Raw genomic sequence first — 112,507 nt, forward strand, 5'->3', positions numbered from 1 at the left:
TCCATCGCTCTAACCGACTGAGCTAAAGCGCCGAGCCGCAAATTATAGCGAGACTCCGGTGGGGGATTTGAGGGGGATCCTCGAATTTTGATTTATATTATTTCGCAACCTATCCATGACCCACATAGGAGCGAGCAATGACTTTATTCGATAAGTGTGCTGTCATTGCATTAGAACCTTGAAAATCACAATACCGATTGAAGTCCAGAATTGAGGTAATCATGTTGAAAAAATTTCTCACCATCTTTTGCTTGCTGATCTCATGCAATTTTTCGCATGCACATCCTCAAGATGGCATGTCGCCAGAACAACTAATGTTTCACTACGTGAAGATGTTCAATGAAGAAAACTTGCCGGCACTGCAAGACATCTTCCATTCCCCACACGTTCGTTTGATCAGTGGCAAGCTGGTCAAGTTTGAAGACAAATCAATACCAGTTGTGGATTTTGAAAGTCTGAAAAAGACAGGTTGGAAGCATTCCAAGATCAACTCAGTCAATGTATTGGCAGAAAGTGCAAATTCAGCCATGGTTGAATTGGATTTTTCACGCTTTGACAAAGATGACAAAGAGTTCTACCGTTCAACTGGTTTTTACGTACTTACAAAAAATGTGGGCTACTGGCAAATTTTGAGTCTCAATAGCATCGGTAATGTTGCAGGCATGAACAAGTAAATCAAAAAGCCATTGAATTGAACTGATTTGTTTGATTGCAGTGTCGTTTCTCACGACACTTCAGCGTCCAGTAACGGCTCGGTTGATAGGTGTCGAACATTTTCGACTGCAGTTTTTTTCAACTACTGATGCTGGCCCGGAGCATGAATTTGAAATACAAGTACTCATGCAAAACTTAAATTCCTCTCCTGCGCTATCTGTAGGCTGCGCAGTAACTGGGTATTGCAAACCCAAGGTCAAACAAACAGCAAGTACACGGCATGAGTTAGTTATCGTTCGCATAACAAAGCTTTTCTAAATGACTCTAATTAGGGTCGTTATAGATTGGCTATGCAAGGTTGCGTTGGACAGATCGTTTAGATCAAAACTTTCGGGCTTGGAACGGCTGCTCGGGCGTTTTCGTCTTCTTCGATAAAGATTTCGTTAGACACTTGTTGTCTGCTGACATACAAATTGATGGCGCAAACCACAATCATGATGATCAGTCCACCAAATTCTCTGGTGTTTTCGATCCAAGGTGTACTGGCCATCATGGATTGGGTCAATGAGTCGAAGTTGTGTTCTGTGGCCCAAGATAAAACGCCGTCTTCCACCACAAAGTTATAAAGAGCATATGGAGAATACACAGCGATGTTGAACATATTCAAGCGCTTGGCGCTGATACCTTTGAAAGCGTAGACGCAAGATAACACCGACAGAAGATAAAGTGGCATCCATAAATAAGGGTCTGGGTCATTCCACTGCAAACCAGCGCAGATTAGGAAAAGAACAGCAAATACAACATTGAAGATTTTGAACATTGGATTTCTTAATAGGTTTGAGTTTAGGAAAAATTCCTCTTAATATTAGCATACGTATTTAGGAAAAAGGTCTTGAGTGGGGGGGGTTGAGGCGAGCTTTACGGGTGTTTTGCCAAAGATTAGTGTCGTGAGAAGCGACACTTGCTCAGCGTCCAGCAACGGGACGGTTGATAGATGTCGGATCAACCCGACACTACCGCCACCAACCATTTCCACTATGCCTGTCGTGAGCACGCTTCAGGTTTTGCTGCCGCAGCAGTATTTGGGGCAAATACCCCGCTTTTCGGCGCGATAGACGCATTTGACGCAGTGGCGTTTGTCACAGGCTTTTGGGGCGCGAGTGCTTGCTGACGCTGGGCTAGGCTCTGAGCCTGTGGGTTGGCAGCTGGGGGTTGACTGGTTTTGGCGCTGAGGTTAGCTGGGGGTGGCTTCAATTGGCATTAATCGACGTATATTACTTTATTCGATCATTTTGAAAGTTCAAATGACTACCAAGTTATCGCCCATAAATAGTCCATCTATTTCACCAGAGGACTCTCGGCAACTTGAACTGCTCCGTGAGCGCCGCCGCAGACATCGCCAAATGGAAAAGGATAAAACAAGAAAATTGGCTTCCCTTGAAAATATCGAGGTTCCTACACTCACTACAGGTCAAAGAATTGCTGATCGAGTGGCATCAACCATAGGATCTTGGCGATTTATTATTTTTCAAAGCACAGGAATTTTTTTGTGGATTATTGGAAATGTTTTAAGTGGCGCTAACGCTTGGGATCCGTATCCATTTATCTTACTGAATTTGCTTCTTTCATTTCAGGCTGCATATACAGCGCCCGCCATCATGATGAGCCAAAATAGGCAATCAGAACTGGATAGGCGACATGCACAAAATGACTATGAAATCAATGTCAAAGCTGAACTTGAAATAGAGTTGCTTCATGAAAAAATAGATATTTTAAAAGAACAAGAGCTACTGAGACTTACAGATTCTGTTCGAGATTTATCGTCTCAACTGGAAAAAATCTCAATTAAATTAGTTAATAAACAAGGACTTGCTTAATTCTTGAAGAAGCTCAATACCCTTGATTCTTGGAACTTTTGAACCGAGTTTGGGGTCTAGAAGGATGTCCTTTAAAAGGATGTCATGCCGAAAAATTTGAAGGATAGAAATGAAAATCCGAATGGCAAACGAAGCCGACTTCTCGCAGTGGCTATTGCTGTGGAAGGGCTATCAGGTTTTTACAAAGCAGATATCGCTGATAGCGCTACAGAAACCACCTGGTCTCGGTTTCACGACGCTGCCGAACCCATGCACTGTGCAGTAGCAGAAGTTGATGGACGTCTAATTGGCATGGTGCATTACATTCAGCATCGCAGTTGCTGGGCTAGGGGTGATTACCTGTTTTTGCAAGACTTGTTTGTTGATCCAGACATTCGAGGCAAGGGCGTTGGCAGGGCGCTGATTCAGCATGTCTATGCAGCAGCTGCAGAACTTGGTGCTTCTCGCGTACATTGGCTCACACATGAGTCCAATTCTGATGCAATGCTGTTGTATGACCGAATTGCAGATAAAAGTGGATTTATTCAATATCGCAAGCTGATGTGAAACCCAGTTTCCGACGCCGTAAGTGCAGGGTGGTTCACGGTTAAAGGGGTGGTAGGATTTTTCGTGAGAAACGACACTTGCACAGCGACCAGAAACGGGAAGATTGTTTGAAGTTAGGTCAGCCCACACAAAAGAACCAGTTTCAAGGCGGATAATTTCCGTTATTCAAGTGTCGAAGTCGAATGATTTCTTAAGCTGGTTCACTGACCAATATTTACGTCGTCTGCTAGGATGAACTTTTAATGCGCAAGACATTTATAGCCAATGATTGACACTCAATATTGCCAGTTAATGGCGGAATACAACGTATGGATGAACTCAAAGCTATACCTTGCCTGTGCATCGCTGCCAGAGACCGTATTGCACGAGGACAAGGGGGCATTTTTCAAATCCATTTACCTGACCCTGAACCACATCACCTATTCCGACTTGGCTTTTTTATCTCGCTTTACTGGTGAACCGGAACAGGTACCCCCATTGGGTCAAGATTTGTTCGGCGGTTTTCACCAGTTAACCCAAGAGCGTAAATTAATCGATACTAGGCTATCCAAATGGGCAATAGGTTTAACTCCACAGTGGTTGGAACAAACTCTCACTTATGTCAGCAAAGTTGATGGAAGTAAAAGAACTGCTGCTAACTGGGTACTGGTTACGCATTTGTTCAACCATCAAATCCACCACCGTGGACAGTTGACTACTTTGCTCACACAGTTAGGCTTAGATCTGGGGTCTACTGACTTACCCTTCATGCCGCAGTTCGCTTTCCACGCCGAGTGAGCAGGGTTGAGACCGTGGATGGGGTGGTAGGAGGTGTCGTGAGAAACGACACTATTGGAGCAGGGCTCAAGTTGTCCTTTGAAATGACAACCTGTTGACCGTCCAGTAACGGGATGGTTGGCTTACAGTCTCTATTCATTACCAGTGCACACTAACTTAACTTCAATCTAGCCACTTGAGCATTTCATTTTGACAAACATAAGATAGGCAAACACCTACAAGATAGCTTGCAATCGCTATATCAATTTTCATGTTCGCGCTGTAGAGCAAGTTTGGTATTTCATTTTGAAATATCAACAACTTGGAGTTATCAAATGAAAAAAATTATCTTGACTGCTTTTGTCGCTTGCACTGTGGGTCTTGCTTTTGCCGAATCAGGAACATATGAATCTATAGCTGGTGGAATAACTTCAGTTACTACAAATGATTTCGGAAATAATAAATATTCAATTAGCAATACAAGTTATACAGGAAGAATAGTTAAATCAACTGTATCTTATTATAAAGTCGGTTCGATTAATGTTACGCAGTGTCTTGGTATAGCGACTGTAGAAAATTCAAAAAGTGCGAGCAATGGTACTTGTTTGAGTACTGACTCAGATGGGGATAAATCTCGTCTTAATTTCGTTCGGGGTGAAAGTACACCACAAGGATTCATTGGCACGGTCGAAATTGTTGGCTTAACTGGCAAGTTTGAAAACGTAAAGGGTACATGTACGTTTGATGTAGTTAGGCATGTCCTAAACAGCACGATTCATCTTTCAAATCACGTTAAGTGTTCAGTATCAAAGTGATGCATTGATGGTGTTGAGCCAGTGAAGATGAAATCAAACACTGGCTCAACAACTGCTAACAGCACTGTTGAAATATCAATAACTTGGAGTTATCAAATGAAAAAAATTATTGTGATCTCTGCTGCTTTGTTTTTTGCATTAACAGCGTTAAATCCACTTACAGCTTGGAGCCAAACTGACACCAAGCAAAGCATGAATACCATTTATGAAAAGAGAATTTATGCAATCAAGGTAGGTGAAATGGGCGAAGTTAAACGTCTATTTACAACCCTTGGTTGGCCAGCCTATGTGGAAGGCAAGTTCGACAGAAATGTTGTTGGTTTTTTTATTAGCGATACAGGGGATTTACATCAATTGATCTTCATTTTGCGGTTTGATAGTGATCAAGACAGGCGTGATTTATGGAAAAGACTTTATGCGGATGAAAAAATCATGGTGTTTATAAAACAAATACGCCCCTTCATTCTTTCTCAAAATATTCAGTTGATGGTTCCAGCCCCTTGGGGACCTCAGCCTTAATTTGTTTTGTCGCAAAAGAATGTCGGTTGAACCGACACCGCAGCATCACCATAAAAGAACGACTAGGGTCAGCCACAGTCACCTTGCCGCGCCGTTGTGGGCAGGGTAGTCACAGTTGATGGGTTGGGGATGTCTTTTAAAACAATGCTACATAAGCGTCTATTTACGCGACGCTCAGGATATTGAATTCTGATCAATTTAATTGGTATATTTAATTAGCTAGTAATTTGGTTGTGTGAATTAAATATTCAAGCTAGATCACAGAACTTCACCAAGATGAATCCAAAAGGAAATTGATTATGAAATTAAACCAAATCATTGCTTTGTGTATTTCTTTATCAGCCCTAGCAGCACATTCGCAGGACACTGTTACCTACGAGCCTTTTAAACTTGTAGTAGGTGCTCAAAGAGGTTCCGATATATTTCCATGTACTGACTATGCTTTTCAGCCATACAAAATGTTCCAGCCTGAATACAAGGAATATGGCGCTCCGGCAAGATGGATCTTGCGACATGAAGGAATGGATTTTTGCGGCAAAGCCGGCGCTGATGTGATTGCTCCAGTTAATGGACAAGTCATTGGTATTCAAAGAGAGGATAGTAACCAAGGTGGATTCTTGCTTATAAAAACCAACATCAAATACAGCCATCCAACTTGGACTGAAGAAACCAGCACTTTATATGTGTTCATGACTCACCTCACACCCAAATCAAATCTCCAAGTCGGGCAAAAAGTCACGGCAGGTGATGTGATTGCTGTATTGGAACCACCCGGTAAACCCGGTATTCCAATGCCACATGTTCACATTCAGGCAACGCCCACACCGAAAGTCTGGGTAGCTCAAACTGACCCCAATCAATTCTGGCAGAAGGGTGCAGGTAAGGTCACCTGTTTTGATGCAAAAAATCCCCCAACTGATCAACAGTTGGTTGCACCTTTGAAATGCAATTGATGTAACTTGCGTCTTTCAAAACCATGTATGGTTAGGGAATTGGGGAAATACCAAGCATTTAAAAAAAAACCACCATAAAGGTGGTTTTTGTTGGGAGCTATTAAAAGTTATAACGAAACCCAATTCCTATTAGTGACGCTTCGATATCCCCTTTGTTGCTGAGTTTGGTGTAGTCCAAAGTAGCGTTAAAGCTATTATTGATTTTGTATGCAGTGCCAATGGAGTAAAGGTTGTGATAGTAATTATCTGAACTGTTGTATGTTGAGTAAGTTATTTTATAGTTATTAACGTATTTACCAACTCATCCAAAAACCTCAAAGTCCTCATTAATTTTATAAAAAAGGTCGTAAAGCAAAACCGTAAGAAGATTCTATAGCTAATTCAAAATTAATATTTTTATAAATCGCAGAACCTTTATCCAAGCCCTCTACCAGGAATCCTTCAACAACATATTTTCAGCAATAACTTTACCAAGTGTTAAACGTACTCCTGAAGGTTTAAAAGTACCAACGTTATTTGAGGAGGTATCTTTCGCTGTCAATACGGCGTAAGCCACTTCGCCATACAAGCCATTGCTCTGTGCAAAAGCTGAAGTACAAATTAAAGTAAAAGATACTAGAGTTAAAAAGTTTTTCATCAAGGTTCCCTAAAAATTCTTATTGTATTACTAATAATCTAACTCAGATCAAAGTCTGAGTTAGCCCCCTGATACTCAGTCCCATCGGTATTTCCAGAGGTCACCAAGTACTGAGCCCTTGAGGGCTTGAACCATACTGCGTGTATCTTTGACGCTTTGCAGTCTGGTTCGAAAAAACTGTATGACTCTGCGAGGTAAAGATCTTACAGATCAGCCAAATGCTCAAGAATTGCCTCACGGGCGTAAAAACTCTTGGTGCGCCCAGTTGCCTTGGCTAACTTGTCAAGACGGGACTCGATGTCTTCGGGAAGTCTGAGGGCTAACATGTTCGTCTCCTAGATTGCTTTACAACTCTATATTTTGAGTACAAGGGCATTGCAAATGAGTTTTAACAGCTATGAACTTGTAACAATTCAAAGCATCATTAGAGATTATTGTTTCGCGGGTTCAGTCACATTGAACTTGCGGCACCGTGTGGGGAGGGCAAATCGTAATTAAAAATCCAGCTGCCAATGACAAGACAAAGGTAACTTCATAGCAGCCAACCACTCAGGCAAGTAAGTAGCCTTGAAACCAGAACAAACTAGGGCGGTGTCCATTAGAATGTTTCATGCGTATGTGGTGCTTGACATTGTGTTTGAGTTTGATCAGTGGTTTATTCCACGCATCTGCCATGTCATTGGAAACCTTGTCAACATCACCAGCTGTGTCTATCACCGATGAAAGCCACACGGCATGTCACGAAGCGCAAGACACCAGCCACCCAAAATCATGTCATATCACTGGTCATTTGTGTTGCCTAGGCTTCACCACATTAGCAAGCCACACGCCGCAAGCTGCTTTGCGTTTGAATCACATGTGGAATCCTGTTTTTCAAACATTGCTTCTTCAAGAACATCCATACAAGCAATTCAAACCTCCCAAGCGTCATATCCAAATCTAAAAAACACTTTGCCCCTTTGAGGGCTGTTAACTTTGATTGGAGTTTTGATGAACATGACGCACTACATGGAGTTGTTGGCCACAAACCAACCCTGGAACTTATTGATATTCATGGCCATACCAATTGTTTTGGCGGAAACGCTGGCCATATCCGAGCTGTATCTGCTTTCCACACGCAACTACACCGGTTGGGTCAATGGCTTGAATCGAATGGCAGGTATCACGGTGGGTTTGTATTTCATCGGGGTTATTATTTTCCTGCTGAAAACCGCTGTGTTGCCCATCACCCAAGCGGGTGAGTGGCGAACCATCATTGATGTGTTGGCGGTGGGCAGTTACCTGATTGGTGGTCTGCCACTCATCTACATCGCTTTTCAGGAATTGGGCTGGATCAATGCACAAGCGACAGATGAGTCCAAGCGTCAGACACATGCCATTTGTGTGGCATTGTTTTTGGTGTTCGGACATATCGCAATGATTGCTGGCATGTTGGATCCCGCGCTACTTGGCTATGTGCCTGAAGGCATGTCAGAGGTTCACAACCATTGACAGTGTGAAGTCTGGAAATGGTGTTCTTAACTGAACACTATTTCTGGTAGGGTAGATAACCACTAGGGGTCAAGCTCAGTTTGTTTGTCATGAAGTGTTTTTTCTATTCCGCATAATGTTTATGTTTTTTCATTCCCCAATATTTAGTATTTGATAATCCTTAGTCAAAATTGTAATTAAATTGTACTGCCCTCAGCCTAGCTTGACAGCATAAAGTATGTAAACTCTGTCTCCTTGGAAAATGACGGATATAAAGAAGAGTAGATTGACTAAAGCGTACATGACTTTTTACGGCGAGATTTTTCTGCTGTGATTCAGCAGGTGCCGCTACAAATGGCAAATAAATGTTATGCTAAAAAATTATCCGATACGAAAAAAATTGAACAAAGCTTTTTTCAAATTCATCGCTGCATTTACTTTCGCCGCTTCAACTTCTTTGGGTTTATGCGAGGACTTGAGTTCATGCACTTTGAAAAAAACCTCAGATGAGCAGAACTTCTGTAAAGCCTCTTTTGCGGGTAGCGGAACTTTTTGTGACATGATAAAAAATGGTGAGAAAAAAAGAGAATGTCACTTTATGGTTATCAAGCTTCAAAGAAGCAATGCCTATCAGATAAAGAAATATGAAGCCCCTAAGCCTGAGTAAGATTAGTTGCCACTGTTGACAGAGTGAGAAGTCATTGTTTCTGCAAACCTCAATAGGCAATATGCAATATGATCCGAGACATCCAATCAATTTGAATTTAACTCTATGTCTAATCTTTCAAGCCACAACAATGATTTGTCTATCCCTGATGGCGTAACTTTCGTTGGATCCATCAATGTTCCAGGAGTGGCACATATCAATGGAGACATTATTGGCGAAATTACTTGCAAAGAACTTGAGGTTGGGCCTCAAGGCAACATCAAGGGAAAAATTCAAGCACAAGGAATTCAAGTGCATGGCCAATTGGAAAATGATATCAATTGCAAGGGATTGATGAAGATTTTCAAGACTGGAAAAGTTTCAGGCAAGCTCAGCTACTCAGAGATTGATATAGAGCGTGGTGGCCAATTTATTGGCGATATGAGCAGCACCAAAACTTGATAGCCTGCGCTTTACAGCGCTGCGCTATTTCAGTATTTTTCAGGCACCATCATCTGCTCCGGAACTGGGTTACGAATGTAATCTGGGTTTCGTACTCTTGCAGGTAAAGCAATTTCAGCATGCTCAATCTCATGGTATTTAAACTGAGATAGCAAATGGTCAATACAGTTGAGTCGTGCACGTTTTTTATCGACGGCCTGAACAACCCACCATGGCGCTTCAGCAATATGAGTACGCTCAATCATGGTTTCTTTTGCGCGTGTGTAGTCTTCCCAGCGGCGTCGACTCTCCAAGTCCATTGGGCTTAGTTTCCATTGCTTTAAAGGATCATGAATACGACCTAGAAATCGGGCATGTTGCTCATCATCGGTTATGGAAAACCAATATTTCAACAAGATGATTCCGCTTCGCACCAGCATTTTTTCAAATTCAGGCACAGTTCTGAAAAACTCTTCGTATTCATCTTCAGTACAAAAATCCATGACCCGTTCAACCCCTGCGCGGTTGTACCAACTTCTGTCAAACAGCACTATTTCGCCAGCCGCAGGAAGATGCGTGACGTATCGTTGAAAGTACCATTGTGTGCGTTCTCTGTCATTAGGTGCCGGAAGTGCTGCTACCCTGCATACACGGGGGTTAAGTCTTTGGGTAATACGCTTGATCACGCCCCCTTTACCTGCAGCATCACGACCTTCAAAAAGAATAACAACTTTTTGCTTGGTTGCTACCACCCAGTCTTGGAGTTTGACAAGTTCGCCTTGCAATCGTAAAAGTTCACGAAAATAAATGGCCCGGTGTTTCCTCTCTTCTTCAGTAGCAAAGGGATCGTTCTCGTTCTCACCATCTTCAATGGTCATCTCTAATTCTTCGTCGATGGAATCCAAGATGTCTTCTCTGATTTTTCTTAATTGATCTGCATCCAGTTGGGATTTACTGTCCATACTGTTCACCTTTAATTGACATATCTAGGTTGTATTGCTTGTTCATGTAACGTTCATGACGCTAAAGACAAAATAGCCAAAGATCTCAATTCGAGCGCAGGTGAATAATTCGTAGAGACTTATTTTTGTCATAACTTTGAAATAAAAAAATGCTAGCAAATGACTAGAATTCAGGTCTTTCCTTCCACCTCATCCTTAAAATGCGTGCTGTCAAAAAAGTCAAAAAATATATCGAACATTCTCCAGAGTCGATGACTGGATTAGTTTATGCAAGACTCATACTTTCATTAGAGGCAGGTGAAGATTTTCCTATCAAAGAGCTTTATAAACTAAACGCCCATGATTTTGAATTGGTGTTAGAGCTCATGAAGGATTGGCGCATTGATCGGTTTTACATCGGTAAAGCCAAAGCCTTTGACACAGCCACCCACGCCTCAGATTTAGCCAGAAGCTAACGCCTGCTTATTTTGATACCTCTAAAAGAAGGATCTGTAGGTACTGGAAAATTTTGGTGTTCGATGTAAGAACTGGCTAAATCGCCTAAGTACTGGCTGCCTATATCGTGGGAGCCGGTCTGACTTGGAACGTAAAGTCTTTCGGATACCTGTTGAAAGAATTTCTGTAAAGATAAATGGCAGTGCTCCCAAATGGTTTTCATAAAATCCCCTTAGAGATTTGGTATCGATTTGCCAACTCTATGCTTATTTGAAACAATTGCAATCAGTGTATTCATCTATCAGCTATTTAGGCTTTCTTGCCACCAAACCGAACCAAACGAGGCATATCCACCCTCCAGTAATTTAATCAGCATATTAAATAATATTTTTAAAATTAGTATTTTATGAATCAAAATTAAAAATTTCGAAATATTTTGTTATCATAACTCACTCAAACACATGAATTCAGTTATGAAGCTACTACAAATTCTTTTAGTCTTGGGTGTTGCTGAAATTCATGCGCAAAATATTGGAGATGTCTTTGGGGGCATCTCTTACATACAAACCTCCATCAAAGACGAATCCTCAACAAACCTAGGTACCTTCAAGCCCACCGTGGTTGGCTTAGGGCTGGCTTATGTGGTTATGGACAACATAGCACTTGAAGCAAATGCATTCAATGGAGACAAGGATTCATCGAATTCACCAAAAGCAAATTACACCTACACGGTCAAAATAAAAAATGGATACAGCTTAGGTGTACGGCCATTCATGGCATTTAATGAAACATGGGGGGGCTACGCGAAATTAGGCAGGCAGTATGGAGAACAAACAACGGTAGTTAAATACGGAGCAAAGACATTAAGTGACAAATCGTCTACGTATGCAAACACATTTTATGGTCTAGGTATTTCATACAACATCAATCCCAAGTGGGGAATTTCTTCAGAATACATGTGGTCCAAAAAAGGAAATTCCGAAACGAGCAACACCACTGTTGGAGTTGGACTCAGGTACAAATTTTAAATTCTCGCCAAAACACAAGGCGGTCAAAAAAATCCCAGCCTAGGTACAAACTCATTAGATTAGACCTACGGAATATACTTCGAAGATTCAGCAACTTTGTCAAGAATCAGCAATGAGTCGTAAGCTAGTCCGAAGTGGAGTGCCGCACGCGGTCACCTTTAGTGCCGTGACACGCAATGCTGTGAGTCCTAAATATGAACTAAAAGAAGGCGAGAACATAGCGCTTGAACCTAGCGATGGTTCTGACTTAACCACAAAAACCATTATTGAAAATACAAATTTTTCTGAGGGAAAAACGCATATTCAAAGCAATATGCAACATATCGATGCAGACACTCTTCTTAATGACAATATATTCCGTGAGTCAGCAGAAAAAATCTTAAACAATCAACAAAGTAAGAGTGCAAGTTTTCATTACAAAGACAATATACAGAGCCTAGGCTCGAGCAAGCACTACAAAGATAATTTTCAAAAATTCAACGACACGAACCCTATTATCGATAACCGACAAAAAATTACAGACGATGCCCAGTTAAGCACCCATCATTTCATTGGTTCCAAGGAAGTGATTCAAAATCTCAAAATTGACCGAAAACCTCGTAAACCTGTAACAAAAGTTGCCAGACCAGTCAGAGCAGATTTACTTAACCAAGAATCCAGCACAGTCAATGAAGATGAGCTTCAAGCCAAAATACGGCATATAAAAAAGAAGCTTCAAAATGCAAATCAAAAACTCAAAAACATACAAGAGCGTAATCAATAGTTTGTGAATTAATTCAATCCCTCATCTCATTGCGTATCACTTCAACAACATCACAAGAAGCTATTGAATTTTTTTGATTCTTAAGACTGATGGCCACATAAGGTTCTTCTGGATAGCTTGTAGCCAAAATGAAATGCCCATCGGTGTAATCGCTCCAATGACCACCATCCATAGTTACCCAAGCGCGGTTAAAGGGCAATGTGTATGTTTCATTTTTGAATGACACCATAACGGTATCTCCCTTGAAATGAACCTCAAAAGGAAAACCAAGGTAGTGCTTGCCACAGGTGAGAGGCTTTGAGGCAATTTGTGCAGAAGCCAAAAAACAATGCAATGAGACAGCAAAAAAAAGAACATATTTCATAGGGCGTATTATGTAGCGCTTCAAGTCAGACACGTTGAAAGAAAATCATGAGCAGGCAAATATTTCCAGAGCACACAATCCATCCTGACGTTCAAGCAACGGTCGCGGCATTTAACCAAGATATCGTTAAAGAAGTTCAACATGCATTGGCTCAAAACCGTGTCGTGGTTGTTGGTATGACGCAAAACCCTATTGTCAAAAATGTTCGCACTTTGCTTTCGGACGCTGGCATTTCATATCACTATTTAGAGTATGGAAGTTACTTCAGTCAATGGAAACGTCGCTTGGCTTTGAAAATGTGGACAGGTTGGCCCACGTTTCCCATGGTGTTTAGCGATGGCATCCTTTTGGGCGGATGCAAAGAAGTCAAAGTATTGCTCGCATCTGGTTTTTTCAAATAAAACTGCTACTGGGTTTGTTCTAAGCCAGTTGTTGCAAGCCAGTTAACAATGCTGCTCACCATGGGTTGCACTGACTGTGGGTCGCGTATATCACCAGCCAAAACATGCTGACCTTCACTTCGACTGTAAGAAACCAACTCCAGTTTTTTATTGGGTGAACCAATACGTTCAAAGACTTTTTGAGTTTCTAAGGGGTCAACGGTTTGGTCGTCTGCGCTATAGAGCACCAGCAAGGGTGTCATAAATTGCCGAGCGTCGCTTTCTCGCACTTTCTTCACCAATGCCATCATGGGAAATAAAGCGCTTGTGGGATAACTTTTTGTCCATGCAGATGATTCCTGCACGCTGACTTCAGGGAATTTCAATTCGGTACCTGTGATGGCCATGGCAATTTGTTTTCCCCAGTGACCATTCAGCAGCTCTGAGCGTTTGTCTTTAAGGCCAAAATTGGGTGAGATAAATACGTGCGCTTGAACAGAATTGGCATAGGGTGAAGTCTCAAGCCATGTGGAGAGCGTTGACCCTGTAGAGCAACTGATGACCAAAATTTTCTCGCCTAAATTTTGCCCTATGCGAACAGCCTCTACAGTGTCGGCCAACCAATCTTGAACAGAAACTTGACCCAGGGCAGTGCCTGGCAAGCCATGGCCGCTAAGGCGTGTATAAAAAAGATTGGCACCTAATTCTTTGGCGACCAAGTCTGCAACTGGTGCCGTTTCCATGCGACTGGCAGAAAATCCGTGTATATAGACCACAGCCCAAGGTGTCTTTTGATGGCTTGGGTTTGCCCACACAATCCCCTTGGCTGTGCCTGGTTTGATATCGCTGAACTTAGCCTCGCTCTGGGCGATCCAATCATCGAGTGCTGCCAAATTTTGAGTGGGCGCGATTCTGCTGGTAGGGGTGTCGCTGCCAAATTCGTTGGTCGGCCCTGCAAAAAATGCAATCACAGCAAGCAGCACAACTCCCAAAAGAGATTTAATGGCCAATATCCCCCAGCTTTTAAATACGGATTGCGTTTGGGTTTCTACAGTCATAACATTCCCCAAGGGATTATTGGTTTTTGAAAACAGCTTTACGTTTATTGACAAAGGCATCCATGCCTTCTTTTTGGTCTTCGGTCGCAAAAAGCGCATGGAACATACGTCGCTCAAACATGACCCCATCTGACAAACTGCTTTCAAATGCGCGGTTGATAGATTCTTTAGCAGACATCACAGCGATTTGCGAATAATCGCAAATGCTCAGTGCTGCGCTTAAAGCCTCCTCCATTAATTTATCCAGTGGCACGACGCGACTGACCAGCCCTGCACGCTCGGCTTCTTGCGCATCCATCATGCGGCCAGTTAAAGCCAAATCCATGGCCTTGGCTTTGCCAATGGCGCGGGGTAAACGTTGTGTGCCACCTGCACCAGGAATGATACCGAGTTTGATTTCCGGCTGACCAAACCGAGCGTTATCGGCTGCGATGATGATGTCGCACATCATGGCCACTTCGCATCCGCCGCCCAGTGCAAAACCTGAAACGGCGGCGATGATGGGCTTGCGAACACTGCGTAGCGTTTCCCAATCGCGAGTGATGTAGTCGCTTTTATAAACGTCGGCATAGCTGTAAGTGGCCATGGCACCAATATCAGCACCTGCCGCAAAAGCTTTTTCATTACCTGTCAAGATGATGCAACCTATATTCGGATCTGCATCAAATATCTTCAGTGCGGTGCCCATCTCAATCATGAGCTCGCTGTTAAGCGCGTTCAATTGCTTGGGGCGGTTAAGGGTGATGACTCCCACCTTCTCGGCTTCGGTGCGAACTTGAATCAACTCGTAGCTCATGCATCTCTCCAAATCGTGGCTGCCTTGTTCAACTTAGCCCCAATGCGAATAAATTGGGGATGGTGATAAATTATCCCCTAAGGAGACCGACATGCATGACAAGACCGTAAGCTATGAAGAGCGGGGCCCAGTAGCTTGGCTCACACTCAACCGTCCGCAAGCTTTAAACAGCTTTACACGCGAAATGCACCGTCATTTATGGGAAGCTTTTGACCAGGCAGAAGCCAATCCTATTATTCGTGCCATGGTTATCACGGGTGCAGGTCGGGGTTTTTGCGCTGGGGCCGATTTATCTGAATTCGATTTCGCCGATGGACCGAATTTGATTGCGCGAGCCGACCCAGGCCCAGTGATTGACCAAGCTTTCAATCCAACAACAAGGCGTCTACAGCAACTGCGTATGCCCACTGTGGCGGCAGTCAATGGTGTGGCTGCAGGCGCTGGCGCTTCTTTTGTGATGGCTTGCGATATTGCCATTGCGGCACCTTCTGCATCATTCATCCAAGCCTTTAGCAAAATTGGCTTGATTCCAGACGCAGGTAGCAGTTGGTTTTTGGTAGAGCGCCTAGGCTTGGCTCGGGCTATGGCATTGGCCATGACTGGCGAAAAATTGATGGCGCCCCAAGCCAAGGAGTGGGGTTTAATTTGGGATGTGGCAGAGGACTGTTTGGAAGCCTCTTCTCAAATGGCGCAACGCTTGGCTGCTATGCCAACCCAAGCTTTGATTGCCACGCGGGCCCTATTGCGTGAAGCAGGAAATAGAAACTTAAACCAACAACTTGATGTTGAGCGCGATACGCAATCTAAACTTGGGCAGACACATGACTATATTGAAGGTGTTTCAGCCTTCTTGCAAAAACGTCCTCCTCAATTTACAGGGCACTGACCATGCCTCATTTCACATCAGAGAAAGACTTGGCGCATCAAGTCGGTGAGTCTATGTTTTCTGCCGATGTGGCTTCGCGCGAGACCATGGGCATGGAGTTGGTTTATTGCAAACCAGGTCTAGCGCGCATGCAAATGCGCGTCACACCTATGCATCTCAATGGACATCAAATTTGCCATGGCGGCTTCATTTTTACTTTGGCCGATTCCACTTTCGCGTTTGCTTGTAACAGCCATAACAAGGTTGCGGTTGCAGCAGCTGCATCGATAGAATTTTTAAAGCCTGCTCATTTAGATGATTTGTTGGTGTGCGATGGAGTAGAGCAGGTGCTCAGTGGTCGGCATGGTGTTTACGACATGATCGTACGCAATCAGAAAGAAGAAGTCGTGGCTCTTTTCAGAGGTAAAAGTGCACAAATTCAAGGAACAGTGGTGCCTGAATGAATCAAACCCATTTTCTACTTGACCCTATTGAAAAATCGAGTGTTGACGAACTTCGCAGTTTGCAGCTCAAACGCTTGAAAGCCACGTTGCATCATGCTTATGCCTATTCTCCGGTGTACCGTGCAAAATTTGATGCTGTTGGCATTCATCCGAATGACTGTAATAGCTTGGCCGATTTAGGCAAATTTCCTTTCACTGCAAAAGCTGATTTACGCGACAGTTATCCCTTTGGGATGTTTGCTGTTCCACAATCACAGGTGGTTCGGATTCATGCTTCTAGCGGTACAACAGGTAAACCGACGGTGGTGGGTTACACCGCCAACGATGTGGCCATGTGGACTGAGTGTGTTGCGCGTAGTATTCGCGCCGCAGGTGCTAGGCCTGCAGACAAAGTGCACATCAGCTATGGCTATGGTTTGTTCACAGGTGGTTTGGGTGCACATTACGGTGCAGAACGTTTAGGCTTAACGGTGATTCCATTTGGCGGCGGACAAACCGAAAGACAGGTTCAGCTTTTGCAAGATTTTGCACCTGACATCATCATGGTCACTCCCAGTTATATGTTGGCATTGGCTGATGAATTTGAGCGCCAAGGTTTCAACCCTATTGAAAGCAGTTTACGGATAGGAATTTTTGGCGCTGAGCCTTGGACCAACGATATGCGCTTGGCTATAGAAAAGCGCATGGGCATAGATGCGGTGGATATTTATGGCCTATCTGAGGTCATAGGGCCAGGCGTTGCGAGTGAGTGCGCAGAAACCAAGGATGGGCCTACCATTTGGGAGGATCATTTTTACCCAGAAATCATTGATCCCCAAACGGGAGAGGTGTTACCTGATGGTGAATTTGGCGAACTGGTGTTTACCAGTTTGACCAAAGAAGCATTGCCGATCATCAGGTATCGCACAAGAGACTTAACACGCCTTCTACCAGGAACTGCGCGAACCATGCGCAGAATGGAAAAAATCACGGGTCGCAGTGATGACATGATGATTGTCAGGGGAGTCAATGTTTTTCCTAGTCAAATTGAAGAACTCATTTTGAGGCAATCAGCCTTAAGTGCGCATTACCAGTGCACCTTGCAAAAAGATGGGCCATTAGATACTTTGACAGTCAAAGTAGAGACCCGCACTGGTTTGTCTTGTGATTCTTCCGAAGCTAAACAGGCCGCCATCAACCTAGAACACGATGCAAAAGCCTATATAGGCACCAGTTTGAAGGTTGAGTTGTGTCTTGAAGGTGGGGTTGAGCGAAGCATGGGAAAAGCCAAAAGAGTGATAGACAAGCGGTGATAAGAACTCAGTTTTACTGCGTGTCACTGAGCCAACTTCCCACTTTGACGGGGTCTTCGATGTGAAGTCGCCACAAGTTAAGTGGATTGGTGACAGAAAGGTCAAGATTCAATCTAAGCAGTTGCCAATCCCTGGCAACCAATGCCTTGCATTCTTTATTTTTTCCTAGCAATAGATTTAATTGATCTAGGCGCTGCAAGCGCCAAGACCGTAGGTTTTTGCCGCGGCCTATCTCTATGCCAAGCCACTCATCACCAGGGGAAAAACCAGCAAGCTCAGCAACACTGTCACGCAAGACGGTGTGGATATGCACGCTATGGTCTTCTTTGACACGTATGCCAATTTGTTGTGCTAACGGGAGCGCCTCATATTGAACACCAACACCTTGTTTATTTAAAACCTCAGCCAAGGGAAGTTCTTCAATCGTGTGAACCCATGAATGCAGGGTTTTGCGCCACGATTTACCGCTGATGGCTTGAAGTGCTTGAAGTAAATCGTTTTCTGAAATGGGGCCGCCTTGGCTTTGTAGCCAAAGCTCTCGCATTACTTCATCAAGGCTATGCCCCATTTGCCGCAATGAAAGGTCTAAACAAAGTGCGATGAGCGAGCCCTTGGTGTAGTAGCTAACGGTGATGTTGGGCGTATTGCTGTCAGGCCGGTAATATTTTGTCCAAGCTTCCATGCTTGCATCAGCGACTGATTGAGCTTGCCTGCCCGGTGTTTGCAAATATTGTTGGATAGATTTGGTGAGCAATTTCAGGTACAGAGCTGGCGAAATTAACTCTGCACGGCAGACCAACAAGTTATCGTAGTAATCAGTAAAGCCCTCAAAAAACCACAACATGTCGGTGTATTGCTCACTTTGATAGTTGTAGCTCAGGTAATTGGAAGGCCTAAGCCGTTTGACATTCCATGCATGAAAGTACTCGTGGCTGAAAAGACCAAGTAGTCCGATGTAATCATCGCTTCGATGCTTCTCGGAGTGCTTAGGTAAATCTGTTCGCCGACAAAGTAAAGCAGTGCTGTTTCTATGCTCTAGCCCACCATAGCCATCAGCGACTGCATTCAATAAAAAAACATACGAGGCAAATGGCGGTGAGCCTGATTTGTGCCAAAAGTGGACGATGGTTTGGCAAATACGCTCCACATCTTGGCGCAGACGTTGAGCGTCAAAAGAAGGGGCAGCACCCGTGACCACAATCTGGTGCTTTGTCTTTTGAACAGCAAAGTCAGTTCGAGAAAAATTAGAAAGCTCAAAAGGACTGTCTGCAAGTTCGTCATAGTTTTGGGCATGGTAAGTTCCAAAACCTGCGCCATTGACACGCACAGAGTCCAGAGAAGTGGCAACTTGCCATTCGCTGGTATGTTCAGGAGGAATTAACTCTAGGCTAATGGAGTCATGTGTTTGCCCCAGCACCTGAACAAACATACTGGTGCCATTGAAAAAACCTCTGTGTGCATCTAGCCAAGCAGTACGAACCGAATGATCATGGGCATGAACAAAGTACTGCAATTGCATTGGCTTATTATTTTTCGACTCACTTACCCATGTGCATTTGTCCAATTGTTTGACTGCAATGGGTTTCCCATCTTGGGTAGCCTCAAGCCCACTGAGTTGTTTGGAGAACTCTCTCACCAAGTAACTGCCCGGGATCCAAACGGGTAGTTGAAACTTTTGCTTTGAGCGAGGATGGTGAATAAATAAAACGATGCGCCAAAGATGTGCATGTGCATTCTCAATGGTTACTTGGTAATGAATGCCGCGTTGGAGAGCGCCTTTGAAGGACATAGGTTCAGTGTTTGTTAAGGCCTTGCAGGCGAAAGTAATTTTTCTATTTGAGCCATTTCTACAGCCCCTGAAATACGTGATCCATCGGGGAAGATGGTGGTTGGTGTGCCACTGATACGTTGCTTTTGGCCAAAATCAACATTACGCTTTAACGCTGTGGCGTCGCAACCAGTTGGTGTGGGCGCTTGGTCTCGAAGCATCAAATCTTGCCATGCCTTTACCTGGTCTTTGGCGCACCAAATGGCTTTGGATTTATCTACAGAATCTTTACCTAGGATAGGATATAAAAAAAGATAAACAGTGACGTTATCAATACTTTGCAGTTCTCTTTCGAATCGCTTGCAATAACCGCAATTAGGATCTTCAAACATCGCCATCTTGCGTTCTCCTTTGCCGCGAACCATGACGATAGCGTCTTTGAACGGTAAGGATTTGAAGTCCACCGCCATGATTTTTTGAATTCTCTCTTCAGTCAGGTCCCGCTGATTTTTGGTCTCAATCAGGTGTCCTTGTATTAAAAAATTGGCAGCAGAATCGGTGTAATAAATTTCTGTGCCGTCTACCCGTAACTCAAACAAGCCAGGCATGGGTGTACGTTTGATTTCATCTATGGGGTGAATATGCGGCATACGCTCTTTAAGTGTTTTGCGAATAAACGCTTCCTCACCCTGTGCAAATGCAGTTTGTAAAAAAAGACCAGTCAATGTCAAAACGAGCAACTTATAAATTTTGGGCATGGGATACTTTATTAAATGGTGGGATGCATGGCTTGTTGAACCGTCCATTGCTTCAAATGTGACAGTTGGTCAAATTGACTCATGCCCCAGTTTCGCAAGGATTGGGCAAGTGTGTGTGGGTGTGCAAACAAACGCTGTAAGCCATCACAGGCAACCCAAGTTGGCAACAAGCCTGCCTTGCGTTCTCGCTCGTAACGACGCAGTAAAAATTTGTCCCCCACACCACGCCAATACTCTTTGCCTTCACGAAGAGACAGCACCTTGGCGAGGGCAGCAGCATCCGCTAAACCTAGATTCAAACCCATGCCTGCCAGTGGATGCACGGTATGAGCAGCATCCCCAGCTAGCACCCAGCTGTTGTTACCGTTGTCAAAAGTGCCGCTCCACTGACTAGCATATGCCGCCTGCAAAGGCCAAATACCTTTAGCGCTAATGACCTTCAAATGACCTAATGCGTATTGACTGGCCTGAGTCAATGCCAGTGAAAGCTCTTCATCTGTTGCGGCATGAAGTAAGGTGGCACGTTCGCTAGGCAATGACCAAACTACCGCAGCCTCGTCGCTGCTTGCTCCCCCCAGCGGTAACAGGCCCAAAACGGACAGCTCAGCTTTTTCTTGGCTAAACCATTGCAATGCGCGTTGCTTGTGTGGCGAGGCACAACGTACTCGGGTCGCCAAAGCATGTTGGGGATAAGGCAAAGCTTGAAATTCAATGCCAAGTTGTTTGCGTGTCAAGCTGTTTTTGCCTTCACACACGATGGTCAGTGGTGCCGATACATTGTTTTCCAATCGCTCTATGCTGTGCTGAAACCCAACAGCTTCATTCAGCAAACCTTCAAGCGCTTGCACGTCCACGATATGGGTGAGGTATTGCCCAAAGGGCGCATCAAAACTTAGCTTGCCAGACTGATCGCCCCAAATTTCCATGCTGTTGACGGGAGTTGCGAATTCGGCATTTGGCCAGCACCTTAAATCTGTCAGCAAATCTTGTGAGCTTGAATTGAGTGCAAAAGCTCTCATGTCGACAGCCTGTGTAGGGGCTCCAACCAAAGCAATACGCAGACGTTGACGTGCCAATAACAGCGCCAAGGTGCTCCCCACAATACCATTGCCTCGGATGCATACATCGTAAGTTGTCGTCATGCTGTGCATTGTAGAAGTTGCCTGCACGTAGAATTTGGCTTTGTTGCGAAACCCTACCATTCGGTATAGATTGAAAGAACCCCATGAGTTTGAAATGCGGCATCGTTGGCCTGCCCAATGTCGGTAAATCCACCCTGTTCAATGCCCTAACCAAGGCCGGAATCGCGGCTGAAAACTACCCGTTTTGCACCATAGAGCCCAATGTCGGTGTGGTGGAAGTGCCCGATCTGCGATTGGCGCAACTGTCGACCATCGTCAAGCCCGAGCGTGTCGTGCCGGCCATCGTGGAGTTTGTCGACATCGCGGGCTTGGTGGCCGGTGCCAGCACCGGCGAAGGTTTGGGCAACCAGTTTTTGGCCCACATCCGAGAGACCGATGCGATTGTGAATGTGGTGCGTTGCTTTGAAGACGACAACCTGATTCACGTGGCGGGCAAGGTTGACCCGATTTCTGACATCGAAGTAATCCAAACCGAGCTGTGCTTGGCTGACTTGAACAGCGTTGAAAAAGCCTTGCACCGGGTTCAAAAAACCGCCCGCTCTGGCGACAAAGAGGCCGCCAAGTTGGTGGCCATTTTGGAGAAATGCCAACTCGCCTTGAACGACACCAAACCGGTGCGCACCATCGATTTCAGCAAGGAAGAAAAGCCGCTGCTCAAACAGTTTTTCCTGATCACCGCCAAGCCCGCCATGTTTGTGGCCAATGTGTCAGAGGACGGCTTTGAGAACAACCCTTTGCTCGACCGACTCACCGCCTACGCCCAGTCGCAAAACGCACCCGTGGTGGCGATTTGCGCCAAGCTCGAAGCCGAGATGAGCGAGATGAGCGACGAAGACCGCGATATGTTTTTGGCCGAACTGGGCCAAACCGAGCCCGGCTTGAACCGCTTGATCCGCTCGGCCTATACCTTGCTGGGCTTGCAAACTTACTTCACCGCCGGCGTGAAAGAGGTGCGGGCCTGGACCATCCATGTGGGCGACACCGGCCCACAAGCGGCAGGTGTGATACACACCGATTTCGAGAAGGGCTACATCCGCGCCCAAACCATTGCCTTTGACGACTTCATACAGTTCAAAGGCGAGCAAGGTGCGAAAGACGCCGGCAAGATGCGCGCCGAGGGCAAAGAGTACGTGGTCAAAGACGGCGATGTGATGAACTTTTTGTTCAGTTCTTGACCCTTCTTGAGTCCCTACGAATGAATTAATGGGGCTAGAAATTGCCATCCATAAACGAGTAACAAATAACGTAAACCCTTGCCAATTGCCATGTAGATCACGCAATGCCCAAATGGCAGTCGCAAATACCCCGCCACCACACACAGTGGGTCACCAATGATGGGCAACCAAGCGCCAAGGCAAGCCACAGGCCCAACGCGCTCTAGCCAACGCAAAGCACGCATATGCGTGGTCACATGGTCTTGGTGCAAATGCTTGGCCATCCATCGTTCAGCACCGTAGCCCATCCACCAGCCGATCGCGCCACCCAGGGTATTGCCCAAGGTGGCAACCAGCAGCGAGGGCCAAAGCAACTCGGGATAAAAAGCAAGCAATGCCAACAGCACTGGCTCAGAGCCCAATGGCAGCAAGGTAGCAGCCAAGATGGCGCAGACAAACAAAACACCCAATCCCGTTTCGGGTGTTGCTGCATTTGTCAATAGGGTTTGAAAAAAATATTCCATTATTTCTCAGTGTAAACGTGAGCTTCAATCTGAGAAGCGCCGCTAGAATCGTGCCTCGTTTTTAAGCACCCAGACTCACTACTCAAACTCATGCGTATCGGCCACTACGAATTACCCCACACTGTTTTTGCAGCCCCGATGGCTGGCGTGACAGACAGGCCTTACCGCAGTTTGGTCAAGCAACTTGGTGCTGCCTATGCAGTTTCAGAGATGGTCACGTCGCGATCGGACCTTCGCGACAGTTTAAAAACCTCGCGTAGGCTGGACCACACTGGTGAAAGTGGGCCCATCGCAGTCCAAATTGCTGGCACGGATGCTGACATGATGGCTGAGGCAGCAACTTACAACTTGCAACGAGGCGCTCAAATCATCGATATCAATATGGGTTGCCCTGCGAAAAAAGTTTGCCAGAAATGGGCGGGGTCGGCTTTGATGCAAGACGAACCCTTGGCCATGTCCATCATTGAAGCTGTCGTCAAAGCTGCTTTGCCATTTGGTGCGCCCGTCACTTTAAAAATGCGAACCGGTTGGCGCAGCAATCAACGTAATGCGGTTTCATTGGCTAAGCAAGCTGAATCAGCTGGCGTACAAATGATCACGGTCCACGGCCGTTCGCGAGACCAAGGCTACAAAGGTAACGCTGAGTACGACACCATTGCTCAAGTCAAAAGAGCAGTGTCTGTTCCCGTTGTCGCCAATGGGGATATTGATTCACCTCAAAAGGCCCAACAGGTTCTACAACTCACGGGTGCAGACGCTGTGATGATAGGCCGTGCCGCTCAAGGCCGCCCTTGGCTATTTCGAGAGATTCAGCATTACTTAGCCCATGGCACGCTCTTGGCCCCCCCGTTGGTGGCAGAAGTTAAACGTTTATTGATGCACCATTTAGAGGACCATTACAGTTTGTATGGAAGCTTCACGGGCGTACGTACGGCTCGAAAGCACATTGGCTGGTATGTTCACGGCTTGCCTGGTGCGACAGAATTTCGAAAATATTTAAACGCAATAGAGGACTGTCACAAACAGTCTTTGGCAGTTGCTGAATTTTTAGATGTAATAGGGCAACAGGCTGATCGCTTAACCTATGCCACATCTATGACTGAGACGGAGACTACAGAATGAGCAAGAAGCAAATAGAAGAAGCGGTTCGTCATAGCTTAGAGGTTTATTTCAAAGATTTGCGGGGCGAAGATCCAGATCAATTACATACTATGATGATTAACGTGATGGAAAAACCTTTGCTTGATGTCGTTATGAAGCATGCCGAGGGAAATCAATCGCGCGCGGCTGTGTGGCTAGGCCTAAATCGAAACACCTTGCGCAAGAAGCTTACTGAACACAAATTATTGTGAGCACTGTCTTGCACTAAAGCAGGTATTAAAGGATTGTTATGAAAGCCCTTATTTCCGTCTCTGACAAGACTGGAATTGTTGAGTTCGCCAAAGCTTTGCATCAGTTAGGTATTGAGTTAATTTCCACAGGTGGTACCGCTCAACTGCTGAGTGCACAAGGTTTGCCCGTTCAAGAAGTGGCGGAACTGACGGGTTTCCCCGAGATGCTTGACGGCCGAGTGAAAACCTTGCATCCTATGGTTCATGGAGGGTTGTTAGCCCGCCGGGATATGCCTTCACATATGCAAGCTTTGCAAGCACACGGCATTGAAGCCATTGATCTTTTGGTCATTAATCTCTATCCCTTTGAGGCAACAGTGGCCGCCGCAGACTGCTCGCTGGAAGAGGCCATTGAAAACATCGACATAGGCGGTCCTGCCATGGTCCGCAGCGCCGCTAAAAATTGGAAACATGTGGCGGTCATCACCGACGCAAGCCAATATGCAATTGTTCTCAATGAGTTACAGCAAAAAAATGCCTTGACTGAATTGACCCGTTTTCAATTAGCGGTGAGTGCCTTCAATCGAATCAGTCAATACGACGGTGCGATCAGCGACTACCTGTCGTCCTTAGATTTATCCACCGAGCAAAGAAGCATTTTTCCTGGCCAAGCCAACGGTCGGTTCATTAAGTTACAAGATTTGCGCTACGGGGAGAACCCCCATCAACTCGCAGCGTTCTACAGAGATACACACCCCGCACCTGGTTCTTTGGTGACTGCTTGTCAGTTGCAAGGCAAAGAGTTGTCTTATAACAATATTGCTGACGCAGATGCAGCATGGGAGTGCGTCAAGAGTTTCGATTCACCGGCCTGTGTCATCGTCAAGCATGCAAACCCCTGCGGTGTCGCCTTGGCAAGCGATGCATTGTCTGCGTACCGAAAAGCCTATCAAACTGACACCACTTCAGCATTTGGCGGCATCATTGCCTTTAACTGTCCTGTGGATATAGCAACGGCCGAGGCCTTGTCTCAACAGTTTGTTGAGGTGTTGATGGCGCCCTCATTCACAGGGGAGGCGCTGCAATTGCTGCAAACCAAGGCAAATGTTCGGGTATTGCAAATCGCACTCCCACCCGGGGGCAACGATGCTTGGTCTCAAGGCCTGAATGCAATCGATGTAAAGCGCATAGGCTCAGGATTGTTGATGCAAACTGCTGACAATCATTTGCTTCGATTAGAAGACATGCAAGTCGTGACTAAACTTCATCCCAGCCCAGTCCAAATGCAAGATTTGTTGTTTGCTTGGAAGGTGGCCAAGTTTGTCAAGAGTAACGCCATTGTTTTTGCTGGAAAAGGCATGACATTAGGCGTAGGTGCTGGGCAAATGAGTCGACTGGATTCCGCTCGTATGGCCGGTATTAAAGCAGGTCATGCCAAGTTGTCCCTGAAAGACTCGGTGGTGGCAAGCGATGCTTTTTTCCCTTTCAGAGATGGCTTGGATGTGGTGGTTGATGAGGGTGCTTCTTGCGTGATTCAACCAGGCGGTTCCATGCGGGATGCTGAAGTCATTGCTGCAGCTAATGAGCGAGGCGTATCCATGGTGTTTACGGGCGTGCGTCACTTCCGTCATTGATATAGATCAATTTGTAACACCACCACCTAAAAAAACGGCTAAGAACTGCTGTAGGATGATATTTCTTATTAGGGGAATTCCATGCGGGCCATCAAGCAAGCTAAAAAATTGATAGAACAAAATGCTAATTCTGCTGTTGGACTTACGTTTTCCAAGCTTATTCTTTCGCTTGAGTCCGATATTGAATTCTCAGTTAAATATCTTTATAGCTTAGATACTGCTGAATTTGATTTGGCGATTGAAGTCCTGAGAGATTGGCGTATTGATCGTTTCTATATTGGCAAGGCCAAGGCATTTGATACGGCCACCCATGCCCATATTCTTTCTGTCGAAAAATAAGCAGTTCTAGACCCTGCCCTATCAAGGGCATTTAAATTATCGATTTACAGCGCGGCAAACACCTCGGCTGCAGCTTGTACCGTGGCGGCGATGTCGTCTGCCGTGTGAGCGCTGCTGACAAAACCAGCTTCGTACAAAGCGGGCGCAATGTAGACGCCTTTGTCGAGCAAGCCATGAAACAAGGTGTTGAATCTGGGGCTGTCGCTGGTCATGACCTTGGCATAGTTTTGCGGCAACTCTGGCAGCAAAAAGAAACCAAACATGCCGCCTTGGCAATCGGCGCTGAAGGGCACACCGGCTTTGGCCGCTGCGCCTTTGAGGCCATCGACCAAGCTTTGGGTGCGGGCTGACAGCGCGTCAAAAAAGCCAGGCTTGGAAATTTCTTTCAAGGTGGCCAAGCCGCAAGCGGTGGCCACAGGGTTGCCGCTCAAGGTGCCCGCTTGGTACACCGGCCCCAAGGGGGCGAGTTGTTCCATCACCGCGCGTTTGCCACCAAAAGCGGCCAAGGGCATGCCCCCGCCAATCACCTTGCCCAGCACAGTGAGGTCGGGCTCAAAGCTGGGGATGGATTGCGCGTAAACACTTTGCGCACTGCCCAAGGCCACGCGGCAGCCGGTCATCACCTCGTCAAACACCAACAGTGCGCCGTGCTGGCTGCACAGCTCGCGGCAGCGCTGCATGAAGGGCACGCTGGCACGCACAAAGTTCATGTTGCCGGCGATGGGCTCGATCATCAAACACGCCAGTTCTTTGCCGTGCAGGGCAAAGGCTTCTTCGAGTTGGGGGATGTTGTTGAACTCGAGCACCAAGGTGTGTTGCACCACTTCGGGTGGCACACCAGCGCTGGTGGGGTTGCCAAAAGTGGCCAAGCCTGAACCGGCTTTCACCAGCAATGCGTCGGCGTGGCCGTGGTAGCAGCCTTCAAACTTGATGATCTTGCTGCGACCTGTGGCGCCACGGGCCAAACGCAAGGCGCTCATGCCAGCCTCGGTGCCGGAGCTGACTAAGCGCACCATTTCCATCGAGGGCATGAGTTTCAACAGCGCTTCGGCGAGTTCAATTTCACGCTCGGTGGGTGCGCCGTACGAGAAGCCCTCGAGCACGGCTTTTTGCACCGCTTCGACCACCGCAGGGTGACCATGGCCCAAAATCATCGGGCCCCAAGAGCCGATGTAGTCGATGTAAAGCTTGTCGTTGGCGTCCCAAAAATACGCGCCTTGGGCGCGTTTGACAAAACGCGGTGTGCCGCCCACCGCGCGAAAGGCCCGCACAGGTGAATTGACGCCGCCAGGAATGACAAGACGGGCGCGGTCGAAAAGGGTTTGGTTCAGATCGGTCATGGTCGTGAAGTTATAAAAAAATCAGTGTCGCGTTTGGTGGGCGGGCAAAGAGAAGTCGTCAGCGGTGGCAGCAGCATCGTCTTCATCTTCAAAACCGCTGCCCTCGTCTACGCTGTGCGCCCAAAACAATCTGTCAGCAACGGCGTGTCCCATGCCTGGGCGAAAACCAGCGTCCAAGCTGCCATCCAGATAACCAAGGGCTTCTGCAGCAGAAGCTTCCAAATCGTCTCCCATGGCCAGCAAGCCAGCCAAAGCTGCGCTCAAGGTGTCGCCGGCACCAGTGAAGACCGCGTCAAAGCGCTCAATGGTTTCGCTGACGATCACATTCAAGGGCGTTGCCAAAGCGTTTTCCGTATGTTGACCCCCGCTTTGGGGCATTCCCGTGACAAACGTATAAGGTACGCCTTTGTCAGCCGCAGCTTTGGCCAAATCTCTGGCGCTGGGACTGCGGTCACTCCCCCATTCCGGAAGCAGCCAACGCCATAAGGTGCTGTGATTGCCCACCAAAACCGTTGTTTGTGGCAACACCAATTCCATGAAAGCGTCTTGGTAGGCATCAATGGGTTCATCTTGCCACCAAGACAGGCTTGGCATATAGGCAACCACGGGCACATCAGCGTAGTCAGCACAAATTTCAGCTACCGTGGAAAGAATATCAGGAGAGCCACAAAAACCAATTTTGATCACTTGAACCGCAATATCTTCTAGTATGGTGCGTGCCTGCTCATCGACAGCCTCATCGTCCATCGCGACGTAATCAAAAACCTCGGCGGTATCTCGCACATAACTTCCCGTGGAGATCGCCAATACATGAGCGCCCACAGACGACATTGCCAAAATATCTGCGGTTAAACCGCCTGCGCCGCTGGGATCGTTGGCATTGAAACACAGCACGCAAGGGTGCGCCATTTCCTCAGATTGGCCTTCATCAGGCAGGGGGTTAGGAGTGTTCATGTGCCGTCTATAGAATCTGGTTCATTCTATGCCACGGCCCTAGCGGGTTTTACCTCATTAACCAGAAAGAAATGACTGTGAACAAGACTTGGATGTGCTTGATTTGTGGATGGATTTACGACGAAGCTGCTGGTGCGCCTGATGAAGGCATTGCCCCAGGAACCCCTTGGGAGCAAGTGCCCATGAATTGGACCTGTCCAGAGTGTGGTGCCCGCAAGGAAGATTTCGAAATGGTTCAAATCTAGGCAACTGGCTCTTTCAGTCTTTCGTGCTTTTTACTACGCTGTAGCGCATTAAGGTTTTCAAGCGAGCCTTGGCGTGGTCGACGATGGGAAATGGGTAAGTCTTACCCAGCAAGACGTTTGCCGCTTCCATGACCATGGGTTTTGCTAACCAAGGTGCGTGAATGGCGTCGTTGGGAAGCGCTGCAAGTTGAGGCAAATAGCGGCGAATAAATTTCCCCTGGGGATCAAATTTTTCGCTTTGACTGACAGGGTTGAAAATTCGAAAATAGGGTTGTGCATCGCAACCACTGGAGCTGGCCCATTGCCACCCCCCGTTATTGGCAGCCAAATCAAAATCGATCAAATGCTGTGCGAAATACTGCTCGCCCCAGCGCCAATCGATACCTAAATCTTTCACCAAGAAACTGGCCACCACCATGCGTAGGCGATTGTGCATATAGCCGGTTTGGTTGATTTGCGCCATGGCCGCATCCACCAATGGGTAGCCTGTTCTTCCTTCACACCATGCGGCAAACAATTGCTTGGCTTCCTTGCCTGCTTCCCAAACAATCGCGTCATAAGCAGGTTTAAATGATTGCTCTACAACCCGTGGGTGGTGGTGTAATATTTGGTGGTAAAAATCTCGCCAAATCAACTCGCCAAGCCATGTTTGAGCACCCGAGTCCCCCTTGATGGCCAGAGGGTAAGCCAGTCTGGCCAAGCGCCTAGCTGACACAGTGCCAAAACGTAAATGCACACTCAGGTAACTGGGCCCTTTCACGCTGGGGAAGTCCCGAGTTTGTTGATAGTGGCCGATACGCTTAACAAAATCTTTGAGTAAAAGCTGTGCACCGTTTGCCCCAGGTTGTATATGCAGTGCAGGTAAATCGACCGACTCAAATCCAATATCCTCTAGGCTTGGGATGGGACGGCACAATGCAGCAGGTAGGGGTGCGAGTTGACCGTTTGAAGGCTTGATTTGTTTTTCAGCTATATCGGCAACAGCGACTTTCTTGAGCCAATTGTTTTTATAAGGTGTGAAAACACCATAGGGCTGACCGTTTTGCGTCAAGATTTCACTTCGCTCAAAGATCACATGGTCTTTGAAGCTGACAAAGGCGACGCCATGGTTGGCAAGTAAACCTTTTGCCACCGAATCACGCTTTAATGCATAAGGCTCATCATCATGGTGGGTGAATACGGCTTGAACACCAAGTTCTTTGACCAGTTGCTGCAATAACGCTATCGGCTCACCATGGCGCACCAAAAGTCCAGCCTGCTGGTGGCCTGCAAGTGTGCGCAGTTGCTGGTCCATATCGAGCAAGCTTGCGTGGATAAATGCCACCCGTCGGTCCTGTCGTGGAAGGTTTTTAAGAATGGTGCTGTCAAAAATAAACACGCAAAAAACTTGTCTACTCCTAAGCAGGGCATGGTGCAGTGCTGTGTGATCATCCGTTCTTAAATCTCGTCTAAACCACACCAGAGAGCGGTCAAAAAAGTCCCCAGGACTAGGCTTCATATTCACCCTTTAAAATAGTGGAATGACCATAGATTCTGCGCCGATCAATCTTACGCATCATTTTTTGATCGCCATGCCTGGTTTGATGGACGAATCTTTCAATCGCAGCGTCGTTTACATGTGCGAGCACAGTGACCGAGGTGCTCTGGGTTTGATTATCAACAAACCCAGTACCTTGCGTATGCAAGACCTGTTCGAAAAGGTTGAGCTCAATTTGGGTCGAACTGATTTGATTGAAATTCCTGTCTTCCAAGGTGGACCTGTGCATACAGAACGCGGATTTGTTTTGCATGAACCCTTGTCAAACACCTTGACTGCTGCCCAGGCCAGTGAGGCCGCCTATGCCTCGACCTTGTCTATCCCAGGTGGTTTAGAGATGACCACTTCCAAGGATGTGCTCGAGGCCTTGTCTACCGGTGCTGGTCCCAAACGAGTGCTTATCACCCTTGGCTATTCGGCATGGGCGCAAGGACAGCTTGAGTCGGAACTGGGTGAGAACAGCTGGCTCACAGTGCAAGCGGATCCACAGGTGATTTTTGATACCCCCATCGATCAGCGTTATGACCGTGCATTGGCGCTTTTAGGGCTGCAAGCTTGGATGCTTTCCCCTCAGGCGGGTCACGCGTGAGTCTGGCGGTGTCTCAAACCGCTGCACCCGAGTTGCACTCTTTTTTAGCTTTTGATTTTGGACAACAACGTACCGGCGTTGCCTATGCGTCTCGCTTACTGGGTCAAGCCAAGCCGCAAGGCACGGTACATGGTGCGGGCCAAGCACGCTGGACGTCTGTCACCAAGCATATCGAAGAGTGGAAACCAGACGCCTTGGTTGTGGGTGTGCCTTTCCACCCTGATGGCACAGCGCACGAAAACACCCTGCTGGCGCAAAAATTTGCAAGGCAACTGCGTGGGCGTTACAAGCTACCAGTATTTGAGGTAGATGAGCGCTATTCAACCACCGAGGCACGTAGCCAAGGTGCGGTAGATGTGGATGCGGCTTCAGCCTGTGTCATTTTGAATCAATTTCTGCGAAGCCTGAACACATGAGTACTGAATATTCATCACTTGATGCACAAGCGCTATACCAGCAGTTGTTGACGAGCTTGCAATCAACGCTCGCCCCTGATGCACATTTGGTAGGTATCACCACTGGGGGTGCTTGGCTGGCTGAACGTTTGCAACGTGATTTGGCTCGACAAGTTCCCTTTGGCATCGTGTCTTCCTCTTTGCACAGAGATGACTTTTCTCAGCGTGGGATGGCAGAAAGCATTGCCACCAAATTGCCTTTTCAAGTAGAAGGCGCCATTGTTTGGTTGATTGACGATGTACTTTTCACAGGCCGTACCATACGCGCTGTGGTTAATGAGTTGTTTGACTATGGTCGCCCCAAATCGGTTCATCTGGCGGTGTTGGTGGATCGCTCAGGACGTGAGTTGCCCATTCAGGCTGATGTTGCAGTGACCCATGTCACTTTGCCTGCAGAGCAGACCTTGCGCTTGACACAAGACAGTCAGGGCAAATTTGCGTTTTCATTGGAAGGCTAGCCCATGCTGTACAAACGCAATCCACAGTTGAATAAAAACGGCGAACTCATTCACTTGTTATCCACCGAAGGTTTGTCACGTGAGACCCTCACTCATATTTTGGATACTGCCACGCAGTTTGTTTCGCTGAGCGACCGTGATGTCAAAAAAGTACCTCTTTTGAGAGGTAAGTCGGTCTTTAATCTTTTTTTTGAAAACAGCACCCGTACCCGCACCACGTTTGAAATTGCCGCCAAAAGACTCAGTGCGGATGTGTTTAATCTGGATATCGCCCGGTCTTCAGCCAGCAAGGGCGAGACCTTGCTCGACACCATTGCCAACTTGAGTGCGATGGCTGCTGATATTTTTGTGGTTCGCCACGGCGAGTCTGGTGCACCTTACCTGATTGCAGAGCATGTTGCCCCCCATGTACACGTTGTCAATGCGGGAGATGGTCGCCATGCACATCCCACACAAGGTTTGTTAGATGCCTACACCATTCGTCACTTTAAAAAGGACTTCTCTAACCTTCGTGTGGCGATAGTAGGGGATGTTTTGCATTCTCGCGTGGCGCGTTCAGATATTCATGCATTCACTACTTTAGGTTGTGCTGAGGTCCGCGTGGTGGGGCCACGCACATTGATACCTTCAGACCTCTCCCAACTTGGTGTCAAGGTTTTTTACAATCTTGAAGAAGGCATTCGTGATTGTGATGTGGTCATTGCCTTGCGTTTACAAAACGAACGCATGAGCGGTGCTTTGCTTCCCTCGAGTCAGGAATACTTCAAAAATTTTGGTTTGACAACCGCTAGGCTGCAAGCTGCTAAACCCGATGCCATCGTTATGCATCCAGGACCCATCAACCGAGGCGTTGAAATTGAATCTGCAGTAGTGGACGGCCCGCAAAGTGTGATTCTGAATCAGGTGACTTTTGGCATTGCTGTGCGTATGGCTGTCATGTCTATCGTTGCAGGGAATGATGCATGAAAATTTTGATTCAAAATGGTCATCTGATTAACCCTGCCAGTGGCTTTGACGCCAATGCAGATCTGGCTATCGCAGACGGCAAAGTGGTGTCCATAGGACCGGTCTCCAAAGATTTCCATCCAGATAAACGTATTGATGCAACCAACTGCTGGGTCATTCCAGGCTTGGTGGACGCCTGCGCTCGCCTTGGCGAACCGGGTCATGAACACGAAGGCATGCTCCAAAGCGAGTTAACTGCCGCGGTAGCCGGCGGTGTCACCAGCGTGGTGTGTTTGCCAGACACCCAGCCTGTGCTTGATGAGCCCGGCTTGGTGGAAATGCTGCAGTTTCGTGCCAAGCGACTGCATCTGGCCAATGTTTACCCACTAGGCGCATTGACCCGCGGTCTTGAAGGCGAGATTTTGACGCCCATGGTTGAATTGACCCAAGCTGGATGTGTGGGTTTTACGCAAGCTGAATATGCTATTTCCAATACCCAGAGCCTCCAACGTGCTATGCAATATGCCTCGACTTTTGGCTATGCTGTTTGGCTCAGAGCGCAAGACAGTTACTTAGGTAAAGGCATCGTCGCCAGCGGCCCATTGGCTACCCGCATGGGCTTGAGTGGTGTATCTGTGGCGGCCGAGACCATTGCGCTGCATACCTATATTGATCTCATGCGCTTGACAGGGGCCCGCGTTCATATCAGCAAACTCTCAAGCGCAGCAGGTGTCGATTTGGTTCGCTCTGCCAAGGCCGAAGGGCTGCCACTGTCTTGTGATGTCAGCATTCACAACCTGCACTTCACCGATGCGGATATTGGCTACTTTGATACGCGAGCTCGATTGACCCCGCCGCTGCGTCAACAACGCGACCGTGAAGCGCTGCAGAAGGGTTTAGCTGATGGCACCATCGATATCTTGGTTTCAGACCACACGCCTGTGGAAGGTGACGCTAAAGCTTTGCCTTTTGCGCAAGCTGAACCGGGTGCCACAGGCTTGGAGTTATTGCTCAGCGCCTGTTTGAAATGGGCGACACATTGTCAGGTAGACAAACTGCGTGCCTTGCAGGTGATTACCAGTACCCCTGCGGCGCTTTTAGGGCTGACTGATCGAGGTGTTTTGACCGTTGGAGCTCCCGCTGATGTGTGCGTGGTTAATCCACAAGCGAGTTGGCAAGTCCTACCTGAAAACCTTCGCAGCCAATGCAAGCACACGCCATTTGCTTTTGATCTCAGTGGCAGCGAAATGACGGCACAGGTTCTTGTCACCTTGGTAGATGGGCGGTTTGCCTACCAAGCCTCTGGCTTGCTTTAAAGCAAGCTGTCAGCCCAAATATTTTGGGCCCAGTTCCATGCGTAGGTGGCTTCCAACGTATTGGCTTCAGCGGAAACACCGCCTGAGCCAGGCACAGTTTTGTAGGTTTTTTCGTCCACATTGAACTGATGTACCGAAGCCACATGAACCACCATGTTGTCACTCACATAGCTGTAGCAGGTGTTGGTGAGGAAAGGCGCTGGGTTGATGTCAAGTCCACTGAGTTGCGCCACGATGGCAGCAGCAGCTACCTTGGCATGCGAGTTTGCCATGTGGCCTGATTTGGGCATCGCAGGAGCGGCCAGCATGGCGTCACCCAAGATATGGATGTCTTTGGCAACCGTCGATTCAAATGTCAAATAGTTCACACCGCACCAACGTTTGTTTGCAGTGGCTAAGCCATTTTGCACAGCAATACTGCCGGCACGCATATCGGGCAAGACGTTCAGTACCTCAGCACGAACCGCTTCTTGGACGTCAAACTTGATGAGACCCATGGATGCATCAACAGCGGTGACTTTGTGATTCGGTCTGAATTCGATGATGTCTTTGTAGTTTTCAGACCAGAATTTTTTGAACAAAGGTCCTTTGGAGGTGACATCTGGGTTGGCATCCAAGATAAGCACTTTGGATTTGGGCTTGGCTTGCTTGAAGTAATGTGCCACTTGGCTGGCACGTTCATAGGGACCAGGGGGGCAGCGGTAGGGCGCTTCAGGCACAGTCAAGGCATAGACGCCGCCATCGGGCATATCTTGCAATTGTTTACGCAAAGCAGTGGTTTCTGCACCTGCTTTCCAAGCTTGAAGAATTCGGCCACTGTCGTGTGCCGCTTTAAGACCTTCGATGGTGTCAAACATCATGTCTACGCCGGGTGACAAAACCAACTTGTCATATGACAGTGTGGGGCCATTCGCCAAGCTAATGGTTTTTTTATCTGTATCAATTTTGGTGACGTGGTCTTGCACCAGAGTTACACCATGTTTCTTCACCAAGTTGCTGTAAGGCGTGGTGACGTCACTCAACGTTTTGCTGCCACCAATCACCAAGTTGGACATGGGGCAAGACACAAAACTGGCATTGGGCTCAATCAGGGTGACAGGAATGTTGTAGCCCGACAGCATGCGAATGTATTTGGCGGCAGTCGCACCCCCATAACCTCCACCGATGACGATCACCCGTGCTTTGTTCGCTGTGTTTTGCGCAAACACCGAATGGCCCAAAAGTACAGGAGATGAACCTAATGCCAAGCCCAATTGAAGTAAATGTCTTCTTTGCATTCTGTGCTTTCAGCGAGGCAGGGCGGAAAAATAGTCAGCCATGCTGGCAATTTGCGCATCGCTAAAGCCTTTGCTGAGTTGATGCATGACAGTGGCTTTGCGAGAGCCGTCTTTGAAGGCCTGCATTTGCTGAACAAAGTAATCACGCGGAAGTCCTGCCAAAGGGGGAACTGCCGATTTGTCCACTGTACGGCCTTCGCTACCGTGGCAGTTGGCACACATGGCGGCGTTTGCTCGTTGGTGGAGTTTGTCAGATTCTTGGGCAGATGCAGTACAAGCCCATAAAGATAGAATTAACACAGGTAACAGAGGATAGAAAAAAACATTGAATTTGTGCATAGAGAACTTTCTCAAACAAGGAATTAATATAGCCTTTTTTTGGTTCGTACTCCATTGTGGATTTATGAGCTTGCGTTATTTGCATATTACAAAGTATGAAAAAACTTTTTCTCCTTAGCTTTGTTCTCTGGCAGTCGACGGCATGGTCAGCAGACTTGACGGTTTCAGCCGCCGCCAGTTTGACGCAGGCGTTTCAAGACATTGGCGCTCATTTTGAAAGCCAAAACTCGGGCACCAAAGTGAAATTGAACTTTGGCGCTTCGGGTGCCTTGATGCAGCAGATTGCCAATGGTGCGCCAGTGGACGTGTTTGCCAGCGCAGACACCGACACCATGGACAAAGCTGTTGCCAAAGGTGTGGTGGTAGTTGCTGACGTTAAAGTATTCACCACCAACAAATTGGTGTTGATCGTTCCCATCCAATCCAAAATAACTTTGCAACAACTGGCTGATTTGAAGAAGCCTGACATCAAACGCATTGCCATGGGAACACCGGCCAGTGTGCCTGCCGGTCACTATGCCCTAGGCAGTTTGGAAAAAGCAGGTATATGGAATGAAGTGAAAGACAAGGTCATCAACACCACCAATGTTCGTCAAGCCTTGGACTATGTATCGCGGGACGAAGTAGATACAGGTTTTGTGTATGCCAGTGATGCGCGGTTGATGCAAGACAAAGTTAAAGTGGCCATGCAAGTGACGACGGTCACGCCCATTCAATACCCCATTGCCCAGGTGGTGGGTAGCGCAAACAAGAATTTGTCTGTCAAGTTCATTCAATTTCTTCAATCTCCTTTGGCCCAGACAACACTTAGAAAATATGGTTTTGGTGAGTAAGGCCCAAAGCGACATAATCAAGCTTCATTTTTGACAAAGTTGACCCATGCATTTTCATCGCCGACACTTTTTACTCTCCAGTGCTTTTGCTGCTTGCAATGTGCCGGTCTTTGCCCAGTCTTCTGCTGATCAAAACAGGAAGGATTTTTCACCTGTTGCCGGTCAATGGCGAACTTTTGATGTCACAACCCGCGTCAATATTCTGAATAAAAACGGAGCTACCAAAGTGTGGCTGCCACTGCCGGGCTTGAATACGGCTTGGCAAAGAACCTTATCCAATTCCCATTCAAGCAATGGCAACACCCGTATTCATAAGGATGTGTTTGAAAGCACCTTGATGCTGTTTTCAGAGTTTGATGCCTCTGTCGACAAGCCCTTTGTGGAAATTACCAGCAGAGTGGCAACGCAAAACAGAAATTGGACGCAGGCCGAGCCCTTCAAAGCTGAGCACCCCAATACGCTCAAGCATTACACCCGCTCTACCCAACTCATTCCCACCGATGGCATTGTTCTCACCACCGCCAAGGAAATCACCCATTCTGCCAAGACCGATTTAGACAAAGTGCATTCCATTTACGACTGGGTAGTTCTTAATGCTTGGAGTGAACCCAAGGTCAAGGGCTGCGGCGAGGGTGATGTACAAACCATGTTGGAGACAGGCAATCTGGGCGGTAAATGCGCTGACATCAATGCCTTGTTTGTGGGCTTATGCCGTGCAGTTGGTGTTCCTGCGCGGGATGTCTATGGGATTCGTTTAGCCCCTTCGGCTTTTGGTTACAAAGAACTGTCTGGCAAGGCAGAAAAATTGCAATCAGCGCAACATTGCCGCGCTGAGGTGTATTTGAACGACAAGGGCTGGGTGGCCATGGATCCAGCCGATGTGGCCAAGGTCATGCGGCAAGAAACCCCCGATTGGTTGCGCAGTCCTGAACACCCTGTTGTAAATCCTGTGTACAAAGGACTGTTTGGTGGATGGGAAGGTAACTGGATGGGCTTCAATACCGCCCATGATGTATTGCTTCCGCAGTTCTCTCGCAAGCGAATTTCATTTTTAATGTATCCCGTTGCAGAAGATGAAGAAGGCCGTTTGGATTCGTATTCTCCTGACGACTTTCAGTACCGAATCATGTCGCAAGAGGCGAACCCGCTTGGCTGACACTTAATCGTCAGTGGTGATCTTTAGCTATGCCTTTGATTGGGAGATGAATAAAGAAGAATTCAAATGCAGTGAGGCTACTTTTGTAGAGTAATAAATATTCAAGAATTATTGCTATTGCCACCAGAACATCACGCTACAGAGAGCAAGCTTCAAAGAATTAAGAGGCCATAGGCCTTAATTTCGCTTGATTCGCAATCAAGGCTTCATTGACCAGTGGCATCAATTCTTTGAGCTCGCCATCTGCCAGTGCATCTAGCAAACTCGTCCGCATACGCGGTTCCCAAAATTTACGGATATGGTTGGCGATGCCGTCCAAAGCTTCTTGCCGATCAGGGTAAGCAGAGAAAAACTCACCAATTTGATTGGCCATGTGTACCAGGTTGTCTACGTTCATGCTGTGCTCATGCAGAAATGGGTTGCGAAGTGGTGAAGCGAGTGACGTGGCTATAAGCGGTAAAGGTTTGACCACGTACCAACCCTGCCAGCGCTAAGTTGTGTTGCTCTGCCAATTCGACGGCTAATCTGGTAGGGGCTGACACCGCTGTCAAAGCACCTGCGCCCGCCATCACGGTTTTTTGCACCATCTCGAAACTGGCGCGGCTGGTGATGCAGATAAAGCCTTGCTGCATATCCGTGGAGGCTTTGCTTAAGGCGCCAATCAACTTATCCAAAGCATTGTGTCTGCCAACGTCTTCGCGAAGCAGGGTAATTTCTCCCTGCGAATGAGACCAAGCTGCAGCATGGGTGGCACCTGTTTGCTGTTTCAAGGGTTGCAAGGCTCGCATATGGGCATGGGCACGGTGCATAGCGTCAATATCGATATGCACCTCGGGTGCTTGAGGTAAAGCTAATCTCACTTGATTGAGGCTGTCAGCGCCACACAGGCCACAACCTGTGCGTCCCGCCATGCTGCGTCTGCGTTCTTTGAGCCTCGCCTCGGTTTGCGCAGCAACGTCGAGTTGCAATTCAATGCCATTGGCTTGATGGATGACCTCTACACCATAAAGCTGTGAGGGATGGTCAATCAGTCCTTCTGTTAAGGAAAAACCCAATGCGAAATCTTCCAAATGCACCGGACTGGCCATCATCACAGCATGAGAGATGCCGTTGAACACCAGCGCCACAGGCACCTCTTCAGCCAAGGCTAAATGGTTGCTGTGGCTTTGGTTCATTTGCCCATGACCTCCAAGGCCTCGGTTTTGTGTTGCGCTTTGGCCAGCAAACCGAGTTGGTCTTTGTTAAAGCGCTGGTAGTTTTGTTGCCACTCGGAAGGTTGGCTGACCGCCACCACTTGCACCGCAGTCACTTTGTATTCGGGACAGTTAGTCGCCCAGTCGGAGGCGTCAGTGGTGATAACGTTGGCACCCGACTCGGGGAAGTGGAAGGTGGTGTAGACCACACCAGCTTGCATGCGCTCGCTGATCTCAGCACGCAGTACTGTGCGTCCTGCACGGCTTTCGATGCCCACCCAGTTGTCTTGGCGGATGCCACGTTCTTCGGCATCGTGGGGATGGATTTCCAAGCGGTCTTCGTTGTGCCATAGGTTGTTGTCGGTGCGGCGTGTTTGCGCCCCCACGTTGTACTGCGACAAAATTCGACCTGTGGTTAGCAAGAGCGGAAACTTGCGTGTGACCTTCTCTTGACTGGCCACGTACTGCGTGGGAAAGAACTTTCCCTTGCCACGCATAAAGCCTGTCGTATGCATGATGTCCATGCCTGCGTCTGGCGTGTCGGCATTGCAAGGCCATTGCAAGCTGGTGTGTTCGTCAATCTTGGCGTAACTGACACCCGCAAAGCTGGGCGTGAGTGCTGCAATTTCTTTCATCACTTCTTCGGGATGGCTGTAATGCATCTCGTAGCCCAAAGCCTTGGCAAGCTTGACGGTGACTTCCCAGTCCGCCAAACCTGCGAGAGGCGGCATGGCTTGGCGCACACGTGAGATGCGACGCTCGGCATTGGTGAAGGTGCCGTCTTTTTCCAAGAAGGAAGAACCGGGCAAAAACACATGGGCATATTTAGCCGTTTCATTCAGAAAGATGTCTTGCACCACGATGCATTCCATGGCTGACAGTGCTGCTGCCACGTGTTGCGTGTCGGGGTCGGATTGAACGATGTCCTCGCCTTGGCAATACAGACCCAAGAACGAGCCGTCCATGGCGGCGTCAAACATATTGGGAATACGCAGACCGGGTTCGGGGCTTAAGTGCACACCCCAAGCGCCTTCAAACAAGGTACGGGTGGTGGTGTCAGAGATGTGTCGGTAGCCAGGCAGTTCGTGCGGGAAGCTACCCATGTCACACGCACCTTGCACATTGTTTTGGCCACGCAAAGGGTTCACGCCAACGCCTTCACGACCCACCATGCCGCAGGCCATGGCCAAGTTGGCAATGCCTATCACCATGGTAGAGCCTTGAGAGTGTTCAGTAACGCCCAAGCCGTAATAGATGGCTGAATTGGGGCCAGCGGCATACATACGGGCCGCAGCACGAACCTCGGAAGCAGGAACGCCAGTCACCGATTCAAAGGCTTCAGGCGAATTTTCAGGTTTGACGACGAAGTCACACCATTCCTTGAAGCTCTTGTCGTCGCAGCGCAAGGCTACATAGTCATTTGCGACCAAGCCTTCGGTGACCACTACGTGCGCCAGTGAGTTAATAAGCGCCACATTGGTGCCAGGTTTCAAGGCCAAATGATGCTGTGCCTTCACATGGGGGCTGCTGACCAAATCGATTTTGCGTGGGTCAGCGACGATGAGTTTGGCGCCGCCGCGCAAGCGGCGCTTCATGCGTGAGGCAAACACGGGGTGGGCGTCAGAGGGGTTGGCACCAATGACCAGCATAACGTCCGTGTGTTCCACCGATTTGAAAGTTTGTGTACCTGCGGAGGTGCCAAAAGTTTGACCCAAGCCATAGCCTGTGGGTGAGTGACACACACGAGCGCAAGTGTCCACGTTGTTGGTGCCAAATGCGGCACGTACCAATTTTTGAACCAAATAGGTTTCTTCATTGGTGCAACGAGAAGAGGTGATGCCGCCTACAGAATCTTTGCCGTGTTTGGCTTGGATGCGCTTGAACTCTGAGGCTGCATGGTTGATGGCCTCGTCCCAAGTAACCTCTTGCCATGGGTCGGTGATCTTGGCGCGAATCATGGGTTGGGTGATGCGGTCTTGGTGGGTAGCGTAGCCCCAAGCAAAACGACCCTTTACACATGAATGGCCTTCGTTGGCTTTCCCATCTTTCCAAGGCACCATGCGAACCACGGTGTTGCCCTTCATCTCAGCTTTGAAGCCACAGCCCACGCCGCAATAAGCACAGGTGGTGATAAGGCTGTGCTCGGGTTGGCCGAGTTCGATGATGGATTTTTCTTGCAAGGTAGCCGTAGGGCAAGCTTCAACGCAAGCACCGCACGACACGCATTCGCTGTCCATGAAGGGCTGGTCTTGACCTGGGGACACGCGGCTCTCAAAACCTCGGCCTGAAATAGTGAGGGCGAAGGTGCCCTGGGTTTCTTCGCAAGCACGCACACATCGGTTGCACACAATGCATTTGCTGGCGTCGTAGGTGAAGTAGGGGTTGGATTCGTCTTTTTGGGCGTCGCAGTGGTGAGCGCCTGCGGCTTCGCCCACGCCGTAACGCACATTGCGTAAACCTGTGACACCCGCCATGTCTTGCAATTCGCAGTTGCCATTGGCGCTGCAGGTCAAACAATCCAATGGGTGGTCGGAAATGTACAACTCCATCACGCCTTTGCGCAGGTCTTGCAGCTTGGGGGTTTGGGTATGAACCACCATGCCGGCTTCGGCGGGTGTGGTGCAAGAAGCGGGAAAACCTTTGCGACCATCGATTTCCACCAAACACAAACGGCATGAACCAAACGGCTCCAAGCTGTCGGTGGCGCAGAGTTTGGGCACTTGAATGCCAGCTTGCACGGCTGCTCGCATGAGCGAAGTGCCTTTGGGCACGCTGACGTCATAGCCGTCAATGCTCAGTTGCACAGTTTCAGAAGAGGTACGGGCGGGTGTGCCGTGGTCGCGCTCTTGTTTGAGGTACATCAACATGGTGTTTCCTTAAAGCACTGGGGCTTCTTTGGTTTCCAAACCAAAGTCAGCGGGGTAATGGTTGAGGGCGGACAACACCGGATAAGGTGTCATGCCACCCATGGCGCACAAACTTCCGTGCAACATGGTGTTGCAAAGATCTCGCAGCAAATGCACTTGCTGTTCTTTGTTGCTGGCGCTGCCAATGCGGTCTATGGTTTCCACGCCGCGTGTAGAGCCAATGCGGCAAGGGGTGCATTTGCCGCAACTCTCAATGGCACAAAACTCCATGGCATAGCGGGCCAGCATGGCCATGTTGGCGCTGTCGTCATGCACCACAATGCCGCCGTGCCCCACCACCGCACCCATGGCGGCATAGGCTTCGTAGTCCAAAGGTACATCCCATTGCGATTCGGGAACATAAGCGCCCAAGGGGCCACCAACTTGCACCGCTTTAATGGGCCGACCGCTTCGGCTGCCGCCACCAAAGTCAAACAAGAGTTCACGCAAGTTCAAACCAAATGCACGTTCGACCAAACCGCCTTGCAAAATATTGCCAGCGATTTGAAAGGGCAGGGTGCCGGTGGAGCGGCCCATGCCAAAGTCTTTGTAATAGGCCGCACCTTTGGCTATGATGATGGGCACACTGGCCAAGGTAATGACGTTGTTGATGACCGTGGGTTGGCCAAACAAACCTTCAAGCGCTGGCAAAGGCGGCTTGGCACGGACCACGCCACGCTTGCCTTCAATGCTCTCGAGCATGGCGGTTTCTTCGCCACACACATAGGAGCCAGCAGCTTTGCGAACCTTCAAGACAAACGCTTGGCCGCTGCCCATGACGTTGGCACCTAAATAACCAGCGGACTCAGCCATGGCAATCGCGGTGTTCATGGTGGCAATAGCGTGAGGGTATTCAGAGCGGATGTAGATATAGCCTTGGGTCGCACCTACTGCCAAACCAGCGATGGCCATGCCTTCAATCAGCATGTAGGGGTCACCTTCCATGGTCATGCGGTCTGAGAAGGTGCCTGAGTCGCCTTCATCTGCGTTGCAGACCACGTACTTTTGTGCAGCTGTTGTGCCACGCACGGTACGCCACTTGATGCCAGCAGGAAAAGCAGCACCACCGCGACCACGCAAGCCGGAATCCAACAGCTCTTGCACCACCGCCGCGCCATCCATGGCCAGGGTATTCTTCAAACCCACCCAACCGCCGTGGGCGGCGTAGTCGTCCAGCGACAAAGGGCGGGTGATACCCATGCGAGCAAAGGTCAGTCGTTGTTGCTTGGCCAAATAAGGAATCGCATCAGTTAAACCCAAACCCAAAGCGTGCTTGCCGCCGCTTAAAAAATCAGCATCGAACAAAGAAGGCACATCTTCAAACGCTACAGGTCCATAGGCCATGCGACCTTGGGGTGTGACAACCTCAACCAAGGGTTCCAACCAAAACATGCCACGTGAACTGTTGCGCTGCACATCAATGGACAAACCTCGCGCTGCGGCCTCTTTATGAATAGCGTCAACAACCTCGTCGGCACCGGCAGCCAGCGCAGCCGAATCGCAGGGTACAAACACGGTGATGCTCATGCTGCAGCCTCCAAGGTTTGAACCAAGCAGGTCAGTTTGGCTTGACTGACACGGGCGTGCAACTTGTCGTTGATTTGGACCGCTGGAGAGGAGGCACACAGACCAAGGCAATACACTGGTTCGAGCGAGTACATGCCGTTGGCGCTGGTTTCATGGCCTTTGCAGCCCAGCAGTTTTTCTGCCAAGTCCCACAGCGCTTGACTGCCACAGGACTGGCATGCCTCGGCTCGGCAGACTTGGATAACGTGCTTGCCAGGGGCTGTGCTGCGAAAGTGGTGGTAGTAGGTGATGACGCCATGAACTTCTGCACGCGACAGGTTAAGCCCCTGTGCAATCGAAGGCACACTGCTGGCAGGAATAAACCCGAGCTTGTCCTGAATGTCGTGCAACAAGGGCAACAAGGACCCAGCTTCAGAGGCGTGTTGTTGCACCAGTTGGTCGATAAGGGCCTGCTCAGGCAAAACTTGGGTGGAGTTCATGGCTCAATCAGTTAAAAAATTTACCCACACTCAAAAGTGTGCGGTAGATGCCCCAGATCAGCGGAATGCCGACAGCAGTCCATGCCAAGGCTACCCAAAGGGAATTGGATTGGCTAGCACCACCAAGAGCCGTGCCCACCTCGGATGCACTGGCTTTTTCGTGAGCCAGTTTCTTTTCATGGGCCAGTTCTTCTGCGGTCATGAAGTGTTTGGCGTCTACGGGCTTGATCATCAGGTTGGCAATCAAGCCCACTACCAACATGCCCACCAAAATAAACATGGTTTGGTTGTAGACCTGCTCACGGGGGATGCCCAAGCCGAGTTGATAGTCACGCATGTAATTCACCACCACAGGGCCCAAAATACCCGCAGTGGCCCAAGCAGTCAGTAAACGACCGTGGATAGCGCCCACCATTTGGGTACCAAACAAATCTGCTAAGTAAGCAGGAACCGTGGCAAAACCGCCGCCATACATACTCAAGATGATGCAAAACGCCGCCACAAACAGCATCTTGTTGCCAGCCATGGCACTCGCTGGTACAGAGGCGTACAAAGCACCACCCAGCACAAAGAAAATGATGTAGGTCAGCTTGCGTCCCAGTTTGTCAGACAAACTCGCCCACACAAAACGCCCACCAATGTTGAACAAACTAAGTAAGGCCGTAAAGCCAGCGGCAATCCCTGCTATGGTGGTGAGTTGTGCTTTGTCAAGATCGATAAATTTGGCTTCTATACCCATCAAGGTGCCGCCAAAGACTTCTTGCAACATGGGGCTGGCCATGCCGATCACGCCAATACCGGCTGACACGTTCATGCACAACACCACCCACACCATCCAAAACTGGGGGATGCCCCAGACTTTGCTGACATGCACATGTCCTTGGGTGATCATGGCATTGGCTTGTTGCTGTACGGGAGGTGTCCAGCCAGCAGGTTTCCAACCAGTCGCGGGAATACGGTAACCCAGTGCGCCCGACATCATGAAAACAAAGTACACCAAGGCCATGACCACGAATGTCTGCCAGACACCGACTTCGAGGTCTGTGGCAAAAACTTTCATCAACTCAGCTGCTAAGGGCGAGCCGATCATGGCGCCACCACCAAAACCCATGATGGCCATGCCTGTGGCCATGCCGCGACGGTCGGGGAACCATTTGATCAAGGTGCTGACAGGAGAGATGTAACCCAAACCCAGGCCAATGCCACCAATAAAGCCAGAGCCCAGCAACATCATCCAAAACTGGTGGTAATAAACACCTGCTGCAGAAATGAGCATGCCGCCACACCAGCACAAGGCGCTGACCACCCCTGCTCTGCGCGGGCCCACACGCTCTAGCCAACCGCCCCATAAAGCGGCTGAGCTTCCGAGCAGCACAAAAAACAAGGTGTACATCCAACCAAGTGTGGAGACTTTCCAATCGCAGGTGGTGATGAAAAGTTCTTGGAAGAAGCCAATATCGGGGCCACATTTCATGGCTTCTTTGATGCCCAGCGCTTTAGACAAGGGCAGCCAAAACACCGAAAAGCCATAGGCCATACCAATGCACAAATGAATGGCCAAAGCAGCAGGTGGCACCAACCAGCGGTTAAAGCCTTCAGGTGCAACGATGCGTTCTTTGGACAAAAAATCGGGGGTGTCGTCTACTGTCGTCATGTTGTCTCCATTCTTGGAATAAGTTCTTCGCTAACCCCAAGACTTTACCTGAACATATGCTTTTGAAGCACATGAAAGTCTAGGGAAATCACAGCATTGCATCAATATGGCATTGAAGGTAAGGTAAGCTAGATTCATTCAACACAACTAATATGCTCTGAAGAGCCTATATTTACATGCATAAAGTCTCCATCAAACCTCAATGGACTATCAGCGACGCCAAGGGACAAAACTTGGCTCCAAGGTTGTTAGAACTGCTCTCTGAGGTCCAAGGGCACGGGAGCTTGTCTGGTTCATGCAAAAAAAACGGTGCCTCCTATCGCCATGCATGGAGCTTGATTCGCCAAGGCGAGGAGCAATTGGGCATGCCCTTGCTGAACATGGAGCGCGGCAAAGGCTCAACCTTGACCCCCTTGGCAGAAAAGCTGGTTTGGGCTGGGCACCGCATTTCAGCGCGTTTGACGCCCATGTTGGAGACGTTGGCCTCAGAACTTGAGGGCGAGATTGGGCGGGTACTCTCTGCGGGCAGTGATGCGCTTCGGGTTCATGCCAGCCATGGTTTTGCAGTGGAAAAGCTGATTCAAACCTTGGCCTTGTCGGGCACCCGTGTGGAGCGTAAGTATGTGGGCAGCATCGAAGCGGTAGCCTCTATGTATGAAGGGGCTTGTGAAATTGCAGGCTTTCACATTCCGCAAGGTGAATTTGAAGAAATTGCTTTTAAACACTATGCAAGATGGTTGGTTCCCAAAGAAAGCCGCATCATTCATGTGGCTACGCGCCGACAGGGGTTCATGGTGGCCAGCGGCAACCCCCACAAAATTTACGAGGCGCAAGACCTCACCCGCAAAGGCATTCGCTTTGTCAATCGCCAGCCCAGCAGTGGCACACGGTTTTTGTTGGAATGTTTTTTGAAAAAAGCGCACATAGACCCCACACAAATATCGGGTTACGAACAAGCTGAGTTCACCCATGCGGCGGTAGCAGCATTTGTGGCCAGTGGGATGGCCGATGTGGGCTTTGGCGTGGAAACCCCTGCTAGGCGCTTTAAGCTGGAGTTTTTGCCCTTAGCGACCGAGCGCTATTTTTTACTTTGCAACCAATCCGACTTAGAGCGGCCCCATTTGCAGGCAGTGCTCAAGGTGCTCAATAGCGATGAGTTTCAGTTTGCAGTCAACCAATTGCCTGGCTACACAGCGGCGCACTGCGGGCAGGTGTCCACCATCCATGACGCTTTTGCAGACTTGGCCCCTGCAAAAAAATTCTAAGCAAGCTTTGGCATATTTTTATAGTGATGAACTTTAACGTTCAGGGCTTTCGCGTTGCGTCTTTTTCCATCGCGTCTTGCATCAACTTCATGGGGTCGTCGGCGGGTGCTTCGGCCCCTTCAGTTGGTGCCGTATGCACGGCGGTGGCGTCAGCATCAGCCTGCGTGGCATTCATCATCTCGTTTTGTACCTGCTCCATGTTGAGCGTTTCTTCTTTGTCCAAACCGCTGGAGACGATGCCTGGGAAGGCGATGATGAGTCCCACCATGATGATTTGAATAACCACAAATGGCACAGCGCCCCAGTAGATTTGACCGGTGGTGACGGGCTCAATGGTTTTTTGCGTGGGCTTGTCAAAGTAAGCATTTAAGGGTGCAACGCTGCGTAAGTAAAACAGTGCAAAGCCAAAAGGCGGATGCATAAATGAGGTCTGCATGTTCACACCCAGCAGCACACCAAACCAAATCAAGTCGATGCCTAGCTTTTCAGCGACGGGGCCAAGCAAGGGCACCACAATGAAAGCCAACTCGAAAAAGTCGAGAAAGAAGGCCAGCACAAAGATCAAGATATTGACAACGATCAAGAAACCGAGTTGACCGCCAGGCAAATCGCCCAGCAGGTGTTCTACCCACTTGTGTCCGTCCACCCCTTGAAACACCAAGCTAAAACAGGTAGACCCGATCAAGATAAACACCACAAAGCTGGCCAGCTTGGTGGTAGAGGTCAAGGCCTGACGCAAGAGTGCCCAGCTGAGGCGGCCGCGAGAAACCGCCATGATGATGGCACCCAAAGCACCCATGGCGCCGCCTTCGGTAGGCGTGGCAATACCCAAAAAGATGGTGCCCAAGACTAAGAAGATCAACAACAAGGGAGGAATCAGCACAAAAGTGACGCGCTCAGCCATTCGCGATAGCAAACCCAAGCGAAGGTTTTTATTCAGCACTGCCAAGACAAAGGCCAGCAAAACACCTGCGCACAAGGACACCACGATGGTTTCATCGGTGGGCGGATTCACACCAGTAACGCCTTTGAAGTAAGAGACAACTGTGCCGTAGTTTTGCCCAAGGGTGATGGCGGATGTCGCGCTGACGATGGTGAGAAACAGCAAAGACAGCAAACCCGACTTGCCATTGTCTTCGCGTATGGTTCTGGCTTCCAAAGGAAGTGCTGGCACCCAAGTGGGTTTGAAAATAGCGATCAAAACGACATAGCCCACATACATGACAGTGAGCATGAAGCCAGGGATGAAAGCACCTTTGTACATTTCACCCACGCTGCGCCCCAATTGGTCGGCCAAGATGATGAGAACCAAAGAGGGGGGAATGATTTGCGCCAAGGTACCCGAGGCGGCAATCACGCCCGACGCCAATCTACGGTCATAGCCATAGCGCAGCATGATGGGCAGGGAAATAAGACCCATGGAAATCACCGAGGCAGCCACTACACCGGTGGTGGCTGCAAGCAAAGCGCCGACAAAAATCACGGCAAACGCCAAGCCGCCACGTATGGGGCCAAACAATTGCCCAATGGTGTCGAGCAAGTCTTCAGCCATGCCGCTGCGCTCAAGGATCAACCCCATCAAGGTGAAAAACGGAATGGCCAGCAAGGTGTCGTTTTGCATGATGCCAAAAATACGCAGTGGCAAAGCTTGTAGCAAGGCTTCTGGAAGAACGCCGAGTTCTACCCCGACAAAGCCAAAGAACAAACCACAAGCGCCCAAACTGAAAGCAACGGGAAAGCCCAGTAACAAGAAAAAAATCAGGCCCAAAAACATGATGGGCGCAAGGTTGTTGATGAAGAGTTCCATGGCGTTTCTCTTTGTCTCAGGCTTGTTGTTGGGCTTTGGCTTGAGCCAATTTGCGAATTTCCTCTGCCAAAAGCTCTTCAGCGCTTTTCGCGTCTTTTTTCAAGGTAGGGTCTTCAATCAGACCTTGTAAAAACGCAACTCGCTTGATGAGTTCTGACATGCCCTGCAACCAAAGCAGACCGAAACCCAAGGGCAGCATGGCGTACACCGGCCAGCGGATCAAACCGCCGGCATTGGAAGACATTTCATTGCTGATAAAGCCCTTCAAGAAGAAAGGAACGCCAAACCACAAAATGGCTGTGCACATGGGCAGCAGAAACACGACAAAACCAAAGATATCAATTTGAGTTTGGGTGCGTCTAGAAAAGCGTGAATAAATAACGTCAATCTTGACGTGCTCATTGTTGAGCAAGGTATAGGCAGCAGCGAGTAAAAAAGAGGCTGCGAAAAAATACCATTGAATTTCTAAAAACGCGTTGGAACTGGTGTTGAAGATTTTGCGCACCAAGGCATTGATGGCGCTGACCAGTGTCGCAATCAATATCAACCAAATAACGTATTTGCTTAACCAAGTGTTCAGACGGTCTACGCCGTTTGAAAAACCCATCAGTGCGCCCATGGCAGTCTCCCTCAAAACGAAGGGCGATTGTAGGTGCAAAGATTCAGTGCTTGGGACTCGTTCGTGACAGCTTGCGGTAAAGGGTGGCCCTGCTGATACCAAGGGCTTTGGCAGCCTGCGCCACATTGCCTCGGGACAAATCGATGGCTTTGCGAATCATGGCAGATTGCAATTGGTGCAAAGGGCCTGTGGCGCTGATGTGCGGGGCTTGCTGACAGTTTTGTTCCACAAAAGCCCGTGCTTGAAGATGCAGACCGCTCCATAAAGGCACATCCAAATAATGGTCTTTTGAGGCGGCATCAAACAACAGTGTCCACGGCAAGGCAAAGACATCGCTGGCATGCAAGGGTTTGCCAGGCTGAGGGTAGAGATTTAACATTTCACGTGCCAAGATATTGGCACCGAGTACCTCGCCTTCGCTGCTGAGCAAGACCAAGCCGTCGTTATCGGCGCCCATCAAACGCCCAGGCCAGTTCAAGCGCAACAACAAATCATGCTCATGTCGAAGCAACAAGGCATTGCCGATGGTGCGAGCCGACAGTGCGGCCAAGTGCATCAGTTCTGGACGCTCTGGGGTATTGATGCCGGTGAGGTCAAGCATACCGATACAGTCACCTTGTGGCCCCCAAATGGGTGCGCCAGCGCAACTGTAGACAGAGGTGTCTCGGAAAAAATGCTCGCCACGGTGCAGCCAAACGGGCCGCAGTTCAGTCAATGCCGCGCAAATGGCTGAAGTGCCAACCGACTCTTCAGACAAATCTACGCCGACACGCGCAATCGCATCCACCCTTTTGTCGTGGCGGTCAAAGCTGCCCCCTACATCCAAAACCACGCCTTTGGCGTCTGTCAACAGGGCAAAAAAAGAGGTGCCTGCAATAGCGCGGCACAAGCGCTCAATTTCGGGTTGCGCGGCTTGAACAAAATCACGTTGAAGTTCGAGCGTGCGTGTAATTTGTGAGGCAGAAACCGCATCAAAAGCAACGCTGTAGTCAGGGTGAAGACCATGATCGAGACAACGACGCCAACTGTGTGAAATCCACTCTGGCACCGAAGGACTTCCAATTTCGCCATTGAACATCACTGCAAGCCTTGCTTGCTCTAGCAATGCGAGTCTGTCAGGAGTGCTCACTTCAGTGTTCATGGTGTGTGAACTGTGTGGTATGCGGCTGACAGCGGGCTTACCGAGGCAGCAGCAAACCCACCGTCTTGATGCCCGCAAGCGTTAAGAGCAAAGAGCCAAGCAAGTGCAAACCTGCGGTCGTCAAAGCCAGCATAAAACGCGACTGCATCAACATGGCAACCACTTCAGCGCTGAAAGAGGAGAAAGTGGTGAGTGCACCCAAGAAACCGGTGATGAGCAACAGCCGCCACGCAGGGTCAAGTTCGGGCAAAGCCTGAAACACTGCAACGCACACGCCAATGAGGTAACCGCCAATCAAGTTAGCGTAAAGCGTCCCCCAAGGCAACGTGCCACCAACATTGAACAAAAGCCCAAGTTGCCAGCGAGCCAAAGCGCCAGCGCAGGCTCCAATACAAATAGCGATGACAGCACTCATAAGGTGTTTTATTGATACGAATCCAGCATTATCGATCTATGTTGGGCTGACAGAGGTTGATACAGGCAAAGCGTGGTTTAATTTTCCATATGCAATTTAATCAACATGATCAACGCTGGCAATTTTGGATTGACCGTGGCGGCACCTTCACTGACATCGTAGCGAGAGACCCTCTAGGGAAGTTGCACACCCACAAACTGCTGAGTCAAAACCCTCAGCTGTACTCTGATGCTGCGGTGCAAGGGATTCGAGAGTTACTGGGATTGAAGGTACAAGAAACCGTGCCTGCTGAGCGAATAGCTTGCGTACGCATGGGCACCACCGTGGCTACCAACGCCTTGCTCGAGCGCAAAGGTGAGCCCACGCTGTTGGTGACCACCCGAGGTTTTCGCGATGTGCTTCGCATTGCCTACCAAAATCGCCCTCGGTTGTTTGACAGACATATCGTCTTGCCCGAGATGCTTTACAGCGAAGTCGTTGAGGCTGATGAACGCATGGGAGCGCATGGTGAGGTAGTTCAGGTGCTGGATCAGGCCGCGTTACAGCTAGGCTTATCAGCCGCCTTTAATAAGGGTTTGCGTTCGGTTGCGATAGTGTTTTTACATGGCTACCGTTACAGCGAGCATGAACAACAAGCGGCCGCTCTAGCCAAGGCCGCTGGTTTTACCCAAATCAGTACCTCGCACCAAACCAGCCCGCTGATGAAGATGGTCAGTCGCGGTGACACCACCGTGGTCGATGCGTATTTGTCGCCCATATTGCGTCGCTATGTGGATCAGTTGGCGTTGCAATTACCTGGCGTGCCGTTGCTGTTCATGCAGTCTTCTGGTGGCTTGGTCGACGCCCAAGCGTTTCAAGGAAAAGACGCGATTTTGTCGGGGCCCGCTGGCGGCATCGTGGGCATGGCCAAAACCGCCGACATTGCCTTTGCCCATGGAGACGGTCTACAGGGTAAAGCACAAGTTATTGGCTTTGACATGGGTGGCACCTCCACCGATGTCAGCCATTACGCTGGAGAACTCGAGCGAGAGTTTGATACGCAGGTCGCAGGTGTGCGTTTAAGAGCTCCCATGTTGCATATCCACACGGTGGCTGCTGGTGGCGGATCGCTGTTGCAATTTGACGGATCACGTTTTCGGGTGGGGCCGCAAAGCGCGGGTGCAGACCCAGGGCCGGCTTGCTACCGGCGGGGTGGACCCTTGACGGTTACGGATGCTAATTTGCAGTTGGGTAAATTACAGCCTGCCTACTTTCCTGCGGTTTTTGGCCCTGAGGGCAATCAACCCTTGGATACGCAAGTGGTGGAACAAGGGTTTGCGCATCTAGCGCAGCTCTCGCATAAAACGCCAGAGGAAGTCGCAGAAGGTTTTGTGCATATCGCTGTTCAGCAAATGGCACATGCAGTGCAAAAAATTTCGGTGGCGCGTGGCTATGACGTCACTGGCTATACCTTGCAATGTTTTGGTGGTGCAGGGGGACAACACGCTTGCGCTGTGGCAGATGCACTGGGGATGTCGAAAATTTTGATTCACCCCATGGCTGGTGTGTTGTCTGCCTATGGCATGGGCTTAGCTTCGCAAAGCCTGATCAAAGAGCAAGCCATCGAGCAGATGTTGCAATTGTCCATTTGGCCTGACTTACAAACCACCTTGTTCAATTTGTCCACGCAAGCGCAAGCGGCATTGCGTTCACAAATCACAGGCGGCGGTGACTTGCAAACCCATGAGCGGGTGCATCTGCGCTATGCCGGCAGTGATTCGCCTTTGGTGGTTGCTATGGGTAGCGTGGTCGAGGTGAAGGCCGCGTTTGAGGCTGCGTATTTGCGCCGCTTTGCTTTTGTGATGCCAGATAAGGCCTTGGTGGTTGAGGCGGTGTCGGTGGAAGTGATACTGGCAGGCGAGCAAACGCCTGAAACTGTTCACACTCAGGCGCCTTTGCGAGATATGCAGCCTCACACGCATACGAAAATGTATTTGCAGGGCGCTTGGCAAGAAGCGGCCTTGATTCGCCGAGAAGACATGCAAGCCGGCGACAGCGTGGTTGGCCCGGCGGTGGTTGTCGAGCGACATGCCACCACAGTGATTGAACCCGGCTGGCAAGCCAAGTTGACGGCTCTTAACCACTTGGTATTGCAGCGCATCACTGCGCGCAAAGCATTACATGCCGCTGGCACGTCGGTGGATCCCATCCAATTAGAGGTCTTTAATAACTTGTTCATGAATATCGCAGAGCAAATGGGCTTGCAGTTGCAAAACACGGCGCATTCGGTGAATATCAAAGAGCGTCTTGATTTTTCATGTGCCATATTCAATCTACAAGGTGAGTTGATTGCCAATGCGCCGCACATGCCTGTTCATTTGGGCTCCATGGGAGAGAGCATCAAGACCGTGATTCGAGATAACGCAGGTTGTATGCAAGCCGGCGATGTGTATGTCTTGAACGACCCTTACCATGGTGGAACCCATTTGCCTGATGTGACCGTCATCACGCCGGTTTACTTGGGCGATGCGCTTGAGCCCAATTTTTATGTGGGTTCTCGCGGCCACCATGCAGACATTGGTGGTGTGTCTCCAGGCTCCATGCCACCGTTTTCCACCACCATCGACGAAGAGGGTGTGCAAATCCAAAATTTCAAACTGGTGGAAAAGGGCGTTCTGCATGAGGCGCAGATGTTGGCTTTGCTGCAAAGTGGAACTTACCCTAGCCGCAACCCTGCACAAAACATGGCGGACTTGAAAGCCCAAATTGCAGCGAATGAAAAAGGGGCGCAAGAGTTGCGCCGTATGGTGGCGCATTACGGATTGCCCACTGTGCAAGCCTATATGCAGCATGTGCAAGACAACGCAGAAGAATCTGTCAGACGGGCCATTACCCGTTTGGCAAAGCGTTTTGGGGACGTGACCCGCCACAGCTTTGACTTCCCCCTAGACAATGGCGCTTGCATTAAGGTCAGCGTGAGCATTGACGCCAAAACCCGCAGCGCTGTCGTTGACTTCACGGGTACTTCAGCGCAACAAAGCAATAATTTCAATGCCCCTCGTGCCGTGTGTATGGCAGCAGTGCTTTATGTATTTCGCACCTTGGTGGAAGACGATATCCCTTTGAATGCTGGATGTTTAAAACCTATCAAAGTCATCATCCCTGAGGGCTCCATGCTCAACCCCTTGCCACCTGCCTCGGTGGTGGCGGGTAATGTCGAGACCTCCACTTGCATTACCAATGCCTTGTATGGTGCTTTGGGTGTGATGGCGGGCAGCCAACCCACCATGAATAATTTCACATTTGGTAACGCCACTTACCAATACTACGAAACCATTTCAGGTGGAAGTGGCGCAGGCCCAGTGTTCAACAGCAGCGGTGAGGTGGTGGGTGGTTTCAAGGGAACCGATGTGGTGCAAACCCACATGACGAATTCTCGTTTGACAGATCCAGAAGTGTTGGAATTTCGCTTTCCTGTGCGTTTGCTGTCCTACAGTTTGCGGCAAGGTTCGGGGGGAAGGGGCAAGTACCAAGGCGGTGAAGGCGGTATTCGTCGAATTGAGTTTTTAGAGCCGATGACTGCAGGTATTTTGTCCAATGGTCGTATTTACCCTGCGTTTGGTTTGGCAGGTGGGCCGGCTGGTTTGCCTGGGGTGAATAGAGTCGTCAGGGCTAATGGTGAAGTGCTCATACTGGGGCATATCGACCAAGTACAAATGCAAGTGGGGGATGTGTTTGAAATCCATACCCCTGGGGGCGGCGCATACCTTGGCACTTGACGCTGATGTAAATGTATTGAAAGAACACTGGTACTCGGCCAGCGGTGCTTGCGTGCCCAAGCGTTTTGAAATGGTCAATGACAATTGCAGCGCCGATACCGCTTATCGCTTGGCTTGCGCAGGTACAGCCCTGTTTTGGCAAGGTGACTTTCAGCAAGCACGTCAATTGCTTCAAGCTTTGACGCGCCGCGTGAGCCGCTCACCCGATGGCAAAGCAGCTAGCCTTGGTATGCCTCAAGCCTTTCATGCTTACCGCATGGCGCAAGCGCAGCGTGCTCGTATTTTGTCTATGCTGGTGTTGCAAGTGGAGGGCGACTACCGTATTGCTTTGCGTCGCGCACCTGATGTAAGTGAGGCATTGCGCATTGCATGGGGCGAGGCGATTGGACAAGCTCGGGTGCTGTCGCTGAGAGAGTTGCTAGGTATTGTGAGCGCCTACGAGTGGCACCGCAAAGGCATCACTGTCAATACGTTGAGTGAGGAAGGGTTCGTCATTCATCCGCGGTATGGGGTATTTTCTCCCGTTCGAAGTGAGTACCTTGATCTGATTGCAAAGACACCTTTGCCTTCTACTGCACTGGCTTTTGATATAGGAACTGGTACAGGTGTGATTGCGGCCTTGTTGCTGATGCGCGGTGTCAAACACGTCATCGCCACGGACAACAGTGATATCGCACTAAGCTGTGCACAAGACAATTTGCAGCGCTTAGCCCTGTCTTCACGGGTGCAGTTCCAAATGACTGATGTGTTTCCCCAGGGAAAAGCGAATTTGATTGTGTGCAATCCGCCTTGGTTGCCAGGCAAAGCCACTTCTTTGCTGGAGCAAGCCATTTATGACCCTGACAGCCAGATGGTGCGAACTTTTTTAGCGGGCGTATCGGCGCATTTGGCTCCAGCCGGTGAAGCTTGGTTAGTCGTGTCAGACTTGGCTGAACATTTGCAGCTACGCTCTCGAGAGCAGTTGCTGCAATGGATAGAAGCAGGAGGCTTGCAAGTACTTGGACGAGAAGATATTCGACCACGTCACGCTAAAGTGCAAGACAGTGAGGACGCTTTGCATACGGCTCGAAAGCAAGAGGTGACGTCATTGTGGCGATTGGGTGCGCGGGCCGCATAATCTGATCATGCGAAAAAATTTCCCTCTGCACATAGATGGCCGTCACCCTGATCGGGTGCTTGATGCGGTGAAACACGATGTACGCAAATACCTCAAACGTGAGCGCAGGCGAGATTTACCTGAAGGAGTCGATTTTTGGGACTTTGACTGCAAGTGCGGATTACAAGCCGCCGATGCTGAAGTGGTTCATGTGGCTGCTTTGGTTGCGGCCATTGACGCACTGGCCAAAGCACAGGCGACGTCTATTTACATTGAAATTCTTGCTAAGCACGGCAAGCGTGCCCCCAAGCCAGACCTCATCCCTTTGGTGGCTGAGCATCTTCAAGACCATTTACCCGAATAGGTGCTGCCTATGAGTCACTTGTTGCAAGGTTTAAGAATTGTTGTCACCCAAGCACAAGATTTCATGGGCCCTGCTTTATGCCAAGTGCTTTCTTCCCATGGAGCGACTGTGTTGGCCGACAGCAGAGAACTGAACCACCTGCATGCTCCGCGAGAACTGGTGCAAAGCCATGGGCATATCGATGTCTTGGTCGCCAATTTGGCGATGACTGCGCCCTCGACCTTGGCTACAGAGGTGCAAGACGCTGAATGGTCGCAGGTGTTTGATGTGATGGTTCACCCATTGCCTAGGTTGTTACGCGAGGTGGTGCCGCAAATGAAGGCACGTGGGCGGGGAAAATTCTTGGTCATGGGCAGTGCCAGTGCATTACGCGGCATGAAGCGATCATCAAGTTACAGCGCGGCACGTGGTGCTCAACTGGCTTGGGTGCAAGCCGTGGGTGTGGAGTTGGCCGCTTTGAATATCCAAGTCAATGCGATTGCACAAAATTTTGTGGAAAACCCTACCTACTTTCCACCAGAGGTTCAGGCCAATCCCCGGTTTGTAGAACGACTTCAACGTGAAGTCCCTTTAGGGCGTTTGGTCAAAGCAGAAGAAGACGCAGAATTTGCTGCTTATCTTTGCTCAGACAAAGCGAATTGCTTTGTTGGACAGGTGTTTCCCGTTTGTGGTGGTTGGGTTCAGCGCTGAATCAATTTTCCAAATCCAACAAACTGTTCACCAAGGCCGTGTGAAAGCGCTGAGGGTTTTGCATTTGAGGCGCATGTCCTAAATCGGGGAAGAGAACCAATTTTGCACCTGGAATGGCCTTGGCTGTTCGTCTTGCCAACTCGGGGTACAAACCCATTTGTGCTTTGATCTCTGCGGATACCAAGTCCTTGCCTATGGCAGTATTGTCTTTTTCGCCCATCATCAGCAATGTAGGAACTTTCAGTAAGGGGAACTCGTAGACCACGGGTTGATTGAAGATCATGTCGTAGAGCAGGGCTGAATGCCAAGCCACTGTTTGTTTGTCTGGTCCACGAAACATACCCGCAATCATTTGCACCCAAGGTTCGTACTCAGGTTTCCATTCATTCACGTAATAGGTACTGCGCTCATAGTTGCGAATACGCTCATCGGTGACTTGAAGTTCACGCTGGTACCACTGGTCAATGGTGAGACTTGGCACGCCCATGGCCTTCCAGTCTTCTAGGCCAATAGGGTTGACCATGACCAGTTGTTTGACCGACTGTGGAAACATCAGCGCATATCGTGTAGCCAGCATGCCACCTGTGGAGTGACCGATCACAGTGGCTTGGGACATCCCCAACGAGTTCAACAACGCATGGGTGTTATGGGCCAGCTGTTGAAAGCTGTATTGGTAAGCCGCAGGCTTGCTGGATTTGCAAAACCCAATTTGGTCGGGGACGATCACGCGAAAACCATATTTCTGCAATACCTCGTAGGTCGATTTCCAAGTGGCTGCGCAAAAGTTTTTTCCATGCAACAAAACAGCCACATGGCCATTGGGTTTTTCTGGTTTGATGTCCAAATAAGCCATGTGCATATCAAGTTGCTGCGATTTGAACGCAAACAGTTGCACGGGGGATGGGTAGTCAAACCCTTCTAGCATTGCTCCATAACTTTGTTCTTGGGCTTGGGTGCAGCCGCACCAAGCAAGGGCAAGAACAGCAAGCCAAGGGCTAAGCCATTTCATGGTTGAGAGACCAGTTTGTAAACTTTTCCTGTGTTACCAAACGGGCCCATGCCTTCATGTGTCAAGACATAAATTTCACCGTTTCGGTCTTCAGCCAAGCTGATGATGCGGCTTTCAATTTGAGCAACTTTCTCCAAAGGCCATTGCTTGTCAACTTGCATTTGAGGCGCGGCGATAAAGAGTTGCCCCGATGCTTGTTTGAAAGAGGCGCTCCAATCGGCCACCACGAGTTTGCCTTGTAGCAAGGGAATGGCTGGTCCGCGATACATACGCACACCGGTCAACGCAGTTCCTACACCCTTGGTGTTGAGTGAGGAGTCAGGGTGGTTGACCTGCATATTGGGGTACTCGACCACAGGCATTTGCAAAGGCTCTCCGCCAGCGCCTTGACGGGCGCACTGTGCAGGGGGTTTGCGCGGTTGCAAGCGGTCTACGCAATGCGAGGCCTCCATCAAAGGCCAACCGAAATTGCCAGGGCGCTTGACGCGGTATGCAGCTTCCCAAAGGGTTTCAGCAATGGCGGTCACATACAAGTCGCCACTGCCATTCTTATCGAATGCCATGCGGTAAGGGTTGCGAAACCCCCATGCCCAAATTTCAGACTTACCTTGCGAAGCATTTAAAGGGTTGCCATTGGGGATGGCATAACCTGGGTAGCCATGGTCCACATCGATGCGCAAAATTTTGCCGTACAAGCTATGTTTGTCTTGCGCCATCAGGTCCCAAATCAAACCATCGGCTGGCACATTGAAGGCTTCCCAAATCACCGATTTGCCAAAACCGTGGGAGGCGCCACTGTCGCCCATGCCAATGAACAACATGCCATCAGGCCCAAAAGCCAAACCACCGCCATTGTGTTTTCTGCTGGGCCAATCTTGCGCAATCAGTACGCGCTCGGTGTTGATATCAACAGGCGACACACTGCCCAGCTTGGTGGTGAACTCTGAAATTTTGCGGGTGTGGTTCCAACTTTGGGGTGCGCTGTCACGCAATGGCGCTGAATAGGAAATGAAAAAACGCCCGTTGCGGGCAAACTGCGGATGCAGCGCAAAACCTAAAAGACCACGCTCTTCAAAATCGTTTTGAAGCGTGAACATGCGGCTTCGCAAGTCTAAAAACGGCTCGGGCAACACTTTTCCGTCAGACGACATGACTTTGACCAAGCCATCTTGTTGAACCACCAGCATGCGACCGCTTCCATCGGGTAGCTCCTCCAAGTGGATAGGCGCTGTCAGGTCTTGGGCCAGCAACTGCAATTGCAACTTAGGGATTTGCGTTTGCGCACTCGCTGAAAAAAGCCCCGACAACGTTAAGAGAGACGCAAAAACTGCTAACGAAAATAAGCGATAAAACATCATGACAACAACATTCCTTTTGTTTCGATGAATTTCACCACATCTGCAAGGCCAGTTTGTGTTTTTAGGTTAGTCATGACAAAAGGCTTGACACCTTGGGGACTCGCTCGCATGCGTTCTGTGTCTGATTGCATGATGTCCAAGTTTGCGCCCACATGCGGCGCAAGGTCAGTTTTATTGATGATGAACAAATCGCTCTTGGTGATGCCTGGGCCACCTTTGCGGGGAATTTTTTCACCTGCTGCAACGTCAATCACATAAATGGTTAAGTCGCTGAGTTCTGGGCTGAAGGTGGCAGCTAAATTGTCGCCCCCACTTTCTACAAAAACAATGTCTGCATTTGGAAATTTTTCCAACATCCGATCGATGGCTTCTAAGTTGATAGAGGCATCTTCACGTATCGCTGTGTGCGGGCAACCGCCTGTTTCAACGCCCATGATCCGTTGCGCGGGAAGTGCTCCGCTGATGGTCAGCAGTCGTTGGTCTTCTTTGGTGTAGATGTCGTTCGTGATGGCGATGAGGTCGTAGTTGTCACGCATGGCTTTGCAAAGCATTTCAAGCAAAGTGGTTTTGCCCGAGCCAACGGGGCCCCCAATGCCCACGCGCAGGGGTGGAAGTTTTTTGCTGCGGTTAAGGATGTGGTGAAGCGGTGTGGTCATGATCTAAAGAGTCTTGAGTATTGGGTTTCGTGGCGCGCTGACAAAATGGCCAGTCGCGGGCTAAAGGCTTGGCGGTTTTCTGCAGTCATTTGCAAGGCGTGATCTACTGTTGAAGGTATCTCAGTGGCCAAAGACGCCAAGATGCGTTGACCGCTCAGTTGGCCCAAGGGTACTGCTTTGATGGCTGCTTGGACCATATTTTCCGCCCAACCAAAAGCGGCTGCCATCAAGCCTTGTCGGATGGGAATGCCATGCGTGGACAGAGCGAGGGCAAATGCCAAAGGCCACGTAGGGGGAAGGGCTTCACAGGTTTTCATACGCAAGGGTTCTGCGTCCACTTGGTTGCGCAACCAAATCAACAAAGAGCGTCCCATCTGTTCGGTTTGTAAGCGCATTTCAAAGGTTTCACGGGTTTGCATCACCCAGTCATTGAGTTGTTTCAACTGCAGTGCGTCGTGACGCTGCCAAGCAGGAATTGCATGGGCAATGACAGGCAACTCACTGCGCGACTGCACCAAATGCAAATGGTCAATCAGCCACGATTGTGCGGTTGCTTCGTCGTGTACCCATTGATGCGCAACCGCAGCTTCTATGCCTTCTGAGTAAGAAAAGCCACCCACGGGTAAAGCGGGCGAGGCCAGTTGCAACAAGCGCAATAAATAATGGGGGTCAGATTCCAATTAATGCCCGTGATCATGTTCATGGCCATCGCCGTGGTGGTGATGACCACCGCCATGCTCGCCATAAGCGCCGTTTTCTGGCTCAAAGCTGTCGTGAACCTCGTGCACGATCAAGTGCATGGACCGCAGCATATCGGCCAACACATGGTCGGGCTCAATTTTCAAGTGATCGGCCTGCAATTCAATGGGCACATGGCGGTTGCCCAAGTGGTAGGCGGCGCGGGTCAGGTCAAACGGTGTGCCATGTTCAGTGCAATGGGTGATGCGCAACACCGCTTGGGGCGCAGCCTGCACTTTCAAAAGGGAGCCGTCCTCCCCCACCAGCACATCACCGCCGCGCACCACCTGGCCGCGTTGCAAAAAAACACCCACTTGCCGACCCGCGCTGTCGGTGGACTCGAAGCGGCTTTTTTGCCGCACATCCCAGTCTAAGGTGATGGACGATGCACGTTTCAAGAGCACGGGTGCCAAGCCGTGGCCATGGCGAATGAGTTTGGAGAAATGGATCATGGTGTTCAGTGGTATCCCGCCTCACGCTGGTGTCGGATGGCCAGTACCAAAACCAAATCGCTGGCTTCATCGTATTCATAAAGCGCAACATACCCCGTTTTGCCACGGGAGATGATGAGTTCGCGAAAGTGGTGTTGCACCAGGCGGCCTATTTCAGGGTGTTGTTCCAAAATGGTCAATGCATTCAATATCAAATCGATGGTTTCAACGGCGTTCTCAGCTTGATGGGCGCGCAAAAAATCAACCAATTCTTCCAAGTCTTGTGCGGCGTCCTCGCTGACCAACCAACGCGTCATGCTTGCGCGGGTTTGATGGATCTGAGTTGAACGGGGACAGGTCGTTTGGTTTTTTCACCCCTGACTTTTGCTTTCAAGTACGCACTCAGTGCATCGCCATCAAAAGCTTCGCCAGACTTCAAAGTCTTTTTCTGCGCCACCAGGGCTTTTTGCATGAAGCTGCTTTGTTGGTCTGACTTGTTCAGGGCGGTTTCAATGGCCGAAACCATCAGTGCATGGGCGGTGACACCTTGGGCTTTGGCCAGTTTTTGCAATTTGGACTTGGTGGTATCAGGCAGTTTGACAGACAGGGTCGCCATGGCAGCACTCCGTTGATAAAGTGAATTGAAATACTACCACGGTAATACCTTGGACAAAATGTTCAAAACAAGAAATAGCGTTGCGCCATAGGCAGCACGCTGGCGGGCTCGCAGGTGAGCAGTTGCCCATCGGCCCGCACCGCGTAGGTTTGCGCGTCCACATCCATGTGCGGCGCATAGTCGTTGTGCAGCATGTGGCGTTTGCCAATGCCTCGGATGTTTTTCACCGCGCTCAAGGTTTTGTGCAGGCCGTAGCGTTCGCCAATGCCACCGGCCAACCCCGCTTGCGACACGAAGCTGAGTGAGCCCCGGTGCAATGCCCCGCCAAAGGCGCCAAACATGGGGCGGTAGTGCACCGGTTGCGGCGTGGGGATGGATGCATTGGGGTCGCCCATGGCGGCCATGGCGATGAAGCCGCCCTTCATGATGATGAAGGGCTTGACGCCAAAGAAAGCCGGCTTCCACAACACGATGTCGGCCCATTTGCCCACTTCGATGCTGCCCACCTCGTGGCCAATACCGTGGGCAATGGCGGGGTTGATGGCGAGCTTGGCCACATAGCGTTTGACGCGGCCGTTGTCGTGCCTATCGTTGTCGCCCACCAAGCCCTCAGGGCCAAAGGCGGGCAATTTGCCACGCTGTTGTTTCATTTTGTGCGCGGTCTGCCAGCAGCGCATGATGACTTCGCCCACGCGGCCCATGGCTTGCGAGTCGGATGAAAACATGCTGATCGCGCCGAGATCGTGCAAGATGTCTTCGGCAGCAATGGTTTCTTTGCGGATGCGGCTCTCGGCAAACGCCAAGTCTTCGGCGATGGAGGCATCCAAGTGGTGGCACACCATCAGCATGTCCACGTGTTCGTCCAGTGTGTTGATGGTGTAGGGGCGCGTGGGGTTGGTGGAGGAGGGCAGCACATTGGCCTCGCCCACCACTTTCAAAATATCTGGGGCGTGGCCACCGCCTGCGCCTTCGGTGTGGAAGGTGTGGATGGTGCGGCCCTTGAACGCGGCCACCGTGTCTTCCACAAAGCCCGACTCGTTGAGTGTGTCGGTGTGTATGGCCACTTGGGTGTCGGTGGCTTCGGCCACGTTCAAGCAGTTGTCAATCGCTGCAGGCGTGGTGCCCCAGTCTTCGTGCAACTTCAGGCCGATCGCTCCCGCGTTGATTTGCTCGGTCAATGAATCTGGCAACGAGGCATTGCCCTTGCCCAAAAAGCCCAGATTCATGGGAAAGGCATCCGCCGCTTGCAACATGCGCTCGATGTTCCAAGGCCCTGGGGTGCAGGTGGTGGCAAAAGTGCCAGTGGCCGGCCCCGTGCCGCCGCCGAGCATGGTGGTCACGCCACTGGCCAAGGCTTCCTCGATTTGCTGGGGCGCGATGAAGTGGATGTGGGTGTCGATGGCACCGGCGGTGACGATCATGCCTTCGCAGGAAATGATCTCCGTGCCCGGCCCGATGACGATGTCCACACCCGGTTGGGTATCGGGGTTGCCGGCTTTGCCAATGGCAGCGATGCGGGAGTTCTTGATGCCGATGTCGGCTTTGACAATGCCCCAGTGGTCGACGATGAGCGCGTTGGTCAACACACAGTCCACCGCACCACCGGCTTGGGCGCCTGTGCCCACAGGGCCATTGCGGGTGCGCTGGCTTTGCGCCATGCCGTCGCGTATGGTTTTGCCGCCACCAAACTTCACCTCTTCGCCATAGCTGCCAGCCCGCAAGGTGAAGTCTTGCTCGACTTCAATGACGAGGTCGGTGTCGGTCAAGCGCAGGCGGTCGCCCACGGTGGGACCAAACATTTCGGCATAGGCCCGTTTTTCTATTTGCGCCATCACGCGCCCCCTTTCAACGCGCCTTGCACCTCGCCGCGAAAACCATAGACCTCGCGTGTGCCTGCATAGTCCACCAATTCCACGGTGCGCTCTTGCCCAGGTTCAAAGCGCACGGCAGTGCCAGACGCAATGTTCAGGCGCATACCGCGGGCAGCAGCGCGGTCAAACAACAAGCCCGTATTGGTTTCGGCAAAGTGGTAATGCGAGCCCACTTGTATGGGGCGGTCACCGCTGTTCTTCACCACCAAGCTGTGGGTGCGCCTGCCGGTGTTGAGTTGGTGGTGACCAGGGTCGGTGAACAACTCACCTGGGATGAAGCGTTGGCTCATTTGCGGCCCGCCCACCACACGGCGGCCACCATCACCAGCACCGCAATAAAGCCCAAGGCATCGGTGGGGTGCCAATGCGACCCGCCCAAGCCATGTCCTTCATGGGCATGGGCAAAGCCGCTCAAGCTGGCCGCTGACAACAAAAAAAGCTTTTTCATGGGGATTGCCTCCAAGCAATGTTTTTTAGGGGGGTGATGTTGATCAAACAATCGGTTGGTGCACGGTCACCAGTTTGGTTCCGTCGGGGAAAGTGGCTTCGACTTGGATGTCGGGAATCATCTCGGCAATCCCGTCCATCACGTCGGCGCGAGTGAGCAGGGTGCGCCCTTCGCTCATGAGTTGGGCCACGGTCTTGCCGTCGCGTGCGCCTTCCATGACGGCAGCGCTGATGAAAGCCACGGCTTCGGGGTAGTTGAGTTTCAAGCCGCGGGCTTTGCGGCGCTCGGCCAGCAAACCGGCGGTGAAGATCAGTAGCTTGTCTTTTTCTCGGGGGGTGAGTTCCATGTCTGATTTTGAATAGTCAATTGATTAAGCCAATTATTGACGCAAATTCTGAACCAAGCCACAAGCAGATGAAAGCCTTTTTATTGCACCGTTGCTGTGCCTGAATTGTCAAGGCTTGCGCATTTTTGGTGCGCATCGTTGTTGGGTCTCTTGGCTTGCAATATGAAACCAATCATTTCGAAAAGAGTACCTAGGTACCATTTCGACTCAAGTTGATTCAAAAAATAATATCCATTTAAAGGGGTATGTACCCGTTACCAAGTAAGCGCTAAACGTTACATTGAAAAAAGTCAAAAACAAATTCTGCCGATACCGCTGGGATTTGTCAGGTGCAATAAAGCTCCATAGGCGTGCCAATGCCGTGGAGCTTTTTGTTTTCTGGTTGATTTACTTCCGCAGAAGTTTTGCGCTCGTATTCATCCTGGATCACTGGCTTTGTATTTATTCAACAAAGCAGTGTCTGTGTAAGTGCAATACCTTCTACTGGAGACTGTAAATGAGTAACAACGAATTGATACACGAAGATGTTCTTGGAGAGGAATACGAACACACACCCGTACCCATGAGTGCACGCAGAAGCACTTTTTCGGTAGCTACCGTGTGGGTTGGTTTTCCCATGATCATTACCGGTGCCATGACAGGCTCAATTCTGGTGGCTAACATGGGTTTCATGCGTGCTTTCTGGGCCATGTTGATTGGCAATGTCATGATGTTGGCCTACGTCGGATCACTCGGCGTTTTGGGTACAACCAGGGGGCTGAACTTTGCATTGCTGGCCTCCATCGTATTTGGCAAAAAAGGAGCGACCATTGCATCTGCTTTGTTATCAACGCTGTTATTGGGTTGGTATGCAGTGCAAACAGGCATCACTGGCAACCTGATTCACACGTCATTTGCGGTGGATTATTTGACAATGACTGTGATAGCCGGTTTGCTTTATCTGGGTATTACCTTTATTGGTATTCGAGGATTGCATTGGATAGGTTTGATTTCTGTGCCTTTGTTCGTGGTGCTGGGTGGCTGGGTGGCACTTGATGCTGCCTCGGTCTCTGGTTGGGATGCAGTCATTGCATATGCAGGCACAAAACCTGACGCCTCTATGGCATTTGGCATTGGCCTGACCATTGTGTTGGCCTTGTTCATTGATGCGGGAACGGTCACCCCTGACTTCAACCGTTGGGCGCAAGACACCAAAGGTTCATTGATTGCTACTTTCTCAGCATTTCCATTTGCCAATATGTTTGCCATGCTGGTTGGTGGTGTGATGACAGCTGCTCTGGCTTTGCCTGACCCTCAACCTTTTGGTAGCGACAATATGTTTGGCTACATGCTGGCGCAACATTCACCCTTGTTATCGGTGATCGCATTTGCTTTCCTGTTGTTTAATCTTGGCTCTGTTTGCTCACATTGCCTCTACAACTCAGCTGTTGGTTGGTCGCGTATATCCAATGGAAAGATGCGTATTGCAGCTGTTGCTCTCGCGGTAGTCGGTATCGTGATTGCTGCAGCCAATGTATGGGCGCTGTTTATTCCTTGGCTTTCATTGCTGGGCGTCGTGGTGCCACCAATTGGCGCGATTATTTTGGTGGATTTGTATCTGCTGCGTCCTGGTACTGAGGAGCATGAAGAGTGGCGAGTCACTGCATTGGTCGCCTGGGCTATAGGCTCTGCTATTGCATTGCTGGTTGAAAAAAATTACCCGCATCTGTCAACGGCCTTGTCTGCATTCATCGCAGGTGCAATTGCATACTGGGTGATCTCTAGCGGCACTGCAAAGTCTGACACCTGAAATTGAGGCAGTGCAAAGCTGCTACTAACCGACTCTTGTGTCCTCAACGCGTGGGGCACAAGAGTCACTTTTAGCTAAAACAGGTAATGGGGGAAATATGGACCACGAGATTTTTCAGCTGGGTAATGTTGTGTTGCAGCACGGGGCAACATTGCGCGACGCACATCTGGCTTACAAAACATACGGCAAACTAAATGCCGATAAAAGCAATGTGATTGTTTATCCAACTTGGTATTCAGGCCAGCACACTGATAACGAGTGGCTGATAGGCAAAGGCATGGCCTTGGACCCTGATCACTATTTCATCATCGTTCCCAATATGTTGGGAAATGGTTTGTCTTCGTCTCCCAGCAATATGCCTGAGCCTTACAACCTGTCACGATTTCCGTCTGTCACTTTGTATGACAACGTGATGTTGCAGCATCGACTGGTCACTGAAAAATTCGGTATCAAAAAAATCAAACTGGTTGTGGGCTGGTCTATGGGCGCGCAGCAAACCAATCAATGGGGCTGCTTGTTTCCCGATATGGTTGAACGTATCGCACCGTTTTGCGGGTCAGCCAAAACTGCGCCGCACAATTTTGTCTTTCTCGAAGGTGTTCGAGTGGCGCTGAGCGCAGACGCTGCTTGGAACAATGGTTGGTACAGCACACCGCCGAGCAAAGGTTTGCGGGCAGTAGGTCGGGTTTATGCAGGCTGGGGCTTGTCTCAGCCTTTTTATATGCAGGAACTGTGGCGCGGACTTGGCTTTTCTTCATTGGAAGATTTTTTGATTGGTTTCTGGGAAGGTTTTTTTCTGCGTCGTGACGCCAACAATTTATTAGCGATGCTGTGGACTTGGCAGCACGGTGACATCAGCGATAACCCGCTTTACAAAGGTGACTTTAAGAAAGCATTGGGCGCGATCAAAGCCAAAGCTGTGGTGATGCCAGGGGAGATGGATTTGTATTTCCCAGTGGTAGATAACGAGCATGAAGTCAAGCATATGCCAAACGCTGTGTGCATTCCTATCCCAGGTGTGTGGGGACATTTTGCGGGAGGCGGTGCCAACCCCGTAGATACAGCATTCATCGACCAGCAAATCAAAAAATTGCTTGCTTCATGAGGTAATGTGGCTTTATGGGATAGTTTTTTTCGAACTTTAAGAGAGAAAAATAATGGCAATGAAAAATGATATTTGCAGCATGGATGCCATCACTTTGGCCTCCATGGTTCGCAGCAAACAACTGTCACCTGTTGAAGTCGTTGACGCGCTTTTGCTTCGCATGGATGAGCTCGAACCACAGCTACATGCGTTTTGTACACCTACCCCTGAACTGGCTCGCAAGACGGCCAAAGATCAGGAGAAGCGGATCATGAATGGCGAAAAATTAGGCCCATTTGCAGGCGTCCCCTATGGCGTGAAAGATTTGATTTGTACCGCCGGCATTAAAACCGCCTCAGGATCCTGGGCCTACGCAGATTTCGTCCCTGAGGAGGATGACGTGGTGGTAGAGCGTATGCGAGATGCCGACGCCATCATCATGGGTAAAACCAATGTGCCTGAATTTGGTTATAGCGGTGTCGGTCACAACCCCGTATTTGAAGCATCACGTAACCCATGGAACACCGATATGACTCCTGGAGGGTCAAGTGCAGGTTCTGGGGCCGCGGTCGCCAGTGGTATGGTGCCCTTGGCGCTGGGCAGTGACGGCGGGGGTTCAGTGCGAATACCAAGCAGTTTTTGTGGCCTGTTCGGCATGAAGGCTTCAATGGGGCGTGTTCCTTTGTACCCCGGCGTCAAAGACGAGCGTTATCCGGGCGTATCGAGTTGGGAGGCGTTGGAACATATTGGCCCAATGAGCAGAACGGTTGCTGACAGTGCATTGATGTTGTCTGTCATCGCTGGTCCGGATGATCGTGATAACCGTACCTTACCGTATGAAAAAGATTTTGATTGGATGAAATCACTTCAAGGCGATCTCAAAGGTTTGCGAGTGGGCTTCAGCCCCGATTGGGGTTACGCAGCGGTTGATCCTCAGGTCGCACAAATTGTTGCTGATGCAGTTAAAGTGTTTGAGCGCGACCTGGGCTGTATCGTTGAAGAAGCGAGCCCGGGCTGGGATAACCCGTTCGATGCCTTTTGGGGCATGGTGGTTCGCGAGACCGATTTGAAAGGCATGCGGGCCATGGCTCGCAAACTTGGTGACAAGATGTCGCCTCACTTGGCCGCATTGCTGTCCACCCAATTCACTGACGAACAGTTGACCGACGCCATGGTGATGCGAAAGCATGTCAATAACAAGATGTGGCGCATGATGCGTAAGTACGATTTGCTGCTTACGCCAACGCTGGCTGTGCCTCCCTTTGAGGTCGGTATTCAGGGACCTACCAGTATCAACGGGCGTGAAGTGCAAAACACCGAGTGGCTGCATTTCACCTTTCCCATGAATATGACTGGTCAACCTGCCGCAACCGTACCAGCAGGCTGGACGCGGGAAGGTTTGCCCGTGGGATTGCAAATCAGCGGTAAGCATCTTGGCGATGCCTTGGTTTTACGAGCATCCGCTGCCTTTGAAGCTGCCCAACCTTGGCGACACCGTTGGCCAGACATGGTCAGCAAACTGTAAAAGACCTCTAGGGTAAATACTACTTTCGGGAATAGAAACCGGATTTAATATCAAGCCACTATCAATTTCGAAAAACCGTCAAGAAAGCCGGTTTCTTGAAGGAGCAAAAAAGCCCCATAACGCGATGCGCGCGTATGGGGCTTTTTGCGTTTTGGGCGTTAGTTTACTTTGTGGAATATTGTTTAAGGAGTCAACATGAGTTTGTCATCACGTCGTCGGTTCATACAAAAAGGCAGCACCTTGGTTGCTGCCACCGCCCTACCGGGCGCCGCACTTTGGCCAGGGTTGAGTCAGGCAGCCGATGAGGTCAAATTGGGCTTGTTGCACTCAATGTCAGGAACCATCGCCTTGGCTGAGGCTGCCATTGTGGACGCAGAAAAAATGGCCATTGATGAGATCAATGCAGCAGGTGGCGTACTCGGTAAAAAAATTGTTCCTGTGCTTGAAGATGGAGCCAGTGATTGGCCAACATTTGCTGAAAAAGCCAAAAAATTATTGCAACAGGACAAAGTCCCCGCTGTGATTGGTTGCTACACATCTGCATCACGCAAAGCGGTTTTGCCTGTGTTCAAGGCCAACAAGGGTTTGTTGTACTACCCAACCTACTATGAAGGTCAGGAAGAAGATCCACAGGTCATCTATACCTCTCAGGAAGCAACACAATCTGTTGTTGCTGCCATGGAGTGGATGGCTAAGCAGCAGGGCAAAACCTTCTTTTTTGTTGGCTCTGATTACATTTATCCACGTACTTGCAACAAAATCGCCAAAGCAACTGCTACACGTCTGGGTTCAAGTGTGGTTGGCGAAGAATATGCGCCATTGGGACATACCGAGTTCTCTTCCATCATCAACAAAATCAAGGCAGCCAAACCTGACTGGATTTATTCAACCGTGGTGGGCGGATCTAACGTTGCCTTCTACAAGCAGTTAAAGGCCGCTGGCCTTGATGGCACCAAGCAAAAGCTGTTGTCTACTGTGGTGTCCGAAAATGAGATCGATGGCATTGGCAAGGACAATGCAGTGGGCTATTACGCATGTATGGGATATTTCCAAAGCATCAAGTCGCCTGAAAATGAAAAATTTGTGGCGGCCATCAAAGCCAAATACGGCAAAGACCGTGTGGTGGGTGACCCTATGGAATGCGGCTACAACGCTGTGTATTTGTGGAAGCTGGCTGTAGAAAAAGCCAAGTCATTTGATGTGGCTAAGGTAATTGCTGCTTCTTCAGAAGTTGAGTTCAAAGCGCCTGAAGGTCTGGTGAGGATTCACAAAACCAATCACCACGTGTGGAAAAAAGTCCGAATTGGACGCGCACGTGCAGACGGGCAGTTTGACATCGTTCATGAAAGTCAACTGACTGAACCTAACCCCTTCCCCAAACTGTAATTTTTTGAAGTGAAGCATTCGGATGGCCTGCCGTGTAAGCGGCAGGCTGCCGAGGAGAGTTTCTGTGAGTCTTGAAATATTTTGGATGCAACTTTTCAGTGGCGTCAGCTATACAGCAATTTTGCTGCTGATGTCTTTGGGGTTGGCCATCGTTTTTGGTTTGATGGGTGTCATCAATATGGCCCATGGAGAGTTGATGGCTTTGGGAGCCTACGTGACTTTCATGGTTGCCAATGTATTTTTAAAAGTTTTTCCTGATTCGGTTGACACTTATATTTTGTTTGCGATACCTATCGCATTTTTAGTGACGTTCTTATTTGGTATGTTTCTAGAGTGGTCGGTGGTTCGCTGGTTTTACAACCGTCCATTGGATACTTTGCTTGCCACTTGGGGTTTAAGTTTGATATTGCAACAAACTTACCGCACCGTATTCGGGCCGCAAGAGGTCACCATACCGCTTGCCTCGTGGTTGGATGGTGCCATCGAACCATTTACCGGCGTACAACTGCCCTTGAATCGAATATTTATTATTGTCCTTACGTTGCTTGTAGCGGGCGTTGTGTACTTGCTGTTCTTTAAAACCCGCATGGGTTTAAAAGTTCGCGCTATTACACAAAATCGCGCTATTGCTGAAACGGTTGGCATCAATACTCGGCAAGTCGATATGTATACCTTTGCGCTTGGCAGTGGATTGGCTGGAATTGCTGGTAGCGTGTTCACGATGATCGGTTCTACCAATCCAGGGACTGGACAGTTGTATATCGTGGATACCTTCATTGTGGTTGTTTTTGGTGGCGTTGCCAGCATCATGGGTACAGCGTTATCAAGCTTCATCATTGCGCAGCTGCAAACTACTTTTGAATTCATGACGACCAGCTCATATGCCAAGGTACTGTTAATGCTGATCGTGGTGGTGATTCTTTACTACCGTCCGAATGGCCTTTTTTCTCCCAAAGTGAGAAGTTGATATGCCAAACGATTTTTTACGTAAAAGTTGGTGGGTAAATTTCACCATCATTTTCGGCCTGCTTTTGTTGTTGCCGCTTGTGTCGCCTGAATTCAGAGTTCCCCTGTACGGTAAGTACCTGTCATTTGCCTTTGTTGCATTGGGGATTGTGCTCAGTTGGGGCTATTGCGGCATACTCAGTTTGGGTCAAGGTATCTTCTTCGGAATTGGCGCGTATTCATTGGCTATGTTTTTGAAGCTCGAGGCTTCCAGCCCTGAACTTCCAGACTTCATGGTTTGGAGCAGCGTTGAGCAATTGCCTTTGGCCTGGTTGCCATTTCAAAGCTTCAGTTTTACTTTACTCTGCATATTTGTTTTGCCTGTATTGGTGGCATTTCCATTTACTTATTTGATTTTTAAAAAGCGCGTCAGCGGTGTGTATTTTGCAATCTTGACTCTTGCGTTGTCTCTGACCTTGACCGTATTGATCATTGGCAGTCAAGGCGGCACAGGCGGCGCCAATGGCATCACAGATTTCAGTACCTTGCTCGGTTGGGATGTGGCTTCGGATGAAGCACGAACGCGCTTGTTTTACATGATGTTGGGATTGCTGGCAGTATGTACGGCGGTGGTGCAATACCTTGTTTCTTCCCGTTATGGAAAAGTTTTGATAGCGATCAGGGACAGAGAAGACCGTGTTCGGTTTTCCGGCTATGACACCGCTTGGATCAAAGCCGCCACTTTGTCAGTATCTTGTGTGCTTGCTTCCATAGGCGGAGCGATGTTTGTCTTGTTCACCGGATTGATCACGCCCCAACTGGTAGGAGCAGTCGCCTCTGTTGAAATGATTGTTTATGCTGCATTTGGTGGTCGTACATCCGTTCTAGGCGCGGTGTTTGCTGCGTTTTCCATTGGTTGGCTTAAGTCTGCTTTGTCAGAGGAATTCCCACAGGGTTGGTTATTTTTTCTGGGTGGATTGTTCTTACTCGTCACTGCGGTGCTACCTCAAGGCATGGCAGGTTTACTTGGAATGTTTAAAGTCCGACCCAAAGCCGCAGGTGACCGTCTATGAGCGGACAGTCGTTGCTAGAGGTGCGTGATTTAGTGGTCAGTTTCGGTGGCTTTGTGGCCATTGACCATGTCAATTTGACGGTACAAAAGGGTGAGATCCGCTGCGTCATTGGCCCCAATGGTGCCGGAAAAACCACACTGCTGGACGCCGTTTGCGGCAAGACAGCTGCGACTCAGGGAAGTATTTATTTCGAAGGTATTCGAATTGACGGCGAAAGTGAATTCAAGCGTACCCGTATGGGCATGGGCAGAAAATTTCAGACTCCCTCTGTTTACGATGATTTAACGGTTTATCAAAATATTCAAATTTCTGTACCCAAGGGGCAGAGCATGTTGTCTGCCATCTTCAACAGAGATGATCAGTTCAATCAAGAAATTATTGATGTTGCTGAGATCACTAACTTGGTCAACAAGCTCGATGTTCAAGCCGGTACCCTTAGTCATGGGCAGAAACAATGGTTGGAGATAGCCATGTTGCTGGTCCAGCATCCGAAATTGCTATTGCTGGATGAACCCGTGGCAGGCATGAGTTTGAAGGAGCGTGATCAAACAGTTGATTTGATTCAGCGTATTTCCGTTATTCAGGCCATCGTCGTGATTGAGCATGACATGGATTTTGTCAAGAAGCTTTCGGGCAATGTCACGGTTTTGCACCAGGGTGCAATTTTGTGTGAAGGTTCGATTGAGCAAGTTCAGGCAGATCCCCGTGTGCGTGAAGTTTATTTAGGTGATTAGGGAATGACCTTGCTACACACTACTGACTTGATGGCCGGCTATGGGCAAAGCATTGTTTTGCACGGTGTGTCATTCGATATGAAGGCGCATGAGGCCGTTGCCGTGATTGGAAAAAACGGCATGTCCAAGTCTACTTTTTTCAAAACCTTGGTCGGTTTGTTGCCAGTTCATTCCGGTCGTATCGAGTTCATGGGCGAGGACATTACCCGTATGCCTGTTTTTGAGCGGGCTCGAATGGGAATGGGTTATGTGCCGCAAGGACGGTTGTTGTTCAGTCAGTTAACGGTGGAAGAAAACTTGTTGACGTCCCTCAATACCGGACGACTTAAAAAAATTCCTGACCTTGTTTATGAACTTTTTCCTGTTCTTTCTCAGATGAAAGCTCGCAAAGCGGGTAATTTATCTGGAGGACAACAACAAATGGTTGCGATTGGCAGAGCCCTGACGGCTGGTCCTAGTCTGTTGATCCTTGATGAGCCAACAGAGGGAATTCAACCATCCATCATCAAAGAAATTGCGGCTGCATTGGTTAAGTTGCAAAAGGCAACCGATTGCACTGTTCTGTTGTCAGAGCAGGTGTTGAGTTTTGCTGTCAGTGTGGCTGACCGCTTGGTGGTTTTGGAGCGCGGGGCGGTTGTACATACCTGCGGCAAGGGGGCAGAGGACGTTGATGCCGTTAAGGCATTTTTGACAATTTAACTATTCACAGGAGAACTCAAATGAGACATGGTGATATTTCAAGCAGCAAGGACTGCGTTGGCGTTGCAGTTGTTAACTACAAAATGCCCCGCTTGCACACCAAGGCCGAGGTGTTAGACAACGCTCGCAAGATCGGTGACATGCTGATCGGTATGAAGCAAGGTTTGCCTGGCATGGACTTGGTGATCTTTCCCGAATACTCTACCCACGGCATCATGTATGACTCTAAGGAGATGTACGACACAGCCGCAACGGTGCCAGGTGAAGAAACTGAAATCTTTGCGGCGGCTTGCCGCAAGGCCAAGGTTTGGGGGGTTTTCTCTTTGACTGGAGAGCGCCATGAAGAGCATCCCAAAAAAGCGCCTTACAACACATTGATTTTGATGAACGACAAAGGTGAGATCGTGCAGAAATACCGCAAGATCATGCCTTGGGTACCTATCGAAGGTTGGTATCCTGGCGATTGCACGTATGTGTCTGACGGCCCCAAGGGCATGAAGATCAGTCTCATCATTTGTGATGATGGCAACTATCCTGAAATCTGGCGTGATTGCGCCATGCGCGGCGCTGAATTGATTGTGCGCTGCCAAGGTTATATGTACCCAGCCAAAGATCAGCAGGTGATTGTTGCCAAGGCCATGGCCTGGATGAACAATTGTTATGTTGCTGTTGCCAATGCCTCTGGCTTTGATGGTGTCTATTCCTATTTTGGTCACTCAGCCATAGTTGGCTTTGATGGCCGAACACTTGGCGAATGCGGTGAAGAAGATATGGGTATTCAGTATGCTGAACTCTCTGTCAGTTTGATTCGTGATGCAAGACGCACCATGCAATCACAAAACCATTTGTACAAGCTATTACACCGTGGATACACTGGAAAAATAAATTCTGGAGAAGATGCCAACGGTGTGGCGGCGTGTCCTTTTGAGTTCTACTCCAAATGGATTAACGATCCAGAAGGCACTCGAAAAATGGTTGAATCCATCACACGATCTACACCTGGAACAGACGAGGCACCGATTGAGGGTATTCCCAATCAATCTACCAAGCATCGTTGATACTCCTCCCACCCTGACACCTCGATTTGCCATTCCTGCAAACGGGGTGTCTTTGTTTGTTTCATCAGAAAACCTTGTGATTGCCCATTGACTATTTCATACCATCCGCTAGGTGACGAAGAGCTGGTTTTTCGACAGGCTTTTAACCATCATCTGCCCTTACTCATCAAAGGTCCAACCGGTTGCGGGAAGACGCGGTTTGTCGAGTACATGGCGCAAGAGTTGAAGTTGCCAATGTGGACAGTCGCCTGTAATGAAGACACCAGTGCCAGTGATCTGGTGGGCAGGTATATCCTTAAAGGCAATGAAACGCCTTGGATTGATGGCCCGCTGACGCAGGCTGTCAGACAAGGTGGCATTTGTTATCTCGATGAAGTGATTGAGGCGCGGCAAGAAGCGCTGGTGGTGTTAAATGCTTTGGCTGATCATCGTCGTCAATTGTTCATCGACAAGACCAATGAAGTCTTACTTGCGCCTGCCCATTTCATGTTGGTGGTGTCCTACAACCCTGGGTACCAAAGTGTGATGCGAGATTTAAAAGAATCAATCAAACAGCGGTTTGTGGCGGTGCGGTTCAATTACCCTGCCATTGAACTTGAGCAACACATCATTGCCAGTGAGTCTGGTTGTACTTCGACGCTTGCCAGAGCGCTAGCAAACTTTGGCGCGAGCTCACGCAAAATGGCTGGGAGCGGATTATTTGAAGGTGTGTCAACGCGTATGTTGATTCATGCTGCTAAGTTGATGTCCCAAGATGCAGGACGACAAAACCTGTTGGAAGCGGCATTGATTGACCCCGTCACTGATGAACCCACCATCAGAGCAAGCTTGCTGGCTTTGCTGCCTTTGGTTATAGCCGCAGTTCACATGTGAAAGCGCATCCGTGGCCACAGTGATTGCTGATAAGTGGCTTGAATTTGTCTTGCGTGGCTTGCAGCAACCTACGCAAAACCTACCCGTCGTGTCAGTTGAGCGAAGCCGCCAACAGCAAAGACTGGCGATTACCCCCTATGGGTTGTCATTACCACACAGTTTGTCACAGCAGCTTTCAGACGTTCACAAAGGCGACTATCAACCCGTGGATTTGCTGTGTATGGTGGCACACGCCAAAGCCCATTTAATGCACTCACCTTTTTTTCAGCCGGTAGGGAAATTCAAACATCTTTCACTGGCAGTTATTTCTTTGCTTGAAGATGAGCGTGTGGAGCGCCTGATCAATCAAGATATAGAAGGCATAGGCGCCGTATTTACTTCGCGCATGGATATGGAACAGGCATTGAGTATCGGAGGAGTCGAAACTCAGTTAGCCAAAATGTCTGTTTGTCTGAACCGTAGACACAATGTATTTGAAGACTATTGGTGCGGTAAAGCGCTTGATATGTTTGAACAAGCTTTGCTCAGTTGCGGTGGGTTCGATGCACTGCGCGAAGTGGGATCAATTTTGGCCAACGATCTCGGCCAGATGCGTTATCGATTTGACCATACGAAATATGCTGTCTGGCCAGCTTACCGCGACGATAACTCCATTCTTTGGACAGATGCTTCTGCGGAGCAAAAAGTGCAGGAATCGGTTTCCCATTCACGAACAACATCACCCTTAGAGCCCGAACTGCTACCGAAAGAAGAGAAACTGATTTTTTACTATGACGAATGGAATGCACAGACTCAAAACTTGAATAAAGCCTTTGTTACTGTGAACCACTTGGGTTTGTTGCCTGCTTCTGCATTGAAACGTGTTCCCTTGCGTGCGGCACAAACCGCCTATTTGAAATCCCGACAAAGGCGAGCAATTCGGGGTGAGTTCAAGTTGTCTGTTGATTCAGGCGAACAACTTTGGCTTGACAAGGCCATAGAGCGTCATATTGATTTGCGCTGCCAAATTTCCCCGGATGAAAATATTTTTCTGCAGTGGCAGCGACAGCAATTGAGTGCTGGTGTGATGGTGCTGATAGATGCCTCTGAATCTGCCAATGACCGTATTGCGGGAAGTTTTATGAGTATTCTCGATTTGGAAAAAAAAGCTATTACCTATTTGGCTGATTTTTTTCAATCGGCCCGTATTCCTTTTGCAGTCTCGAGTTTTCATTCCAACACAAAAGACGATGTCAGCATTACCCTTCACAAGGATTTTGTTTCACCTTGGACAGATACTCAGCGCCGCGCATTGCAAGGACTGCAGGCAGCCTATTCAACCAGACTCGGTGCTGCACTGAGGCATATGAGCAGTTTGTGTGCAAATCGTTTACAGCAACCCATGGTGCTGGTCTTGACAGACGGTGTACCCAGTGATGTGGACTGCCCAGAGGAAAATTATTTATGGCAAGACAGCCAATTTGCTGTCGCACAATTAAGGGAAGAGGGCGTTAGCGTGATATGTTTGAAAATAGGATCTTTGCAAGGGCAGATCTGTCAGAAGATCTTCGGTTTGTCGCATACTGTGGTTTGCGAGGCTGACAAAATTGAATTGGCTATGCGCAATGTCTTGAAAAAAATTAGAAAGAGCTTTACATGAAGACCGTTATCCCTGTGGGCGTACTTTTTTCGCAAACAGGTGCTACCTCCGTGATTGAGAAAACCCAATTACATGCAACCTTGCTGGCGATTGATGAGGCAAACAGTCTGTTATCTGCCCACGGTTTAGAAATTCAACCGTTTTATTTGGATCCCCAATCCGACCCTTATCTTTTTTCTTTAATGAGTGAAAAGTTGATCACCGAGCAGGGGGTAGGCGTCATATTCGGTTGTTACACATCGATCAGCCGCAAGTCAGTGCTGCCGGTTATTGAAAAACACAACAAACTGCTTTTTTATCCCACTTTGTATGAGGGCTTTGAGTTTTCACCTAATGTAATTTATACCGGCGCGTGTCCAAACCAAAACATCATTATTTTGGCTGAATTCATGTTTTCCAAGTTTGGTAAAAATTGTTATTTGGTCGGCTCGGACTATGTTTACCCCTATGAATCCAACCGCATCATGAAGGACATGGTCAACGGCTTTGGCGGAAAAATCATGGGAGAGCATTACCTCAGTATCGAGTCATTACATGCTGAATTCAGGCCTGTGGTTGAGGATATAGCAGCGTGTAAACCTGACTTTATTTTTTCGACGGTGGTTGGTTCTTCTACTGCCGCTTTTTATGAAACATATGCACAAGCAGGCTTGCAACCGCTTACATTGCCGATAGCCAGTTTGACCACATCTGAAGCTGAGTTGGCAAGTATGCAGCCATTTGCCAGAGCCGATCACTTCACCGCGGCCCCTTTCTTTGCCTCGCTGCTCAAGCAGTCAGCCATTCCCTCTTTGCAGCAATTGGCTACCCATACTCAGAACGTGCCTATTAATCAATGCTGGGAATCAGCCTACTTTCAAGTTATGCTGTTCGCCAAAGCCCTGTTAGAAGCAGATGACACACACACTGATAGTTTGCTTAAAGTATTGCGTGGTATGGAAGTCGAGGCGCCCCAAGGTCGTATAAGAATCGATCCAGATAACAACCATTGCTGGGTGTATTCGCGTATTGGTAGATCCAGAGCAGATGGTGATTTTGAAATTGTGAAGGAATCCAAGAGGACGGTGCGGCCAGACCCGTATTTGATGTCCTATGCCATTTCTGCTTTGTAGTTTTTCACTTTGACTGTATGTACCTTGTGTCTCGTTTGCAGATGATTGTCTTCAAGGAGGTTAGATGGAACAGCGTGATGTAGTCGCTGGCTTACGCCAGATGCAAGTGGGCTTATGCCATCCACTGGGCGCAGAATGTCGTTTGATTTCCCAGCAACTTGAGCGTTTGGGTATGCCTTATCAGCAAGTATGGCCTCCGGTAATGAGTGAATTGCTCAGCGTAGATCTGGTGGTACTGGCTTTAGTTCCTGAAGCTTTTATCAAGATGGATAAGAATTTGCTGAAGGCATTGAAAAATAAAATTGTGGTTTCTGTCTTGCAATTTGAAAGTCCCACGGTGCTCGACTTGGCTTGCCAGTTGAACTCCTCGGCGCTTTTGTTTTCTCCGGTCAAGCCTTTTGGCGTGTTGTCAGCCATTGTGCTTGCGGTGAATCAGCACAAGGTTCGCGAAGATCTGCTCAAGCGCATCAACAAACTCGAAGGGCGGGTTGAGTCAGTGCGGGTTGTTGAGCAGGCGAAACGATTTTTGATGGATACCAGCGGTATCAGCGATGTCGAGGCATTCAAAATTATTCGAAATCGCTCCATGGATAAACGCTGTTCCATAGAGGAAGTCGCCCTTAGCATCATTACTGCCAAGGAGGCTTTGGAGTCTGCTCTTGGCGAAACCAGTTCCGTCAGCACTCCAAACAAGTCAGATTCAAAGTCAAAGGCGACAGGTTCTGTAGTTCGTATCAAATAGTCATTCACTGACATAGTCTAAAGCCCTGATTTCGCGCTCTGGTCTCTATACGCACCTTTTAAGGGCGTGTATTTGGTGCATTAAGGGCACCTCAAATCAGTGAATGCACCTGATTAGTTCAACATTCCAATATCCATGGGTTGGCATAAGCCTTGCAAGGCCATAGGGCGTAGCCCACAAGGCGCGTTTCTTTTCAACCTTGAACGACTTGGAGTTCCTCTCATGCTTAACCGTCGCAACCATCTCAAAACCTTGGCCGCAGCCGCAGCCCTGGTCAGCGGATCTCTGACACTTTCTCTTGCACACGCTGCCGACACCATCAAAGTAGGTGTGTTGCACAGCCTCTCAGGCACCATGGCTATTTCAGAAACCGTGTTGAAAGACACTGTGTTGATGGCTATTGATGAAATCAATGCCAAAGGTGGCGTTTTGGGTAAAAAACTCGAACCCGTGGTGGTCGATCCCGCTTCGAACTGGCCCTTGTTTGCAGAGAAAACCAAGCAGTTGCTGGGCCAAGACAAAGTGGCCGTCATCTTTGGTTGCTGGACTTCGGTGTCACGTAAATCCGTGTTGCCCGTGGTTGAAGAGATGAACGGTCTGTTGTTTTACCCTGTGCAATACGAGGGTGAAGAGCTGTCGAAAAACGTGTTCTACACAGGTGCTGCGCCTAACCAACAAGCCATTCCTGCTGTTGACTACTTGATGAGCAAAGACGGTGGCGCTGCCAAGCGTTGGGTTTTATTGGGTACCGACTATGTCTATCCCCGCACCACCAACAAAATTTTGCGTGCTTACCTGATCAGCAAAGGCGTGAAAGAGACTGATATTGATGAGAAGTACACACCGTTTGGTCATTCTGATTACCAAACCATTGTTGCCGACATCAAAAAATTCTCTGCTGGCGGCAAAACAGCCGTGGTCTCTACTATCAATGGTGACTCCAACGTGCCTTTCTACAAAGAATTGGGTAACGCAGGTTTGAAAGCCAAAGACGTTCCTGTTGTGGCCTTCTCTGTGGGTGAAGAAGAACTGCGTGGCGTTGACACCAAGCCTTTAGTAGGTCACTTGGCTGCGTGGAACTATTTCCAATCCATCAAGAACCCCACCAACGATGCTTTCATTAAAAAGTGGGCAAGCTACGCCAAAGCCAAAGGTATTGCTGGGCATAAAGATAAGCCTTTGACCAATGATCCCATGGAAGCTACCTATATCGGTATCAATATGTGGAAGCAAGCAGTTGAAAAAGCCAAGTCCACCGACGTTGACAAAGTTATCGCCGCCATGGCTGGCCAAACCTTTACTGCACCTAGCGGTATCACCTCCAAAATGGACGAGAAAAACCACCATTTGCACAAGTCTGTGTTCATTGGTGAGATCAAGGCCGACGGTCAATTCAATGTGGTCTGGAAAACACCTGGCCCGGTGAAAGCCAAGCCTTGGAGCCCCTTCATTCCTGGCAACGACGTCAAGCCTGACGAACCTGTCAAGAAGTAATCTCGCGTGAGTGAAGTCAGTGGCGCGATGCGGCGCCACTGATCTTTCAAATTCATTCTCATCTCCCTTTATATTCCCCCGAGAGTTGTCGCATGTGGATCATCCGCATCAGGTTGAGCTTTGTCTTTTTTTGCAGTTGTTTGAGTTTGTCTATGGCTCAAGCGCTGACAAATCCCCAAGCCATCGGTATGGTGCAAGGTGAAACCGACAACCGTCTAGAAGTACTCAACCAAGCTTTACAAGAAGCGGATGCAGCCACTGCTGTTTTCTTACAAGCGCTGGCAGATGATGCTGTCAAAGTCGCAGGAAAACAAGTGGTGGTGTTACGCGATGGCAAGGCCTTTGATCCTGTGACTGCCGCTGAAATTTCCATGCCGACCGATGCAGAAGATGTGGTCAGCAATAACCGTATGCGTGGCGAAATTGATGCAGCGTTGGCAGCACTGAAACTGCTAAACCCTGACGACAAAGTCCGTTTGCAAGCAGCCATGGCGCTTGCCAAAGAACCTGACGCAGCCAAGCTTCCTTTGATCAACAAGGCATTGAAAGCTGAAGCTAACGAGCAAGTCAAAAATGCCTTGATGCTGGCCAAGGCCGCCATGGCCATCAGCGTGGCTGACCCAGTAGAGCGTTTACAAGCTGCCCAAACATTGGGGCAGGCGAAAAGCCCTGAAGCGCAGTTGCTTTTTAATCAACAACTCGGTGTTGAAACGGATGTGAAAGTCAAAGCCCAAATCATTAACTCGCTTGCCACCATCAAAGAAGCATTGGCTTGGGGTGAGCGCTTGGGCGTAGTGTTTACTGGTATCAGCTTAGGCTCGATTCTGTTGCTGGTCGCCCTTGGTTTGGCCATCACCTACGGCTTGATGGGTGTTATCAACATGGCGCATGGCGAGTTGATGATGGTGGGTGCTTATGCAACCTATGTGGTGCAAGTCATGTTCAGGCAATACCTGCCCAATGCGTTTGACTGGTATTTGTTAGCTGCCTTACCAATGGCATTTTTGACTGCTGCAGCAGTTGGTGCTGTGCTGGAGCGCAGTGTGCTGCGGTTTTTATATGGTCGACCACTGGAGACACTCTTGGCTACTTGGGGCATCAGTTTGATATTGATGCAAGCGGTTCGGTCCTTGTTTGGTGCACAAAACGTGGCTGTTGAAAACCCTCGTTGGATGAGCGGTGGCATACAAGTTCTGTCTAACTTAAGCCTGCCGTGGAACCGAATTTTGATTGTGGTGTTTGCCTTTGCTGTTTTGCTTGGTATGACTTTGCTCATCAGTCGAACACGACTGGGTTTGTTTGTTCGCGGTGTGACGCAAAACCGCGCTATTGCCTCATGCATGGGCGTGAACACCTCAAGAATTGACACCTATGCCTTTGCGTTGGGTTCGGGTATCGCAGGCTTGGCAGGTTGTGCACTAAGCCAGATCGGCAATGTAGGACCTGATTTGGGCCAAGGCTATATCGTTGATGCCTTCATGGTGGTGGTGCTTGGCGGCGTGGGGCAGTTGGCGGGAACCGTCTATGCAGCACTGGGTTTGGGTATCTTGAATAAATTTTTAGAAGGTTGGACAGGCGCAGTACTTGCCAAGATTGCGGTTTTGGTGTTCATCATCATCTTCATTCAAAAACGACCTCAGGGTTTGTTTGCGATGAAGGGCAGAAGCGCAGAGGCTTAAGATGAGCACCATCCATATTCCACCCAAACCCGCATTGCTCAGCCCCAAGGGTTGGCTTGCATTCTTAGCGTTCGTATTGGTGTTGGGGTTGATTACGCCATTGCTGAATTTATATGTTCCAGTCGGTCATCCCTTGCATATGAGCGACTTTGTGGTCTCTTTGGTGGGCAAGATCATGTGCTACGCCATATGTGCCTTGGCCATGGATTTGATTTGGGGCTACACAGGTATTTTGTCCTTAGGGCATGGTTTGTTTTTTGCGCTGGGTGGTTATGCCATGGGCATGTACCTGATGCGCCAAATTGGACTCGACGGCAATTACAAATCCGAACTGCCCGACTTTATGGTGTTTTTAAATTGGAAGACCTTGCCTTGGCATTGGTATTTCAGCGACAGCTTCATAGCCACTTTGGTATTCATCGTATTGGCCCCAGGCCTTTTGGCTGCAGTGTTTGGCTATTTTGCATTTCGTTCACGTATCAAGGGTGTGTATTTCTCCATCATCACCCAAGCCATGACGTTTGCATTCATGTTGCTGTTCTTTCGTAACGAGACCGGATTTGGTGGTAACAATGGGTTCACCGACTTCAAGCGAATATTGGGAATGACCATTGCCACGCCGAATATACGTATGGTGCTGTTCGTCATGACGGCTGCAACTTTGCTTGGTTTCTTTTTGGTGGCCAGATGGTTAATGCAGAGCAAATTTGGCCGTGTCTTGCAAGCCATCAGGGATGCTGAGAGTAGGGTCATGTTTTGTGGCTACTCTCCCTTGCCCTACAAGTTGAGCATTTGGGTTATTTCTGCTGTGATGTGTGGCGTGGCTGGCGCTTTGTATGTGCCGCAGGTTGGCATCATTAACCCCAGTGAGATGAGCCCAGCCAACTCCATTGAAATCGCAGTTTGGGCGGCCGTGGGTGGCAGAGGCAGTTTGCTTGGGCCCATCTTGGGAGCCTTTATGGTCAATGGTGCCAAAAGCTGGCTCACAGTCATTGCGCCTGAATTTTGGCTGTACGTTTTAGGCGCTTTGTTCATTGCCGTGACTTTGTTCATGCCCCAAGGTGTCTTGGGTTTGTGGAACAAAGCACGACAAGCTTGGTTGTCTAAAGGGGCTTCATCATGACGCCCGACTTATTTGACGAAGGTAGCGAGCGTTTGCAAGCGCATCAATTTCGACGAGTACAGCAATCTTCCTCGGGAGACAGGGGTGCAAGTTATGGACATGTGCTGCAAGCCGGAGAACTGGACCTGACCCACGGACGAATTCTCTACTTAGAGGATGTCAATGTGAGCTTCGATGGTTTTAAGGCCATTAACAACTTGTCTTTGGACATTGCGCCTGGCGAATTACGCTGCATCATCGGCCCTAATGGTGCTGGCAAAACCACCATGATGGACATCATCACTGGTAAAACTCGACCAGACAGCGGCAGTGTATTTTTCGGCAGTACTATTGATTTGTTGCGCCACAACGAGCCTGAAATAGCCCAACTGGGTATTGGTCGGAAGTTTCAAAAACCCACGGTGTTTGAGCATTTAAGTGTTTGGGAAAATCTAGAGCTTGCGTTGGCGACTGCTAAAAATGTTGCAGCTTCTATGGTGTTTCGCCTGAGTGGAATGCAACAAGACCGATTGTGCGAAGTCTTGGAAACCATTCGGTTAACTGGTGACACAACTCGAATGGCGGGACTGCTGAGCCATGGTCAAAAACAATGGCTAGAAATTGGTATGTTGCTGATGCAAGACCCCAAACTGCTGTTGCTCGATGAACCGGTGGCTGGTATGACTGACCAAGAAACTGACCGCACTGCAGAGCTTTTTTTGTCCTTGAAGGGTAAACACTCCTTGATGGTGGTCGAGCACGATATGGGTTTTATTCGTCAAATATCAGATACCGTCACCGTGCTTTGCGATGGTGCTGTATTGGCCCAAGGCAGCTTTGAGCAAGTCCAAGCCGATGAGCGTGTGATTGATGTGTATTTAGGACGCTAAGCCATGTTGCATGTACAAAATATTCATCAGTACTATGGCGGCTCTCATATCTTGCGGGATGTTAGCTTGCAGACCCATGCAGGACAGGTGACTGTATTGCTTGGGCGCAATGGCGTGGGGAAAACCACTTTACTCAAAGCCTTGATGGGCTTGGTGCCATTGCGAGAGGGGAGCATCACGTTTAATGGGCAATTGATTACCAAGGCCACACCTTATGAACGAGCACGTGCTGGCATCGGATATGTGCCGCAAGGGCGTGAAATTTTCAACCGTTTAACGGTGGAAGACAATTTGCGCATGGGCTTGGCCACGCAAAAAGCAGGGGCGGCTATCCCCTGTGAATTGTTTGAAATGTTCCCTGTTCTGGATCAGATGAGACATCGCCGTGGCGGCGATTTGTCTGGCGGTCAGCAACAACAATTAGCTATTGCGCGGGCTTTGGCTGGGTCACCTAAATTATTAGTACTAGATGAGCCTACAGAGGGCATACAACCCAGCATCATCAAAGACATTGGGCGTGTCATCCAACAACTGGCCAAGCGAGGCGACATGGCTATTTTGTTGTGCGAGCAGTACTACGATTTTGCTGAGGAATTGGCTGATCATTATTTGGTCATGGAGCGCGGTGAAATAGTCTCTCAAGGCCTAGGTAGCGAGATGCAATCAAAGGGGATTCGTCAGTTGGTTTCCATTTAATTTTTCACCCGCTTCAGCGTGGATTCTCACGCGTACAGGGACAACAGAAAAGCTGGGGCAGTTGTAGCGCTGTATATCCTCAGCGTGCAGTGGATAGGAATTACAGTTGGAAAATCGCCGCCACATTGAATCGTAAATGCCGCACTGAAATTTGTCTTCGCCTAAAGGCTCTAGGAAGAAACACTTTTTCTCTAAGCAGCAATTGCCACATTGAACGCAAGAGCCTTGTATCTGAACAGGAATATTTTTATTCTGCAAAAAAACATCTTCTAAAAAATGCAATACAGGCCCTTGCGATATCGCCTTTAAGTGGATCCGCATTTTCTTCACATTGTTGCTGTACTCAAGAATAAATTTTTTCTTCCAAAACAGAAAGAACATGAGAACAGGGGAAACAGGTATCAACAGAGATATAAAAAATAAGATGAATTTAGAGAACCACTTTGATAAATTTTTCACTTGAGCCCCATGCAGTTTGCATAAAAAGTGACTGTTGCTGGCCAGTCTGAAAAAATGCCACGTATACCCACATCTTTGTTCAAAATATGCAAAGCTTCAAGGATGTCGCCTTCATGGTGAATGCTATCGGTGACCGATTGGTAATACCAACCACCTTTTTCCAATGCCATGACACCCGAGCGTTCCAAAGACCAAGTAATGATGTCTAGGCCAGCTGTTTTGACATTTTTGGCATAGGCAGAGGGGACAAGCTTTCCATCTTCTAGTGTTAACAAAGCAAAGATAGGAGGCGCCACAATCTTGACGCCTTTTCTTTTGTAGTCATTGAGCATCTCCAAGGAGGGTAAGTCTTTGACAGTTTCAGCCGCATCTAGGAAAACAGCTTGTTGGGCAAACTTTGGTTCGTTTTGAACCCAATACAAAATATCCTTCTCATTGAACGATTGAGGAAAAACTTGGTCAGGTTTGACGCCTGCTTGTTTGTATTCGTCAATCATCTTTTGAGCATATTGCTGCTGCGTAAAGCCCTCGAAAGGCATAGCGACCGCGGCTTCTTTCAACTCCGGTGTCATCTTGACCCGCAAGCGCTTGAACAGCGCAATGCTTTCCTTGTGGCTCATCAGCGTACCGCTGCTAGGTCCTGAATACAAATCCGTTCGCCAAGCGGGTGTGCCAGCCACAAATTCTTGTGCTGTCAGAGCTTTGGGGTTGAAGCCATCCATTTTTCCGCGCAGTGTTTTGAATTCGGCCAAAGTGATGTCGCTGGCTCTGCATTCTGCAGATGCTGGTGTGTTGGTATTTGGGTCAAAGGCACTGAAAGGTTTGGTGCATTTGGAGGCTAAAGGGGTGAGCAAAATATTGGTTGTTGTGTGCAAATCATTTTGCGCATGTCTGCAGACCAATTCTTTGTCTTTGGTAAACGTGACATCACACTCCATCACGCCTGCGCCCATGCGAGCTGCTGCTTCATAGGACTCAACCGTGTGTTCAGGAAACATCAAGGCAGCACCACGGTGGCCAATGGAAAAATTCGATTTCTTAAACGGCCCGTTGGTGCAACTTTGCATTTTTCGCTTCAATGGCGAATCGTTCATTTGCGAAACCAGAAAAAACGGCCTTGGTCCTAGTTGAATATTCTGAAGGGAGGCATTATGTTGGGCAATTACGCCACACGCGTTAAATAAAAAAGCAGTCAGTAGAATTTTTGCAAATTGCTTGAACATGAGTGTGCAAGTGAAGAAGAAGTTCTATCATCTTAAAAATGCCGCATGAAAATTTGATGACACCCTGTGGCTCATCGGCAAACATATTGGGTAAATAAATCTTCCGGACTGTAGGCGGTCACAACCACCTTAAAGCCGCCACTTTCCTCAGCACTTACAAGCACACCATAGTCGGGCATATTTTGATGACTGGCCAATACGGAGGCAATATTCCAGACTTGCGACAAGTCTGCAGTCTTGCCTGTCGCCATGTTCCTGAACTGTTCACGTGCTTGAGGCTTTAAACGAAGCATGTGGACATGGAGCTGATTTTGTGACCTGAAATTCTGAGGGTTGACGACCAAGGCGATGGAATCGGATTCAATTCGTTTTGTAGCGACATCCCATGCGTACTGCCATATGCCTGGGGGACGCAAGGGGTCTTCAACACCTGTGATGACTTGCAAAGGCAAAACCAGTCCATGGACAAAAGATGCAGGGCAACCGCACATCTTGATATCGCGTATGGCGACGTATTCAGCGTTGACAGACCAAAGCTCTGTGGTTTTTCTACAAGAGGTCTCTGTAGAGCACGCCGCTTTTGCTATTGGTGCTCGACATTGGGCGCAATAGTTCTCGACCTTCGGGTCAATACAATGCTTCACGATGTCTAGCAGTATGTCGCTGTTTGGCGTGGCATAAAGGCCACCCCATGGGAATAGAAAAATACACGCCACCCATATTTGGTGAATTGTCATCAAGCGAACATATTTCTGCATCATGATGTATCTATGGAATCGAACACAATTGTTTTGGGTCAGCGGATTGGACAGTTCAAACAACATCTCACCGAACTGGGATTTATTTCACCTGTTTTGGCTGAATTAGAGCCACTGCGCAATGTACCTGAATTTACAAACCGGCAAGAGGTTTTGGGGCTTGTATTAGAAGGTGACTTGGCTCTTAAATCTAAAGGCGAAACTACCAACTATTTGATGGGTGAATTGTTTTTCATCGATAAGGTGACACGCTTTGAATTACAAGCAGGACCTACTGGCGCAAAGTACTTGTTTGCTTTTAAATAACTTGCTTACATAGCCCAAATACGCGGGGCAACACTAGGGAGTGACCAAAGTTCAGAGCGCCACACCAACCAAATACGACGAAGCAAGTCCATGGCATGCTCGACTTGTGCGGACAGTACCCGCACAACCACCAGCCTAGGGTCTGGTGAGGTCACTCCAGCTTGTAACGCCAAAGGATGTTGTTCGCATAGGTTTCGGGCAAGCGCAATGACCTGTTGTAAAAGGTCATCTGAGATTGGGTTGCCTTGTGCAAAAACCAAAGTGCCTTGGCAGCTGTGTCCATTCAATCCTAAGGGGCTATGCAACAAGCGCTTGTCGCTTGCGTCCATCAAACCACGCTCTAGCCATACACCTTCAATTTCTAAGTGTTGCTGAAATTGACCCAGTTCAAAAGCTTGGTTGGCGTGCGGCAAACCCAAGGCTGTGACATCCCATGCCATGAGTTGACTTTCAGCCGCTAAATTGAATTTCACTTGGTTACTGGCATAACAACCGCTGTAAGCCAATGCTTCAAGTGGTAACCATTCCAGTCGAGCGCCACAGCCTAAAGTAGCGTGGACGTGTTGCGAAGCGGTCAAGCCATCTGAATGGTAAAACCGCGTTGCCCCAGGGGTGGTGAGCAAGGCATGGGCATGGTCATGAAGCTGGAGCTTGATATCTAGGCTGTCACCGCCCACCAAGCCACTGGGCGGGTGAACCAAGATGTTGTGACATACCCTTCCCCCCTCGGGGTAAAGGCTCTTCAAGATGCGAAGAGGGCCATCGTGGACATGGCGTGCCACACAATGACCATCTTCGACGCTGTAATCAATGCTAAGTTTGGCTTGCCAGCCCATGGCTTTATTCAAAAAGCTTGAATCCTACCGCGGACACAAACCCCACCAAGGTAGAAAAACCAGCCATATTGGGCGTCGATAAATGCGCCGCCTCTGGCAGCATGGCAGAGCCAATCATGGTCAACATAGCGCCAGCTGCGATGCCTTCGACCACGATCATGGTCGAGTGAGGAATGGACTCACCCACATAGGCCCCAAATGCAGCACCCAGAGCGCAAATCACAGTAAGCACTGACCATAGAAAAATAATTTTGCTGGTGGAGAAACCTTGTTGCTTCATGTTCACGCTGGCAGACAAGGCTTCAGGGAAGTTAGATAAAAACAAAGCGCCAACTAAAGTTAAGGGCATGACATCCCAAAAACCCAAGGTCATGCCGGTGGCGGTTTTGGCTGCAACGATAGACAGCATGACGGTGCCAATCACAAAGCTTTCAGGTATCACGTCCAATAAATTTCCCAGCCAAATGGCCATGCCTGCATTGTTGTGCTCTTCTTTCATATTGTTCAAGTCAGTGGCTGTGGGGACTTCACTGCCGCCAGAGCGAATGGCATCAATCGCCAAATTGGCCCAAGCTTGTTTGGCCACAGCAGCTTGGTCGATATGGCGTTTGTTTTCCAAAATACGTTGAGCTGCCAATTCACGCACCGAGGTAGCAAACTCTGGGTGCGAACGGGCAAAGATGTCGTATTGCGATTTATGCAATACCAGCAATTCGGCTGGACCATGTTCTGACACTGCTGTGGTGCTGTGTGCTTGGTGGGCCAAGAAAGACACTTCACCCAATAAGTCACCCCTCTCAGCGGTATGACTGCTGCCATCGGAATGCGTCAAGGTAATGGAGCCTGAGCGAACAATGTACAACTCCGAGGAGAGGGCGCCCGCAGAAAACAAAGCTTCATCTTGCACTAAAAATTTAGGATGAAGAAGTTTCACCAAATCATGCATCATCTCAGCTGACATGCTGGTGAAAAAAGAAGAGTTGCCAATCGACTGCATTAAGTCTGCTTGACGTTTGGATTTATTACGAGCATGTTGGGCGATGACGTAAGCCCCTTTGCGCAAATAGCCGCCATGCGCACTGAGCAATTGGTCTAGGACGATGAAGATCAGTCCACCTCCTACCATGGCCAGCAAGAGGGTGACGAAATGGTGGATTGCCTCGGCTCGATCAGCTAAATCTGCATGTGATAAGGCTTCAACGGTTGGCGACACCAGTTCAAGTGCCAAAGCCGATATCAAAGCGCCAGCGCCAAAGCCGCACATGGCGCCTACTGAGGAGTTCGACATCGGCGTGGTGATGCCGACAATGGCGCCAAGCACCATAGAACCCGCTGCAATCGCACCCAAAATGGCTGCCCAAATTACCAAGGTGGTTCCCATGTCTTGCATCATCGTCTCCGGTTGAGGATATATCGTGCTAGCTTACTCGGGTAAATCCTTTTCAGCACGAACTTGTGCTGCGATCGCTTCTACTTGCTCGTCTGACATGCCGTACTTGGCCTGCATATGTTTGAGTTTGATGGCTTCTTCTTCTGTAACAACGCCATCGGCCAACACCTCACGAATTTCCATTTCGTACAAAGCCTCTCGGCGAGCTACTTGGGTGGTGTAAGCGGTGGACACCACACCGGTCAGGATAGCCGCTAAAGCAATGGCCAATATCTGCGTGATGATCACCAGCACCACGCCAGGGAAGGTAACGGGGTCCACATTGCCCCAACCAGAAATAATGGTCAAGATAAACCAGTGCATCGCTGCAGGAATAGAGGGAAATACGTCTGGCTGATCGTGGCCCTCAATGATGTAAATCAATGAGGAGAACAACAGCCCACTGATGAACAACAAAAACAGCGCTGAGGAAAAAGAATCTTTCTCCGATTTGATGGCTTCAAACATATCGTCCATGGCGCTGTTATAGCGCGACAGTTTGAAAATACGCAGCAAACGGAACATTCGCAGCACACGTAAATCGGTGCCAGGCATCAGCAGTTGAAGGTAAAACGGCACGGTGCTGAAAAAATCTACCAAGCCAAAGAAGCTGAAGATGTATTCTTTGCGTCCCTTCCAAGGGCTGTCGCCTGGCTCGGTGTATTTTTCGCTGTAAGACCACACCCTCAACACATACTCGATGGAGAAGACGCCCACGCTGAAAAGGTCGAAAACGTGAAAGTACGCACCAGCGGCTTCATGAATATCAGGTACAGACTCCAAAATGATGGCCAACACATTCAAGACCACCAAGAGCGCAATAAAGATCTCACAAAAACGGCTGGCAGGATCGGCAACATCACCTTCAAGGATGTTGAACACCCGGCGTTTGGCGCGGCCAAAGGCTGATATCTCCAGCGTGCTGTTCATGGTTTTTTCCCAGCTTTGGCCTGCTCCATCATGGTCTGCACTTCTTTGTCACTCAAGCGAAACTGCATTTGCAAACGCTTGAGAGCGTCCTTCTCCGCATCGGTCACGACATCATCGGCCAGCACTTGCCGCAATTGGGCTTGGTAGGCGGATTTTTTGCGTGAAAGTTGATTGGCAAATGCAGAGGCCACGATACCCGTCATGATGGCCGCCATACAAACCCCCAAAAAACCTGTCAATAAAGCGACCACTTCACCGCCTTTGGTGACAGGTTCTACATTGCCGTAGCCAGAAGTGATGGTGACAATAGACCAGTAAATAGCATGAGGAATAGTGCCAAATTGCTCGGGTTGCGCATGGCCTTCAGCAAAGTGCATAAGTGAAGCGGACACGATGGTAGCGATGGTCAGCAAAAAAGCCGCAGACCCAAACGCACGTCGCTCTGAGTACACCGCAGAAAACAAGTCTTGCAGGGCGGAGTTGTATTTGGATAACTTCAAAATTCGCAGTAAACGCAAAACACGCAATATGCGTAAATCTAGCAATGGGAAAAACACATGCAAGTAGTAGGGCATGGTGGCAAAGAAGTCGACCAAACCAAAAGCGCTGAACATGTATTCGCGCCGACCTTTCCATGAACTGTCTGCGTATTTCGCCCCCAAAGACCAAACCCGCATCAGGTACTCGGCCGTGAAAAACATCACGCTCCAAAACTCCAGCTCGTGAAAAAAATCTTTGTACTGCGCATGTACTTCAGGCACCGAGTCCAAAATCACCGCAGAGCAATTCACCAAGACAACAGCAGAGATCAACCATTCTGCATACCTAGAGAGCGATTGGTTAGGAGACCCTTCAAGAATCTCCATCAAGGTGGTTTTTTGTTGCTCGAACATTGCGCAATACTAAAAAAGAGAAAAGGGGCGAGCAAGTTCCCCACACATAACCGTCAAACTTAAGCGGTCGAAGAAACTTGCTCTAAAAAATCAACTGCGAGCTCGCAGTTGTTGCCACAAGGCCAATTCCTTGGCCGTGAGACTGTCCGACGCTTTGGCGGCTTGTTCAAACTTGGCGCCATCTGCCATCAAGGCCAGTTGATTGATTTGGGAGAGCAACATTTTGAAATGCTCTACAGCATGATCCGGTCGTTCAGCGATGACATGTAAGGGGAGTACAGACTTGTGCTGCGCATTGACACGTTCCGTGTGGACGTGCTCTAGCAATGCGTTGAGCTCTTCGATGGTGATGTGCAGTCGTTTGGCTTCTGTTCGCAACATTTCTATTTCAGAATCGTCCAAATGACCGTCTTTCATCATGTTGCGCAAATTGGTTTTCAGCAATTCACGTTCTTTCTGTAACTGATCGCCGAAAGCTGAAGCCAGCAAAGCCGCAGGGATGGCAAAGATGCCGATACCTAGCAAGGCCATGACCACGGTCATGAAGCGCCCTACAGGGGTGATCGGTGAGATATCGCCATAGCCTACCGAAGCCAGTGTGATGACGGCCCAATAGACAGAGTTAGGTATGTTGTCAAACTTCTCTGGTTGGGCTTCGTGTTCAAACACATAGCCCAAGCTGGCGGTCATGATCACCATCAAGATCATGATGAAAGCGGATGCGCTGATGACTGGCCATTCTCTGGCGATCACCGTGGTCAAAATCTTGGTGGAATCGTTGTAGCGGGTGAGCTTGAGCAAACGTGCCAAACGGAAGGTTCGCAAGAACCGCAAATCGAGAACAGAGCCCAACAAGACTTCCAAAAAGAAGGGCAGGATGGCCAGCAAATCAATGATGGTGGCTGTGTTGCGGGCTTGTTTGAATCGACCTAAAAATGCGTGGCGATAACGCGGTTCCTCCACACAAGCGTAAAGGCGCATCAGATACTCAATGGTGAAGATGCCTACAGCCACAGTGTCAAGAATGACAAACTCTAAGTTGATGAGGTAGCTGACGCTTTGGATCGATTCCAAAACCACGGCAAGCACAGAAATGATGACCCAAATACCAATGAAGGTATCAAAGATGGTTTGTAACTTGCCGCCATAGGCGCTCTCAAACACCACGGCATGGATTTTTTGACGGAAGGTGCGGCCACGGTTGAGTTCGGCAAACTCTTTGATGGCCGGAATGACAATGCGAAACAACTTGAGGATTCGCAACAGTCGCAAGAAACGCAAGGCACGCAAGTCAATCGGGATAAAGGCTTGCAGGAAAAAAGGTGCCACAGCCAAAAAGTCGATGATGGCAAAGGGGCTAAAAACATAGGCCACCCTTGGTGTGTTTTTCTTTTGGAATTCTTCATCCTCAGGTGCTAAGTAAAAGCGCAGCGCATATTCCAAAACAAAAACAGTGACTGAAAAAATATCAAAGTAATGAAAGAGTTGCTTGTAGGGGTCAAACAAGGCTGGCACGTGCTCTAGCACCAACGCAAACAGATTGACCACAATCAAAACGCCAATCCACTTGTCCAAGACTGGCTGGAAGTTACCAGGGATATTGGGGTTTAAGGTCCAGTCATAAAGCCATTTGCGAAACGGCTGGTCTTTAGAAATAGGTGGGCCAGCCTCTTCGAGGCCTAACAGTGCCTTGGCGTCGAGCGAGTCAATGTCAATGAGTTGGGGGGGCGTGTTGTTGGTGTTTGTGTCAGTTGTCATGGTGAGCCTCAGAATTCAACGTCAGAAACTTTGACAAGGTAGGAACCTTTGTCACAGATACCAATACTCAATTGAAGTTTTTGGTCAATGCTGTCTTCAGCTGCCAGTTTGGAGTTGATCGTTGGAACAGCTGAGCCTGGTGGGGTGGGCGTTACTTTTAACAACACAATTTCACCTGTTAGGCTTTTGTCGGCAGGGTTGCATTGCTCAATGAACTCGGGTGTTTTTCCCTTGAAAGGGTTTTGCATGTTTTTAAAGTCATTGGCCAAGAGGTGTTCTAAACATGGTCCCCAGGTACTGGTTTTGGCGTCTGCGCCACCTGCGCAGGCTTTGACGGGGTAGTCGGGGTTGAAGCGTTCCGCACTGGCTTTACCTAACCAAGCCACTAAAGCTTCGCCATTTCGCTTGCTTTTCTCAGTTTGCTGGGCATGCTCAAAGGCAATTTCGCCCAGATAGGCCACCAAGACCAAGACCCCAAGAACGATCAAAATGAAAATCCAGTCGGAAAAGGTCGGGCCGGTGCCGACCTTGGATGACGTTGAGGTACTGTTCATAGCGATTTCACTTTCTCAAGAAAAAGACGGGATAAATCCCTCATCTGATGCCCGAGGATGATATTCGCAAAAAATACAAATTTATTGAATATCTAAAAAACTCGAAATTGCAGTCATATTTGGTAATTTAATTAAATTTAATTTAAAAGTTTTAGAACATATTGGAAGGCATCAATGGCCAATTGCATGTCATCCGCCGTGGTGCTTTCAAGCGGGTTATGGCTAATTCCTTGGTTTTCGCCGCGCACAAACAGCATGGCTTGGGGCATGATGCGGTGCAATTGCATGGCATCGTGTCCGGCACCGCTTGGCAGGTGGTGTAAGGGAATACCCAAAGAAGAAACTGCACGCTCCCAAGCTTGTTGTAAGCGCGGATCGCTGGGTGCGGCCGCTGCTCGGACAGTTTCTTCATGGCTAAAGCGAAGGCCCCGACTTTGACAAATATTTGCAAGGGATTGCAAAACATCGTCTGCCAGTGCGTCACGTTGCGCATCAGTAGGAGCACGCATATCTAGGCTAAAGCTGCAGCGCCCTGGCACCACATTGACAGAGCCATTGGGCACATTCAACATGCCAATGGTGGCGACAGAGTCGCCGTCAAGGTTTGCGCGTTGTTCAAGGTACACCGACCATTCGGCCAAGGCTGCTACGGCATCTTGGCGCTGACCCATGGGGGTGGTACCCGCATGGCTGGCGGTGCCGGAGATTTCGCCCAAATACCGTCGGCTGCCGTTAATGGAGGTGACGATACCCAGCGGCATGTTGATGCTGTGCAACACAGGGCCTTGTTCGATATGTACCTCAATGAAACCCACATAGCGCGACGCATCTCGCTTGAGCGCAGCGATATCTTTGGGGTTCAAGCCAGCGTTTTGCATGGCTTGTCGCATGCTGATGCCATCTTTGTCGGTTTGCTCTAACCATACGTTTTGAAAATGGCCTGTCAGTGCGGCTGACGCCAAAAACGTGGCTTTGAAGCGAACGCCTTCTTCCTCTGCAAACGCCACCACTTCAATGCCAACGGACAAGCGCCTTCTAGCGCGGGCTAACTCCCGTACACAGGCCATGGGCACAAAAATGCCCAGCCGTCCGTCGTACTTGCCGCCGTTACGTACCGTGTCGTAATGGCTGCCAGTCAGCACATAGCGCCCGTCTGGTTCGGCGGGGTGGTAGCGCCCCACCACATTGCCCGCAGCGTCAATGCCCACTTCATCAAACCCACAGGCTTGCATGCCCAGTTGCAATGTCTTTGCGCAAGCGCGGTGTGCAGGTGTGAGGTAGCTCACACTCAATTCGCCACGCTCGACAAATCCCTCATCACTGAATTGGGCCAACCATTCATGCCAGTCCCATACTTCTTCGCCCAATGTGGGCTGAGCTTTGCACCTATCGTTCAGGCGCAGCTCGGCGATGCGGTGGATTTGGCGAAGGCATTCTTGCAATTCATGGGCGGGGGAGGCGCGTAAACGACGCTCTAATGCGTCCAATATTGCTTGCGGCCCCAAGCCATTGCCGCGCGGACCTTTAACAGCCACGATGAAGGGCCAGCCAAAATGTTGTTGGTAGGCAGCGTTAAGTTCTTGTAACCGAATGGCTTGTGCGGGTGTGCATTGCCACAAACCAGCGCTTTGCTGCTCTTGGTGGGAGTCCGACGTGAGGTTAGGCGTTGGCTTAGGGGCCAACACAGGGTGGGCCCGCAGCAAGGCCAGTTGTTGCTCGGCAGGCGCATGGCTGACCACCTGCGCCAAGACCCACTTCAAATGCGCCAAGCTGTTGAAGGGGCGTAGCTGCAAAGCCTGTTCTGCCACCCAAGGCGAGTGTTCGTAGATGCCGTCCAGCCATAGCAAAGCCTGGTCATGGCTGGCGGCATTCAGATGATCGATGGCGGCTTTGGCGGCGTGGATGGTCATGGGTGGGATGTTGGGGGCGACTACACTGGATCAATCAACTATAACTTTGCCGATAAACCATGGGATTGAGCACACATGTTTTGGACACCATGCACGGCTGCCCAGCTGCAGGCATGGCGGTGGCTTTGTATGCAACACATAGCGCAGGCAGCCGTTTGATCAAGCGCTTTGAGTTGAATGCCGATGGCCGTCATGAAGGCGGGCCCCTGTTGGACAACGCAAATTTGCAAGTCGGTACTTACCGCTTGGTGTTTGCGGTGAAAGCCTATTTTGTGTTGCGCGGTGTAGCGCTTGCAGAGCCAGCTTTTTTGGATGAAGTCAGCTTGGACTTTGGCATTGCCGATCTAGCCCAGCACTACCATGTGCCGCTGTTGGTCAGCCCTTGGAGTTATTCCACTTACCGAGGCTCCTGAGCCCTTCAGAGTTGTCCCTCGGTGAGGGTATCGAGCTGGAAGCGCCCACTGCGGTGCCACAGCCATGTTTCGGTGAAGATGACTTGCTTGAGGTACTTGGGTGCCGGAAACGGAGCAGACTGTCGAATAGCTTGCTCAATATCGAGCTTCACCTCGGGGGCATGTTTGGGCACACGTACCCAATCGATACGACCTATCTGTCCTGAGGGCTCAATATGGATATCCACCACCACCACGGCTTTTAACAAGGGCGGGAGTTTGCCCTTATAAATACGCTCAGGAAGCCGCTGGTAGATATGGTGTGCGGCATCTTTACGGTAGTCGGCATTGCTGCGAGCAGACGATAGCGCTTGGTTGGGGGGTATGGGTGCAGGGTCTTGGTTTGTAGCAACTGGTTCAGGCTCAAGGACGCGAGGCAAATCTGTGGCGCCAGTGCTGGAATCCGGGGCAACTTCTGCTGGCTTTGTCTCGGGCGCTTGGGCAGGCACTTCAGGCAAGGGGTCTGGTGCCTTGATGGGCTTGGTAGAGCATGACGCCAACAGCATCAGCAGGGCAACAAGCAAAGATTGACCGATAAGCCCAAACTGCATGGCTTCTTCCATTCATCAAGGTTGAAGGCATACTCTGCGACCAATGATTGACTTTGACAACCATGATTACCCGAGCTTGGGTGTGAACTTGTTTGCCTCTTTGGACCATCGACTGGCAACAGAATCGGCGGTTTTGGTGATGGTGGCCTCAGCGCATGGCTCGGTTCCCCGCGAGGTGGGCGCTTGGATGGCGGTGTTTGCACAAGGAGAAGTTGGCACCATTGGTGGCGGACAACTCGAATGGCAGGCGATGGCCCAATCGCGTCAAGCGCTGCAAGGCTTGGCGGTCTTGCCGCCTTTGCACAGGGTGGCTCTAGGCCCGAGCTTGGGGCAGTGCTGCGGAGGCGCGGTGGAGCTGTGTTTTGAATTGATCTCAGCGCAAGACCTGCCCCTATTGCAACAGCGCTTGATGCCCGTGCTGACGCCTGTTGCCTTGTTTGGCGGGGGGCATGTGGGAAGGGCGCTGGTAGAGGTACTGTGCCGACTGCCATTTGCAGTGCGCTGGATTGACAGCCGCGATGAGGTGTTTCCCGCCCATTTGCCTGAGCAGGTGCTGACTGAGCACAGCGACCCCGTTCAAGCCGCGGTGGCAGACTTAATGCCCCAAAGCCAAGTGTTGATCATGAGTTTCAGCCATGCCCAAGACCTTGATGTGGTGGCCGCGTGTTTGCTACGTTTGCGCTCACAAGATGATTTGCCCTTTATCGGCTTGATAGGCAGCGCCACCAAGTGGGCCACTTTTCAGCGACGCCTGCGTGAAAAGGGTTTTGCTGAAGAGGAAATTCAGCGCATTACCTGCCCCATTGGCTTGCCCGGCATCAGCGGCAAGCAGCCCGACGTCATAGCCGTGTCTGTGGCAGCGCAATTGTTAAAACAATCGGGGTCAGACCCCAATTAATAATTGGGATCTGACCCCGATTAATATCTCCCTATGGAAACTTATTTGCTGGAGTGGGCCAATCTGCTGTTGCGCTGGGTGCATGTCATCACTGCAATTGCATGGATTGGTTCGTCTTTTTACTTTGTTTTTTTAGACAGCAACTTGATTTCCCCCGAGGACGAGGACTTGCGTGCCAAGGGCGTGGGCGGCGAGATGTGGGCAGTGCACGGCGGGGGTTTTTACAACCCGCAAAAGTACCTTGGGCAACCGGGGCGCATCCACGGCAAATTGCATTGGTTTTACTGGGAAAGCTATAGCACCTGGCTGAGCGGTTTTGCCTTGTTTTGCGTTCTGTACTTGTGGAATGCCAACACGTTTTTGATTGATAAAAATGTCCTTGCTTGGGTGCCGCTGTCTGCAGGTGTGGTCGCTGTGGCCTTGCTGGTGGTTTTCTGGCTGGTTTATGACCTGACCTGTCGTTGGGTGGGTTTTCGCCAACGTGGCGAGGTATGGATAGGTTTGGTCATGCTCGTCACGCTGGCGCTGGCGTGTTGGGCTACCAACCAACTTTTTGCAGGCCGTGCAGCGTTTTTGCTGGTGGGTGCCATGATGGCCACCGCCATGAGTGCCAATGTGTTGGTATGGATCATTCCAGGGCAACGCAAAGTGGTGGCGGCCATGACCTCGGGTCAACCCTATGAAGCACAGGCCTTGGCCATTCACGGCCAGCGTGGCAAGCAGCGCAGCGTGCACAACACTTATTTCACCTTGCCAGTGGTGTTTGCCATGCTCTCCAACCACTATGGGTTTTTGTATGCGCATCCAAAGCGTTGGCTGTTGCTTTTGCTGATGATGCTTTCAGGTGCTTTGATCAGACAGTTCTTTGTGCAGCGTCACGCTTGGCACTTGCAGCGGGCAGCCAACCCTTGGCCTTTTGCGGCTGTGGGGGTGGCACTGATTCTTGGGGTGATGGTGGCTTTGCGTCCTGCGCCTGCTTCATCTGCAGCGCAAGAGCCTGTCAGCTTTGGGCAGGTGCAGGCCATTGTGGACCAGCGTTGCGTGTCTTGCCACGGGTCTCAGGTACAAATGAAAAATCTGCGGCTAGATTCCTCTGAGGCTTTGCGCAAGCATGCGCAAGCGGTGTATCAGCAGGTGGTGGTGTTGCAGCAAATGCCTATGAACAACGCCACTGGCATCACGCCGCAGGAGCGTCAAGCGCTGGCGCGTTGGTTTGAGGCGGGGGCGCTGCCCTGAGCTGTTGCTCGTAGGCTTGCAGGCGTTTTTCGCGTTCTGCCAAATACGCTTGGTGCTCTTTTTGCATTTTGAGGCGACGCAAAGCTTTATCTTCTTCTAGATGGTTGTTGCGAATCATTTGCCTTCTGGCATTCGTCGCCATTTGGTCGTGTGCAGCTTCGACCCCTTTGGTCAACATGCGACCCGTGTACCAAAAAATCACCAAGGGGAAAAACACCACAAACGCCACCCAGACCCACAGGTCTTCGTTCTGAGCGGTGTCGGTTTGCAGGTATTTCTTGAAATCAATCGTTGCCATGGTGTGCTCACAAATGGGGGTAATTGTGAATCGGCCGCAACGGCTAGAACTTGAGCAATGCGCTATGCTCGCCCGCCATGGCTTCTACCCCTTTTTACGCCCAAGACCCCGCGCAGTTTTTGCGTCAACTGTTTGACGCTGCAGTTGCCCGTGCCCAGCCCCTGCTGAATATGCCTGCCTGCTTGCCGAAGGTTCCGCGTGGGCGCACCTTGGTATTGGGCGCAGGCAAGGCTGCTGGCGCCATGGCCCACGCTTTGGAAACGCTGTGGCCCATGGACGCAGCCATGTCTGGTCTGGTGGTCACCCGTTACCACCACACGCCACCGCGCCCGGCTGCCCTTGTGCAGCGTATCGAAGTGGTCGAAGCCGCCCACCCTGTGCCTGACGAAGCAGGGCTCCAAGCCTCCAAGCGCATGATGGCTTTGTGCCAAGGCCTCACACAAGACGATTTGGTGATTTGCTTGGTCTCGGGTGGCGGCTCGGCACTTCTGACCTTGCCTGCCCAAGGCCTGACTTTGGCGGACAAGCAGCAAATCAACCGCGCTTTGTTGGAGAGCGGCGCCAATATTTTGGAAATGAACACGGTGCGCAAACACCTCTCGCGCATCAAGGGCGGGCGTTTGGCAGCAGCTTGCTATCCCGCGCAAGTGGTGACACTCACCATCAGCGATGTGCCTGGGGACGATCCGGCGGTGATTGCCAGTGGCCCGACAGTTCCCGACGCCAGTACCTGCGAGCAAGCCATCGCCATCTTGGAGCGTTACCGTATAGCTTTGCCGGAACCCGTGTGGTCTGCTTTGCGCTCAGGTGCCTTGGAAACCCCCAAGCCCGCAGCCCCTGTTTTTCAAGGCCACAGCGTACAGATGTTGGCCACGCCCCAGCAGTCCTTGCAAGCTGCCGCAGCTTTGGCGCGTCAGGCGGGGCTGAATGCTTACATCCTGTCGGACGAGGTGGAGGGCGAATCGCGTGAAGTGGGCAAGGTGCACGCGGCACTGGCACGGGCTGCCGCGCGGGGTGAGGGGCCGTTTCACAAGCCTTGTGTGATTTTGAGTGGGGGTGAGACCACGGTGACGGTACGCCCGCAAGCGGCCGGTACGCCGCGTGGCAAAGGCGGTCGCGCCGGAGAATTTTGCTTAGGACTGGCGCTGGCTTTGCAAGGCCAAGCGGGTGTGTGGGGCTTGGCCGCAGACACCGACGGTATTGATGGTGTAGAGGACAACGCCGGAGCCTTGGTGACACCCGATACGCTTGTGCGCGCAGAGGCTTTGGATTTGAAACCCTCTGCCTATTTAGACCGAAATGACAGCTACCGTTTTTTTGAGGCCTTGGGCAACTTGGTGGTAAGCGGCCCTACACACACGAATGTGAACGACTTCAGGGCTTTGCTGGTTATTTAAAGCACTTTGACCACGGTGGCCACCACGCCAATGGCCAAGACCATGGCGCTGGCTTGAACTTCAGCCAAACCTGCATCCATGCCGGCCGCTTTCAGGCGTTTGGCGTAGCTGAGGGAGTCAAATTTCAGGGTGTTTGCCCATTCACCACCACCCGCTCTATCAGTCTGTCATCGCCCAACACCATCATGGCAAAGAGTTGTTCTTCAAGGCTATCGGCTGCCGCAGTTCGCCGAGCCAACAAGGGTGTGGCAGCAGGGTTGAGAACGACAAAGTCAGCGTCGCAACCCACCGTCAAATTACCTACAACACCGCTCAAGTCCAAGGCCTGCGCTGCACCTGCGGTGTGCAGCCACCACAGTTGTTCGGCACTCAGCGAGTGACCGCTCTTGCCCACGCTTTGCCGACCCACGGTGTAGGCGGCATGCATGGTGTGAAACGGGCTGAAACTGGTGCCGCCGCCCACGTCGCTCGCCAAGCCATGTAGCAAGCGGTGCGACTGTGCGAGCTGAAAATCGAAAAAACCGCTGTCTAAAAACAAATTGCTGGTGGGACACACCGCGGCTGCCGCGCCGCGTTCGGCCATCAAGTCGCGGTCGCTGGCGTCCAAATGCAAGCAATGCGCGTATACCGAACGCTGTCGCAACAAACCCATCTCCTCGTAAACACCCAAATAGCTGCGCGCGTGGGGAAATAACTCGGCCACCCATCGAATTTCATCGGCGTTCTCCGCCACATGGGTTTGCACCCAGACACTGGTGTGCTGCGCGGCCAGTTCACCCGCACCACGCAACTGCGCTTCGCTGGAGGTGGGCGCAAAACGCGGCGTGATGGCGTAGCCCAATCGGTCTACGCCGTGCCAGCGCCCAATCAACGCTTCGGTTTCATACAGACTTTGTTGTGCGTTACTGTCGCGCAGTCCGTCAGGGCTGTGGCGGTCTTGCAGCACCCGTCCACCCAGCATACGCAACTGCCGTTTCTGCGCTTCTTGAAAAAACGCATCCACCGACGATGTGTGCGCGGTGGCAAAGGTCAAGGCGGAGGTCACACCATTGCGCAGCAGTTCATCAAAAAAGAAGCTTGCCACTTCATGCGCATGAGCGGGGTCGGCAAATCGGATTTCTTGTGGGAAGGTGTAGTTGTTCAGCCAAGGCAGCAAGCCATCGGCGGGCGAGGCAATGACGTCGGTTTGCGCATAGTGGATGTGCATGTCGACAAAGCCAGGTGCAATCCAGCGACCTCGCCAATCGGTGATTGGGGTTTGTGCATGAGCAGCGTGCAGCAGGGCGTAGGGGCCGATAGCGTGGATACGCGCAATGCCATCGGTGCCGCGTTCGGTGACCAACAAGCCATCAGATTCAAATTGAATGTGGTGGCTTGCAGGTTCAGGAAACCACAGCACAGAGGCGCGGTAGGCGTGAAAGCTCATACGCCGTCCTTTTGTAAAGCCATCAATACCCGCTCGGGGGTGACTGGCGCATCCATTCGTACGGGTTCATGACCGCCGATGGCTTCACCCACCGCATCGCGCAAGGCCTCAAAGACACTCATGGCCAGCATAAAGGGCGGCTCGCCCACGGCTTTGCTGCCGCCTATGTTGTCCTCAGGGTTGGCCTCATGCCAAAACTTTACCTTGAAGTGAGCAGGAATATCAGCAGCGGTGGGAATTTTGTAGGTGCTGGCGCCGCGGGTGAGCAGCTTGCCGTCCTTGCCCCAAAGCAGTTCTTCGGTGGTCAACCATCCCAAGCCTTGGACAAAACCGCCCTCGATTTGCCCGATGTCCAAAGCTGGATTAAGAGAATGCCCCACGTCGTGCAAGATGTCTACACGCAGCAGTTTGTGTTCGCCCGTCAAGGTGTCTATGGCCACCTCTGAGCACGCAGCGCCATAAGCAAAGTAGTAGAAGGGGCGACCGCTCAAGGTGGCGCGCTCATAGTGGATTTTGGGTGTTGCATAAAAGCCGTCACTCCACAGTTGCACCCGTTGACTGTAGGCGTGTTGCACCGCTTGCGCAAAGCTACGCACTTTCTTGGGTGTACGTACCTCGGTGTTCATGAACACCACCTCGCTGGGCGAGCAGTCATCGGCTTTGGCGAAGCACTCGGCCAAGTTATGGCGTACTTGAAGTGCGGCACGTTCAGCAGCGCGGCCATTTAAATCGGTGCCACTTGACGCTGCCGTAGCGCTGGCGTTGGCCACACGGTCGGTGTCGGTACTGCTGATGCGCACACTGTCAACGGATAGCCCCAGCACTTGGGCCACGATGGCACATACCTTGGTGTGCAAGCCTTGGCCCATTTCAGTGCCACCATGGTTGACCAGCACGCTGCCATCGGTGAAGACCGACACCAAGGCACCCGCTTGGTTGAACTGGGTTGCGGTGAAGCTGATGCCAAACTTCACGGGGGTCAGGGCGATGCCGCGTTTGATCACCGCGCTTTGCGCATTGAAAGTTCGAATTGCGCTGCGGCGTTCGCGGTAATCGCAGTCCTGCGCCAACTGTGGCATGAGGCGAGGCAAGATGTTGTCCTCCACTGTCATGCCATAGGGCGTGGTGTTGCGTGGAGCATCACCATACAGGTTGCGAAGACGCACATCCAGCGGATCAAGTTGCAATTGTCTGGCGATGTCGCCCATCACCGTTTCAATCAACATCATGCCTTGGGGGCCACCGAAACCGCGAAACGCGGTGTGGCTTTGGGTGTTGAGTTTGATACGGTGCGAGACGATGTCCACCGCCTCTAAAAAATAGGCGTTGTCGGTGTGAAACACTGCACGGTCAGACACAGGGCCGCTGAGATCAGCGCTGAATCCGCAATGCGCCCATTGCGTGTTGTGCAAAGCCAGCAAACGCCCTTGTGCGTCAAACCCCGCTTGGTAATCGTGGCTGAAAGGATGGCGTTTGCCAGTGACGAGAAAATCATCCTCTCGGCCCAAACGCATCTTCACAGGCTTGCCGGTTTTGTGTGCAGCCAGCGCGGCCCACACCGCCAGATGCCCCGACTGGGTTTCCTTACCCCCAAAGCCGCCGCCCATGCGGCGACACAGTACCCGCACTTGATGCAATGGAATATGCAGGGCATGGGCTACCCAATGCTGCGCCTCGCCCGGATGTTGGGTGCTGCTGTGAATCAGCCATTCGCCGTTTTCTTGGGGCAGGGCGTAGGCGATTTGACCCTCTAAGTAATAGTGCTCTTGGCCGCCAATTTCCAACTGGCCTTGCAGTTGGTGCGGCGCTTGCTTCATGGCCAGGGATGCGTTGCCGCGTTGCACATGCACGCTGGGCAAGACCTTAGGTAAAGAGGATTGCTTCGCTTCGCTTGCAAGTACGGGTCGCACGTTTAGCACGGGCGACTCAACGGCAACCTCAAGCACCATCAACTGCGCAGCGGCACGGGCAAGGGCATGGCTGTCGGCTACCACCAAGCCCAGCACTTGGCCGATATGCTCCACGCAATCGGTGGCAAACACCGGTTCATCGTGCACAAACGTGGCCAGCAGTTTGTCGCCAGGAATATCGTCAGCAGTGACAACCGATTGCACACCGGGGGCGGCAAGCACCGCGGTCAAATCCAGCGACACGATGCGGCCCCGCGCCACGTTGCTGAGTATGGGTGCGGCATGAAGCGTGCCTTCTGTCAGTGGCAAATCGTCGATGTAGGCGGCAAGGCCTTGCACATGCAAGCGGGCGCTTTCGTGCTGGGTCGATTTGTCAGGCGCTTGCGCACTCATGTCAAATTCTCCAACTGTGTCACAGCGCGGCCCTTTGACTCTAGCCAAGCGCGTTGCAGCAAGTTACGCAGCAGCAGTCGTCGGTAATCAGCGCTGGCCCGCATATCGCTGATCGGTTTGAATTCATTCACCAAAGCGTCTTGGGCATTAGCTAAGCTGGTTTGGCTGAACGCTTGTCCCTGCAAAACTACTTCGGTTTGTAGCGCCCGAACGGGTGTCGCCGCCACGCCGCCCACGCCGATTCGCACTTTGTCTATTTGCCCTTGTTGCAAATGCATTTTCAGCACCAAGCAAACGCTGGAGATATCGTCCTCGAGACGTTTGGACACTTTGAAGCAATGCAATTGTTCGTCTGGCAATGGGTGGGGAACCACGATCCAGCAGAGCAACTCGTCGGGTGCTAGGACCGTTTGTCGATAGCCTAGGTAATAGTCTTCCAAGCGTACATGCCGGTGCACCATGTGCCCCCCGCGCCACGCCATTAAAACAACTTGCGCACCCAAAGCGATCAGCAAGGGCATGCTGTCACCAATCGGTGAACCATTCGCCACATTGCCACCCAAGGTACCCGACTGGCGCACAGGGCGTCCAGCAAAACGGTGGGCAAAGGCGGTGACAGTGGGACGGCGTTCGGCCAAGGCGGCAAAGGCATCGTGGATGCTGACCGCAGCCCCTATCGCCAAGTGGTGCGGGTATTGCTCGATACGCTGAAGTTCTGCCACGCGGGTCAGGTCAATCACTTGCTCAAAACTTTTGTGCTGTTGGGTGACCCACAAACCAGCGTCAGTCCCACCCGCCATGATTTGCGCTTGAGTAAAGCGGGCTCGCAATGGCAGCAATTGGCGCAATGCGGTGGGCAAGGCATAGTGCGGGTTCAGTGCATCGCGCTGACTGGCCGTCTCAGAAACAGGGGCAGCCAAGGCAGGCTTGGACGGTGGGTACAGATGCATGGCCATCGCTGCATCCAAAATGGGGCGGTAGCCAGTGCAACGGCAGAGGTTGCCAGAAATGGCTTCCATTGCCTCGTCGCGGCTCACCGCTTGCCCTTTGGTGCGGTTGTACAGGTCGTACAAGCTCATCACAAACCCAGGGGTGCAAAACCCGCATTGCGACGCATGGTGGTCGACCAGCGCTTGCTGCACAGGATGCAGTTGACCATTGGCAGACAGATCGCTGGCGGTGGTGACTTGCAGGCCATGGGCCGAATGCGCCATGCGTATGCAGCTGTTGACCGTGTGCGCTTGTTCGCCCTGTCCCAGTACCACGGTGCAAGCACCGCAGTCACCTGAGGCGCAGCCCTCTTTGCTGTCCATGGCTCTTAAATCCTCACGCAGAACCTCAATAAGGGTACGTGCCGGTGGTACATTGGAAAGCGTGTGCCACCGGTTACGGTGCAGCAGTTCAAGGGTTGGAAGGGTCATGCGAACATTGTGTTTCTGTTGGAGTGGGATTGTTGCACCGCTTAGAGGGCCGGGGGACAGCCGCCCATGAGCACCCCATTGCTGGCACTGTCGCACATCAGCAAGCGCTATCCAGCGGTGCTGGCCAATGATGCCATCGACCTCAGCGTCATGCCCAAGCAAATCCATGCCATTTTGGGTGAAAACGGCGCGGGCAAATCTACCCTCATGAAAATTATTTACGGTGCGGTGCAACCCGATGCTGGCAGCATCCACTTTGATGGCAAGCCTGTACACATTCGCAACCCCCAGCAAGCCCGCGCCTTGGGCATCAGCATGGTCTTTCAGCACTTCAGCCTGTTTGACACCTTGAGCGTGGCGCAAAACGTTTGGCTGGGTCTGGACAAGTCGCTTTCCTTGGCAGAGGTGACCCAGCGTATCCGCGAGAAGGCCGCTGTTTATGGCTTGGACTTAGAGCCCGAGCGACCTGTTCATACCTTAAGCGTGGGTGAGATGCAGCGAGTGGAAATCATTCGCGCTTTGTTGTCTGAACCACGCTTACTGATCTTGGACGAGCCTACCTCGGTGCTCACCCCCCAAGCGGTGGACAAACTGTTTGCCGTGCTGCGCCAACTGGTAGAAGAGGGTTGCAGCATTTTGTACATCAGCCACAAGTTGCATGAAATCCGCGCTTTGTGCACACACTGCACCGTGTTGCGCGGTGGGCGTGTCAGCGGCGAGTGCATTCCCAGCCAAGAAACCAATGCGTCCCTAAGCCAAATGATGATTGGCAGCGAGCCCAGCGACTTGGTGCACCAAACCAGCCAACCAGGCGAGGTGATTTTGGCGGTCAAGCAACTCAGTTTGCAGCGTCTTGACCCCTTTGGCATGAATTTGCAGCCCATGGATTTAGAAGTACGCCAAGGAGAAATTGTGGGCATTGCGGGTGTCTCGGGCAATGGGCAGCGCGAATTACTGTACGCCTTAAGCGGTGAAGATACCCGAGCACCTGCTCAAAGCATTTGTTTGCAAGGACAGGCCGTGGGCACGCAGGGGCCAGCGCAACGCCGCAAACGGGGTTTGCATTTTGTGCCCGATGAGCGCTTGGGCCGAGGAGCGGTGCCCAGCCTGAGTTTGGCGCACAACCTCTTGCTCACGCGTGACGATGCCATCAACCGCATGGGTTGGATTGACATGCAAGCGCTCAAAACCCAAGCCGAGTCCATCATCAGTCGCTACCGAGTCAAAGCGGGTGGCGCACTGGCCTTGGCGCAATCGCTCTCGGGTGGAAATTTGCAAAAATTCATTGTGGGACGAGAGATTGACGCATCCCCTAAGCTGCTGATCGTCTCCCAGCCCACTTGGGGCGTTGATGTAGGTGCTGCAGCGCAAATCCGCGCCGCCTTGCTAGCGCTGCGAGACGCGGGATGCGCGGTGTTGGTGGTCAGCGAGGAGTTGGACGAATTGTTTGAACTCAGCGACCGTTTGCATGTGATGGCTCAGGGGCGTTTGTCGCCCTCCATCTCTCGCGCAGATGCCAGCGTAGCGCAAATTGGCGCTTGGATGAGCGGCTTGTGGGATCACTCTGATGATGCGGTGCAATGACCATGTTCAAACTTGAAGCCCGAGCTCAGCCCTCCGATTTTTGGCGCATCGCTTCACCTTTGTTGGCCTTGGTGCTGACGGTGGTGCTGGGCGTCATCTTGTTTGTGATGCTGGGCAAAGACCCCGTCAAGGGCTTGGCCGTGTTTTTTTGGGAACCCATACGCAGCGGCTACGCAGTGGGCGAGTTGGTGGTCAAAGCCACGCCTTTGTTGCTGATTGCTCTGGGGTTGGCGCTGTGCTTTCGCTCCAATGTGTGGAATATTGGTGCAGAAGGGCAGTACGTCATGGGGGCGGTGTTCGCCACAGGCGTGGCATTGTTGGCTGACAAAACCAGCAGCGCTTGGATGGTGGTGCCCTTGTTGTTGGCTGGCACACTGGGTGGTATTTTGTGGGCGGGTCTCACCGCTTGGCTGCGTGACCGCTTCAATGCCAATGAGATTTTGGTCAGCCTCATGTTGGTGTATGTCGCCATTATGGTGTTGGGCTATTTGGTCTACGGCCCTTGGAAAGACCCCTTGGGCTACAACTTTCCGCAAACCAAAACCTTTGAAACTGCGACCCAAATTCCGCGTTTGTTCAAAGGCTCGCGGGTCAACATCGGTTTGGTCTTGGCGCTGCTAGGCGTGTTGGTGATGTGGGTTTTTTTGTTTCGCACCCGCGCAGGTTGGGCGCAGCAAATCGGCGGCTTGGCGCCGCAAGCGGCACGCTATGCTGGGTTTTCATCGCGCCGCGCTGTTTGGGTGGCTTTATTGGTGTCTGGTGGCGCGGCCGGTTTGGCAGGCGCTTTGGAAGTGGCCGGCCCGATCGGCCAACTCACCCCCTATGTGCCGGTAGGCTATGGTTTTGCCGCCATCATCGTAGCTTTTGTAGGGCGTTTGCACCCCTTGGGCATGGTGTTTTCTGCACTTTTGATGAGCATGTTCTACATCGGTGGCGAGTTGGCGCAATCGCGTTTGGGTTTGCCCAAGTCACTCACCGGCGTGTTCCAAGGCTTGCTGCTCTTTAGCCTATTGGCCTGTGATGTCCTCATGAATTACCGCTTGCGCTGGCAAGCCTCGCGCACGGAGATGGTGTGATGGAAACCTATGCCTTGTTACTGGGCGCAACCCTCAACGCCGGCACGGTGCTGGCGATCGCCGCTTTGGGTTTGCTCATTAACGAGAAATCCGGTGTGGTCAATTTGGGTGCCGAGGGCATGATGCTGTGCGCGGCCATCGCTGGCTACGCCACCGTAGTGCACACCGGCAGCGATGTGCTGGGCTTTGCCGCAGGCATGGCTGCTGGCGGCTTGTTGGCGCTGGTTTTTGGGGCTTTGGTGATTGGCCTCAACACCAACCAGTACGCCACAGGCTTGGCGCTGAGTCTGTTTGGCGTGGGCTTTTCGGCGTTTGTGGGAACTGGCTATGTGCAAGCCAAATTGCCAGAGCGCATGAAGTTCGAGGTGTCTGGCTTGGCCGAGATCCCCTTCATTGGGCCGGCCTTGTTCAAGCAACATCCCATGGTGTATGGGGTTATTTTCTTCACCATTGCACTCATTTGGTTTTTGCAGCGCAGCCGTGCTGGTTTGGTATTGCGTGCCGTGGGTGAGTCGCCGCAGTCGGCCCATGCTTTGGGTTATCCAGTGCGTCGCATTCGATTGGTCGCGGTGGTGGTGGGCGGGGCTTTGTGTGGTTTGGCGGGTGCCTATATCTCCATCATTTACACCCCGCTGTGGGTGGAGGGAATGATTGCTGGCAAGGGTTGGATTGCGCTGGCGCTCACCACTTTCGCTACTTGGCGGCCTGCGCGGGTTCTGCTGGGCGCCTATTTATTTGGCGGCGTAACCATGCTGCAATTTCACTTGCAAGCCAGCGGCGTGGATATGCCAAGCCAGTTCTTGAGCATGCTGCCTTACCTCGCCACTATCGTGGTGCTGGCGCTGATTTCGCGCAATCCTCAGTGGATTCGGGTGAACATGCCTGCCTCTTTGGGCAGACCCTTTTACCCCTAACCATCTTCATTGCGAGCGCAGCGAAGCAACCTCGTCAGACGGGTTAGCTTTGCAATGACGAACACGCTTATAAAAGTGCAAACTTTCTAATTCATAAGTCAACTTCAGGGAAAACCCTTTTCAGCAGTCATAATCGCGCCTGTTCCCATCGTCTTCCCATTTTCAAAGGAATTTTCATGACAGATTTGTATAAACGCACTTGGTTTCGTGCTGCTGCAGTTAGCGTGGTGGCTGCGGCCCTCATGGTTGGTTGCGGTAAAAAAGAAGAACCCAAACCCGCTCCTGTGGTTGAAGCGCCCAAGCCCGAGCCATTGAAGATTGCATTTGCCTACGTCGGCCCCGTGGGCGACGGCGGTTGGACTTTCGCGCACGACAACGCACGCAAAGCCTTGGAAGCTGAATTTGGCGACAAAATCAAAGCCTCTTTCACCGAAAACGTTTCCGAGTCAGCTGACGCTGAACGCAATTTCCGCGACATGGTGGCCCAGGGCAACAAACTTATTTTCGGCACTACCTTTGGCTACATGGAACCCATGCTCAAAGTCGCTGCTGACTCTAAAGACGTCAAGTTCGAGCACGCTACTGGCTACAAGCAAGCCGACAACATGCGCACCTACGACAGTCGTACCTATGAAGGTGCTTACATGGCTGGCGTGATCGCTGGCAAGATGACCAAGTCCAACACCTTGGGCGTGGTCGCGTCCATTCCCATTCCTGAAGTGGTCCGCAACATCAACGCTTTCACCTTGGGCGCACAGTCTGTCAATCCCAAAGTCAAAACCAAAGTGGTCTGGGTTAATGAGTGGTTCAACCCACCCAAAGAAACCGAAGCCGCCACATCGCTGATCAACAGCGGCGCCGACGTGCTGTTCCAAAACACCGACTCGCCAGCTGTGCTCAAAACAGCCGAAGAAAAAGGCAAGCGTGCTTTTGGTTGGGACTCTGATATGACCGCCTACGGCCCCAAAGCCCACTTGGCTTCAGCCATCATCAACTGGACCCCTTACTATGTTCAAGCTACCCGTGAAGCCTTGGAAGGCAAATGGGTAGGTGGTACTGGCATTTGGTGGGGCGTGAAAGAAGGTGCTATCGATTTGGTGTCTGTTGCTGAAGACGTGCCTGCTGATACCAAAGCCAAAGTCGACGAAATCAAAGCTGGCTTGAAAGATGGCTCTTTTGCCATTTGGAAAGGCCCCTTGGTCGACAACACTGGCAAAACCTTGCTGAAGAAAGACGAAGTCGCTGACGACAAGTTCTTGAGCGGCGTGAACTTCTACGTCAAAGGCGTGGAAGGCAAAGTGCCCGGCAATAAGTAATGCTGGCTCACAAGTCCATGAAAGGCTGCCCTCGGGCAGCCTTTTTTTGCTTTCAAGCAGGCTTGGCTTGGCTGTGCTTGGCGGGTGTCTGCGCAGTTGTGGCGCAAACAGGCTCAGCATTGCCCGATCCCCGAATCACCCCTGGCGCGGTTGATCCATTGGTTACGCCTCAAAATCTTCATGCAACTGTGTGTGTCAAAGGCTATACCGCTACCGTTCGCCCTGATAAACGCGTGACCAACCGATTAAAGCGCGAACAAATTCGTCAGTACCGCTACAGCGACACCGACCCTAGAAATTACGAGCAAGACCACTTGATTCCCTTGAGCATTGGCGGCAACCCCAGCGACCCCCGCAATATGTGGCCTCAACCACGCACGGGGCAATGGTCAGCCGAGCAAAAAAACGATTTGGAATTTGTTGTTTACAAAATGGTCTGCAATGGCGATATCGATTTGGCACAGGCACAAGAAAAAATCGCCCATGATTGGACCGCAGCCTACCAAGCATGGGTGCCCAAATACCCACACTATCTTCCCAAAGGTCGACGTGAATTTTCAGATTGAAGCCCACTTTTGGCACCCTGTTTGCGATGCGCATGACCTGCTTCACGCACCTTTGCCAACGCAGGTGCTAGGTCATGACGTGGTCTTATGGCGCGACTTGCAAGGCAAAGCACAGGCCCTGCATGACCAATGCCCGCACCGAGGCGCTAAGTTGTCTTTAGGTCAGGTATGCCAAGGGGCATTGCAGTGTCCTTACCATGGCTGGACGTTTCAGGGCAGCGGTCAGTGCGTGAACATTCCTGCCATGCCCGACTTCACGCCCAGCGCCGCCCAGCAAGCCCGTGCGGTGGCGGTGCAAGAGGCCTATGGCTTGGTATGGGTGTGTTTGCAGACGCAAGCTGGCAGCGCATTGACCACTACCGAGCAAGTGCTGCCGCCATTTGCCGCAGAGGCGCAAACCACGTTGCGCAAATTGACCGCAGGGCCTTATGAGGTCGCCACCAGTGCGCCTCGCATTGTCGAAAACTTTCTTGACATGGCGCACTTTGGTTTTGTACACGCGGGTTGGTTGGGCGACGCTGCCCATGCCGCTATTGCCGATTACCAAGTTGAGGCTGCTGGGCAGGGGTTCAAACTGATCAATGCCCAAGCGTGGCAACCGCACTCCAGCGCTTTAGCCTCTCAGGGGGCGATGGTGGCTTACACCTACGAGGTCAGCCAACCGTACAGCGCAGTGCTCACCAAAGTGCCTTCGCCTGAAAGCGGCGTCAAAGCTGGTTACGAGGAGTCCATCGCTTTGTTCATACAACCCATGACGCCTGAGTTCAGTCGGGTATGGTTTCGCATGGCGATTGCAGACTTTGAAGCGTCCGCCGCAAAAGTGCTGTCATTTCAAGATACGATTTTTTTGCAAGACAAGCCGGTGTTGGAGTCGCAGCGTCCCCGCTTGCTACCTTTGCAGGCTGGGGCAGAATCGCAGGTGGCGGCAGATAAAGGCTCGGTGGCTTACCGACGATTTTTGCAACAGCAGGGCATCACTTTTGGAGTGTGTTGAATGAATTTCTCGGCTATTTCTTCTGAGCGCTTACCTGAGTTGTTGTGCGCCATGCCCAAGACGGAATTGCATATGCATATTGAAGGTTCACTCGAACCTGAGCTGATTTTTGCTTTGGCCAAAAGCAACAGGTTGCGCTTACGTTACCAAAGCGTGGAAGAACTTCGCGCGGCTTATGCCTTTTCCGACTTGCAAAGCTTTTTGGACATTTACTACGCAGGTGCCAGCGTACTGCAGCAGCCGCAAGATTTTTACGACATGGCATGGGCTTACTTTCAACGTGCCAAGGCCGACAAC

116 protein-coding genes and 2 pseudogenes (1 of these 118 cut by a window edge) are annotated in these 112,507 nt (G+C 50.4%); 66 read left to right on the top strand and 52 right to left on the bottom strand.

All coding sequences use genetic code 11. The features are described from left to right. The first annotated feature begins 296 nt into the window (after nt 1–296). Nucleotides 297–674, top strand: coding sequence for a DUF6841 family protein (locus AC9UEO_RS04035; RefSeq protein ID WP_509530212.1), 378 nt, complete (start codon nt 297–299; stop codon nt 672–674). 356 nt (nt 675–1,030) lie between these two features. Here AC9UEO_RS04035 and AC9UEO_RS04040 read toward each other — a convergent pair whose 3' ends face one another. Next, complete coding sequence (locus AC9UEO_RS04040; RefSeq protein ID WP_509530215.1) at nt 1,031–1,474, bottom strand: transmembrane 220 family protein; 444 nt, start codon at nt 1,472–1,474, stop codon at nt 1,031–1,033. Nucleotides 1,475–1,648: 174 nt separating this feature from the next. On the opposite strand from AC9UEO_RS04040, the gene AC9UEO_RS04045 reads away from it, so the two are divergent. The 7 genes and pseudogenes from AC9UEO_RS04045 (at nt 1,649) to AC9UEO_RS04075 (ending at nt 6,120) form a co-directional block, all read left to right on the top strand. Continuing rightward, nucleotides 1,649–1,825, top strand: coding sequence for a hypothetical protein (locus AC9UEO_RS04045; protein WP_509530218.1), 177 nt, complete (start codon nt 1,649–1,651; stop codon nt 1,823–1,825). Nucleotides 1,826–1,958: 133 nt separating this feature from the next. Continuing rightward, nucleotides 1,959–2,531, top strand: a complete 573-nt coding sequence (locus tag AC9UEO_RS04050) for a DUF1003 domain-containing protein (RefSeq protein WP_509530221.1) — start codon at nt 1,959–1,961, stop codon at nt 2,529–2,531. Between the two features lie 109 nt (nt 2,532–2,640). Continuing rightward, a pseudogene (locus tag AC9UEO_RS04055) lies at nt 2,641–3,077 on the top strand (GNAT family N-acetyltransferase). A gap of 264 nt (nt 3,078–3,341) precedes the next feature. Next, nucleotides 3,342–3,854, top strand: a complete 513-nt coding sequence (locus AC9UEO_RS04060) for a DinB family protein (RefSeq protein WP_509530223.1) — start codon at nt 3,342–3,344, stop codon at nt 3,852–3,854. A gap of 314 nt (nt 3,855–4,168) precedes the next feature. After that, the gene (locus AC9UEO_RS04065; protein WP_509530225.1) at nt 4,169–4,648 is read left to right on the top strand and encodes a hypothetical protein; all 480 of its coding nucleotides are present in this window, start codon (nt 4,169–4,171) and stop codon (nt 4,646–4,648) included. A 96-nt stretch (nt 4,649–4,744) separates the two neighbouring features. Beyond that, nucleotides 4,745–5,167 carry an NIPSNAP family protein gene (locus AC9UEO_RS04070; protein WP_509530228.1) on the top strand — a complete coding sequence of 141 codons (423 nt, stop codon included), beginning with the start codon at nt 4,745–4,747 and terminating at the stop codon, nt 5,165–5,167. Between the two features lie 299 nt (nt 5,168–5,466). Then, nucleotides 5,467–6,120 carry a M23 family metallopeptidase gene (locus AC9UEO_RS04075; RefSeq protein WP_509530231.1) on the top strand — a complete coding sequence of 218 codons (654 nt, stop codon included), beginning with the start codon at nt 5,467–5,469 and terminating at the stop codon, nt 6,118–6,120. Between the two features lie 427 nt (nt 6,121–6,547). Here the strand turns inward: AC9UEO_RS04075 and AC9UEO_RS04080 are convergent, their stop codons facing one another. Both AC9UEO_RS04080 and relB read right to left on the bottom strand, forming a co-directional pair. After that, a complete protein-coding gene (locus AC9UEO_RS04080) occupies nt 6,548–6,757 on the bottom strand; it encodes a hypothetical protein (RefSeq protein ID WP_509530233.1) in 210 nt (69 codons plus the stop codon). A gap of 203 nt (nt 6,758–6,960) precedes the next feature. After that, a complete protein-coding gene (gene relB / locus AC9UEO_RS04085) occupies nt 6,961–7,083 on the bottom strand; it encodes a type II toxin-antitoxin system RelB family antitoxin (RefSeq protein ID WP_509530236.1) in 123 nt (40 codons plus the stop codon). 664 nt (nt 7,084–7,747) lie between these two features. Here relB and AC9UEO_RS04090 point away from each other — a divergent pair. From AC9UEO_RS04090 to AC9UEO_RS04100, 3 genes are all read left to right on the top strand, one after another. Further along, nucleotides 7,748–8,248: a DUF6803 family protein gene (locus AC9UEO_RS04090; RefSeq protein ID WP_509530239.1), complete on the top strand. Its 501-nt coding sequence runs from the start codon at nt 7,748–7,750 to the stop codon at nt 8,246–8,248. A gap of 379 nt (nt 8,249–8,627) precedes the next feature. Further along, entirely contained in the window at nt 8,628–8,894 is a 267-nt protein-coding gene (locus tag AC9UEO_RS04095; RefSeq protein ID WP_509530242.1) for a hypothetical protein, read from the top strand. Between the two features lie 105 nt (nt 8,895–8,999). Beyond that, entirely contained in the window at nt 9,000–9,335 is a 336-nt protein-coding gene (locus tag AC9UEO_RS04100; protein WP_509530245.1) for a bactofilin family protein, read from the top strand. Between the two features lie 29 nt (nt 9,336–9,364). On the opposite strand, the gene ppk2 is transcribed toward AC9UEO_RS04100, so the two are convergent. Then, on the bottom strand, nt 9,365–10,276 hold the full coding sequence (gene ppk2 / locus AC9UEO_RS04105; RefSeq protein WP_509530248.1) for a polyphosphate kinase 2: 912 nt from the start codon (nt 10,274–10,276) through the stop codon (nt 9,365–9,367). Between the two features lie 200 nt (nt 10,277–10,476). On the opposite strand from ppk2, the gene AC9UEO_RS04110 reads away from it, so the two are divergent. The 3 genes from AC9UEO_RS04110 (at nt 10,477) to AC9UEO_RS04120 (ending at nt 12,502) form a co-directional block, all read left to right on the top strand. Then, entirely contained in the window at nt 10,477–10,731 is a 255-nt protein-coding gene (locus AC9UEO_RS04110; RefSeq protein WP_509530250.1) for a hypothetical protein, read from the top strand. Between the two features lie 453 nt (nt 10,732–11,184). Then, complete coding sequence (locus tag AC9UEO_RS04115; RefSeq protein ID WP_509530253.1) at nt 11,185–11,739, top strand: outer membrane protein; 555 nt, start codon at nt 11,185–11,187, stop codon at nt 11,737–11,739. A 166-nt stretch (nt 11,740–11,905) separates the two neighbouring features. Further along, on the top strand, nt 11,906–12,502 hold the full coding sequence (locus AC9UEO_RS04120; protein WP_509530256.1) for a hypothetical protein: 597 nt from the start codon (nt 11,906–11,908) through the stop codon (nt 12,500–12,502). A 13-nt stretch (nt 12,503–12,515) separates the two neighbouring features. Here AC9UEO_RS04120 and AC9UEO_RS04125 read toward each other — a convergent pair whose 3' ends face one another. Further along, complete coding sequence (locus AC9UEO_RS04125) at nt 12,516–12,866, bottom strand: hypothetical protein (protein WP_509530259.1); 351 nt, start codon at nt 12,864–12,866, stop codon at nt 12,516–12,518. Nucleotides 12,867–12,913: 47 nt separating this feature from the next. Between AC9UEO_RS04125 and AC9UEO_RS04130 the strand changes: the two genes are divergently transcribed. Continuing rightward, nucleotides 12,914–13,267 carry a glutaredoxin gene (locus AC9UEO_RS04130; protein WP_509530262.1) on the top strand — a complete coding sequence of 118 codons (354 nt, stop codon included), beginning with the start codon at nt 12,914–12,916 and terminating at the stop codon, nt 13,265–13,267. 5 nt (nt 13,268–13,272) lie between these two features. On the opposite strand, the gene AC9UEO_RS04135 is transcribed toward AC9UEO_RS04130, so the two are convergent. Then, nucleotides 13,273–14,304, bottom strand: a complete 1,032-nt coding sequence (locus AC9UEO_RS04135; protein WP_509530264.1) for an alpha/beta hydrolase — start codon at nt 14,302–14,304, stop codon at nt 13,273–13,275. A 16-nt stretch (nt 14,305–14,320) separates the two neighbouring features. Further along, nucleotides 14,321–15,100, bottom strand: a complete 780-nt coding sequence (locus tag AC9UEO_RS04140) for an enoyl-CoA hydratase (protein ID WP_509530267.1) — start codon at nt 15,098–15,100, stop codon at nt 14,321–14,323. A 91-nt stretch (nt 15,101–15,191) separates the two neighbouring features. Between AC9UEO_RS04140 and AC9UEO_RS04145 the strand changes: the two genes are divergently transcribed. Genes AC9UEO_RS04145 through paaK form a run of 3 tightly spaced genes read left to right on the top strand, consistent with a single transcriptional unit; the run spans nt 15,192 to nt 17,721 of the window. Further along, nucleotides 15,192–15,986, top strand: a complete 795-nt coding sequence (locus AC9UEO_RS04145) for an enoyl-CoA hydratase-related protein (protein ID WP_509530269.1) — start codon at nt 15,192–15,194, stop codon at nt 15,984–15,986. A 2-nt stretch (nt 15,987–15,988) separates the two neighbouring features. Further along, nucleotides 15,989–16,429 (top strand): hydroxyphenylacetyl-CoA thioesterase PaaI, encoded by a 441-nt coding sequence (paaI, locus tag AC9UEO_RS04150; RefSeq protein ID WP_509530271.1) that lies wholly within the window; start codon nt 15,989–15,991, stop codon nt 16,427–16,429. Next, on the top strand, nt 16,426–17,721 hold the full coding sequence (gene paaK, locus AC9UEO_RS04155) for a phenylacetate--CoA ligase PaaK (protein ID WP_509530273.1): 1,296 nt from the start codon (nt 16,426–16,428) through the stop codon (nt 17,719–17,721). The genes paaI and paaK overlap by 4 nt, the downstream gene beginning before the upstream one ends. Before the next feature lie 13 nt (nt 17,722–17,734). Here the strand turns inward: paaK and AC9UEO_RS04160 are convergent, their stop codons facing one another. The 3 genes from AC9UEO_RS04160 to AC9UEO_RS04170 are packed head-to-tail and all read right to left on the bottom strand — an operon-like array spanning nt 17,735 to nt 21,389. After that, entirely contained in the window at nt 17,735–19,510 is a 1,776-nt protein-coding gene (locus AC9UEO_RS04160; protein WP_509530275.1) for a M61 family metallopeptidase, read from the bottom strand. A gap of 14 nt (nt 19,511–19,524) precedes the next feature. Further along, complete coding sequence (locus AC9UEO_RS04165; RefSeq protein ID WP_509530277.1) at nt 19,525–20,247, bottom strand: DsbC family protein; 723 nt, start codon at nt 20,245–20,247, stop codon at nt 19,525–19,527. An 11-nt stretch (nt 20,248–20,258) separates the two neighbouring features. Beyond that, nucleotides 20,259–21,389 (bottom strand): FAD-dependent monooxygenase, encoded by a 1,131-nt coding sequence (locus tag AC9UEO_RS04170; RefSeq protein ID WP_509530279.1) that lies wholly within the window; start codon nt 21,387–21,389, stop codon nt 20,259–20,261. Between the two features lie 83 nt (nt 21,390–21,472). Here AC9UEO_RS04170 and ychF point away from each other — a divergent pair, with 83 nt between their 5' ends. Further along, on the top strand, nt 21,473–22,564 hold the full coding sequence (gene ychF, locus AC9UEO_RS04175; RefSeq protein WP_509530281.1) for a redox-regulated ATPase YchF: 1,092 nt from the start codon (nt 21,473–21,475) through the stop codon (nt 22,562–22,564). A 14-nt stretch (nt 22,565–22,578) separates the two neighbouring features. Here the strand turns inward: ychF and AC9UEO_RS04180 are convergent, their stop codons facing one another. Then, entirely contained in the window at nt 22,579–23,067 is a 489-nt protein-coding gene (locus AC9UEO_RS04180; protein WP_509530284.1) for a YqaA family protein, read from the bottom strand. 90 nt (nt 23,068–23,157) lie between these two features. Between AC9UEO_RS04180 and dusB the strand changes: the two genes are divergently transcribed. The 4 genes from dusB (at nt 23,158) to AC9UEO_RS04200 (ending at nt 26,371) form a co-directional block, all read left to right on the top strand. Further along, complete coding sequence (dusB, locus tag AC9UEO_RS04185) at nt 23,158–24,189, top strand: tRNA dihydrouridine synthase DusB (protein WP_509530286.1); 1,032 nt, start codon at nt 23,158–23,160, stop codon at nt 24,187–24,189. Next, nucleotides 24,186–24,419 carry a helix-turn-helix domain-containing protein gene (locus tag AC9UEO_RS04190; RefSeq protein WP_509530288.1) on the top strand — a complete coding sequence of 78 codons (234 nt, stop codon included), beginning with the start codon at nt 24,186–24,188 and terminating at the stop codon, nt 24,417–24,419. Before dusB ends, AC9UEO_RS04190 begins: the two co-directional genes overlap by 4 nt. Nucleotides 24,420–24,451: 32 nt before the next feature. After that, entirely contained in the window at nt 24,452–26,032 is a 1,581-nt protein-coding gene (purH, locus tag AC9UEO_RS04195; protein WP_509530642.1) for a bifunctional phosphoribosylaminoimidazolecarboxamide formyltransferase/IMP cyclohydrolase, read from the top strand. Between the two features lie 81 nt (nt 26,033–26,113). Beyond that, on the top strand, nt 26,114–26,371 hold the full coding sequence (locus AC9UEO_RS04200) for a hypothetical protein (protein ID WP_509530290.1): 258 nt from the start codon (nt 26,114–26,116) through the stop codon (nt 26,369–26,371). Nucleotides 26,372–26,415: 44 nt separating this feature from the next. On the opposite strand, the gene hemL is transcribed toward AC9UEO_RS04200, so the two are convergent. Beyond that, nucleotides 26,416–27,711, bottom strand: coding sequence for a glutamate-1-semialdehyde 2,1-aminomutase (hemL, locus tag AC9UEO_RS04205; RefSeq protein ID WP_509530293.1), 1,296 nt, complete (start codon nt 27,709–27,711; stop codon nt 26,416–26,418). Between the two features lie 21 nt (nt 27,712–27,732). Then, complete coding sequence (gene thiD, locus AC9UEO_RS04210; RefSeq protein ID WP_509530295.1) at nt 27,733–28,665, bottom strand: bifunctional hydroxymethylpyrimidine kinase/phosphomethylpyrimidine kinase; 933 nt, start codon at nt 28,663–28,665, stop codon at nt 27,733–27,735. Between the two features lie 71 nt (nt 28,666–28,736). Between thiD and AC9UEO_RS04215 the strand changes: the two genes are divergently transcribed. Further along, nucleotides 28,737–28,910 (top strand): rubredoxin, encoded by a 174-nt coding sequence (locus tag AC9UEO_RS04215; protein WP_509530297.1) that lies wholly within the window; start codon nt 28,737–28,739, stop codon nt 28,908–28,910. A 13-nt stretch (nt 28,911–28,923) separates the two neighbouring features. Here the strand turns inward: AC9UEO_RS04215 and AC9UEO_RS04220 are convergent, their stop codons facing one another. Continuing rightward, complete coding sequence (locus tag AC9UEO_RS04220; protein WP_509530300.1) at nt 28,924–30,408, bottom strand: cryptochrome/photolyase family protein; 1,485 nt, start codon at nt 30,406–30,408, stop codon at nt 28,924–28,926. Between the two features lie 22 nt (nt 30,409–30,430). On the opposite strand from AC9UEO_RS04220, the gene AC9UEO_RS04225 reads away from it, so the two are divergent. The 5 genes from AC9UEO_RS04225 to AC9UEO_RS04245 are packed head-to-tail and all read left to right on the top strand — an operon-like array spanning nt 30,431 to nt 34,210. Then, entirely contained in the window at nt 30,431–31,036 is a 606-nt protein-coding gene (locus AC9UEO_RS04225) for a YqgE/AlgH family protein (protein ID WP_509530302.1), read from the top strand. Further along, a complete protein-coding gene (ruvX, locus tag AC9UEO_RS04230; RefSeq protein ID WP_509530304.1) occupies nt 31,033–31,452 on the top strand; it encodes a Holliday junction resolvase RuvX in 420 nt (139 codons plus the stop codon). The genes AC9UEO_RS04225 and ruvX overlap by 4 nt, the downstream gene beginning before the upstream one ends. Next, the gene (pyrR, locus tag AC9UEO_RS04235; RefSeq protein WP_509530307.1) at nt 31,449–31,949 is read left to right on the top strand and encodes a bifunctional pyr operon transcriptional regulator/uracil phosphoribosyltransferase PyrR; all 501 of its coding nucleotides are present in this window, start codon (nt 31,449–31,451) and stop codon (nt 31,947–31,949) included. Before ruvX ends, pyrR begins: the two co-directional genes overlap by 4 nt. Before the next feature lie 3 nt (nt 31,950–31,952). After that, nucleotides 31,953–32,915: an aspartate carbamoyltransferase catalytic subunit gene (locus AC9UEO_RS04240; RefSeq protein WP_509530309.1), complete on the top strand. Its 963-nt coding sequence runs from the start codon at nt 31,953–31,955 to the stop codon at nt 32,913–32,915. Then, entirely contained in the window at nt 32,912–34,210 is a 1,299-nt protein-coding gene (locus AC9UEO_RS04245) for a dihydroorotase (RefSeq protein ID WP_509530312.1), read from the top strand. The genes AC9UEO_RS04240 and AC9UEO_RS04245 overlap by 4 nt, the downstream gene beginning before the upstream one ends. On the opposite strand, the gene AC9UEO_RS04250 is transcribed toward AC9UEO_RS04245, so the two are convergent. Beyond that, nucleotides 34,207–35,487, bottom strand: coding sequence for an FCSD flavin-binding domain-containing protein (locus AC9UEO_RS04250; RefSeq protein WP_509530315.1), 1,281 nt, complete (start codon nt 35,485–35,487; stop codon nt 34,207–34,209). The genes AC9UEO_RS04245 and AC9UEO_RS04250 overlap by 4 nt on opposite strands. Nucleotides 35,488–35,496: 9 nt before the next feature. Further along, nucleotides 35,497–35,787, bottom strand: coding sequence for a c-type cytochrome (locus AC9UEO_RS04255; RefSeq protein WP_509530317.1), 291 nt, complete (start codon nt 35,785–35,787; stop codon nt 35,497–35,499). Between the two features lie 134 nt (nt 35,788–35,921). Here AC9UEO_RS04255 and modA point away from each other — a divergent pair, with 134 nt between their 5' ends. Both modA and AC9UEO_RS04265 read left to right on the top strand, forming a co-directional pair. After that, nucleotides 35,922–36,659, top strand: a complete 738-nt coding sequence (modA, locus tag AC9UEO_RS04260) for a molybdate ABC transporter substrate-binding protein (RefSeq protein WP_509530320.1) — start codon at nt 35,922–35,924, stop codon at nt 36,657–36,659. 46 nt (nt 36,660–36,705) lie between these two features. After that, the gene (locus tag AC9UEO_RS04265) at nt 36,706–37,815 is read left to right on the top strand and encodes a transglutaminase-like domain-containing protein (RefSeq protein WP_509530323.1); all 1,110 of its coding nucleotides are present in this window, start codon (nt 36,706–36,708) and stop codon (nt 37,813–37,815) included. A 160-nt stretch (nt 37,816–37,975) separates the two neighbouring features. On the opposite strand, the gene AC9UEO_RS04270 is transcribed toward AC9UEO_RS04265, so the two are convergent. The 6 genes from AC9UEO_RS04270 to AC9UEO_RS04295 are packed head-to-tail and all read right to left on the bottom strand — an operon-like array spanning nt 37,976 to nt 45,574. Next, nucleotides 37,976–38,212 carry a formate dehydrogenase subunit delta gene (locus AC9UEO_RS04270; protein ID WP_509530326.1) on the bottom strand — a complete coding sequence of 79 codons (237 nt, stop codon included), beginning with the start codon at nt 38,210–38,212 and terminating at the stop codon, nt 37,976–37,978. A 7-nt stretch (nt 38,213–38,219) separates the two neighbouring features. Continuing rightward, on the bottom strand, nt 38,220–38,990 hold the full coding sequence (gene fdhD / locus AC9UEO_RS04275; RefSeq protein ID WP_509530329.1) for a formate dehydrogenase accessory sulfurtransferase FdhD: 771 nt from the start codon (nt 38,988–38,990) through the stop codon (nt 38,220–38,222). Then, nucleotides 38,987–41,875: a formate dehydrogenase subunit alpha gene (gene fdhF, locus AC9UEO_RS04280; RefSeq protein ID WP_509530332.1), complete on the bottom strand. Its 2,889-nt coding sequence runs from the start codon at nt 41,873–41,875 to the stop codon at nt 38,987–38,989. Before fdhF ends, fdhD begins: the two co-directional genes overlap by 4 nt. Before the next feature lie 9 nt (nt 41,876–41,884). Continuing rightward, the gene (locus tag AC9UEO_RS04285; RefSeq protein WP_509530335.1) at nt 41,885–43,441 is read right to left on the bottom strand and encodes a formate dehydrogenase beta subunit; all 1,557 of its coding nucleotides are present in this window, start codon (nt 43,439–43,441) and stop codon (nt 41,885–41,887) included. Further along, nucleotides 43,438–43,920 (bottom strand): formate dehydrogenase subunit gamma, encoded by a 483-nt coding sequence (locus AC9UEO_RS04290; RefSeq protein WP_509530337.1) that lies wholly within the window; start codon nt 43,918–43,920, stop codon nt 43,438–43,440. The genes AC9UEO_RS04285 and AC9UEO_RS04290 overlap by 4 nt, the downstream gene beginning before the upstream one ends. Nucleotides 43,921–43,927: 7 nt before the next feature. Further along, a complete protein-coding gene (locus AC9UEO_RS04295; protein WP_509530339.1) occupies nt 43,928–45,574 on the bottom strand; it encodes an OFA family MFS transporter in 1,647 nt (548 codons plus the stop codon). Nucleotides 45,575–45,750: 176 nt separating this feature from the next. Between AC9UEO_RS04295 and AC9UEO_RS04300 the strand changes: the two genes are divergently transcribed. Further along, a complete protein-coding gene (locus AC9UEO_RS04300) occupies nt 45,751–46,839 on the top strand; it encodes a substrate-binding domain-containing protein (protein WP_509530342.1) in 1,089 nt (362 codons plus the stop codon). 40 nt (nt 46,840–46,879) lie between these two features. On the opposite strand, the gene AC9UEO_RS04305 is transcribed toward AC9UEO_RS04300, so the two are convergent. Genes AC9UEO_RS04305 through crcB form a run of 4 tightly spaced genes read right to left on the bottom strand, consistent with a single transcriptional unit; the run spans nt 46,880 to nt 50,821 of the window. After that, nucleotides 46,880–48,646, bottom strand: coding sequence for a TRAP transporter large permease (locus AC9UEO_RS04305; RefSeq protein ID WP_509530345.1), 1,767 nt, complete (start codon nt 48,644–48,646; stop codon nt 46,880–46,882). A 16-nt stretch (nt 48,647–48,662) separates the two neighbouring features. Further along, complete coding sequence (locus AC9UEO_RS04310) at nt 48,663–49,265, bottom strand: TRAP transporter small permease subunit (protein ID WP_509530347.1); 603 nt, start codon at nt 49,263–49,265, stop codon at nt 48,663–48,665. Nucleotides 49,266–49,308: 43 nt separating this feature from the next. Further along, nucleotides 49,309–50,406, bottom strand: a complete 1,098-nt coding sequence (locus tag AC9UEO_RS04315; protein WP_509530349.1) for a helix-turn-helix domain-containing protein — start codon at nt 50,404–50,406, stop codon at nt 49,309–49,311. A 37-nt stretch (nt 50,407–50,443) separates the two neighbouring features. Further along, nucleotides 50,444–50,821: a fluoride efflux transporter CrcB gene (crcB, locus tag AC9UEO_RS04320; protein ID WP_509530351.1), complete on the bottom strand. Its 378-nt coding sequence runs from the start codon at nt 50,819–50,821 to the stop codon at nt 50,444–50,446. Nucleotides 50,822–50,910: 89 nt separating this feature from the next. On the opposite strand from crcB, the gene AC9UEO_RS04325 reads away from it, so the two are divergent. The 4 genes from AC9UEO_RS04325 to AC9UEO_RS04340 are packed head-to-tail and all read left to right on the top strand — an operon-like array spanning nt 50,911 to nt 56,729. Further along, the gene (locus tag AC9UEO_RS04325; protein ID WP_509530353.1) at nt 50,911–54,579 is read left to right on the top strand and encodes a hydantoinase B/oxoprolinase family protein; all 3,669 of its coding nucleotides are present in this window, start codon (nt 50,911–50,913) and stop codon (nt 54,577–54,579) included. After that, a complete protein-coding gene (locus AC9UEO_RS04330) occupies nt 54,551–55,696 on the top strand; it encodes a methyltransferase (protein ID WP_509530644.1) in 1,146 nt (381 codons plus the stop codon). The genes AC9UEO_RS04325 and AC9UEO_RS04330 overlap by 29 nt, the downstream gene beginning before the upstream one ends. 7 nt (nt 55,697–55,703) lie before the next feature. Then, nucleotides 55,704–56,039, top strand: a complete 336-nt coding sequence (locus tag AC9UEO_RS04335; protein WP_509530355.1) for a DUF6172 family protein — start codon at nt 55,704–55,706, stop codon at nt 56,037–56,039. Nucleotides 56,040–56,048: 9 nt separating this feature from the next. Continuing rightward, nucleotides 56,049–56,729, top strand: a complete 681-nt coding sequence (locus AC9UEO_RS04340; protein ID WP_509530357.1) for an SDR family oxidoreductase — start codon at nt 56,049–56,051, stop codon at nt 56,727–56,729. 1 nt (nt 56,730) lies between these two features. On the opposite strand, the gene AC9UEO_RS04345 is transcribed toward AC9UEO_RS04340, so the two are convergent. The 11 genes and pseudogenes from AC9UEO_RS04345 to ureA all read right to left on the bottom strand — a co-directional run bounded on the left by AC9UEO_RS04345 (nt 56,731) and on the right by ureA (nt 64,202). After that, complete coding sequence (locus AC9UEO_RS04345) at nt 56,731–57,738, bottom strand: alpha/beta fold hydrolase (RefSeq protein WP_509530359.1); 1,008 nt, start codon at nt 57,736–57,738, stop codon at nt 56,731–56,733. Then, complete coding sequence (locus AC9UEO_RS04350) at nt 57,735–59,096, bottom strand: PQQ-dependent sugar dehydrogenase (RefSeq protein WP_509530361.1); 1,362 nt, start codon at nt 59,094–59,096, stop codon at nt 57,735–57,737. The genes AC9UEO_RS04345 and AC9UEO_RS04350 overlap by 4 nt, the downstream gene beginning before the upstream one ends. Further along, on the bottom strand, nt 59,093–59,752 hold the full coding sequence (gene ureG, locus AC9UEO_RS04355; protein ID WP_509530363.1) for an urease accessory protein UreG: 660 nt from the start codon (nt 59,750–59,752) through the stop codon (nt 59,093–59,095). The genes AC9UEO_RS04350 and ureG overlap by 4 nt, the downstream gene beginning before the upstream one ends. After that, nucleotides 59,749–60,432: an urease accessory protein UreF gene (locus tag AC9UEO_RS04360; protein WP_509530366.1), complete on the bottom strand. Its 684-nt coding sequence runs from the start codon at nt 60,430–60,432 to the stop codon at nt 59,749–59,751. Before AC9UEO_RS04360 ends, ureG begins: the two co-directional genes overlap by 4 nt. A 3-nt stretch (nt 60,433–60,435) precedes the next feature. After that, nucleotides 60,436–60,942 (bottom strand): annotated as a pseudogene (ureE, locus tag AC9UEO_RS04365) (urease accessory protein UreE); the annotation flags it as partial. Nucleotides 60,943–60,947: 5 nt separating this feature from the next. Continuing rightward, nucleotides 60,948–61,238: a type II toxin-antitoxin system RelE/ParE family toxin gene (locus tag AC9UEO_RS04370; protein WP_509530368.1), complete on the bottom strand. Its 291-nt coding sequence runs from the start codon at nt 61,236–61,238 to the stop codon at nt 60,948–60,950. Further along, nucleotides 61,235–61,537 carry a CopG family ribbon-helix-helix protein gene (locus tag AC9UEO_RS04375; RefSeq protein ID WP_509530371.1) on the bottom strand — a complete coding sequence of 101 codons (303 nt, stop codon included), beginning with the start codon at nt 61,535–61,537 and terminating at the stop codon, nt 61,235–61,237. Before AC9UEO_RS04375 ends, AC9UEO_RS04370 begins: the two co-directional genes overlap by 4 nt. A gap of 62 nt (nt 61,538–61,599) precedes the next feature. Continuing rightward, nucleotides 61,600–63,369, bottom strand: a complete 1,770-nt coding sequence (gene ureC / locus AC9UEO_RS04380; protein ID WP_509530374.1) for an urease subunit alpha — start codon at nt 63,367–63,369, stop codon at nt 61,600–61,602. Next, nucleotides 63,369–63,698 carry an urease subunit beta gene (locus tag AC9UEO_RS04385; protein ID WP_509530377.1) on the bottom strand — a complete coding sequence of 110 codons (330 nt, stop codon included), beginning with the start codon at nt 63,696–63,698 and terminating at the stop codon, nt 63,369–63,371. The genes ureC and AC9UEO_RS04385 overlap by 1 nt, the downstream gene beginning before the upstream one ends. Continuing rightward, nucleotides 63,695–63,856: a hypothetical protein gene (locus tag AC9UEO_RS04390; protein WP_509530380.1), complete on the bottom strand. Its 162-nt coding sequence runs from the start codon at nt 63,854–63,856 to the stop codon at nt 63,695–63,697. The genes AC9UEO_RS04385 and AC9UEO_RS04390 overlap by 4 nt, the downstream gene beginning before the upstream one ends. Before the next feature lie 43 nt (nt 63,857–63,899). Next, nucleotides 63,900–64,202 (bottom strand): urease subunit gamma, encoded by a 303-nt coding sequence (ureA, locus tag AC9UEO_RS04395; RefSeq protein WP_482797324.1) that lies wholly within the window; start codon nt 64,200–64,202, stop codon nt 63,900–63,902. Between the two features lie 496 nt (nt 64,203–64,698). Here ureA and AC9UEO_RS04400 point away from each other — a divergent pair, with 496 nt between their 5' ends. The 18 genes from AC9UEO_RS04400 to urtE (AC9UEO_RS04485) all read left to right on the top strand — a co-directional run bounded on the left by AC9UEO_RS04400 (nt 64,699) and on the right by urtE (AC9UEO_RS04485) (nt 84,722). Continuing rightward, nucleotides 64,699–65,991: a purine-cytosine permease family protein gene (locus AC9UEO_RS04400; protein ID WP_509530382.1), complete on the top strand. Its 1,293-nt coding sequence runs from the start codon at nt 64,699–64,701 to the stop codon at nt 65,989–65,991. A 97-nt stretch (nt 65,992–66,088) separates the two neighbouring features. Next, nucleotides 66,089–67,096 carry an alpha/beta fold hydrolase gene (locus tag AC9UEO_RS04405; protein ID WP_509530385.1) on the top strand — a complete coding sequence of 336 codons (1,008 nt, stop codon included), beginning with the start codon at nt 66,089–66,091 and terminating at the stop codon, nt 67,094–67,096. Between the two features lie 52 nt (nt 67,097–67,148). Beyond that, on the top strand, nt 67,149–68,600 hold the full coding sequence (locus AC9UEO_RS04410; protein ID WP_509530387.1) for an amidase: 1,452 nt from the start codon (nt 67,149–67,151) through the stop codon (nt 68,598–68,600). Between the two features lie 195 nt (nt 68,601–68,795). Continuing rightward, nucleotides 68,796–69,986, top strand: a complete 1,191-nt coding sequence (urtA, locus tag AC9UEO_RS04415; protein ID WP_509530390.1) for an urea ABC transporter substrate-binding protein — start codon at nt 68,796–68,798, stop codon at nt 69,984–69,986. A 64-nt stretch (nt 69,987–70,050) separates the two neighbouring features. Further along, nucleotides 70,051–70,953 carry an urea ABC transporter permease subunit UrtB gene (gene urtB / locus AC9UEO_RS04420; RefSeq protein ID WP_509530393.1) on the top strand — a complete coding sequence of 301 codons (903 nt, stop codon included), beginning with the start codon at nt 70,051–70,053 and terminating at the stop codon, nt 70,951–70,953. Nucleotide 70,954: 1 nt separating this feature from the next. Further along, nucleotides 70,955–72,004, top strand: coding sequence for an urea ABC transporter permease subunit UrtC (urtC, locus tag AC9UEO_RS04425; RefSeq protein WP_509530395.1), 1,050 nt, complete (start codon nt 70,955–70,957; stop codon nt 72,002–72,004). Then, on the top strand, nt 72,001–72,738 hold the full coding sequence (urtD, locus tag AC9UEO_RS04430; RefSeq protein WP_509530397.1) for an urea ABC transporter ATP-binding protein UrtD: 738 nt from the start codon (nt 72,001–72,003) through the stop codon (nt 72,736–72,738). Before urtC (AC9UEO_RS04425) ends, urtD (AC9UEO_RS04430) begins: the two co-directional genes overlap by 4 nt. 9 nt (nt 72,739–72,747) lie before the next feature. Then, nucleotides 72,748–73,437, top strand: coding sequence for an urea ABC transporter ATP-binding subunit UrtE (gene urtE, locus AC9UEO_RS04435; protein ID WP_509530646.1), 690 nt, complete (start codon nt 72,748–72,750; stop codon nt 73,435–73,437). Between the two features lie 20 nt (nt 73,438–73,457). Further along, on the top strand, nt 73,458–74,495 hold the full coding sequence (locus tag AC9UEO_RS04440; RefSeq protein ID WP_509530400.1) for an aliphatic amidase: 1,038 nt from the start codon (nt 73,458–73,460) through the stop codon (nt 74,493–74,495). A gap of 87 nt (nt 74,496–74,582) precedes the next feature. Next, nucleotides 74,583–75,368: a CbbQ/NirQ/NorQ/GpvN family protein gene (locus tag AC9UEO_RS04445; RefSeq protein WP_509530402.1), complete on the top strand. Its 786-nt coding sequence runs from the start codon at nt 74,583–74,585 to the stop codon at nt 75,366–75,368. An 88-nt stretch (nt 75,369–75,456) separates the two neighbouring features. After that, nucleotides 75,457–77,007 carry a nitric oxide reductase activation protein NorD gene (locus AC9UEO_RS04450; RefSeq protein WP_509530404.1) on the top strand — a complete coding sequence of 517 codons (1,551 nt, stop codon included), beginning with the start codon at nt 75,457–75,459 and terminating at the stop codon, nt 77,005–77,007. Nucleotides 77,008–77,021: 14 nt separating this feature from the next. Further along, nucleotides 77,022–78,119 (top strand): transporter substrate-binding domain-containing protein, encoded by a 1,098-nt coding sequence (locus AC9UEO_RS04455; protein ID WP_509530406.1) that lies wholly within the window; start codon nt 77,022–77,024, stop codon nt 78,117–78,119. Between the two features lie 100 nt (nt 78,120–78,219). Further along, nucleotides 78,220–78,861: an ANTAR domain-containing response regulator gene (locus tag AC9UEO_RS04460; RefSeq protein ID WP_509530648.1), complete on the top strand. Its 642-nt coding sequence runs from the start codon at nt 78,220–78,222 to the stop codon at nt 78,859–78,861. Between the two features lie 222 nt (nt 78,862–79,083). Beyond that, nucleotides 79,084–80,355, top strand: coding sequence for an urea ABC transporter substrate-binding protein (gene urtA, locus AC9UEO_RS04465; protein WP_509530408.1), 1,272 nt, complete (start codon nt 79,084–79,086; stop codon nt 80,353–80,355). 92 nt (nt 80,356–80,447) lie between these two features. Next, nucleotides 80,448–82,034, top strand: a complete 1,587-nt coding sequence (gene urtB / locus AC9UEO_RS04470; protein ID WP_509530410.1) for an urea ABC transporter permease subunit UrtB — start codon at nt 80,448–80,450, stop codon at nt 82,032–82,034. A gap of 1 nt (nt 82,035) precedes the next feature. Then, a complete protein-coding gene (gene urtC, locus AC9UEO_RS04475; RefSeq protein WP_509530412.1) occupies nt 82,036–83,157 on the top strand; it encodes an urea ABC transporter permease subunit UrtC in 1,122 nt (373 codons plus the stop codon). After that, on the top strand, nt 83,154–84,026 hold the full coding sequence (gene urtD / locus AC9UEO_RS04480; RefSeq protein WP_509530414.1) for an urea ABC transporter ATP-binding protein UrtD: 873 nt from the start codon (nt 83,154–83,156) through the stop codon (nt 84,024–84,026). Before urtC (AC9UEO_RS04475) ends, urtD (AC9UEO_RS04480) begins: the two co-directional genes overlap by 4 nt. A 3-nt stretch (nt 84,027–84,029) precedes the next feature. Continuing rightward, nucleotides 84,030–84,722 (top strand): urea ABC transporter ATP-binding subunit UrtE, encoded by a 693-nt coding sequence (urtE, locus tag AC9UEO_RS04485; RefSeq protein WP_509530417.1) that lies wholly within the window; start codon nt 84,030–84,032, stop codon nt 84,720–84,722. On the opposite strand, the gene AC9UEO_RS04490 is transcribed toward urtE (AC9UEO_RS04485), so the two are convergent. The 3 genes from AC9UEO_RS04490 to AC9UEO_RS04500 all read right to left on the bottom strand — a co-directional run bounded on the left by AC9UEO_RS04490 (nt 84,690) and on the right by AC9UEO_RS04500 (nt 87,165). Further along, complete coding sequence (locus AC9UEO_RS04490; protein WP_509530420.1) at nt 84,690–85,181, bottom strand: hypothetical protein; 492 nt, start codon at nt 85,179–85,181, stop codon at nt 84,690–84,692. The genes urtE (AC9UEO_RS04485) and AC9UEO_RS04490 overlap by 33 nt on opposite strands. Then, complete coding sequence (locus tag AC9UEO_RS04495) at nt 85,178–86,275, bottom strand: glycerophosphodiester phosphodiesterase family protein (RefSeq protein WP_509530422.1); 1,098 nt, start codon at nt 86,273–86,275, stop codon at nt 85,178–85,180. The genes AC9UEO_RS04490 and AC9UEO_RS04495 overlap by 4 nt, the downstream gene beginning before the upstream one ends. Before the next feature lie 200 nt (nt 86,276–86,475). After that, a complete protein-coding gene (locus tag AC9UEO_RS04500; protein WP_509530425.1) occupies nt 86,476–87,165 on the bottom strand; it encodes a CDP-diacylglycerol diphosphatase in 690 nt (229 codons plus the stop codon). A gap of 9 nt (nt 87,166–87,174) precedes the next feature. Between AC9UEO_RS04500 and AC9UEO_RS04505 the strand changes: the two genes are divergently transcribed. Next, nucleotides 87,175–87,468 (top strand): hypothetical protein, encoded by a 294-nt coding sequence (locus AC9UEO_RS04505; RefSeq protein WP_509530428.1) that lies wholly within the window; start codon nt 87,175–87,177, stop codon nt 87,466–87,468. Between the two features lie 5 nt (nt 87,469–87,473). On the opposite strand, the gene AC9UEO_RS04510 is transcribed toward AC9UEO_RS04505, so the two are convergent. The 7 genes from AC9UEO_RS04510 to uraD all read right to left on the bottom strand — a co-directional run bounded on the left by AC9UEO_RS04510 (nt 87,474) and on the right by uraD (nt 95,778). Then, complete coding sequence (locus AC9UEO_RS04510) at nt 87,474–88,304, bottom strand: urease accessory protein UreD (protein ID WP_509530430.1); 831 nt, start codon at nt 88,302–88,304, stop codon at nt 87,474–87,476. Between the two features lie 4 nt (nt 88,305–88,308). Then, a complete protein-coding gene (locus tag AC9UEO_RS04515) occupies nt 88,309–89,694 on the bottom strand; it encodes a cyclic nucleotide-binding domain-containing protein (RefSeq protein ID WP_509530432.1) in 1,386 nt (461 codons plus the stop codon). Nucleotides 89,695–89,727: 33 nt separating this feature from the next. Beyond that, nucleotides 89,728–90,663, bottom strand: coding sequence for an ion transporter (locus tag AC9UEO_RS04520; RefSeq protein ID WP_509530434.1), 936 nt, complete (start codon nt 90,661–90,663; stop codon nt 89,728–89,730). Beyond that, complete coding sequence (locus AC9UEO_RS04525; protein ID WP_509530436.1) at nt 90,660–91,556, bottom strand: ion transporter; 897 nt, start codon at nt 91,554–91,556, stop codon at nt 90,660–90,662. Before AC9UEO_RS04525 ends, AC9UEO_RS04520 begins: the two co-directional genes overlap by 4 nt. A gap of 90 nt (nt 91,557–91,646) precedes the next feature. Continuing rightward, a complete protein-coding gene (locus tag AC9UEO_RS04530) occupies nt 91,647–93,314 on the bottom strand; it encodes an ion transporter (RefSeq protein ID WP_509530437.1) in 1,668 nt (555 codons plus the stop codon). An 8-nt stretch (nt 93,315–93,322) separates the two neighbouring features. Beyond that, nucleotides 93,323–93,868, bottom strand: a complete 546-nt coding sequence (locus AC9UEO_RS04535) for a hypothetical protein (protein WP_509530438.1) — start codon at nt 93,866–93,868, stop codon at nt 93,323–93,325. A gap of 137 nt (nt 93,869–94,005) precedes the next feature. Continuing rightward, nucleotides 94,006–95,778 carry a 2-oxo-4-hydroxy-4-carboxy-5-ureidoimidazoline decarboxylase gene (uraD, locus tag AC9UEO_RS04540; protein WP_509530439.1) on the bottom strand — a complete coding sequence of 591 codons (1,773 nt, stop codon included), beginning with the start codon at nt 95,776–95,778 and terminating at the stop codon, nt 94,006–94,008. Between the two features lie 59 nt (nt 95,779–95,837). On the opposite strand from uraD, the gene uraH reads away from it, so the two are divergent. After that, nucleotides 95,838–96,191, top strand: coding sequence for a hydroxyisourate hydrolase (uraH, locus tag AC9UEO_RS04545; RefSeq protein WP_509530440.1), 354 nt, complete (start codon nt 95,838–95,840; stop codon nt 96,189–96,191). Nucleotides 96,192–96,196: 5 nt separating this feature from the next. Here the strand turns inward: uraH and AC9UEO_RS04550 are convergent, their stop codons facing one another. After that, nucleotides 96,197–96,781, bottom strand: coding sequence for a hypothetical protein (locus AC9UEO_RS04550; RefSeq protein WP_509530442.1), 585 nt, complete (start codon nt 96,779–96,781; stop codon nt 96,197–96,199). 43 nt (nt 96,782–96,824) lie between these two features. Between AC9UEO_RS04550 and xdhC the strand changes: the two genes are divergently transcribed. Continuing rightward, nucleotides 96,825–97,679 (top strand): xanthine dehydrogenase accessory protein XdhC, encoded by an 855-nt coding sequence (gene xdhC, locus AC9UEO_RS04555; RefSeq protein WP_509530444.1) that lies wholly within the window; start codon nt 96,825–96,827, stop codon nt 97,677–97,679. A gap of 33 nt (nt 97,680–97,712) precedes the next feature. Beyond that, the gene (locus AC9UEO_RS04560; protein ID WP_509530447.1) at nt 97,713–98,915 is read left to right on the top strand and encodes a urate hydroxylase PuuD; all 1,203 of its coding nucleotides are present in this window, start codon (nt 97,713–97,715) and stop codon (nt 98,913–98,915) included. On the opposite strand, the gene AC9UEO_RS04565 is transcribed toward AC9UEO_RS04560, so the two are convergent. Beyond that, nucleotides 98,857–99,213, bottom strand: coding sequence for a hypothetical protein (locus AC9UEO_RS04565; protein WP_509530449.1), 357 nt, complete (start codon nt 99,211–99,213; stop codon nt 98,857–98,859). The genes AC9UEO_RS04560 and AC9UEO_RS04565 overlap by 59 nt on opposite strands. Nucleotides 99,214–99,290: 77 nt before the next feature. Here AC9UEO_RS04565 and AC9UEO_RS04570 point away from each other — a divergent pair, with 77 nt between their 5' ends. Next, the gene (locus tag AC9UEO_RS04570; RefSeq protein WP_509530451.1) at nt 99,291–100,610 is read left to right on the top strand and encodes a glycerate kinase type-2 family protein; all 1,320 of its coding nucleotides are present in this window, start codon (nt 99,291–99,293) and stop codon (nt 100,608–100,610) included. Between the two features lie 124 nt (nt 100,611–100,734). Here AC9UEO_RS04570 and guaD read toward each other — a convergent pair whose 3' ends face one another. From guaD to xdhA, 3 genes are read right to left on the bottom strand one after another with little or no spacing between them, the layout of a single operon-like run. Continuing rightward, the gene (guaD, locus tag AC9UEO_RS04575) at nt 100,735–102,036 is read right to left on the bottom strand and encodes a guanine deaminase (RefSeq protein ID WP_509530454.1); all 1,302 of its coding nucleotides are present in this window, start codon (nt 102,034–102,036) and stop codon (nt 100,735–100,737) included. After that, on the bottom strand, nt 102,033–104,339 hold the full coding sequence (gene xdhB / locus AC9UEO_RS04580) for a xanthine dehydrogenase molybdopterin binding subunit (protein ID WP_509530456.1): 2,307 nt from the start codon (nt 104,337–104,339) through the stop codon (nt 102,033–102,035). The genes guaD and xdhB overlap by 4 nt, the downstream gene beginning before the upstream one ends. After that, nucleotides 104,336–105,760 carry a xanthine dehydrogenase small subunit gene (xdhA, locus tag AC9UEO_RS04585; protein ID WP_509530458.1) on the bottom strand — a complete coding sequence of 475 codons (1,425 nt, stop codon included), beginning with the start codon at nt 105,758–105,760 and terminating at the stop codon, nt 104,336–104,338. The genes xdhB and xdhA overlap by 4 nt, the downstream gene beginning before the upstream one ends. 66 nt (nt 105,761–105,826) lie before the next feature. Here xdhA and AC9UEO_RS04590 point away from each other — a divergent pair, with 66 nt between their 5' ends. The 7 genes from AC9UEO_RS04590 to AC9UEO_RS04620 all read left to right on the top strand — a co-directional run. Then, nucleotides 105,827–107,344 carry an ABC transporter ATP-binding protein gene (locus AC9UEO_RS04590; protein WP_509530461.1) on the top strand — a complete coding sequence of 506 codons (1,518 nt, stop codon included), beginning with the start codon at nt 105,827–105,829 and terminating at the stop codon, nt 107,342–107,344. A 2-nt stretch (nt 107,345–107,346) separates the two neighbouring features. Then, a complete protein-coding gene (locus tag AC9UEO_RS04595; protein WP_509530463.1) occupies nt 107,347–108,420 on the top strand; it encodes an ABC transporter permease in 1,074 nt (357 codons plus the stop codon). Further along, on the top strand, nt 108,420–109,334 hold the full coding sequence (locus tag AC9UEO_RS04600) for an ABC transporter permease (RefSeq protein WP_509530464.1): 915 nt from the start codon (nt 108,420–108,422) through the stop codon (nt 109,332–109,334). The genes AC9UEO_RS04595 and AC9UEO_RS04600 overlap by 1 nt, the downstream gene beginning before the upstream one ends. 176 nt (nt 109,335–109,510) lie before the next feature. Beyond that, on the top strand, nt 109,511–110,650 hold the full coding sequence (locus AC9UEO_RS04605) for a BMP family ABC transporter substrate-binding protein (protein ID WP_509530466.1): 1,140 nt from the start codon (nt 109,511–109,513) through the stop codon (nt 110,648–110,650). Then, the gene (locus AC9UEO_RS04610; RefSeq protein WP_509530470.1) at nt 110,650–111,216 is read left to right on the top strand and encodes a hypothetical protein; all 567 of its coding nucleotides are present in this window, start codon (nt 110,650–110,652) and stop codon (nt 111,214–111,216) included. The genes AC9UEO_RS04605 and AC9UEO_RS04610 overlap by 1 nt, the downstream gene beginning before the upstream one ends. After that, on the top strand, nt 111,200–112,210 hold the full coding sequence (locus AC9UEO_RS04615; protein WP_509530473.1) for a Rieske 2Fe-2S domain-containing protein: 1,011 nt from the start codon (nt 111,200–111,202) through the stop codon (nt 112,208–112,210). The genes AC9UEO_RS04610 and AC9UEO_RS04615 overlap by 17 nt, the downstream gene beginning before the upstream one ends. Then, nucleotides 112,211–112,507, top strand: the beginning of a protein-coding gene (locus AC9UEO_RS04620) for an adenosine deaminase (protein WP_509530476.1). It continues 744 nt past the right edge of the window; the window shows 297 of its 1,041 coding nt (coding positions 1–297); it begins with the start codon at nt 112,211–112,213; its stop codon lies off the right edge, out of view.

This window comes from Limnohabitans sp., assembly GCF_040401495.1.
Taxonomy (GTDB): Bacteria; Pseudomonadota; Gammaproteobacteria; order Burkholderiales; family Burkholderiaceae_C; genus Limnohabitans.

Bases quoted from the DNA above. Each gene is read 5' to 3' on its own strand.
- AC9UEO_RS04035 (WP_509530212.1), top strand. From the start codon at position 297: ATGTCGCCAGAACAACTAATGTTTCACTACGTGAAGATGTTCAATGAA.
- AC9UEO_RS04040 (WP_509530215.1), bottom strand. From the start codon at position 1,474: ATGTTCAAAATCTTCAATGTTGTATTTGCTGTTCTTTTCCTAATCTGC.
- AC9UEO_RS04045 (WP_509530218.1), top strand. From the start codon at position 1,649: ATGTCGGATCAACCCGACACTACCGCCACCAACCATTTCCACTATGCC.
- AC9UEO_RS04050 (WP_509530221.1), top strand. From the start codon at position 1,959: ATGACTACCAAGTTATCGCCCATAAATAGTCCATCTATTTCACCAGAG.
- AC9UEO_RS04060 (WP_509530223.1), top strand. From the start codon at position 3,342: ATGATTGACACTCAATATTGCCAGTTAATGGCGGAATACAACGTATGG.
- AC9UEO_RS04065 (WP_509530225.1), top strand. From the start codon at position 4,169: ATGAAAAAAATTATCTTGACTGCTTTTGTCGCTTGCACTGTGGGTCTT.
- AC9UEO_RS04070 (WP_509530228.1), top strand. From the start codon at position 4,745: ATGAAAAAAATTATTGTGATCTCTGCTGCTTTGTTTTTTGCATTAACA.
- AC9UEO_RS04075 (WP_509530231.1), top strand. From the start codon at position 5,467: ATGAAATTAAACCAAATCATTGCTTTGTGTATTTCTTTATCAGCCCTA.
- AC9UEO_RS04080 (WP_509530233.1), bottom strand. From the start codon at position 6,757: ATGAAAAACTTTTTAACTCTAGTATCTTTTACTTTAATTTGTACTTCA.
- relB (WP_509530236.1), bottom strand. From the start codon at position 7,083: ATGTTAGCCCTCAGACTTCCCGAAGACATCGAGTCCCGTCTTGACAAG.
- AC9UEO_RS04090 (WP_509530239.1), top strand. From the start codon at position 7,748: ATGAACATGACGCACTACATGGAGTTGTTGGCCACAAACCAACCCTGG.
- AC9UEO_RS04100 (WP_509530245.1), top strand. From the start codon at position 9,000: ATGTCTAATCTTTCAAGCCACAACAATGATTTGTCTATCCCTGATGGC.
- ppk2 (WP_509530248.1), bottom strand. From the start codon at position 10,276: ATGGACAGTAAATCCCAACTGGATGCAGATCAATTAAGAAAAATCAGA.
- AC9UEO_RS04110 (WP_509530250.1), top strand. From the start codon at position 10,477: ATGCGTGCTGTCAAAAAAGTCAAAAAATATATCGAACATTCTCCAGAG.
- AC9UEO_RS04115 (WP_509530253.1), top strand. From the start codon at position 11,185: ATGAAGCTACTACAAATTCTTTTAGTCTTGGGTGTTGCTGAAATTCAT.
- AC9UEO_RS04125 (WP_509530259.1), bottom strand. From the start codon at position 12,866: ATGAAATATGTTCTTTTTTTTGCTGTCTCATTGCATTGTTTTTTGGCT.
- AC9UEO_RS04130 (WP_509530262.1), top strand. From the start codon at position 12,914: ATGAGCAGGCAAATATTTCCAGAGCACACAATCCATCCTGACGTTCAA.
- AC9UEO_RS04135 (WP_509530264.1), bottom strand. From the start codon at position 14,304: ATGACTGTAGAAACCCAAACGCAATCCGTATTTAAAAGCTGGGGGATA.
- AC9UEO_RS04140 (WP_509530267.1), bottom strand. From the start codon at position 15,100: ATGAGCTACGAGTTGATTCAAGTTCGCACCGAAGCCGAGAAGGTGGGA.
- AC9UEO_RS04145 (WP_509530269.1), top strand. From the start codon at position 15,192: ATGCATGACAAGACCGTAAGCTATGAAGAGCGGGGCCCAGTAGCTTGG.
- paaI (WP_509530271.1), top strand. From the start codon at position 15,989: ATGCCTCATTTCACATCAGAGAAAGACTTGGCGCATCAAGTCGGTGAG.
- paaK (WP_509530273.1), top strand. From the start codon at position 16,426: ATGAATCAAACCCATTTTCTACTTGACCCTATTGAAAAATCGAGTGTT.
- AC9UEO_RS04160 (WP_509530275.1), bottom strand. From the start codon at position 19,510: ATGTCCTTCAAAGGCGCTCTCCAACGCGGCATTCATTACCAAGTAACC.
- AC9UEO_RS04165 (WP_509530277.1), bottom strand. From the start codon at position 20,247: ATGCCCAAAATTTATAAGTTGCTCGTTTTGACATTGACTGGTCTTTTT.
- AC9UEO_RS04170 (WP_509530279.1), bottom strand. From the start codon at position 21,389: ATGACGACAACTTACGATGTATGCATCCGAGGCAATGGTATTGTGGGG.
- ychF (WP_509530281.1), top strand. From the start codon at position 21,473: ATGAGTTTGAAATGCGGCATCGTTGGCCTGCCCAATGTCGGTAAATCC.
- AC9UEO_RS04180 (WP_509530284.1), bottom strand. From the start codon at position 23,067: ATGGAATATTTTTTTCAAACCCTATTGACAAATGCAGCAACACCCGAA.
- dusB (WP_509530286.1), top strand. From the start codon at position 23,158: ATGCGTATCGGCCACTACGAATTACCCCACACTGTTTTTGCAGCCCCG.
- AC9UEO_RS04190 (WP_509530288.1), top strand. From the start codon at position 24,186: ATGAGCAAGAAGCAAATAGAAGAAGCGGTTCGTCATAGCTTAGAGGTT.
- AC9UEO_RS04200 (WP_509530290.1), top strand. From the start codon at position 26,114: ATGCGGGCCATCAAGCAAGCTAAAAAATTGATAGAACAAAATGCTAAT.
- hemL (WP_509530293.1), bottom strand. From the start codon at position 27,711: ATGACCGATCTGAACCAAACCCTTTTCGACCGCGCCCGTCTTGTCATT.
- thiD (WP_509530295.1), bottom strand. From the start codon at position 28,665: ATGAACACTCCTAACCCCCTGCCTGATGAAGGCCAATCTGAGGAAATG.
- AC9UEO_RS04215 (WP_509530297.1), top strand. From the start codon at position 28,737: ATGACTGTGAACAAGACTTGGATGTGCTTGATTTGTGGATGGATTTAC.
- AC9UEO_RS04220 (WP_509530300.1), bottom strand. From the start codon at position 30,408: ATGAAGCCTAGTCCTGGGGACTTTTTTGACCGCTCTCTGGTGTGGTTT.
- AC9UEO_RS04225 (WP_509530302.1), top strand. From the start codon at position 30,431: ATGACCATAGATTCTGCGCCGATCAATCTTACGCATCATTTTTTGATC.
- pyrR (WP_509530307.1), top strand. From the start codon at position 31,449: ATGAGTACTGAATATTCATCACTTGATGCACAAGCGCTATACCAGCAG.
- AC9UEO_RS04240 (WP_509530309.1), top strand. From the start codon at position 31,953: ATGCTGTACAAACGCAATCCACAGTTGAATAAAAACGGCGAACTCATT.
- AC9UEO_RS04245 (WP_509530312.1), top strand. From the start codon at position 32,912: ATGAAAATTTTGATTCAAAATGGTCATCTGATTAACCCTGCCAGTGGC.
- AC9UEO_RS04250 (WP_509530315.1), bottom strand. From the start codon at position 35,487: ATGCAAAGAAGACATTTACTTCAATTGGGCTTGGCATTAGGTTCATCT.
- modA (WP_509530320.1), top strand. From the start codon at position 35,922: ATGAAAAAACTTTTTCTCCTTAGCTTTGTTCTCTGGCAGTCGACGGCA.
- AC9UEO_RS04265 (WP_509530323.1), top strand. From the start codon at position 36,706: ATGCATTTTCATCGCCGACACTTTTTACTCTCCAGTGCTTTTGCTGCT.
- AC9UEO_RS04270 (WP_509530326.1), bottom strand. From the start codon at position 38,212: ATGAACGTAGACAACCTGGTACACATGGCCAATCAAATTGGTGAGTTT.
- fdhD (WP_509530329.1), bottom strand. From the start codon at position 38,990: ATGAACCAAAGCCACAGCAACCATTTAGCCTTGGCTGAAGAGGTGCCT.
- fdhF (WP_509530332.1), bottom strand. From the start codon at position 41,875: ATGTTGATGTACCTCAAACAAGAGCGCGACCACGGCACACCCGCCCGT.
- AC9UEO_RS04285 (WP_509530335.1), bottom strand. From the start codon at position 43,441: ATGAGCATCACCGTGTTTGTACCCTGCGATTCGGCTGCGCTGGCTGCC.
- AC9UEO_RS04290 (WP_509530337.1), bottom strand. From the start codon at position 43,920: ATGAACTCCACCCAAGTTTTGCCTGAGCAGGCCCTTATCGACCAACTG.
- AC9UEO_RS04295 (WP_509530339.1), bottom strand. From the start codon at position 45,574: ATGACGACAGTAGACGACACCCCCGATTTTTTGTCCAAAGAACGCATC.
- AC9UEO_RS04300 (WP_509530342.1), top strand. From the start codon at position 45,751: ATGCATAAAGTCTCCATCAAACCTCAATGGACTATCAGCGACGCCAAG.
- AC9UEO_RS04305 (WP_509530345.1), bottom strand. From the start codon at position 48,646: ATGGAACTCTTCATCAACAACCTTGCGCCCATCATGTTTTTGGGCCTG.
- AC9UEO_RS04310 (WP_509530347.1), bottom strand. From the start codon at position 49,265: ATGGGCGCACTGATGGGTTTTTCAAACGGCGTAGACCGTCTGAACACT.
- AC9UEO_RS04315 (WP_509530349.1), bottom strand. From the start codon at position 50,406: ATGAACACTGAAGTGAGCACTCCTGACAGACTCGCATTGCTAGAGCAA.
- crcB (WP_509530351.1), bottom strand. From the start codon at position 50,821: ATGAGTGCTGTCATCGCTATTTGTATTGGAGCCTGCGCTGGCGCTTTG.
- AC9UEO_RS04325 (WP_509530353.1), top strand. From the start codon at position 50,911: ATGCAATTTAATCAACATGATCAACGCTGGCAATTTTGGATTGACCGT.
- AC9UEO_RS04335 (WP_509530355.1), top strand. From the start codon at position 55,704: ATGCGAAAAAATTTCCCTCTGCACATAGATGGCCGTCACCCTGATCGG.
- AC9UEO_RS04340 (WP_509530357.1), top strand. From the start codon at position 56,049: ATGAGTCACTTGTTGCAAGGTTTAAGAATTGTTGTCACCCAAGCACAA.
- AC9UEO_RS04345 (WP_509530359.1), bottom strand. From the start codon at position 57,738: ATGAAATGGCTTAGCCCTTGGCTTGCTGTTCTTGCCCTTGCTTGGTGC.
- AC9UEO_RS04350 (WP_509530361.1), bottom strand. From the start codon at position 59,096: ATGATGTTTTATCGCTTATTTTCGTTAGCAGTTTTTGCGTCTCTCTTA.
- ureG (WP_509530363.1), bottom strand. From the start codon at position 59,752: ATGACCACACCGCTTCACCACATCCTTAACCGCAGCAAAAAACTTCCA.
- AC9UEO_RS04370 (WP_509530368.1), bottom strand. From the start codon at position 61,238: ATGACGCGTTGGTTGGTCAGCGAGGACGCCGCACAAGACTTGGAAGAA.
- AC9UEO_RS04375 (WP_509530371.1), bottom strand. From the start codon at position 61,537: ATGGCGACCCTGTCTGTCAAACTGCCTGATACCACCAAGTCCAAATTG.
- ureC (WP_509530374.1), bottom strand. From the start codon at position 63,369: ATGGCGCAAATAGAAAAACGGGCCTATGCCGAAATGTTTGGTCCCACC.
- AC9UEO_RS04385 (WP_509530377.1), bottom strand. From the start codon at position 63,698: ATGAGCCAACGCTTCATCCCAGGTGAGTTGTTCACCGACCCTGGTCAC.
- AC9UEO_RS04390 (WP_509530380.1), bottom strand. From the start codon at position 63,856: ATGAAAAAGCTTTTTTTGTTGTCAGCGGCCAGCTTGAGCGGCTTTGCC.
- ureA (WP_482797324.1), bottom strand. From the start codon at position 64,202: ATGGAACTCACCCCCCGAGAAAAAGACAAGCTACTGATCTTCACCGCC.
- AC9UEO_RS04400 (WP_509530382.1), top strand. From the start codon at position 64,699: ATGAGTAACAACGAATTGATACACGAAGATGTTCTTGGAGAGGAATAC.
- AC9UEO_RS04405 (WP_509530385.1), top strand. From the start codon at position 66,089: ATGGACCACGAGATTTTTCAGCTGGGTAATGTTGTGTTGCAGCACGGG.
- AC9UEO_RS04410 (WP_509530387.1), top strand. From the start codon at position 67,149: ATGGCAATGAAAAATGATATTTGCAGCATGGATGCCATCACTTTGGCC.
- urtA (WP_509530390.1), top strand. From the start codon at position 68,796: ATGAGTTTGTCATCACGTCGTCGGTTCATACAAAAAGGCAGCACCTTG.
- urtC (WP_509530395.1), top strand. From the start codon at position 70,955: ATGCCAAACGATTTTTTACGTAAAAGTTGGTGGGTAAATTTCACCATC.
- urtD (WP_509530397.1), top strand. From the start codon at position 72,001: ATGAGCGGACAGTCGTTGCTAGAGGTGCGTGATTTAGTGGTCAGTTTC.
- AC9UEO_RS04440 (WP_509530400.1), top strand. From the start codon at position 73,458: ATGAGACATGGTGATATTTCAAGCAGCAAGGACTGCGTTGGCGTTGCA.
- AC9UEO_RS04460 (WP_509530648.1), top strand. From the start codon at position 78,220: ATGCAAGTGGGCTTATGCCATCCACTGGGCGCAGAATGTCGTTTGATT.
- urtA (WP_509530408.1), top strand. From the start codon at position 79,084: ATGCTTAACCGTCGCAACCATCTCAAAACCTTGGCCGCAGCCGCAGCC.
- urtB (WP_509530410.1), top strand. From the start codon at position 80,448: ATGTGGATCATCCGCATCAGGTTGAGCTTTGTCTTTTTTTGCAGTTGT.
- urtC (WP_509530412.1), top strand. From the start codon at position 82,036: ATGAGCACCATCCATATTCCACCCAAACCCGCATTGCTCAGCCCCAAG.
- urtD (WP_509530414.1), top strand. From the start codon at position 83,154: ATGACGCCCGACTTATTTGACGAAGGTAGCGAGCGTTTGCAAGCGCAT.
- urtE (WP_509530417.1), top strand. From the start codon at position 84,030: ATGTTGCATGTACAAAATATTCATCAGTACTATGGCGGCTCTCATATC.
- AC9UEO_RS04495 (WP_509530422.1), bottom strand. From the start codon at position 86,275: ATGAACGATTCGCCATTGAAGCGAAAAATGCAAAGTTGCACCAACGGG.
- AC9UEO_RS04500 (WP_509530425.1), bottom strand. From the start codon at position 87,165: ATGATGCAGAAATATGTTCGCTTGATGACAATTCACCAAATATGGGTG.
- AC9UEO_RS04505 (WP_509530428.1), top strand. From the start codon at position 87,175: ATGGAATCGAACACAATTGTTTTGGGTCAGCGGATTGGACAGTTCAAA.
- AC9UEO_RS04510 (WP_509530430.1), bottom strand. From the start codon at position 88,304: ATGGGCTGGCAAGCCAAACTTAGCATTGATTACAGCGTCGAAGATGGT.
- AC9UEO_RS04515 (WP_509530432.1), bottom strand. From the start codon at position 89,694: ATGCAAGACATGGGAACCACCTTGGTAATTTGGGCAGCCATTTTGGGT.
- AC9UEO_RS04520 (WP_509530434.1), bottom strand. From the start codon at position 90,663: ATGAACAGCACGCTGGAGATATCAGCCTTTGGCCGCGCCAAACGCCGG.
- AC9UEO_RS04525 (WP_509530436.1), bottom strand. From the start codon at position 91,556: ATGTTCGAGCAACAAAAAACCACCTTGATGGAGATTCTTGAAGGGTCT.
- AC9UEO_RS04530 (WP_509530437.1), bottom strand. From the start codon at position 93,314: ATGACAACTGACACAAACACCAACAACACGCCCCCCCAACTCATTGAC.
- AC9UEO_RS04535 (WP_509530438.1), bottom strand. From the start codon at position 93,868: ATGAACAGTACCTCAACGTCATCCAAGGTCGGCACCGGCCCGACCTTT.
- uraD (WP_509530439.1), bottom strand. From the start codon at position 95,778: ATGACCATCCACGCCGCCAAAGCCGCCATCGATCATCTGAATGCCGCC.
- uraH (WP_509530440.1), top strand. From the start codon at position 95,838: ATGGGATTGAGCACACATGTTTTGGACACCATGCACGGCTGCCCAGCT.
- AC9UEO_RS04550 (WP_509530442.1), bottom strand. From the start codon at position 96,781: ATGCAGTTTGGGCTTATCGGTCAATCTTTGCTTGTTGCCCTGCTGATG.
- xdhC (WP_509530444.1), top strand. From the start codon at position 96,825: ATGATTGACTTTGACAACCATGATTACCCGAGCTTGGGTGTGAACTTG.
- AC9UEO_RS04560 (WP_509530447.1), top strand. From the start codon at position 97,713: ATGGAAACTTATTTGCTGGAGTGGGCCAATCTGCTGTTGCGCTGGGTG.
- AC9UEO_RS04565 (WP_509530449.1), bottom strand. From the start codon at position 99,213: ATGGCAACGATTGATTTCAAGAAATACCTGCAAACCGACACCGCTCAG.
- AC9UEO_RS04570 (WP_509530451.1), top strand. From the start codon at position 99,291: ATGGCTTCTACCCCTTTTTACGCCCAAGACCCCGCGCAGTTTTTGCGT.
- guaD (WP_509530454.1), bottom strand. From the start codon at position 102,036: ATGAGCTTTCACGCCTACCGCGCCTCTGTGCTGTGGTTTCCTGAACCT.
- xdhB (WP_509530456.1), bottom strand. From the start codon at position 104,339: ATGAGTGCGCAAGCGCCTGACAAATCGACCCAGCACGAAAGCGCCCGC.
- xdhA (WP_509530458.1), bottom strand. From the start codon at position 105,760: ATGACCCTTCCAACCCTTGAACTGCTGCACCGTAACCGGTGGCACACG.
- AC9UEO_RS04590 (WP_509530461.1), top strand. From the start codon at position 105,827: ATGAGCACCCCATTGCTGGCACTGTCGCACATCAGCAAGCGCTATCCA.
- AC9UEO_RS04595 (WP_509530463.1), top strand. From the start codon at position 107,347: ATGTTCAAACTTGAAGCCCGAGCTCAGCCCTCCGATTTTTGGCGCATC.
- AC9UEO_RS04600 (WP_509530464.1), top strand. From the start codon at position 108,420: ATGGAAACCTATGCCTTGTTACTGGGCGCAACCCTCAACGCCGGCACG.
- AC9UEO_RS04605 (WP_509530466.1), top strand. From the start codon at position 109,511: ATGACAGATTTGTATAAACGCACTTGGTTTCGTGCTGCTGCAGTTAGC.
- AC9UEO_RS04610 (WP_509530470.1), top strand. From the start codon at position 110,650: ATGCTGGCTCACAAGTCCATGAAAGGCTGCCCTCGGGCAGCCTTTTTT.